The sequence below is a fragment of the Marinomonas spartinae genome (assembly GCF_016461715.1).
In the GTDB taxonomy this organism is placed as follows: domain Bacteria; phylum Pseudomonadota; class Gammaproteobacteria; order Pseudomonadales; family Marinomonadaceae; genus Marinomonas; species Marinomonas spartinae_A.
Map to the genome: position 1 here is coordinate 1 of NZ_JAEMUI010000022.1, position 85,898 is coordinate 85,898.

At 44.6% G+C, this 85,898-nt stretch carries 76 protein-coding genes; 48 read left to right on the forward strand and 28 right to left on the reverse strand.

Going from position 1 to position 85,898, the window contains the following annotated elements; all coding sequences use genetic code 11:
• The 3 genes from JHD45_RS17690 to JHD45_RS17700 form a co-directional block, all read left to right on the forward strand.
• A partial coding sequence (locus tag JHD45_RS17690; protein ID WP_199477827.1) for a hypothetical protein occupies nucleotides 1-394 on the forward strand: 394 nt, incomplete at its 5' end.
• 378 nt (nucleotides 395-772) lie between these two features.
• Complete coding sequence (locus JHD45_RS17695; protein ID WP_199477828.1) at nucleotides 773-937, forward strand: asparaginase; 165 nt, start codon at nucleotides 773-775, stop codon at nucleotides 935-937.
• Entirely contained in the window at nucleotides 934-2,154 is a 1,221-nt protein-coding gene (locus JHD45_RS17700) for a winged helix-turn-helix domain-containing protein (protein ID WP_199477829.1), read from the forward strand. The genes JHD45_RS17695 and JHD45_RS17700 overlap by 4 nt, the downstream gene beginning before the upstream one ends.
• Here the strand turns inward: JHD45_RS17700 and JHD45_RS17705 are convergent.
• Complete coding sequence (locus JHD45_RS17705; protein WP_199477830.1) at nucleotides 2,144-3,043, reverse strand: LysR substrate-binding domain-containing protein; 900 nt, start codon at nucleotides 3,041-3,043, stop codon at nucleotides 2,144-2,146. The genes JHD45_RS17700 and JHD45_RS17705 overlap by 11 nt on opposite strands.
• A 115-nt stretch (nucleotides 3,044-3,158) precedes the next feature.
• Here JHD45_RS17705 and JHD45_RS17710 point away from each other — a divergent pair, with 115 nt between their 5' ends.
• A complete protein-coding gene (locus tag JHD45_RS17710; protein WP_199477831.1) occupies nucleotides 3,159-3,842 on the forward strand; it encodes an FMN-dependent NADH-azoreductase in 684 nt (227 codons plus the stop codon).
• 50 nt (nucleotides 3,843-3,892) lie between these two features.
• Here the strand turns inward: JHD45_RS17710 and JHD45_RS17715 are convergent, their stop codons facing one another.
• Nucleotides 3,893-5,146 carry a glycosyl hydrolase family 8 gene (locus tag JHD45_RS17715; RefSeq protein ID WP_199477832.1) on the reverse strand — a complete coding sequence of 418 codons (1,254 nt, stop codon included), beginning with the start codon at nucleotides 5,144-5,146 and terminating at the stop codon, nucleotides 3,893-3,895.
• A gap of 249 nt (nucleotides 5,147-5,395) precedes the next feature.
• Between JHD45_RS17715 and JHD45_RS17720 the strand changes: the two genes are divergently transcribed.
• Both JHD45_RS17720 and JHD45_RS17725 read left to right on the forward strand, forming a co-directional pair.
• Nucleotides 5,396-5,638 carry a hypothetical protein gene (locus JHD45_RS17720; RefSeq protein WP_199477833.1) on the forward strand — a complete coding sequence of 81 codons (243 nt, stop codon included), beginning with the start codon at nucleotides 5,396-5,398 and terminating at the stop codon, nucleotides 5,636-5,638.
• 359 nt (nucleotides 5,639-5,997) lie between these two features.
• The gene (locus JHD45_RS17725; RefSeq protein ID WP_199477834.1) at nucleotides 5,998-8,121 is read left to right on the forward strand and encodes a methyl-accepting chemotaxis protein; all 2,124 of its coding nucleotides are present in this window, start codon (nucleotides 5,998-6,000) and stop codon (nucleotides 8,119-8,121) included.
• A 203-nt stretch (nucleotides 8,122-8,324) separates the two neighbouring features.
• Here the strand turns inward: JHD45_RS17725 and JHD45_RS17730 are convergent, their stop codons facing one another.
• On the reverse strand, nucleotides 8,325-9,731 hold the full coding sequence (locus tag JHD45_RS17730) for an MFS transporter (RefSeq protein WP_199477835.1): 1,407 nt from the start codon (nucleotides 9,729-9,731) through the stop codon (nucleotides 8,325-8,327).
• A gap of 142 nt (nucleotides 9,732-9,873) precedes the next feature.
• Between JHD45_RS17730 and JHD45_RS17735 the strand changes: the two genes are divergently transcribed.
• From JHD45_RS17735 to lodB, 4 genes are all read left to right on the forward strand, one after another.
• Nucleotides 9,874-10,758, forward strand: coding sequence for a helix-turn-helix transcriptional regulator (locus JHD45_RS17735; RefSeq protein ID WP_199477836.1), 885 nt, complete (start codon nucleotides 9,874-9,876; stop codon nucleotides 10,756-10,758).
• A 90-nt stretch (nucleotides 10,759-10,848) separates the two neighbouring features.
• Complete coding sequence (locus JHD45_RS17740; RefSeq protein ID WP_199477837.1) at nucleotides 10,849-11,403, forward strand: hypothetical protein; 555 nt, start codon at nucleotides 10,849-10,851, stop codon at nucleotides 11,401-11,403.
• Between the two features lie 219 nt (nucleotides 11,404-11,622).
• Nucleotides 11,623-13,857 (forward strand): CTQ-dependent lysine 6-oxidase LodA, encoded by a 2,235-nt coding sequence (gene lodA, locus JHD45_RS17745; protein ID WP_199477838.1) that lies wholly within the window; start codon nucleotides 11,623-11,625, stop codon nucleotides 13,855-13,857.
• A gap of 2 nt (nucleotides 13,858-13,859) precedes the next feature.
• Complete coding sequence (gene lodB, locus JHD45_RS17750; RefSeq protein ID WP_199477839.1) at nucleotides 13,860-14,978, forward strand: lysine-epsilon-oxidase maturase LodB; 1,119 nt, start codon at nucleotides 13,860-13,862, stop codon at nucleotides 14,976-14,978.
• 105 nt (nucleotides 14,979-15,083) lie between these two features.
• Here the strand turns inward: lodB and JHD45_RS17755 are convergent, their stop codons facing one another.
• Entirely contained in the window at nucleotides 15,084-15,677 is a 594-nt protein-coding gene (locus JHD45_RS17755) for a helix-turn-helix domain-containing protein (protein WP_199477840.1), read from the reverse strand.
• Nucleotides 15,678-16,066: 389 nt separating this feature from the next.
• On the opposite strand from JHD45_RS17755, the gene JHD45_RS17760 reads away from it, so the two are divergent.
• The 4 genes from JHD45_RS17760 (at nucleotide 16,067) to JHD45_RS17775 (ending at nucleotide 21,361) form a co-directional block, all read left to right on the forward strand.
• Complete coding sequence (locus JHD45_RS17760; protein WP_199477841.1) at nucleotides 16,067-17,062, forward strand: bile acid:sodium symporter family protein; 996 nt, start codon at nucleotides 16,067-16,069, stop codon at nucleotides 17,060-17,062.
• A gap of 70 nt (nucleotides 17,063-17,132) precedes the next feature.
• A complete protein-coding gene (locus JHD45_RS17765; RefSeq protein WP_199477842.1) occupies nucleotides 17,133-18,344 on the forward strand; it encodes a sugar transporter in 1,212 nt (403 codons plus the stop codon).
• A gap of 176 nt (nucleotides 18,345-18,520) precedes the next feature.
• The gene (locus JHD45_RS17770; protein WP_199477843.1) at nucleotides 18,521-20,008 is read left to right on the forward strand and encodes an amidase; all 1,488 of its coding nucleotides are present in this window, start codon (nucleotides 18,521-18,523) and stop codon (nucleotides 20,006-20,008) included.
• 30 nt (nucleotides 20,009-20,038) lie between these two features.
• Nucleotides 20,039-21,361, forward strand: coding sequence for a D-serine ammonia-lyase (locus tag JHD45_RS17775; RefSeq protein WP_199477844.1), 1,323 nt, complete (start codon nucleotides 20,039-20,041; stop codon nucleotides 21,359-21,361).
• Between the two features lie 38 nt (nucleotides 21,362-21,399).
• On the opposite strand, the gene JHD45_RS17780 is transcribed toward JHD45_RS17775, so the two are convergent.
• Nucleotides 21,400-22,335, reverse strand: a complete 936-nt coding sequence (locus tag JHD45_RS17780) for a LysR family transcriptional regulator (RefSeq protein WP_199477845.1) — start codon at nucleotides 22,333-22,335, stop codon at nucleotides 21,400-21,402.
• A gap of 196 nt (nucleotides 22,336-22,531) precedes the next feature.
• Here JHD45_RS17780 and JHD45_RS17785 point away from each other — a divergent pair, with 196 nt between their 5' ends.
• From JHD45_RS17785 to JHD45_RS17825, 9 genes are all read left to right on the forward strand, one after another.
• On the forward strand, nucleotides 22,532-24,082 hold the full coding sequence (locus tag JHD45_RS17785) for an ABC transporter substrate-binding protein (RefSeq protein ID WP_199477846.1): 1,551 nt from the start codon (nucleotides 22,532-22,534) through the stop codon (nucleotides 24,080-24,082).
• Nucleotides 24,083-24,203: 121 nt separating this feature from the next.
• Complete coding sequence (locus JHD45_RS17790) at nucleotides 24,204-25,121, forward strand: ABC transporter permease (RefSeq protein ID WP_199477847.1); 918 nt, start codon at nucleotides 24,204-24,206, stop codon at nucleotides 25,119-25,121.
• Nucleotides 25,122-25,131: 10 nt separating this feature from the next.
• Complete coding sequence (locus JHD45_RS17795; protein WP_199477848.1) at nucleotides 25,132-26,040, forward strand: ABC transporter permease; 909 nt, start codon at nucleotides 25,132-25,134, stop codon at nucleotides 26,038-26,040.
• 17 nt (nucleotides 26,041-26,057) lie between these two features.
• Entirely contained in the window at nucleotides 26,058-27,053 is a 996-nt protein-coding gene (locus JHD45_RS17800) for an ABC transporter ATP-binding protein (protein WP_199477849.1), read from the forward strand.
• Nucleotides 27,053-27,886: an ATP-binding cassette domain-containing protein gene (locus JHD45_RS17805; protein WP_199477850.1), complete on the forward strand. Its 834-nt coding sequence runs from the start codon at nucleotides 27,053-27,055 to the stop codon at nucleotides 27,884-27,886. Before JHD45_RS17800 ends, JHD45_RS17805 begins: the two co-directional genes overlap by 1 nt.
• Nucleotides 27,887-27,975: 89 nt before the next feature.
• A complete protein-coding gene (locus JHD45_RS17810) occupies nucleotides 27,976-29,391 on the forward strand; it encodes a M20 family metallopeptidase (RefSeq protein WP_199477851.1) in 1,416 nt (471 codons plus the stop codon).
• A gap of 10 nt (nucleotides 29,392-29,401) precedes the next feature.
• Nucleotides 29,402-30,598 (forward strand): M20 family metallopeptidase, encoded by a 1,197-nt coding sequence (locus tag JHD45_RS17815; RefSeq protein WP_233407912.1) that lies wholly within the window; start codon nucleotides 29,402-29,404, stop codon nucleotides 30,596-30,598.
• 30 nt (nucleotides 30,599-30,628) lie between these two features.
• Nucleotides 30,629-31,036 carry a Rid family detoxifying hydrolase gene (locus tag JHD45_RS17820; protein ID WP_199477853.1) on the forward strand — a complete coding sequence of 136 codons (408 nt, stop codon included), beginning with the start codon at nucleotides 30,629-30,631 and terminating at the stop codon, nucleotides 31,034-31,036.
• 290 nt (nucleotides 31,037-31,326) lie between these two features.
• Complete coding sequence (locus tag JHD45_RS17825; RefSeq protein ID WP_067019827.1) at nucleotides 31,327-32,340, forward strand: 1-aminocyclopropane-1-carboxylate deaminase; 1,014 nt, start codon at nucleotides 31,327-31,329, stop codon at nucleotides 32,338-32,340.
• Between the two features lie 111 nt (nucleotides 32,341-32,451).
• Here JHD45_RS17825 and JHD45_RS17830 read toward each other — a convergent pair whose 3' ends face one another.
• The 4 genes from JHD45_RS17830 to JHD45_RS17845 form a co-directional block, all read right to left on the reverse strand.
• Complete coding sequence (locus tag JHD45_RS17830) at nucleotides 32,452-32,904, reverse strand: Lrp/AsnC family transcriptional regulator (RefSeq protein ID WP_199477854.1); 453 nt, start codon at nucleotides 32,902-32,904, stop codon at nucleotides 32,452-32,454.
• A gap of 453 nt (nucleotides 32,905-33,357) precedes the next feature.
• A complete protein-coding gene (locus JHD45_RS17835; RefSeq protein WP_199477855.1) occupies nucleotides 33,358-35,619 on the reverse strand; it encodes a penicillin acylase family protein in 2,262 nt (753 codons plus the stop codon).
• Between the two features lie 436 nt (nucleotides 35,620-36,055).
• Nucleotides 36,056-37,645 (reverse strand): methyl-accepting chemotaxis protein, encoded by a 1,590-nt coding sequence (locus JHD45_RS17840; RefSeq protein WP_199477856.1) that lies wholly within the window; start codon nucleotides 37,643-37,645, stop codon nucleotides 36,056-36,058.
• A 515-nt stretch (nucleotides 37,646-38,160) separates the two neighbouring features.
• Nucleotides 38,161-38,859, reverse strand: a complete 699-nt coding sequence (locus JHD45_RS17845; RefSeq protein WP_199477857.1) for an oligogalacturonate-specific porin KdgM family protein — start codon at nucleotides 38,857-38,859, stop codon at nucleotides 38,161-38,163.
• Nucleotides 38,860-39,131: 272 nt separating this feature from the next.
• Between JHD45_RS17845 and aroQ the strand changes: the two genes are divergently transcribed.
• Nucleotides 39,132-39,662 (forward strand): gamma subclass chorismate mutase AroQ, encoded by a 531-nt coding sequence (aroQ, locus tag JHD45_RS17850; RefSeq protein ID WP_199477858.1) that lies wholly within the window; start codon nucleotides 39,132-39,134, stop codon nucleotides 39,660-39,662.
• A gap of 48 nt (nucleotides 39,663-39,710) precedes the next feature.
• On the opposite strand, the gene JHD45_RS17855 is transcribed toward aroQ, so the two are convergent.
• The 8 genes from JHD45_RS17855 to JHD45_RS17890 all read right to left on the reverse strand — a co-directional run bounded on the left by JHD45_RS17855 (nucleotide 39,711) and on the right by JHD45_RS17890 (nucleotide 47,540).
• Nucleotides 39,711-40,082 carry a hypothetical protein gene (locus JHD45_RS17855; RefSeq protein ID WP_199477859.1) on the reverse strand — a complete coding sequence of 124 codons (372 nt, stop codon included), beginning with the start codon at nucleotides 40,080-40,082 and terminating at the stop codon, nucleotides 39,711-39,713.
• Nucleotides 40,083-40,183: 101 nt separating this feature from the next.
• A complete protein-coding gene (locus tag JHD45_RS17860) occupies nucleotides 40,184-41,596 on the reverse strand; it encodes a DUF945 family protein (RefSeq protein WP_199477860.1) in 1,413 nt (470 codons plus the stop codon).
• Between the two features lie 368 nt (nucleotides 41,597-41,964).
• The gene (locus tag JHD45_RS17865) at nucleotides 41,965-42,603 is read right to left on the reverse strand and encodes a tetratricopeptide repeat protein (RefSeq protein WP_199477861.1); all 639 of its coding nucleotides are present in this window, start codon (nucleotides 42,601-42,603) and stop codon (nucleotides 41,965-41,967) included.
• 14 nt (nucleotides 42,604-42,617) lie between these two features.
• The gene (locus JHD45_RS17870; RefSeq protein ID WP_199477862.1) at nucleotides 42,618-43,424 is read right to left on the reverse strand and encodes an SDR family oxidoreductase; all 807 of its coding nucleotides are present in this window, start codon (nucleotides 43,422-43,424) and stop codon (nucleotides 42,618-42,620) included.
• A complete protein-coding gene (locus tag JHD45_RS17875; RefSeq protein ID WP_199477863.1) occupies nucleotides 43,421-44,107 on the reverse strand; it encodes a TenA family transcriptional regulator in 687 nt (228 codons plus the stop codon). The genes JHD45_RS17870 and JHD45_RS17875 overlap by 4 nt, the downstream gene beginning before the upstream one ends.
• Before the next feature lie 10 nt (nucleotides 44,108-44,117).
• Nucleotides 44,118-45,575: an AMP-binding protein gene (locus JHD45_RS17880; protein WP_199477864.1), complete on the reverse strand. Its 1,458-nt coding sequence runs from the start codon at nucleotides 45,573-45,575 to the stop codon at nucleotides 44,118-44,120.
• Nucleotides 45,575-46,255 carry a thermostable hemolysin gene (locus JHD45_RS17885; protein ID WP_199477865.1) on the reverse strand — a complete coding sequence of 227 codons (681 nt, stop codon included), beginning with the start codon at nucleotides 46,253-46,255 and terminating at the stop codon, nucleotides 45,575-45,577. Before JHD45_RS17885 ends, JHD45_RS17880 begins: the two co-directional genes overlap by 1 nt.
• A 382-nt stretch (nucleotides 46,256-46,637) precedes the next feature.
• The gene (locus JHD45_RS17890; protein ID WP_199477866.1) at nucleotides 46,638-47,540 is read right to left on the reverse strand and encodes a LysR family transcriptional regulator; all 903 of its coding nucleotides are present in this window, start codon (nucleotides 47,538-47,540) and stop codon (nucleotides 46,638-46,640) included.
• A 143-nt stretch (nucleotides 47,541-47,683) separates the two neighbouring features.
• On the opposite strand from JHD45_RS17890, the gene speB reads away from it, so the two are divergent.
• The 7 genes from speB to JHD45_RS17925 all read left to right on the forward strand — a co-directional run bounded on the left by speB (nucleotide 47,684) and on the right by JHD45_RS17925 (nucleotide 54,863).
• A complete protein-coding gene (gene speB / locus JHD45_RS17895; RefSeq protein ID WP_199477867.1) occupies nucleotides 47,684-48,637 on the forward strand; it encodes an agmatinase in 954 nt (317 codons plus the stop codon).
• A gap of 65 nt (nucleotides 48,638-48,702) precedes the next feature.
• Nucleotides 48,703-49,575 carry a sugar phosphate isomerase/epimerase family protein gene (locus JHD45_RS17900; protein WP_199477868.1) on the forward strand — a complete coding sequence of 291 codons (873 nt, stop codon included), beginning with the start codon at nucleotides 48,703-48,705 and terminating at the stop codon, nucleotides 49,573-49,575.
• Nucleotides 49,572-50,627 (forward strand): isopenicillin N synthase family dioxygenase, encoded by a 1,056-nt coding sequence (locus JHD45_RS17905; protein ID WP_199477869.1) that lies wholly within the window; start codon nucleotides 49,572-49,574, stop codon nucleotides 50,625-50,627. Before JHD45_RS17900 ends, JHD45_RS17905 begins: the two co-directional genes overlap by 4 nt.
• A 202-nt stretch (nucleotides 50,628-50,829) precedes the next feature.
• Entirely contained in the window at nucleotides 50,830-51,630 is an 801-nt protein-coding gene (locus JHD45_RS17910) for an ABC transporter substrate-binding protein (protein ID WP_199477870.1), read from the forward strand.
• Nucleotides 51,631-51,661: 31 nt separating this feature from the next.
• Nucleotides 51,662-53,188, forward strand: a complete 1,527-nt coding sequence (locus JHD45_RS17915; RefSeq protein ID WP_199477871.1) for an amino acid ABC transporter permease/ATP-binding protein — start codon at nucleotides 51,662-51,664, stop codon at nucleotides 53,186-53,188.
• Between the two features lie 5 nt (nucleotides 53,189-53,193).
• Nucleotides 53,194-53,928, forward strand: a complete 735-nt coding sequence (locus JHD45_RS17920; RefSeq protein WP_199477898.1) for a class II aldolase/adducin family protein — start codon at nucleotides 53,194-53,196, stop codon at nucleotides 53,926-53,928.
• A gap of 2 nt (nucleotides 53,929-53,930) precedes the next feature.
• Entirely contained in the window at nucleotides 53,931-54,863 is a 933-nt protein-coding gene (locus tag JHD45_RS17925) for a 2-hydroxyacid dehydrogenase (protein WP_199477872.1), read from the forward strand.
• Nucleotides 54,864-54,906: 43 nt separating this feature from the next.
• Here the strand turns inward: JHD45_RS17925 and JHD45_RS17930 are convergent, their stop codons facing one another.
• Nucleotides 54,907-56,112 carry a hypothetical protein gene (locus JHD45_RS17930; protein ID WP_199477873.1) on the reverse strand — a complete coding sequence of 402 codons (1,206 nt, stop codon included), beginning with the start codon at nucleotides 56,110-56,112 and terminating at the stop codon, nucleotides 54,907-54,909.
• Between the two features lie 27 nt (nucleotides 56,113-56,139).
• The gene (locus JHD45_RS17935) at nucleotides 56,140-58,005 is read right to left on the reverse strand and encodes a cation:proton antiporter (RefSeq protein WP_199477874.1); all 1,866 of its coding nucleotides are present in this window, start codon (nucleotides 58,003-58,005) and stop codon (nucleotides 56,140-56,142) included.
• A 409-nt stretch (nucleotides 58,006-58,414) separates the two neighbouring features.
• Between JHD45_RS17935 and JHD45_RS17940 the strand changes: the two genes are divergently transcribed.
• A complete protein-coding gene (locus tag JHD45_RS17940) occupies nucleotides 58,415-60,394 on the forward strand; it encodes a putative bifunctional diguanylate cyclase/phosphodiesterase (protein ID WP_199477875.1) in 1,980 nt (659 codons plus the stop codon).
• Between the two features lie 87 nt (nucleotides 60,395-60,481).
• On the forward strand, nucleotides 60,482-61,543 hold the full coding sequence (locus JHD45_RS17945) for a zinc-binding metallopeptidase family protein (RefSeq protein WP_199477876.1): 1,062 nt from the start codon (nucleotides 60,482-60,484) through the stop codon (nucleotides 61,541-61,543).
• A 40-nt stretch (nucleotides 61,544-61,583) separates the two neighbouring features.
• Here JHD45_RS17945 and JHD45_RS22645 read toward each other — a convergent pair whose 3' ends face one another.
• Nucleotides 61,584-62,018: a YebG family protein gene (locus tag JHD45_RS22645; protein WP_199477877.1), complete on the reverse strand. Its 435-nt coding sequence runs from the start codon at nucleotides 62,016-62,018 to the stop codon at nucleotides 61,584-61,586.
• 153 nt (nucleotides 62,019-62,171) lie between these two features.
• Here JHD45_RS22645 and JHD45_RS17955 point away from each other — a divergent pair, with 153 nt between their 5' ends.
• The 9 genes from JHD45_RS17955 (at nucleotide 62,172) to JHD45_RS17995 (ending at nucleotide 71,194) form a co-directional block, all read left to right on the forward strand.
• Nucleotides 62,172-63,044, forward strand: coding sequence for a mechanosensitive ion channel family protein (locus tag JHD45_RS17955; RefSeq protein WP_199477878.1), 873 nt, complete (start codon nucleotides 62,172-62,174; stop codon nucleotides 63,042-63,044).
• Between the two features lie 9 nt (nucleotides 63,045-63,053).
• Nucleotides 63,054-63,644: a DUF1439 domain-containing protein gene (locus JHD45_RS17960; protein ID WP_199477879.1), complete on the forward strand. Its 591-nt coding sequence runs from the start codon at nucleotides 63,054-63,056 to the stop codon at nucleotides 63,642-63,644.
• 108 nt (nucleotides 63,645-63,752) lie between these two features.
• Nucleotides 63,753-64,232: an FKBP-type peptidyl-prolyl cis-trans isomerase gene (locus tag JHD45_RS17965; protein ID WP_199477880.1), complete on the forward strand. Its 480-nt coding sequence runs from the start codon at nucleotides 63,753-63,755 to the stop codon at nucleotides 64,230-64,232.
• A gap of 233 nt (nucleotides 64,233-64,465) precedes the next feature.
• Nucleotides 64,466-64,840 (forward strand): hypothetical protein, encoded by a 375-nt coding sequence (locus tag JHD45_RS17970; RefSeq protein ID WP_199477881.1) that lies wholly within the window; start codon nucleotides 64,466-64,468, stop codon nucleotides 64,838-64,840.
• The gene (locus JHD45_RS17975; protein WP_199477882.1) at nucleotides 64,837-66,213 is read left to right on the forward strand and encodes a class II fumarate hydratase; all 1,377 of its coding nucleotides are present in this window, start codon (nucleotides 64,837-64,839) and stop codon (nucleotides 66,211-66,213) included. Before JHD45_RS17970 ends, JHD45_RS17975 begins: the two co-directional genes overlap by 4 nt.
• 276 nt (nucleotides 66,214-66,489) lie before the next feature.
• Nucleotides 66,490-67,032, forward strand: a complete 543-nt coding sequence (locus JHD45_RS17980; protein ID WP_233407920.1) for a MarR family winged helix-turn-helix transcriptional regulator — start codon at nucleotides 66,490-66,492, stop codon at nucleotides 67,030-67,032.
• On the forward strand, nucleotides 67,026-68,462 hold the full coding sequence (locus tag JHD45_RS17985; RefSeq protein WP_199477884.1) for an efflux transporter outer membrane subunit: 1,437 nt from the start codon (nucleotides 67,026-67,028) through the stop codon (nucleotides 68,460-68,462). The genes JHD45_RS17980 and JHD45_RS17985 overlap by 7 nt, the downstream gene beginning before the upstream one ends.
• 14 nt (nucleotides 68,463-68,476) lie before the next feature.
• Nucleotides 68,477-69,664 (forward strand): efflux RND transporter periplasmic adaptor subunit, encoded by a 1,188-nt coding sequence (locus tag JHD45_RS17990; protein ID WP_199477885.1) that lies wholly within the window; start codon nucleotides 68,477-68,479, stop codon nucleotides 69,662-69,664.
• A 9-nt stretch (nucleotides 69,665-69,673) separates the two neighbouring features.
• On the forward strand, nucleotides 69,674-71,194 hold the full coding sequence (locus tag JHD45_RS17995) for a DHA2 family efflux MFS transporter permease subunit (protein ID WP_199477886.1): 1,521 nt from the start codon (nucleotides 69,674-69,676) through the stop codon (nucleotides 71,192-71,194).
• A 93-nt stretch (nucleotides 71,195-71,287) separates the two neighbouring features.
• Here the strand turns inward: JHD45_RS17995 and JHD45_RS18000 are convergent, their stop codons facing one another.
• Complete coding sequence (locus JHD45_RS18000; RefSeq protein WP_199477887.1) at nucleotides 71,288-71,743, reverse strand: GNAT family N-acetyltransferase; 456 nt, start codon at nucleotides 71,741-71,743, stop codon at nucleotides 71,288-71,290.
• A 166-nt stretch (nucleotides 71,744-71,909) separates the two neighbouring features.
• On the opposite strand from JHD45_RS18000, the gene JHD45_RS18005 reads away from it, so the two are divergent.
• Nucleotides 71,910-72,338 carry a GNAT family N-acetyltransferase gene (locus JHD45_RS18005; protein ID WP_233407915.1) on the forward strand — a complete coding sequence of 143 codons (429 nt, stop codon included), beginning with the start codon at nucleotides 71,910-71,912 and terminating at the stop codon, nucleotides 72,336-72,338.
• A 76-nt stretch (nucleotides 72,339-72,414) separates the two neighbouring features.
• Here JHD45_RS18005 and JHD45_RS18010 read toward each other — a convergent pair whose 3' ends face one another.
• Both JHD45_RS18010 and JHD45_RS18015 read right to left on the reverse strand, forming a co-directional pair.
• Nucleotides 72,415-72,681 (reverse strand): DUF3820 family protein, encoded by a 267-nt coding sequence (locus tag JHD45_RS18010; protein ID WP_199477888.1) that lies wholly within the window; start codon nucleotides 72,679-72,681, stop codon nucleotides 72,415-72,417.
• Between the two features lie 64 nt (nucleotides 72,682-72,745).
• Complete coding sequence (locus tag JHD45_RS18015) at nucleotides 72,746-73,630, reverse strand: LysR family transcriptional regulator (RefSeq protein ID WP_199477889.1); 885 nt, start codon at nucleotides 73,628-73,630, stop codon at nucleotides 72,746-72,748.
• Between the two features lie 243 nt (nucleotides 73,631-73,873).
• Between JHD45_RS18015 and JHD45_RS18020 the strand changes: the two genes are divergently transcribed.
• Together JHD45_RS18020 and fghA are read left to right on the forward strand one after the other, a co-directional pair.
• Nucleotides 73,874-74,989, forward strand: a complete 1,116-nt coding sequence (locus JHD45_RS18020; RefSeq protein WP_199477890.1) for an S-(hydroxymethyl)glutathione dehydrogenase/class III alcohol dehydrogenase — start codon at nucleotides 73,874-73,876, stop codon at nucleotides 74,987-74,989.
• A gap of 156 nt (nucleotides 74,990-75,145) precedes the next feature.
• Entirely contained in the window at nucleotides 75,146-75,976 is an 831-nt protein-coding gene (fghA, locus tag JHD45_RS18025) for an S-formylglutathione hydrolase (RefSeq protein ID WP_199477891.1), read from the forward strand.
• Between the two features lie 68 nt (nucleotides 75,977-76,044).
• On the opposite strand, the gene JHD45_RS18030 is transcribed toward fghA, so the two are convergent.
• Nucleotides 76,045-76,668 carry a LysE family translocator gene (locus JHD45_RS18030; protein WP_199477892.1) on the reverse strand — a complete coding sequence of 208 codons (624 nt, stop codon included), beginning with the start codon at nucleotides 76,666-76,668 and terminating at the stop codon, nucleotides 76,045-76,047.
• 217 nt (nucleotides 76,669-76,885) lie between these two features.
• Between JHD45_RS18030 and JHD45_RS18035 the strand changes: the two genes are divergently transcribed.
• Nucleotides 76,886-78,307 carry a PLP-dependent aminotransferase family protein gene (locus JHD45_RS18035; RefSeq protein ID WP_199477893.1) on the forward strand — a complete coding sequence of 474 codons (1,422 nt, stop codon included), beginning with the start codon at nucleotides 76,886-76,888 and terminating at the stop codon, nucleotides 78,305-78,307.
• Nucleotides 78,308-78,486: 179 nt separating this feature from the next.
• Entirely contained in the window at nucleotides 78,487-79,002 is a 516-nt protein-coding gene (locus JHD45_RS18040) for a GNAT family N-acetyltransferase (protein WP_233407916.1), read from the forward strand.
• Nucleotides 79,003-79,060: 58 nt separating this feature from the next.
• Here JHD45_RS18040 and JHD45_RS18045 read toward each other — a convergent pair whose 3' ends face one another.
• The 4 genes from JHD45_RS18045 to JHD45_RS18060 all read right to left on the reverse strand — a co-directional run bounded on the left by JHD45_RS18045 (nucleotide 79,061) and on the right by JHD45_RS18060 (nucleotide 84,022).
• The gene (locus JHD45_RS18045; RefSeq protein WP_199477895.1) at nucleotides 79,061-79,666 is read right to left on the reverse strand and encodes a hypothetical protein; all 606 of its coding nucleotides are present in this window, start codon (nucleotides 79,664-79,666) and stop codon (nucleotides 79,061-79,063) included.
• Between the two features lie 34 nt (nucleotides 79,667-79,700).
• On the reverse strand, nucleotides 79,701-81,242 hold the full coding sequence (gene pap, locus JHD45_RS18050) for a polyphosphate:AMP phosphotransferase (RefSeq protein ID WP_199477896.1): 1,542 nt from the start codon (nucleotides 81,240-81,242) through the stop codon (nucleotides 79,701-79,703).
• Nucleotides 81,243-81,463: 221 nt separating this feature from the next.
• A complete protein-coding gene (locus tag JHD45_RS18055) occupies nucleotides 81,464-83,056 on the reverse strand; it encodes a bifunctional protein tyrosine phosphatase family protein/NAD(P)/FAD-dependent oxidoreductase (RefSeq protein ID WP_199477897.1) in 1,593 nt (530 codons plus the stop codon).
• A gap of 84 nt (nucleotides 83,057-83,140) precedes the next feature.
• Complete coding sequence (locus JHD45_RS18060) at nucleotides 83,141-84,022, reverse strand: MBL fold metallo-hydrolase (RefSeq protein ID WP_233407917.1); 882 nt, start codon at nucleotides 84,020-84,022, stop codon at nucleotides 83,141-83,143.
• 222 nt (nucleotides 84,023-84,244) lie between these two features.
• On the opposite strand from JHD45_RS18060, the gene JHD45_RS18065 reads away from it, so the two are divergent.
• Entirely contained in the window at nucleotides 84,245-85,597 is a 1,353-nt protein-coding gene (locus JHD45_RS18065; RefSeq protein ID WP_233407918.1) for a sigma-54 interaction domain-containing protein, read from the forward strand.
• The last annotated feature ends 301 nt before the right edge of the window (nucleotides 85,598-85,898 follow it).

Consider the following 85,898-nt stretch of genomic DNA (forward strand, 5'->3'; position numbering starts at 1 on the left):
GATTAAAAGTAAGTTACAAGAAATCGAAGACAATGGATTTCTTGGTGAAAGTGTAAGATTTACATTGTCTCCATTTTTCTCAATAAAAGTATGTAAGCGTAATGTTAAAGATGGAAGTGGTTTTTTGCTTACAAGTATTATTGACTTAGATTCAAATTACTGTGATCAGGAAGTTATGCTACGAAGTGTAGTCTTTTGTCATAACACGAAGAAGAATAAAATTAAACCATTTCTAGAACGCTATAAGGAGTGGTGGTTAGTTCTATCAGATACAATCACATATGATGGAAGTGTGGAGTATCGTGAATATTTAGCGAGCAATTTATGTAAAACACCGTTTAGTCGAATTATTTTTGTAAATAGTCTGAACGGCGATATTGTGTTAGAAATATAAAAAAGAACATAGAGTCAGATTAAAAGCCATCTCTAAAAATGATCTCGTCGCCTCGGCGAATTAGTCCAATTAATTGATTGTTTAAGAATAGTATGGAAGCATAATCGTTGCTATGCTGTTTTTGGGCTTATAGTAAAGCCGAAAGTCGTTTGTTCAAATTAAAAATAACTTATTTAAAAACAACGATATGATTGAGAAGAAGCTAAGTGAACATGAAGTAAAAGGGTAAAGGTTTTCTCTGGCAAGCTTATTGCCAGTAGTTCACCCGCATGACCATCAATCAGTACCACTTTCCTAATTCTTGTTTTATTCCCCTGTTCAACTTACTCTGATTCCAATATCTTATTTTTACTTCCATTTTAGATAAGGAACAACTAGATGCAGCACGATCGTCTTTCCGTTCAGGTAATGCGTTGCAGTGTCGTTGAAAGCGTACACAGCATTAAGGTGGTTATTGTTTCAAGTAGCGGCGAGGTGTTGGAGTCTTGGGGGGATGTGGATACCTTGGTTTATCCTCACAATGCGATTAAAGCCATGCTATGATTGAACTAACATCCCGCAAAGACCTAGAGCGTCTGCGTCGTCTTGCTTTGGCATCCCAAGGTTTGTTACAGGCCAGTCCGTTTGGCTCGGGGTTGGCTGGGGCGCGAAGTGCAGTGGCGCATTTAGGTTACGTGCAGATTGATACCATTTCTGTAGTGGAGCGAGCACATCACCATGTGCTGCATTCAAGAGTGCCTAAGTTCGAGCCTTCGATGATCAATAAACTGTTGCAGGATGGCGATGTGTTTGAGTATTGGTCACACGCGGCGGCGTTTTTGCCCATGGACGATTTTCGTTTTTCCTTACCTTACAAGCAGGCTCTAAAAAGTGGTCAAACCCATTGGTACAAAGATCCAGATAAAAAGTTGATGGCAGAGCTGTTGGCTCGTGTTGCTTCTGATGGACCGTTACGTTCTCGAGATATTGAAGCCAAATCCAGCAATAATGCGGCTGGCTGGTGGGATTGGAAGCCAGCGAAGAAAGCCCTTGAGCAACTTTATATGCAAGGGGATCTGATGGTTTGTGATCGCGAGGGCTTTCAGAAAGTCTATGATTTAACCGAGCGAGTTTTGCCCTCCTATGTGAATACAACATTCCCTAATTTGGAAGAGTTTGGAGATCATTTAATCGATCAGCAGTTGCGTTGTCATGGGCTTGCTTCTTTAAAGGGATTGACCTATCTACGCCGTAATACAGGGCTGCGCGAGGTGGTAAAAAATTTAGTAGACGAGCGCTTGGCGCAAGGATTGTTGGAGCAGATAAAGATTTCTAGTGGCGAAGTGTTTGTCATCGAGCCAGATGCGCTAGAGCGTCGCTTGCCTCGATTAAATAATCGACTGCTGATTTTGTCACCCTTTGATAACAGCGTGATTCAGCGCGACCGACTTAAAAGTCTGTTTCAATACGATTATCAGATCGAATGTTATGTCCCAGAACCCAAACGCCAATATGGTTACTTTTGTCTGCCGCTATTGTATCGAGGGGAATTTATCGGTCGCATGGATTGCAAAGCCCACCGCAAAGAGCGCCGTCTAGAAATCAAATCTCTATACCTAGAAAAACAGAGCTTTGATAACGATATGGTGATTAGCGCCTTCGTTGAAGCCATTAAACTATTCAGTCAATTCCAGCAATGTGATTCTGTGACGCTGGCGTCAGTTGAGCCCGAGCATTTACGACAAAAACTACAAATTAAGTTAAACGAAATCATGGGCTGAATTTTATCGCTTGCAACCATTCTTTAAAACGAATTGCAGCTTGGTTGGTTTTCAATCGCTTGGGTATAACAAGGTAGTAATGTAAGCCCGTAATAGAGATTGCCATTTTGTCCATACCTTGGTTTAACCAGCCATTTTTAATCGAGTTTGCGACGGCAAGTTGGCTGATGATGGCGATGCCTTGTCCAGAAAGTGCGGCCTGGGCGGTGAGGTTTTCATCGTTAAAATAGCGAATATTTGGTTGAGTGTTGGCAACGATGCTTTTTATCGTTTCTTCTATTCCTAAATTTGGTAGGTTTGGGTTCTTCCATTGAGTACAGAAAAATACGGCTTCAGATAGGTTTTCACCGTGTTTTTTCCAATAGTCTGGTGTTGCAAAGAAGCCAATCGATTCTTGAATTAAAGGTTGGTAAATAAGTGTTTTAGTTTCGAGTTGTTTAGGTGGTTCACCGTAACGAATCGCCATATCGACACGTCTATCATGTTCCATATCTATGAGTAATTCTTCTGCTCTTATTTGAATATCGATGTCAGGGTATTGCTTCTGAAAATCAGTAAGATTGGGTACCAGCCACATGGCCGCAAACGAGTTGGTGGTGCTGATGGTTAATGTTTGAGGGGAGCCTTTTAATTGATTTACTGTTGAGAGTAAATCCTGCAGAGATTGGTTGGCAGACGCTGCCAGTAATTCGCCTTCTTTCGTTAACGTCACCGCTCGCGTTTTTCGTTCAAATAATCTTACTTTTAAGCTGTCTTCAAGTGCTCTGATTTGATGAGAAATCGCCGTCGGCGTCACATTTAATTCATTGGCGGCGTCTTTAAAACTGTTTAACCGAGCAGCGGATTCAAAGGCTTTGATGGCATTTAGAGAAGGGAGTTGCTGAAACATAAAGACACTCTATGGATGAGAATAATTACTTTATAGGAAAAATAACACCATTTGTCACTAAAACGATTGCCGAACACACTATGCCTACTCACTATCAATGAAAGAGGCATAAAATATGAAAACTATTCTACATATCGACTCCAGTGTTCGTCGTACTGACAACTCAACGCAAAGTTATAATTCGATTTCGAAGTCATTTGGACGTTATTTTATTGAACTATGGCTGAATAAAAATCATCATGACAAAGTGATATATCGAGACCTCGGTCTCAACTCTCCCAGCTTTATTGATCAGGATTGGATTGCAGCAGCTTTTACCCCTGAAGAGCAAAGAAGCCCGTCTCAACAACAAACACTGGCCGAGTCCGAGGAATACTTTACTGAACTGACCCAAGCCGATGTGATTGTGATCACCTCACCCATGTATAACTATGGGATGCCTGCAGTATTGAAGGCGTGGTTTGATCAGATGCTGAGGGTGAATAAAACCTTTACTTTTGATCTCGCTCGCGGGGATTTTCCCATTGAACCGACCTTATCGGGCAAAACCTTAGTCTTGTTGACGTCATCTGGGGAGTTTGGGTTTGGTGCTGGTGGCGTTCGTGAGCACATGAACCATTTAACGCCACATATTAAAGCGTTGGCGCAATATCTGGGAGTGGATCAGTTCTATGAGATTGGTTCGGAATATCAAGAGTTTGCCGATGAGCGCCATCAGGCTTCGGTGGAAAACGCGCAACAGGATATTGCCGCATTAGTCGATCAGTTAAGCCAATGTAGGATCATCCGAAATCGTTAGTAGAAAGTTGATGATGTATGGCGTGCTGCTTTGCTCAGTCTGCTTGTTTTCTAAGGTTTGTCCCAGTGTCCTGTGATGGTGATCATGGCAAGCATTTTTAGGGTGTTACCAAAGTAGTCTTCATTTTCGATGGGCTTGTCTTTGATATTTTCCCAGAGGGCATTTAGCCAAGCTTGGTTGGACGGATCTATTGTTGCTGACACCGCAAACATGGATACAAATGCCATGGCGTCAAAGCCACTGTTTTTTGAATAGATCCCATCGAGCGCATAGGTGTCGGCGATTTTTTGGGGATCGGCATGGGTGGTGTTGATGATCCATTGATTGAGAGGTGCTAAAGCAGATAACGCTCTTTTATCACCGTATAGTCGATAGTCCAGTGCGACACGCCATGGATAACGGGCTGCATTCCAAGAGTAGATGCCATCGTCTTCGCTTTCCAGAAACATGGCCTTGGCGGGTTGTGGATGATTAAGTAGACCGACGATAAAGTCAGGCATGAGTCCGGTTTTGGGGCTGTCCGTTTGGCGAATGCTTGCCATGATAGCGTAAGTGGTATCCCTTACTTTGTTCCAACTTTTGTCGTCAGTTGCGTCTGCGTAGGCTTTTAGATGAGAGACCATAAAATCAGAGGATCGGGTAGTGTTAGCGTATTGGCCGTCATCGATGTCAGCGACCCAATCGCCTAGGCGAATAAAATGGTTTTCAGGGTCAATCTCATGTTGCTTAATGGCTGTAATGACGTTTATGGCTTCGCGTTTATAGTTTATTTTTCCGGAACTGCCCCATTTTTTGTCGGCTAGTAAAAAGGCATAGGCAATATCCATATCGCCGTCGCTGGCGCTATTACTACCCCCGACTTTATCTCCCGCGTTTTTGCAGTTTTTTAACTGGTTCCAAGCCATCAATCCAGGGGCTGATTGGGCGGGGTGATCATGAAAAAAGTCTACCATTCCATCAAAAATGCGTCTTGCCTGTGGGTCAAAGTCTGCCATCATCACGGTAATTAACATACCGTAGCCATGAGCTTCTGATGTCGTTAATGTAGACGCCGCTGTGCCTCCTTCCACTGTCTTTCCATCCGCTGCCATGTCCACTAAATAGCGACTCTCGCCACACTGTTGACGCAGGTAAGTTGCTTTCCAGTGTTGGTAGAAGTTAAGGAGAGCTGTATCAAGTTCGGATTGGCTGTATCTGGATGGTTTTATCACGGATGCTGGCTGATTCGCTTGGGTCGAGCTGGCGCAAAAAATGAGCAATGAATAAGCCAATAACTTGATTAAAGCTTTTTGAAAGCGATTCATAATGGGCTAGCCATACGCGATAAGGAGTAAGTAGTGTATTGAATCATAGGTTGGCGATAAAACGTTTTATTTAGCCCTTCTCTCTTTTTCTGTCTGTTGAAGTCAGTTCTTAAAATACATGGCCCCTTGATTTTCATAAAATCGCTTAGACATAGCTAAGTAGTAATGCAGGCTCGTGATGGTGGTTGCCTGTTTGTTGCTTTGTTCTTTCGCTTGATTCTTTAGTGGCTTTTTACGGTGGGGGTGTTTATGTCTGGTCAAGGCTCTGGGGGCAATGTGCTTGCCGCTCTTTGTAGCGTTTTTATTCCAGGATTAGGTCAACTGGTGCAGGGGCGTCTTTTTATGGCACTGTTCTTTTTTGTGACGGTTTTTGTGTGCTATGCATTAGGGGCAACAGTGATCCTCTTCTTTATGTGGGTGGTTGGCGGAATATTGCATCTTTGGTCAATTATTGATGCAGCTCGCTTTTCTCGACAACGCTCAGTTTTATGATGCTTAGTTAAGGTATTAACTGGTAAAGAGTAAGAGATTATCTTGTGTATTTTTATAATGTTAATTAGTGGTTGAAGGTAAGAAAAATATTATTAAGAAAAGAGAACTGACTGTACCAGAAGACCAAGTGTTTGTACTAAATAATTAGAAATATAACGGTAATAATAGCCATTACTATTATCATATTTTGAGTCAAATGATATTAGTAAAGTTCTCAATGTTGATCTAAAGGAGTTAGTTGATTGGCGCGAGAAGTTAGATGGTCGTTTTAGATACAAATATAAACTGTATTAATGTATCTTTTAGTGCTTAATTATAGTTGTGAAGAAAGAAATTATCATTGATACAGTAGGTTTGTTATGGCAAGTGTCTCTCTAAAGAATAAGTTGTTACTCATTAGTATCGGCTCTGTTTTATTTATCTCTTTGTTATTCACGTGGCAAACTTATGCAAAAATTTCTTCCTTAAGTGATCAATTAAAACAAGATGCTGTTACTGACCTCAAAGATTCGGCTATATCTAAACTTGAGCTGAATACTCGTATTGCTGGTGAGAAAATCCAAGCTTACATTGAGCAAAACCTTGATGTAGTGAATGTTTTGGCAATGCAATTGTCTAATAATTTGAATCTTTCGGCGCCTTTGTCTAGAGAGCAAGTCTTGCCTCTTATAACGGCGGCAAAAAAAGAAGCACCCAACGCCAGCGTTCTGTATACCTTTTTTGAGCCCAATGCGTTTGATAATAAAGACAGCGAATACGTAGGTAAAGACACCCATGTCAGTGCTAAAGATGATGGCTCCTTTAGCATAACAGTGGGTGTAGGTGAAAATGGAAAGGTTATTTATTATCCAGTTGATAGTGCAAAAATAAAATACAATACCGATAAAGATCCTAACGGACAGCGCATTTCTGAGTGGTATTTATGCCCGCGAGATACGAAATCCACTTGTCTTGTTGAGCCCTACTTATTTGATTTGCCTGATGGTTCTAAAGTTCTCATGACGAGCTTAACCGTGCCTGTCATGGACGGTGGTGTGTTTAAGGGGATTGTCGGTGCGGATCTTGATTTGCCTGTTATACAAGTGTTTGCTAATGAATTATCTAAGGGCCTTTATGATGGGCAAGGCTCCGTCACTATCGTTAGTAAGAAAGGGCTGATTGTTGCCTCAAGCAAATATAAGGAGAGCTTAGGTAAACCATTTAAAGCAGTCGATACCAAAAATGGTCAAGCGTTGTTAGCACTGGCTAATAAGGGGGGCGTATTGGAGCAAGATGGCCAATTGATTGTTGCTCAGCCTTTAAATCTTGAAAGTACGAATACTCAGTGGCAGTTTTTGATTAGCTTGCCCATGTCGGTTGCTATGGCGAAGCTGGATAAAAAATTGGCGCTGATGGCAAGCGTTAAACAAAGAGCACTTATTGAACAGTTAACATTGGCTGTGATTATTTCTATCGTCGCGACACTGCTAATGTTGTTGATTGTTCGTTCCATTATTCGTCCATTGCAATTGCTGAATGAACAAGTGGCTCAGTTGTCTGGTAACGATGGAGACCTAACACAAACGTTAGATTTGCATTCACACGCCGAATTGAACGAATTGAGCGCCAGCTTTAATGTGTTTCTACAAAAACTTCGTGACATGGTGAACTCATTAAAATCCATTGGGGTAACAGTAAGGGCATCCTCAAATGAGAACGTGACTGCGAGTAATAGTTCTTTAGCAGAAACCGCACAGCAAAAAACAGAGATTGCCAATGTTGTTTTGTCGACTCAAGAAATGTCTAACACGGCCCATGAAGTCGCTGGAATTACCGCTGAATTAGCAGGGAAAATGAAAGAAATGAATCATATGGTTAGTGACTCTCAGCGTAGTATCGTGAGTTCAACGAATACGGTTCAAGAGCTTAGCAGCAGTATGGAAAGTGCAAAAGAGTCCATCGATAAAGTCTCTGCACGTTCGAATGATATTAATCAAATTCTAGAAGTGATTCGTAGTGTGGCTGAGCAAACGAATTTGTTAGCTCTGAATGCTGCGATTGAGGCGGCTCGTGCGGGTGAGCAAGGTCGAGGTTTTGCGGTGGTTGCGGACGAAGTACGCAGCCTTGCCTCTAAAACACAAAACTCTACGGAAGAAATTGATAATTTAATCAGTAATTTGCAGCAAGAAGTGAAAATGGCGGTCAGTAGCATCGCTAATAGTGGTGAAAAAGTTGCATTATCCGTTAAGTCTACTCAAGAGGTGAACGATAGTCTCGCAGCAGTGGTGAATGAAATAGAACTAATAAATGATCATATTCAACAAGTGGCTGCCGCGGCGGAAGAGCAAAGCCAAGTGAGTATTGATATCACTGGTATGTTGAAAAAAATCGAAGACGCGGCCGAAGTGTTAGCGCACTTTGCGCACCAGACGAATGACAGTAGTGAGCAAGTGACTCACCAGTTGGATGAGTTGGATAGCCAATTGAATAAACTGAAGAGTTAATAGTCTCAGAAAGCGTCATTGTCTGTTGGTAAAAAAAACGGGTAGGCTCAGCCTACCCGTTTTTTTTGTAAGCATGTTAATATCTTTTCTCCATCCATAAGTGACGAAATAATCGCAATCGAATCAACATCATTACCCTCACTTAAATCTTATGATTAATGTGAGTTTGTAGAACGTATTCCAATGAATGTTTGAGCATCCCCCTAGATATGATGCAATTTGCGACGATAAATAAGGCCAAAGATGACTAAGGTGCCCATCAAACACACTTCGGCGCATAAGGTGGTAGATATGGCGATTTTGTGGCTTTGGGTAATATCAAAGATTTGATAGGCGATGGAGCCGAGTAGAGCGGACCCTAGACCAAAAGCGGCTTGTTGTATGGTCGTCAGCATGGCACTGCCTGCTCCAGCATCTTTCGAAGCCACTTCGGACAAACCAATGCGGAAAAAGCTACCGACGATAAAAGACTGTCCTAACCCGATAAATAAGGTGGTTGGTAGTAAGGTCGTAATGCCGATATTTGGCCAAAAATGATAGAAAGTCCATGCTAAGCCAAGCAGTCCAGGTATTTGTAACGCACAACCTAAAAACAGCGTATTGAGCTTGCCAATACGGTTGGATATTCTTGCCGTGAAAAGTGAGCCTACAAAATACGCCATACCCAGCATGATAAACGCATTCCCGGATTCCAGTGGAGACTTGCCTAAGCCAGATTGAAAAGTCAGGGCGACGGAGAACATAAAACCGCTCCAACTGGCGAACATAAAGATCGCCAGAATAAAGCCAAATTGAATGGAATGAAGGCGTAATAGTCTCGGTGGCATTAGCGGGAAGCGCTGACGATTTTCTTGATGCTTTTCAATGTTCCAAAATGCATACAAAAGAGGGATAACACCTAAGAGCATAACGATAAATGGCCATGACCAATGGTATTCCGGTCCAAGCGAGACAGGAATCAGCAGACAAAGCAGTGCTGCCGCAAGAACAAAAGTGCCGGGCCAGTCCACATTGGCAGGGTGTTCTGAACGACTTTCAGGTACCCAAACGCGAGCAAAAATAAGAATGCCGAGACAAACGGGAATATTGATCAAAAAGACACTGCGCCAGCCCAATCCTGCCACATCGCCAGAGACTAAAAAGCCACCGAGAACCTGCCCTAAGACAAACGCCAAACCACCAATGGCGCCATAGAGGCCAATTGCAAAAGAGTGACGTCTGCCCGTTAGTGTGACATGCAAGGTGGCGAGAATTTGCGGCACAATCATGGCTGCGCCGACACCTTGAACGGCGCGAGCGAACAATAGTCCATTGATGGAAGAGGCAATCCCGCAAGCGAGAGAGGCGATACCAAAGACCCAGACGCCGAGAATAAACAAACGGCGGCGGCCAAAGTTATCGCCTAGTCGTCCCCCCATTGCCAAGCACACTGCGAAACTTACACCATAGGCGGCCACCATTAACTCGAGTTGAATATGGCTGGCATGGAGGGACTCAGCGATGGAAGCGAGCGCTACGTTGACGATGGAAAAATCAATTAACGGCAGTAGCTGGCCTGCCATCAGGATGATCAAACCAGCTCGGCTTAGTGTCTTTGCTGTAGTGGTCATTTTATTCGGATTCTCTTGATTTATCATTGAATGGTCGACAGTATGTAAAAACCGTTAAACAGGTACCAGTGTTTAGTTATCCTAGTATTAGAACTACCTGCTTGGCTTTTTATTCAGCAAACCTAGTGATAGAAGAGAGAGTATGACAACCGCCTTGCTTGATTCCCATCAACCGCAACGTGCTAACAGCGTTGGCTTTATTGCTCAAGATAACCGTAAAGAGCTCGGGTTGTATTTACGTCGGCGCCGGGAAAGTTTAGACCCATCGCGCCTTGGTATTTTACACAGTGGTCGGCGACGAACGCCCGGCTTACGACGTGAAGAAGTGGCCATGCTGGCAGACGTAAGTACCACTTGGTACACCTGGTTGGAACAAGGTCGAGAAGTGAATGCCTCTGTTACAACCTTAAGTGCGATAGCCAAGGCATTGCAATGTAGTGAGGTAGAAACCGCCCATGTGTTTACCTTGTCAGGATTGTCTCGACCAGCTGAATACCAGCGACAATGTCAGAAGCTATCGTCAGTGAATCAAATGATTCTAGACCAACTGAATCCCATGCCAGCGATAGTGCAAAATGCTCGTTTTGATATTTTGGGCTTTAATCAAGCTTATCGAGCGTTAATGGGGGTGGATTTAGCGTCGTTACCGGATGAACATCGTAACTGCATGTATTTAGCCTTTACTAATGATGAGTGGCTTATACGAATGGACGATAAGGAGGTGATTTTGTCACGTATTGCGGGGAGTTTCCGGGCAGCGATGGCAAAGCATATGGATGATCCTCGCTGGCAAGCTAGATTGGGCATGATGCAGGCTGCTTCTGCGGAGTTTAACCGCTACTGGGAGCAATATGAAATTCTCGACGTTGAAAATCATACGAAGAAGTTTCTTATTCCAGACCTTGGTAAGATGGCTTTTCATCAGGTTAACTGGTGGTCTGCTCCGCAAAATGGTGAACGCCTAATGGTGTATGTGCCGGATGATGAGGACACCAAAGTCAAACTGGGGCGTTTGGTGATTGGCTAAAGCTATCCTATTAACTGATACTCTATTGATACTGGAAAGCTTTGCTATTCATGCATATTCTCTAACAACACTCATAATAAGGAAAAAGAGATGGATTATACTGTGACGCTACAGGCCGACAAAAGAATGCTTTCAGGTGTTGGCAGAAAACCTATTCATCAGGAGGGTAGTATTGGTATAACGGCTTGTCAATTTGGTGAAGTGCCTGCACCGGAAGGGTCTTACGAGTTGTATACCAGTAACGTGGCAGCAAATAGTGAAGATATGGAAGTATTTGCTTTTGATATGCCTCAATCGATACCTAAAGAGGCGCATGTTCGTTTTAACCTAGCAATACAAATTGATATCAATAATGTTGTTAACGTCCAAATCCGAATCAATCCAGATAAGACAATAGAGTGGCGCTGGCTAGCCTATATCGGAGAGTTTTCTGATTGGAGTTCAAATAGTACTGACTCAAGTTGGCAAGACAATGGGCATGAATATCGGATCTATATGGTTAATCAGCAAAACGAAAAAAACTTTTGGGTATACGTAGGACGCGTTCCAATGGTAGACAATTTGCCTTCTGCTTTTTTCCCACCAGGTGTGCCCATTCCCAAACCGTTGCAATCGATGCTTGATACTGATGAGCGAAAATTTTAATTGCCATGAACGTTCTTTAACGACTAAGCAAAAGTAACTCAGCGTCTAACTAATAGACGGCATGATAAATGGTATTGTGCTGTCTCTCTTCTCCTTTTCTTCCCTTCGTCAATAAGACAACTGACACCAAACTGATACTGCTAAAAATCCCCCCGCCTGTTTTACTGAAACGGTAATGGAATCATCCACCCGTTTTAGCTTGAGTAACAGGAGCAAGATATGACACTTTCAATTCACCCTTCCGTTGGAGTGGCTCGATTGGGCAATGCAGAAGGCAATAATTTTCTTTTAAACCCCACGAAGATTGGCGGTTTGCCCCATGAACACGATGAGAACATGCAACCAACGACGGAAGTTATCAACTTTAAAGATGAAGCGGGCCGTATTCGTCGCCAAGGGCAGGTATTTAAAGTCTTTGATGAGTCTGGTGAAGAGTTAACACTGCAATCGCCTAATGTTGAGCGTATTGAGTGGACGGTTCATTTAGCCAATAAAAAAGCCGCATGGTACGAATTTAGTGAACTTAATGGCAACCTGCTTTATGGACAAGCTAATAGCTACACAAATCGAAAAATTCAGTTTCGTAACAAGTCGGTTGGTCTTATCGGTTTAGATGATTATGATCTGGCAGAAAGACAGAAGCTGATTATAGATCTTGGGCCGCGTACCATTGCGGGTTATTTGTCTGAGATTGAAATTAGTATTCATAATATTCCTAGTGATTACACACACGCATCGTACCCTAAAGGCGAAATGAAACAAGGGTCAAAAACGTTTGAGAGCTTAGGGACCCTACGTACGGATAATCAAGGCCGCTTAATTGTGTTAGGCGGTTATGGCTTTGCTGGTGGCAATACCAATTTAGAAGGTTACGGTGGGGGCGATGACTGGTACGACGATATCTCAGATGGCTCAGTGACGTGTGTAGTGACCTATAAAAACGCTTCTCAGATGACAACGAATGCTTGGATCGTGGTGGGCTCACCTGATTTTGCTCCTGAAATTGTCAATATTTCTACCTTAAACGATACCTTTTTTGATGTCGGCGTACGGTATTTTAACCTGGTGCCAGATATGTATGGTGAGAGCAATTCTACGGGGAGCGGCTTTAATCATAATTATATTGCTAACTTCGATAGAGATATTCTTCCTATTATTCAACGTATTAGCCAATATCAATGGGTAGCGAATGTACAATCCATGAGCGGTTTCTTTTCTTATCAGTTTGATTATCGTGATAACAGTGAGGCAAGAAAGCCTGAACGAATGAAGTACTATAACTATTTCCGTCAGCTGGATAAGAAAGTCATTGGTGATTATGATCAGCCCCAGCAGCAGCTTATGAGTGGGGATTCTGATGGAAATAGATTCCCCATGATGCCGCTGAACTCGGGCAGTAACTCAGTAAAAAGCGCCAATGCGTATGATCTAACTAACAATGTAGTGGAAAAATTTCTCGCCTTAGATGCCACGCAAATGTTTTTGTTAAAGCAGTGGGCTGAAGGAAAATTCAATGTTGGAGACTGCCAAGCTTTCCCTGTTAACCCTATGGATGCTGCCAGTATTGGTAATTGCGTGGGCTTGCCTATGTGTCCAGGCATTGAAGTGACATGGAACCTGCAAAATCCAGCTCTGTATGAAGACGCATATAAAATTAAACATCGTGACAAGGTTAATTATAGCCAAACAGGTTTATCACCTAGTCGAGATGAATGTGAAGGTGGTGGTTGTGAGCCAGGGGATTTAACCAAACGCATGGCGTGTCCTTGGCAGGCGGACTTCTTCAACTGCACCGTTCAGACGATTAACTTCAGTGAACCTAAGGTCAATAAAGCCACACAGATAGAAACGACATTAACGGTAACCAATCATACTTGGAAAGATTTACCCGATGGTGTGACTGTGCCTGAAGATAATTACTTTTCAGGCACTCAAGACAAGGAGGAGAAAACACCACTCCCACCTGCTTATTATAGTTATTGGTGGCCGCCACAAAGTCCTTGGGATGTGCTAACGGGTGAGTTGGATGCTGCAGGTCAGCTTCAGAGCCACCTTCCTGCTGGACAGCAAATCAACTATGCCCGTGGTATCAATAGTTATGGACAAATGGTAGGGCACTGGTTTGCACTGGCTTTTATTCGAGATCAAAACTCGAAAAATGAAGGCTTCCCCTATTTCACTGAATCCGAAAGAAACCACGAATTGTTTGAATACAGAGAAATAGGTGTGGGGCAAATCAGTGGTAACCCTGATGATAATGAGACCTCCTTGCCAGTATTTTTTATCAACCCTCACAAAGTCTCTTCCGATAAGTTAAAAGAGGGATTAGCTGAAATTAGTCGTGGTGAAACGGAAAGAGGTAGACGCATTGCTGAATATCTGGAAGAGCGAGCCTTCAAGCCTGTTCGCTCGACAAATATTCTTCATCGTTCAGGCACTCGGGTGAGGGGTTAGTGATGCAAACTTATGATGCCATTATCATAGGAGGCGGCCCCGCTGGGGCCGCTTGTGCGCTCTCCTTGATGTTGTTCCACGATAAAAAAGTGTTGTTGCTTGAACGTGGCGATTTCACACAACAGCGTATTGGTGAGCAGGTTTCTCACAGTATCTTTGATTTTTTGGAGTATCTGGACATACCACGAGAGGCGTTTGGAGCAGGATGTTTTACACCAAATTATGGCAAAGAGAGCTATTGGGGTAGTGATGTGAAAACTCATCATTTCAGCCTGTTCACGGCACAAGGTAAAACCTATCAACTGGATCGCGCGCGTTTTGATGAGACCTTGCTGATGACAATATCAGAACGAGGAGGCACGATTATTCCTCGCTGTAAACAAATTAGCATTGCGCAACAAGAAGGCCGTTGGCAAGTTCAGTGTGTTCATCCTGAACAAGGTACACTGCACTATCAAAGTGAATATTTGATTGATGCGTCTGGTCGACAGACAAAAATAGGTCAATCGCTAGGAATTGAACGTGTCGTGACCGATCAGCTTGTGGGTATTGGCGCCTTTGTCGAGCATCCTGAGCATATCTTCGAGCAACAACAGAAAATTGAAAGTTGCGAATATGGCTGGTGGTATATGGCAGGCTTGTCGAAAGACCTTGCTGTGGTAACCTGCTTTACCGATATGGATATCATGAAAGAGAAGCAACTTAACCGTCAGGAGGTTTGGAATCAATGTCTCGCTAAGACAACTGCTATTGGTAACTCTTTACAGGGCTGTATCTCTACGCAGCCAAAGCTTTGGGTAAAACAAGCCAACAGTCAGTATTATGCTTCAGATTTCCCAGAAAAGTTTGTTGCCGTTGGTGATGCGGTCGCCTCTTTTGACCCGATTTCTTCTATGGGAATAGGATTTGCGATGCTCAGTGGTTGCCATGGTGCTTATGCGCTAATGCATGAACAAAAAACAGCCGTTCGGGATTATCAACAAGATGCCATACTGACTTTTGATGAGTACTGCGAAACCAAATGGGACTTTTATAAAAAAGAGCAACGCTTTCCTAATCACCCTTTTTGGCAGCGTCGCCTGATTAAGCCTAGTAAACAACAACATAGAGTAAGCGCCTAGTTTGTTAGCGTTTGCTTGGAGAGAAGTGATTGTAGCCACGTTGCGTGGCTTCCATTGCGTATCTTGATCTAATACATACTGTGCGAATGCTATTAAATCACAGTCTTAAACACTATGCTCTACTATAGGGTTCGATCTTTTGTTGTGAGTAAGTGAAGGCCGTAAGTTTGCTTCTGAATTGTGTTCCATGATGGTGGATTCAATAAATAATCGAATGTCCGATTGAAACGTCGATTTTAGCTTGGTACATAGACACTGGATTCGTTTATACACCTGCGTGTCATCTTCACTGATATGCCAATCGATTGTTATATAATTACCTTGTTGGTGGCAGTGTTTCTGTGTGCCATCTAACATAGAATGAATTTTTGTTTTGTGTGTTGGGTTTTTCATTTCGATAACAATGGCTAAGATATTCTTATTTTGAGTATGAGAACCTGATAATACCGCTGGTGAGGTTGCAGGCTCGTTATCAATTAAGAGTAATTCAACCGAAATGCCATAAAACGTAGCGAGTTGTGTGGCTGTGCGATAGAGGACATTCATCCCCAGCTCCGCTCGCTTAATGGAAGAAACAGATACAAGAAGGCTTTGCTCTAAGCACGCTTCAGCGACTTTCTCTTGGCTTAAACCTCGTTGTTTTCTTTGGGCTTTTAACACATCAACATTTAATGAAATACGTCCATCCTTGTTGTTCATGATTCTCTCCAAAAGTCTTTGCTAAGTAACCAATAGCCTTTTTATTTTATGGATGGCAGCCGTTCCGCTTGTCATCAACAGTTGAACGCTTAAGTTAGTAAGGTTTCTTTCAAAGGGCAATTACACAGGATTACACAAGCGGTTTTTGTGTCGCTCATGGCATTACGTTACATAGAAGCTATTGTCATGGCCCGTTATGACTGCTGGGTTGTATTAACGTCCTCCCAGCGACTTGAATAAGTGAAAAAGTATGATGTTGTCCGCAATATTCATATTTTTATTGCTTTTGTTTTGTCTCAGACAGTGGACAATACGTCTTGTAAAAACACGCTGACATATGGTTACTTAAAAACACTATGGGCGGCTTTTTTGTGGTAATAAAGAGGGAGATGACGTTGTTCGCGTTGATAAAAAAAGAATGGTTTTTAGCGGGGATGTTGCTAGCAATTGCCTTGGCGGCGTTGTTGCCTAAGGTGGGGTCAAGTGGTGGTCTGCTGCACTTGGACCAAGTGACACAATGGGGGATTGCCCTCGTTTTCTTTTTACATGGTATTGGTCTCTCGCCCCGTGATATACGCAAAGGCTTAAGTAACTGGCGACTTCACCTGTTTATTCAATCCGCTACCTTCATCATTTACCCTCTGGTTTGGCTTGCATTGGGACATTGGTTTGAGAGCTTTTTACCCAAAGCTTTGGCGTTTGGCTTTTGTTATTTACTGGTTTTGCCAAGTACCATTTCTTCTTCTGTCGCGATGACAGCGATTGCGGGTGGTAATGTACCTGGGGCGATTTTTAATGCTTCTTTATCCAGTGTGTTAGGTATTTTTCTCACGCCACTTTATGTTCAGTTATTTATGGGCTTTACCAGTAGTCATGCAGACTTTGGTGGCACCGTTGCTCACATTGCCTTGTTATTATTTGCCCCAATGGTAGCAGGCCAACTGCTGCGTCCGCTAATCGGTCAGTGGGTGAGTCGCTATAAAGCGATCACTGGGAAACTGGATAAATGGGTGATCTTGCTGATTGTCTATAATGCATTTTGTGATTCGGTTGTGCGTGGTATCTGGCATGATTTTACCATAGTCACTTTGTTGTACGCGGTGGGGCTATGCGCCTTGATATTGCTTTTCATCATCGCACTCATGTCTTTCTTCGGTCATCGTTTTCAATTCAGTGAAGAAGATCAATCCGCCGCCTTATTTTGTGGTACGAAAAAAAGCCTTGCTGCGGGTGTGCCTATGGCAAAAGTGATTTTTGGTGCAAACCCTATGCTAGGTATGCTGTTACTGCCTATTATGATTTATCATCCGCTGCAAATCTTTGTGTGTGCGTTATTGGCAAATCGATTTTCAAAGCGCAAAGCGGCGAGAACATCCGTCGGATAACATCGAATGTTCTATGTATCTTGTTGTTTAAAAAGGGATACTTTTTTATCTCATTATTTTGCAGGTCAAAATGAATTTGGATTCTATTGAGGTTGATAACACCTCTAAAAAGACGCAGTACTTGCGTGTGATCTTAATGGGGGTCGCTGCATTTATTGTCAATACCACAGAGTTTGTGCCTGTGGGGTTGTTATCGTCTATTGCTCAAGATTTTTCGATAACACCCGCTCATGCCGGTTGGATGCTGACCGTGTATGCGTGGATCGTGGCGTTGATGTCACTGCCCTTAATGCTGCTAACGGGGAAAATGGATCGTAAGACCCTGTTGATCGCAAGTTTTGTGTTGTTCTTTATCAGCCATATTTTGTCGGTCTTTGCTTGGTGTTTTGAGGTCTTATTGATTAGCCGTATTGGTATTGCCTTTGCTCATGCCGTATTTTGGTCTATTACCGCGTCCATCGCGATTCGAGTGGCCCCTTGGGGGAAGAAAAACTTTGCCTTGAGTGTGCTGGCGACGGGAACCGGGCTCGCTATGGTACTGGGTGTGCCATTAGGTCGTTTGATTGGTGAGTCTTTAGGGTGGCGAATGACGTTTGCGACAATTGCTGTGGCGTCTTTTGTGATGATTATCGCGCTATTTCGGTTACTGCCAAGTTTACCGAGTTTGTTTTCTGGCAGCTTGAGTAAAGTGTCTGAGTTGATGAAAAAGCCCATTTTGTTGAACATGTACTTTTTTATCTTTTTGATGTTCACGGCCCATTACACGGCTTACAGTTATATTGAGCCTTTTTTAAAAGTCGTCGGGCATAATTCGGCAGGGTTCACCACATTGATTCTGCTCTTGTTTGGTGGTGCAGGCATCATCGGCAGTGTGGTATTTGGTTATCTTGGTGAGCGAGCCAATAAGCAATTGTTGATCGGTAGTACCGTGATCGTGACCTGTTCTACGGCTCTTCTGTATTTTGCTGCTCAGCATAGTAGCTATATGATCGCTTTGATTATCCTATGGGGCGCGGCCATGATGACCATTGGTCTTGCCATGCAAGTGCGCGTGTTTAATGTGGATGCTAACGCCTCTGACATTATTATGTCGTTGTTTTCCGGCATTATTAATTTGGGTATTGGTGCGGGGGCTTTATTTGGCAACCAAGTAATACAACGGATTAATTTGCAAAGTGTTGGCGCGGCGGGTGCGGTATTTGGTGTTATTGGTTTAGTGGTGCTTTTCTTCTTGTTGCGTCGGGTCGCCAGAGAGGCACAAGCATCAGCTGAAATGTGTTAATCGATCAAGAAACAAGGTTGAAAAAGGCACTAATAAAGTCATTTATTAGTGCCTTTTTTGCATTGCTAAAATAGCAATGATCTCTTCTAAAAATTCATCTTTTGTGATGCCTGAGTGTGACGTTACCATTTGTTTATTCAAATAAATGACCGTGATAACTCACTAAGAAGGTATGGATGGAAGCATGTGATCTTAACGCAGCTGAAGCGCGCCGTTTAATGGCACAAAAGTCATTGTCTGTTATGGAATTAGCGCAAAGCTGCATTGCTCGAATGAATTTGGTCAATCATGCGGTGAATGCAATTGTTGCTTGTGATCCTGACGATTTTATGGCCCAAGCCAAGCAAGCCCAACAAGCCATTGATAAAGGGGAACCCTTGGGGGCGTTACACGGTTTGCCACTGAGCGTGAAAGACATGGTTGACCTAACGGGGTTCCCAACGACGTTCGGCAGTACTATTTACAAAGACAATATGGCGACCTCCGACGATCCTATGGTAGCGCAATTACGCCAAGCAGGGGCTTTGCCACTGGGCAAAGCCAATAACCCAGAATGGAGTGCTGGTGGTAATACACGCAATGCGGTGTATGGCGCAACGGCGAATCCATTTGATGTTACCCGCTCGGCGGCGGGATCTTCTGGCGGTTCAGCTGTGGCGTTGGCCTGCGGCATCACCCCATTAGCAACAGGATCCGACACGGGGGGCAGCTTGCGTAATCCAGCGGCTTTTTGTGGTGTGGTTGGCTTTCGTCCGTCACCGGGTGTGGTGCCGGGGCACAGTCGGCCGATTGGTTTAATTCCATTGCCAACCAATGGGCCAATGGCACGTTCTGTCGAAGATGTGGGGTTGATGTTATCGCAAATGATTCGTCCTGATCGCCGTGACCCTTGGGTGTCTGTGGTGGAAGGGGTTGGGCAACACAATGGGGATGCTTATCGTCACTTGCCTGACTTTGATTTGAGCAGCGCTAAGGTGGCTGTTACCCATAATTTTGGTTTTGCCATGACGGAAAAGCTAATTAAAGAATCCTTTCAAGAAAAAATCGATCAGTTTGGCTCGGTCTTTGCGAAATGTGACCAGGCCCACCCTAACTGTGTCAATGCAGATCATATTTTTGCAGTGCTAAGGGCGCTTAACTTTTCCGGTCATCACCGAGAATTGTCCCACCAATACCCAGATCAAATGGGCCCAAATATTCTGATGAATATTAAAGAGGGCGAGTCATACAGCGCCTTAGACGTAGTGAGTGCGCTAAACAAACAAACGCTTATGTATCGTGCGTGGCAGGTATTTTTTGAAGAATATGATTTTATTCTGGCGCCCACGACGACCATTAGCCCAAGAGACTGGCACGAGCTTTACCCTGAGCAGATTGATGGTAAGCCGACACAAAGCTATTATCACTGGCTTGCGATGGCGTATGCTTCGACTTTAACGGGGCATCCATCTGTGACCCTGCCTGTTGGTCGAGATAAAAACCATATGCCGTTTGGGTTACAGATTATTGGCCGACGAGGCGACGATTTATCTACCTTGGCGTTTGCCAAGTCGTTAGAAGCCCTGTTAGAGAAAACACCCGATTTGGCGCGTCCAAGAGTCGATATCGCCATGTTATCCCGTTTACCTGCGCTGAAACATGCCGAGGGTTTTATGGGGTTTTAATTTTCTATAGATCTTTAATGGAGTCTGTAAGTGACTGACTATATTTATACCCCTGTTGTGCAGTCGCTTATTGCGTTGCAGGAAATCACTTGGTTCAACCCGAAAAAAGCGCGCTTTGCAGAGGTGCAATCTACGTTGTCACTGCATAGGTCAGACATGCTCGATGCTTCCGATAGACTAATGCGTTTTGCGCCTTACCTCGCGCAAGTCTTTCCCGAAACGGCTGCCACGAATGGCATTATCGAGTCCGAATTGAGAGCCGTGCCGGCTCTGCAACTTGCCTTGTCTGATGTGATGAATCTAGACATACCGGGTCGCTTATGGATGAAATGCGACAACCAATTGCCGATTGCTGGTTCCATTAAGGCGCGTGGTGGCATTTATGAAGTCTTGTTGCATGCAGAGCGTTTAGCGTTAGCGAATGGCTTGTTACATACTGGAGATGACTATCGTCTTTTTGACTCAGAAGGTTTTCGTGCCTTATTTTCAAAGCATCAAATTATTGTTGGATCGACTGGTAACCTTGGCTTAAGCATCGGTATTATGAGCGCTAAATTGGGCTTTGAAGTCACGGTTCATATGTCGTCGGATGCCCGGGAATGGAAAAAAGTGTTGTTGAGGAGCAAAGGCGTCAATGTCGTTGAGCATACTGCCGATTATGGTGTGGCAGTGGAGCAAGGACGACAAGAAGCCATGCGACAAGATACGGCATATTTTATTGATGATGAAGATTCCAAGTCATTGTTTTTGGGTTACAGTGTGGCCGCGTTACGATTGCAAAAACAGCTGGTCGAGCAGGGGATTATGGTTGATGAAAACCATCCTTTATTTGTCTACTTGCCTTGTGGTGTGGGTGGAGCGCCTGGCGGTATTACCTTTGGTTTAAAGCAGGTCTTTGGCGATCATGTACATTGTTTTTTTGCTGAGCCGACCCATTCTCCTTGCATGGTGTTAGGTATGGAAACGGGTTTGCATAATGCTATTTCCGTACAAGAGTTGGGCATCGATAACCAAACCTGTGCCGATGGGTTAGCCGTTGGCCGACCTTCTGCCTTTGTGGGCCCCATGATGGATACACTGCTCAGTGGTGTTTATACCGTTGCCGACGACAATCTATATCGTCACTTGGCTATGCTGGTGGACACTGAAAATATGCCAGTAGAGCCATCAGGTGCTGCGGGGGTAAGCGGTGTACTGCGTATATTAACCGCCGGACGGGGCTATCTTACTGATCACCAGCTGAATGATAAACTGCCACAAGCGACGCACATTATGTGGGCCACTGGTGGAGATATGGTGCCGCAAGAAGAGAGAAAAACCTACTACCAAAAAGGCCAAGCTCTGTTGCTTTGACGTGTATGACTGGCTCGACTAGGCTCTTTAAGGCGTGGTTAGTCTATTGTTGGCTCTATGTTTTCTTCAAACTGCATCTTTTCGATCATGTAATCCAAAAAGACTCTTACGGCAGCGGGTAAGGTGCGTCCTGATAAGGTTTGCACTTCAATGTTGCGGATGTCCATACCACGGTCTCGAATGGGGATGGCAACTAATTCGTTACCCGCCAGTTGATGGCGCATGGAGATCTCGCCAGCGAGATGGATGCCGCCCTCGTAGGTTGTAAAGCGGTTTAATGTCGCCATGTTGTTGGAGACCAATACTGGGTCGAATAACAGGTTTAAGCGGCTACAGCAGATATCAAATAACTGTCTGACGGTGGTGTTTTCTTCTGGTAAGGCAATTGGGTAGGGGTGTAGCTGGGCTAGGGTGACGGTTTTTCTGTGGGCCAGAGGGTGAGAGGGATGAAAGACGGCAACTACTGGAGAAGGTTGTCGGTAAGCCACTTTAATGTCTTTAGCAGGAGATAAATTTAGCGTGACTCCGATGTCGGCATCCCCGTGACTGACGCGTCGTGATACTTCCGCTGGTGAGCTGACATTGATGTGAAAATGAATGCCTTGGTGCTTTTTGCGAAAATTTGCAATGTTACGAGGTAAAAATTCCATGGCAAAACCTTCCGAGCAAGAGATTTTCACATGACCTCGGTTTAGGCCCTCTAATGCAGCAATCTCCGATACGACCCTGTCCGATTCTAGTGCATTTTTACGCGCATACACGGCGAGCATTTCCCCAGCAGCACTCAATTCCATCCCTCGAGGACGGCGTTCGAAAAGGGTTGTACCAAGAATATCTTCTAGACTATTTATTTGTCTGCTTATCGCACTGGCTGCCACATTTAGGTGCAAAGAAGCCTCACTGATCGATCCGTATCTCGCCACCTCTAAAAAATAGCGAAGAGCTGTGTCCTGTAAACGCAATGCCGCTTTCATCTTGATTTTCCTGAATTTTATGGATTTTACCGACTTTTTAGAAGATTTAATGCTTTTTCTATTTCGCCATAGCCATGCCTTTTTGGCAACGATTCCTTGCATTTTTTTTTATTGTGGCAACGATTTTTTTTACTTAATGTGAATGAAAGTTGCATACGATCAGATTAAGTTAAGCCGTCCAAAAGGAATAAAACCGATGAAAAAATCAGCTCTTTTTAAGTCCTTCTCGCGTTTTTCGTTGCTCAGCTCAGTATTTATTTGTTCGCTCGTTGTATTGCCCACTACTGCCCTGGCAAATAAAGCGGATGATACTCTTGTTTATGCCTCTGACACGGAGCCGGAGAACGTCAGTCCTTACCACAATAACGTGCGGGAAGGGGTTATTCTTTCCCATTTAGCTTGGGATACACTGATTTATCGGAATCCAAAAACGGGTGAATACGAAGGGGATTTGGCAACAAGTTGGAAATGGCAGGACAGTACGCATCTGTTGCTGAATTTACGTAAAGGTGTGACATTCCAGAATGGTGACCCTTTTACCGCTGATGATGTGGTATTTACTTTTGATTATATGAATTCCCCGCAAGCAAAAGCTGTCACCGCCCAAAATATTAGTTGGATAGACCATGTCAAAAAAATCGACGATTACACCGTTGTTTTAGTCCTTAAAAAGCCCTTTCCTGCGGCACTAGAATATTTATCTGGTCCGACGCCTATTTATCCTGAAAAGTATTATAAAAAAGTCGGCTTAAAGGGTTACTCAAAAGCGCCTATCGGTACTGGCCCGTATAAAATTACTGCAATATTAAGCGGTCAAGGTGTCAATTTAGAACGCAATGATCACTACTTTACTGGCGGGCCTATTAAAAAACCTGCTATCAAGTATATTAAATTTAGGGTCATCCCAGATCCTGATGCACGTATTGCACAGCTTTTAACAGGCTCTGTGGACTGGGTATGGCGAGTACCTTCTGACCAAGCAGATAAGATGAAAGGCATGCCAAATATCCAGATAAAAAGTGGTGAAACCATGCGTATCGGTTATTTGGCAATGGATACCACAAGCGACTCATTAAAAGATTCGCCATTTAGGAAAAAATTGGTTCGTGAAGCCGTGAATTATGCCATTGATCGTAAGGCGTTTGCTGACCAACTGGTTCGCGGTGGCAGTCGTCCTTTGTATACGCCTTGTTTTCCTAGTCAATTTGGTTGTGATGTGTCTGCAGCAACAAAATACCCTTATAACCCCGCTAAAGCCAGAGCTTTGCTGGCTGAAGCTGGGTATCCCAATGGCTTTACTACCGATTTTTATGCCTATCGTGAACGAGGTCTAGCCGAAGCCATGCTGGGGTATTTACTTGCTGTTGGCATTAAAGCGAAGTTGCATTTTATGACCTACGCCGCACTGCGTACAGCCCAGCGTGCAGGACATGTTCCCATTGCATTCCAAACCTGGGGATCTTACTCAGTGAATGATATCTCGGCGTCTACCAGTGTGTTTTTTGAAGGTGGTGCGGATGATATTAATAAAGATCCCAAAGTGATCAGCTTGTTAAAAAAAGGTGATACAACGGTTGATCCTGCCATGCGTAAAAAGGACTACAGTGCCGCAATAAAACGTATTACAGACGAAGCTTATTGGGCGCCTATGTTTACCTATTCTAGTAATTATGCGTTTGATCGAGACCTGAATTTCACCCCTTATCCTGATGAATTACCACGCTTTTATGAGTCAACTTGGAAATAAGATGGAGGGCGCTCATTTTACTTTTTGATGGGCGCAACCATTTCATCCAATCACGTCGTTCATGGCAATTCCTGTAATGGCATGGTTTATCTAAGTGATTTGTTATTTATGAGGAGTTTCTATGTTGGTGTTTGTGACTCGTCGTTTGTTGGTTGCTTTGAGTGTTGCTTTGACTGTCTCCATCGTGAGTTTTTTATTGCTGCATTTCTCTGGCGATTTAGCGACGTCTATTGCTGGCCCAGATGCCACGGCTGAGCAGGTAGAAAAAATTCGTGTCGAGTTTGGTTTAGATCAACCGATTGTGGAGCAGTATTTTCACTGGTTGGTTTCTGCTGTGCAGCTGAATTTCGGCCGCTCTTATTACTTCCAAGATTCGGTGATGTCTTTGATTAGTGAGCGTTTGCCGATCACTCTAACATTAGGTGGACTGGCGTTGGGCTTAGCTATTTTGGTGGCTATTCCGCTTGGGGTCATTGCTGCGATTAAACAAAATACTTGGATTGACCGTCTTGCTTTAAGTTTTGCGGTGGTGGGTCAAGCCATGCCCAGCTTTTGGTTCGGTCTGACCTTGATCATTGTGTTTGCGGTGAACTTACACTGGCTGCCCGCTGGTGGGAACTCATCATGGCAACATTTTGTGTTACCTGCGATTTGCCTTGGTTACTACGCCATGCCAGCCATGATGCGTTTGACCCGAACAGGCATGTTAGAAGTATTGAATTCTGATTATATCCGCACCGCACGTTCTAAAGGGTTGAACGAATCGACGGTGGTGTTAAAGCATGCGCTCAGAAATGCGGTCATTCCTGTTGTTGCTTTGGCGGCGGTTGAACTGGGTTTTATGCTTGGTGGTTCGGTGATTGTAGAGTCCGTGTTTTCTTTAAGAGGGTTAGGACAACTGGCCTGGGATTCGATTTCCCGCAATGACTACCCTGTTGTGCAAGCGGTTGTTTTGATCATTGCGGTGTTTTATATCGCGTTAACTTTTTTTGCAGATGTGCTCAACGCTTTGCTTGATCCACGTTTGCGTGTTCGCTAAGGGGGTCTCTATGTCCAACCTGACACTTACTGCCAACTCGTCAATAACATCGTTACCCGCTGTGCCGGAGTGGCGGCGCATTATGAATCGCTTTTTGGGACATCGTGGGCTAATGATTGGTTCCGTCATTCTTGCTGTGATTATTTTGGCGGCGCTCTTTGCCCCTTGGTTAGCTCCCCATGATCCTTATGTGCAAAATGTTTCGCAACGTATGATTCCCCCCATTTGGCATGACAAAGGAACTTGGAACCATATTCTTGGTACCGATAAATTGGGGCGGGACTATCTCAGTCGCCTTTTATATGGCGCTCGTATTTCGTTGACGATAGGGATTTCTGCAGCGGTTATATCTGGTCTGATTGGCACCACACTTGGTGTGTTGGCAGGGTATTTTGGTGGCCGTGTGGACGCGGTAATCAGTTATATCATCACCACTCGTTTGGCGTTACCAGTGGTATTGGTCGCACTGGCGATGGCCTCTTTGGTTGGTGGTTCTTTGCAAACAGTAATTGTCCTTTTAGGGTTGCTTTTATGGGACCGTTTTGCGGTTGTAGCGCGCTCTACGACACAACAATTACGCGATGCGGAGTTTATTGCCTCGGCGAAAGTATTGGGAGCGTCAACCCCTTATATTCTTATTCGTGAGCTGCTACCGAATATTCTCAGTGCCTTAATTGTGGTGATGACCTTAGAAATGGCCCATGCCATTTTATTAGAAGCGGCCTTGTCATTCTTAGGCATTGGCGTGCAACCGCCTTCGCCCTCTTGGGGACTGATGGTGGCAGAAGGCAAATCCTATATGTTTTTCCAGCCTTGGGTGATTGCCATTCCTGGTGTGGCCTTGATGGTGTTGGTATTGGCGATCAATCTCGTGGGGGATGGCTTGCGGGATATGAATGCACCGGAAGGCCGTAGCTAAGAGACGAGGAGTCAATCATGAAACGAATACTAGAGGTTAAAAATCTGCAAGTAGATTTACCAACGGCAAACGGCACATTACGGGCGGTGCGTGGTATTGATCTACATGTCAATCAAGGTGAAATGCTGTGTATTGTCGGGGAATCTGGCTGTGGTAAATCCATGACATCGATGGCGTTGATGGGATTGTTGCCCAAGCGCGCCGCGATCACGGCAGAAGCAATGGAATTCGATGGTATGGACTTGTTGTCTTTGTCGAAAAAAGAGCGCAACCAAGTACGTGGTATGCGGATGTCGATGATTTTTCAAGAGCCGATGACGTCTTTAAACCCTTCTTACACCTTAGGCAATCAATTGTGCGAAGGCATCATCAAGCACAAGGGGTTGAGTAGAGAGAAAGCAAAAGAGAGGGCGGTTTATTTACTGGAGAGGGCAGGTGTGCCTTATCCAGAAAAGCGATTGAACCAATACCCACATCAGCTATCTGGAGGCCTACGTCAGCGGGTGATGATTGCTATGGCACTGATGTGCGAGCCCGATTTGATCATTGCCGACGAGCCAACCACGGCGCTAGACGTGACGATTCAAGCGCAAATATTACGTTTGATTCGTGAGCTTCAACAAGAGTTTGGAACAGCGGTTATCTTTATTACTCATGATCTGGGAGTGGTTGCACGCATTGCAGATCGTGTGGCGGTGATGTACGCCGGACAAGTGGTGGAAACGGCCAGCGCTGAAGCGTTGTTTGCTAATCCATTACACCCTTACACACAGGGATTACTAAATTGCATTCCTATTCCAGGGAAAACTAAACCGGGCAGTCATTTGGCCTCGATCCCTGGGGTGGTACCGAGTTTGATAGGGGAGCTTAAAGGCTGTGCTTTTGAGAATCGTTGTTCTGTATCAACCAGTGAGTGCCGGCGTCGAACCCCTAATTTAGCCATTAAGCCGAGTTCAGCAGACCATCAGGTGCGTTGTCCTGAGGTTAGCTTGTCATTTCAGGAGGCTGTGTGATGCCAGATTATGCATTGGAATTGTCGAATCTGTCGCGCCATTTTTATCTGAAAAATGGCGCTTTTAAAGAACCAACCTTGCTCAAGGCGGTGGATGGTATTTCGCTACGTATTCGCCCCGGTGAAACGCTAGGATTGGTAGGAGAATCTGGCTGCGGCAAAAGCACCTTGGCAAAAATGATTCTAGGATTATTGGAACCAACCGATGGTGATGTATTGGTGAATGATAAGGTCAGAGGGGCAAGTTCTCGCCTCGCCATGGCGCGTCAGCTACAACCTATTTTTCAAGACCCTTATTCGTCACTGAATCCCCGTAAAACCATTGAAAAAATCATACGTCTACCGTTACAGCTCCATAAAGTGGGTGACAGTAATAGTCAGAGAAAAGCTGTAAAAGAGATCAGCGACCTGGTTGGGTTGCCAGAACGTTTACTAAAGCAATATCCAGGTCAGTTATCTGGCGGACAGCGACAACGGGTTGCCATCGCGCGTGCACTCATTTTAAGACCCAGTATTTTAGTTTGCGATGAACCAACCTCGGCGCTGGATGTCTCGGTACAGGCGCAAATCCTTAACTTGTTGATGGATTTGAAAAAAGAATTGAATTTAACCTATTTATTTATCAGTCATAACTTGGGAGTCGTGGAACATTTAGTCGATCGAGTCGCTGTTATGTACCGTGGGAAGCTGGTTGAACAAGGCACTCGAGAGGAAATATTTCATCATGCCAAACATCCTTATACTCAAGCCTTGCTGTCTTCTGTATTAACCCCTGATCCCGCTTTAGGCGTCCCCGAGGTGTTGGACTCCAGTTCATGGGATAAAGCCTCATAATTTTTATTGCTATGGTCATTTTTGAGTCCGCTTTATTGCGTGCTTTTGAGTTGCGCTTTTAGTGTTTTTATTTTACCCAAGGAGAGAGCATGAGCCGTCAATCCACTATTCAAGGAGCGGAATCTTATTTTGATTCAGGAGCGTTTTTCACGGCGTTAGAACAACGTGTTAGTGTGCACAGTGAAAGCCAAAATCCGGACGCTTTTGATCAGTTACATGTCTATTTACAAGATATGATTATGCCCGAATTGGCCTCGCTGGGTTTTCAATCTCGTATTGTTGCCAACCCCGTTACCGACGCAAAACAACCCGGTTCCTGGCCTTTTCTCATTGCTGAGCGAATAGAGGATCCAGACCAACTGACGTTACTGACTTATGGTCATGGGGACGTCGTACGTGGTTACGATGATCAATGGAAAGCGGGGTTGTCGCCTTGGAAAATGGTTGTAGACGGTGAGCGTTGGTATGGACGTGGAACGGCGGACAATAAAGGCCAACACACCATTAACTTTGCGGCTTTAAAACAGGTAATAGAGGCGAAAAAAGGCAAGCTGGGCTTTAACGTCAAAGTCATTTTTGAAATGGGGGAAGAGGCCGGTTCTCCGGGCTTGGCGGAATTGTGTGACATCCACAAAGAAACCCTTGCTGCGGATTTATTTATTGCCTCCGATGGTCCGAGACTAAGCGCGGATCACCCGACCATTTTTCTTGGTTCTCGAGGCGGGTTTAATTTTGATTTGCAAGTGACGTTGCGCGATGGGGCGCATCATTCCGGCAATTGGGGGGGATTATTGAGTAACGCGGGGACGCGTTTGGCCCATGCTTGGGCGTCCATGGTGGATGCCAAAGGTAAAATTTTGGTTAAAGGTTTGTTACCGGCCCGTTTACCCGAATCGGTGCGCCAAGCACTCAAAGATATTCCTGTGGGTGAGGGCGCGAACAGCCCGGTGATTGATACAAATTGGGGAGAGCCCGATTTAACGCCAGCCGAGCGCGTGTTTGCTTGGAATACGTTGGAAATGTTGGCGTGCAAAACGGGTAATCCTGATATGCCTGTGAATGCCATTCCAGGTTACGCCAGTGCCCATTGTCAGCTGCGTTTTGTGGTAGAGAGCGACAGTAAAAACTTTCTAAAGCACATCCGTGAGCATCTTGATCATCACGGTTTTTCGGATGTGGAAGTTATTGCCAGCAAGGACATTATGGAAGCCACACGCCTTGACCCTGAAGATCCTTGGGTGGATTGGGCGTTGGGGTCGCTGGCTCAGACGACGGGTAAGAAGCCAGTGTTATTACCTAACTTAGGCGGTTCATTACCAAACGATGTCTTTGCCAATATTCTTAACTTACCAACCGTTTGGGTGCCTCATTCCTACCCCGCCTGTAGTCAACACGCGCCGAATGAACATGTGCTGGCGCCAGTGTGTCGTGAAGCCTTACAGATTATGACCGGGCTGTTTTGGGATTTATCCGAGCAAGGTGCATCGATTTATGCAAAACGTTAAGGAGAACAAAATGATCACAGATAAGGCGCTGCTACCTTATGCGGACCTCTTGTGTGAATGGCTAGCCACACAAGAAGAGAAAATGATTCACTGTTTGCAAGCATTGGTAGAGATCGATTCGAACAGCTATGACAAAGAGGGGGTTGATGCGGCAGGCCGTTTGATCGCTTCTTGGTTGGAAGCGGACGGTATTGAATGTCGTTGGCATACATCGGTGAACTCTGGGGATGTGTTAGAAGCGCGTATTGACTCAGGTTGCGATAAGAACGATCCGTTACCCGCTATTTATCTTATGGGTCACCGAGATACGGTTTTTCCAAAAGGTACCGTTGCTACGCGAGGCTTTAGTCGAGAGGGGATGACCGCGTTTGGTCCTGGGGTGGCCGATATGAAATCCGGTTTGGTGCTGAACTGCTTTGTCTTAAAAGGGTTGCAGTATTTATTGACCCACTCCGATATTGGCGAGCTGCCTTGCCCTGTCATCGGTTTGTTTACGGGAGATGAAGAGATTGGCTCGCCAGAAGGTCACCATGTGATTCAGCGGATGGTGAAGGGAGCGAAAGCGGTGTTCAATGCCGAACCTGGTCGAATCAGCGGTAATGTGGTATCCGCCCGAAAAGGCGGTGCGAGCTTTGACATCTTAGTCAAAGGCAAAGCCGCGCATTCTGGTGTTAACCATGCCGATGGTGCCAGTGCCATTGCCGGCTTGGCTTTGATTATCACCGATCTTCATGGGCTGACGGATTATGACAGTGGCGTGACGACAAACGTAGGGTTAATCAGCGGTGGGATCTCCTCTAACACCGTTGCACCCGAGGCAAGTGCGCGCCTAGATCTACGCTACATAACCAAAGAGCAGATGACAGAAGCCATAGCGGCGATTCAAGAGATTGTCGATAGACCTAGACTCCAAGGGGTGACCGCATCCATGCACTTGTTAGCCGCATTTCATCCGTTTGAAGCAAGGATGAGTGAGGCGCTATTAGCACATTATCAACAACAAGCAGAAACCTTAGGGTTTTCTGTTGAAGGGGAGTTTACTGGTGGGTGTTCTGATGCTGGATTTACTTCCTCAATGGGGGTTCCGACCTTATGTGGAACGGGCCCAGTGGGGGCCAAAATGCATACGGATGGAGAGCTGTGTTTATTAGACACATTTGTGCCTAGGGCTCAAGCGGTGGCGAAAAGTGTGTTGCTTTTACCCTAATGAATCACAGGCTGCTATAGGAGAGACATAATGCTGCATTCAATTGAAACCAAGTTGGCCCCATCGGAATCAGAGATCTGTTCCCAAGCGATAAAATCTGGCAGCTGGGTGTTCTTATCAGGACAAATTCCATTGCTGGTTGAATCCAATACCTTACTAGACGGTTCGATCGCAGAACAAACCACTCAGGTCTTTCGTAACTTAGAGAACATTGCAAAGGCATCTGGTGGCTCGCTTAGCGATGTGGTGAAGCTCACCATTTACCTAAAAAACATGGCAAATTTAGCGGAATTTAACCGTGAGATGGTAAAGCACTTTCAAGATCCATTGCCTGCCAGAGCGGTGATTTCGGTAGCTGCTTTACCTATGAATGCCGAACTAGAAGTCGAGGCGATTATGATGATTGCGGATCCTGCTTGGGCTCTTGCTGTGACTTAATAGGTTAGCGCTTTAATCGCGTGTTTTGGAATGCCGTTAACGCATAAATAGGATGCGTTAACGGCATTTTTTTGTTCCGTCTATAGGAGGAAAAGTGGCTCAATGAGCCGTTTTTTAGGGGTGAGTTTTTAATGAAAGAATATTTCTATATTATATGTTTTTATGAATTTATATCTCATTATTTCGATTTTTTAATGTTTTTAAGGTCAATAAAAATCAAAATTAGAAAGCACATTTCATCTTGGTTTCGGTAGTCTGGTTACAGCTTCACTCACTAAGGAATGACTATTATGAACTTACAAAAATTTGAACGTTACCCGCTGACATTTGGCCCCACGCCTATCGAAAAGCTAAGCCGCCTTTCTGAGCATCTCGGTAATATTGAGGTCTATGCTAAGCGCGAAGACTGTAATTCTGGTCTTGCCCTCGGAGGCAATAAACTGCGTAAATTGGAATACATCGTACCTGATGCAATAGCCTCGGGTGCGGATACACTAGTAAGTATTGGTGGTGTGCAATCGAATCATACTCGCTTGGTCACGGCGACAGCCGCCAAGATTGGTATGAAATGTCGTTTGGTCCAAGAAAGCTGGGTACCATTTGAAGATGCTGTGTATGACCGCGTTGGTAACATCTTGATGAGCCGTGTCATGGGGGCTGAGATTGACCTAGTGGATGAAGGTTTTGATATTGGTATTCGTGAGAGTTGGAAAAATGCCATTGAAGACGTGAAAGCCAAAGGCGGTGTTCCTTATCCTATTCCTGCCGGAGCGTCCGTTCATAAATACGGTGGCTTGGGTTATGTCGGTTTTGCTGAAGAGGTGCGTGAGCAAGAAAAAGAGCTTGGCTTTAAATTCGACTACATTGTGGTTTGTACGGTAACCGGGTCGACTCATGCGGGGATGGCGGTAGGTTTTGCCGAAGATGGTCGTTCACAAAAGGTGATTGGCATCGATGCATCAGGAACGCCCGCTCAAACTCGAGATCAGGTATTAACCATTGCTCAGCAAACAGCAGAGTTGGTGGAATTGGGCCGCGAAATAACAGCTGAAGACATCGTTATTAAAGAAGATTATGCCTACCCTGCTTATGGTGTACCATCCAATGAAACCAACGAGGCGATTCGTTTGGTTGCACGTTTAGAAGGCATGATGACGGACCCTGTTTACGAGGGTAAGTCTATGCAAGGTTTGATCGATTTGGCGCAAAAAGGCTTCTTCCCCGAGGGCTCAAAGGTGCTTTATGCGCATTTAGGCGGTGTGCCTGCCATCAATGGTTATAGTTATATTTATCGTAATGGTTAATTTCACGATTTCGTGAAAATACCTGGATTCCATTAATGGGATTTTGTTTATTGATAATAAAGGCATCCATGAGGTGCCTTTTTTGTGTCATTGTTGTTGGCAAGGACAAGCCTAGAAATCCAAGGGGGCATTGTCCTTGACTTCTTTCATCACAAAAAACGTACGCAACTGGCGCACGTTTGGTAAAGCGAGTAATTGCTCGCTGTGCAGTTTATTGAAATCGGCAATGTCTTTTACGCGAACTTTTAGAAAGTAATCAAAATCCCCTGCCACAAGATGGCAGTCTAAAACAAAGGAAAGTGTCGCGACGGCGAGTTCGAAGGTAGCAAAACTTTCTTGAGTCGAGCGATCTAATACCACACCAACTAAGACTAATGCACCGCGTTCGACTTTTTCCGGTTCAATCAAAGCCCTGACTTCGCTGATATAGCCGTCTTTAAAAAGCTGATGGGTACGCCGATGGCAGGTTGCAGTACTCACATTCACTTTTTCTGCTAAATCAGCGTTACTTAGGCGGCCATCTTGTTGCAGTAAGCGCAGAATCTTTTTATCAATTTTATCCATTTAACGGTTCCGTTTTATGGGCCATGCGAATAACGGTCATTATAAACAAAAAATGCCCCTTACTGTGTTTTAGTAAGAGGCAAGGGAGCTAAAGGTGTTGAGCTTAGTCCGGTGAGAGAGGGCATGGTGGCTCATGCTTCAGAGTACCTTTGGTCAAGTTCCCAAAGCAATGCCATTGGAAAAGAGATTGCTCTGATTACACCACACAGTGAATACCTTAATCTTGGATAAGGATAAAGAAGACACACACTAGGCTCGAGTATTGGATGATGATCGTTTTAAAGCTGAAATCGAGGATAAAACAGGCAGGAGAGCGAATCCTTTAGGGCTAGGAGGAGACAGGAAATCCAAGGCATTTCAAGATAAGAAGAATCAATGATACTGACCCTATTGATTCCAAGTGATTATGGGTGCTTTTGATTAGCCTAGTACAGGCTTTTACTAGCGCACATGTTATTCCCTAGCCAGCAGTACCGTTTTGTGTGTAAACAAACGCTTCACGGTATCCAGCTTCATTGGCAACTGAATATACTGCCCGGCTTGCCATAACTCGACTTGATCCGCAAAGTTGTCACTGCCGATCCAACCATCTTGACCGCCTATCATTACAAAGTAATTACTGTCTTCATCGCTCATATCACTGATATGACGAATACAAGAACCAAAACTGACTTTGTGTTTTTTACTGACTAATGGGTGTCCAGTTTTATTTACCGTGTTAGCTCCACCACTTGCTGGCACATCCGCGAAGCGATAACGACGGCCAATAAAGGGCAGATGTGCAAACATATGGTCAAATCGTAAACGGTGAATATCTCCCCAGTTCGAATGATGAGTAAGTTGTTTACTTAGCTTTTTAAGGCCTTTAATGACAGCATTCGCTAATTGCTCAGTTGCCACCTCTTGAAGGTCATCCAGCAAACGAGAATAGGCCATCCAAATCGTCTGATAATGTTTTGCTGTTTTCATTAGTTGCAATTGCTTAACGACTTTACAAAGCAAAAGTTCAAATGCCAAGGGTTCAACACGCTCCGCCTGATAGCCGCCATCCCACTCTTGTAATAAGAAAATCATACTTTGTAAGTTAGCGGGGTATTGCTTGTCTTTAATGCTGCGCAAAAACAACTGACACAATGGCAATGCACTGGGCATGAGCACATCGAGCTGACTGTTGCGAAAGTCGGCAAAAGTCAGTTTACGATCTTGTTGATAAAGCGCGGTTAACCTTTCACTGCGATCAAATGGGGAAAAGAAGTAGCCCACAGGGAAATCACTGTTTTCAGGTCGTTGATTGGCTGATACCACAAAGCCTTGTTCGGTATCTACTCTGACCGGCATTTCTTTGGTGTTCGCCATATCTTGCCAATTTTCGGCCGCACTGCTGGGTAAAATGACATCATCTGGTGCCTGATTGGGACGTTTTGGCAAATGCCCCGCCAAACAATGCCCCGCACGCTGACCGTCACCACCAACGGCGATCATATTCAAGCCAGCTACACCAAAAGGCGTCAATGCATCGTGAAACTCTTCCCAACTTTTCGCGCTGGCGATAGTCAATAAAGCGCCTATTTCATTGCTCGCCTTGTGTCCTTGCCAACGCATTGATACAGCTTGATCACTGCGCATCAATTTGCCATCCGAAACCATGGGGCCAAGCGCTGTTCGACGTAGTTTGATTTGTCGAGGTCGGCTCCAGCGAGGCTGAATGGTTTGCCATTCTTCTTCGATTTGTTCATCTGAAAAATCGGACACATCGAACAAGTCACTGCTTTGCGCATGCAGGTTAGTGGCTCCCCAAGCAATATGCTGGTTTCTTCCCAATAGAAAGAATGGAATCCCCGGCATCATAGCTCCAACCAAATGCATGCCTGGGGCTTTGGCACCTATGAATAGGCAAGGGCTGGGAGCGGCTATGGGCAAATGTGGGTCGCTGACAATGGCGGCATAGCCACTTTCGGTGCGTTGGCCGGAAATGCCTGAGGAGTTACTGCCACTGCGAGTTTGTAGTGCCAATACATGTTCTGCACTAAATCGACCTTGTGCGGCATAGGCACTTGGACTGTCGGCGTTTACCAGAGTGGGCCACAATGCTTGCCAATCTTTTCTGGGCATACTTCTTCGAGCTTTCAGTAATTTTAACCACACTAACCAGCTGATGTCGGCAGAGTTGATGCGTGCAAAGGTCATCAAATCTTCCATCGTCCATGGCTTTGGTTGAATTCCCAGCACTTTGCATTCGTGTGGCAGCTCAGGACAATGAAGAATGGCTGTGTTCAAGCCGGTTAAAAAGTTTTCTGTCCACTCACGAGTTTCTGCATCCATCGTGGCTATCATCTCAGGCACGGCCTTAGCGATATCCAATAAACGTAGAGAACGATCAATTTCAGCACCCAGTGGACCAATCAATTCAGAAATTCGTCCCGTTCCCAAGTAGCGCATGATTTCAATTTGTGCCAATCGAAGATGGCCGTGAATTAAGCCTAACGTTTGCGCCAGATCGTTTTTTGATTGCGCATCCACAAAAGGAACCTGATGATCATTCCAATATATGTCAACGGAAGACCCCAGTGTTAGCTTATCCGTTGGCAACATAGCCAGACGTTGCTGTAGTGTTTTAGGGGTGGGTTTGGTGATAAAAGCTTTACCAATTACCCCTAGGCCAACCAATACTCCCCAGCATTTATCGAAAAATCCAAACTCTTTGTATTGCGTCATGCAATGCCTCCTTGCTAAAACTTGATCAATGGGGTTAGTGTCATTGTTTTTTTTATCTAATTAAACGATAACCTTTTCACATTCTTACTCTAAAACATTGAATGGATTGTTAATGGCTCGTTTACCCCGTCTCTACCTCCCAGATTGTGCTCATTATATTATCCAGCGTGGAGATAACCGTGAAGTGTGTTTTTACGATGACACTGATTATAAGGCGCATCTCTCTTTTCCACTTTGTCTACCAAATCAGTGCTGCTTAGACGGCCATCTGTTGCAGTAAGCGCAGAATCTTTTTATTAATTTTATCCATTTAACGGTTCCGTTTTATGGGCCATGCGAATAACGGTCATTATAAACAAAAAATGCCCCTTACTGTGTTTTAGTAAGAGGCATGGGAGCTAAAGGCTAACAATAGTGCTTTTTAGAATCGTCTATTTTAGATACGGAAACGATCTACTAAACCGCTGAGTTTACTAACATCTGCAATCAGACGTTTTTTAATGTCCACGGCTTTTTGAGTGTGTTCCACATTCGACGCCGCTGTTGCCGTCACGTCTCCGATTTGCTCGGAAATATCCCCAGCGTGTTGATTTTGTTCTTGAATGGATTGTGATATTTGTTGGTTGGTTTGGCTAAGTGTATTGATCGAGCCCATGATGGTGTTGAACATCTCGATGGTTTCTTGCGCTTGTGCTGCAACGCCTTCCGTGAGTTTTTGTGATGAGCGCATAACTTGCGCAGCATCTGCTGAGCCTTTTTGGATGCGCTCGACGACGGTTTCTATTTCAAGAGTGGATTCATGGGTACGATTTGCAAGACTGCGCACTTCGTCTGCAACGACAGCAAAGCCGCGACCCGTTTCCCCAGCTCGAGCGGCCTCAATAGCGGCGTTTAGTGCTAATAAGTTAGTTTGCTCTGCGATTTCTCGGATAACATTCAAGACATTGCCAATATTTTGTCCGTCATTTTCGAGGGTGGAGACAACGGAAGAGGCCTTTTCCATTTCATCGACAACCGCATGGAGGGATTGCAATGTCTGGGAAAGGTTGGTTTGTCCTTTAGTTGAATTGCTCGTCGCTTCGACGGCCATTTCGCCACATTTGTTGGCATCGGCAGAGACTTCACCTAACGCCTGTGACATGGTGTTTACGGCATTGGATATTTCATTTGTGCCTTGCTGTTGGTGTTTCGATAGGCGGTCTACTTGCTGTAAGGCGTTATCAATTTGCTCCGCAAAGTGTTGTGTTGAGGAGACGGTGGAGGACACTTGTTTAATAATGGAATGAACAAGGTCGATAAAGCCATTTAGATGTTTTGCTACTTCGGCTATTTCATCTTTGCCTGAACTGTTGAGACGCGTCGTTAGATTACCATCGGCGCTATTCAGGTCTTCTAAAACGGTTATCATTTGGCGCAAAGGTCGAATAATCAGGCGGTTTGCTGCCAGTGCAATGATAGCAGAAAGGATTAACATTATGGCCAAACTGATGTAGTTATTCAGTTCAACACCATGAATAACAGCATCTAAGCCAGCAGCACGTTTCTCAACTTGACTGTCTCCGGCTTCTTCCAATTTTCCAATAAAGTCGAGTAATGTTGTTACGTGCTGATCAAATTTTGTGAGTGTTTTTGAGATGACGTCTTTATCACCTGACAAAATTTGCGCTTTTAGGCCTTCTAGTGTGGCTAAATAGTCATCTAGGGTTTGTAGATCGTTAGGATCCATTAAACCGGACGCTTTCATTCTATCAAGGGCTTCTAAAGTGAACTTGTTGGTTTCAGAAACTTTGTTTTTGGTTTCTTCGAGAGAGACTTCACCGGACATAAATGTATCAAGCGCAATGATTTGTGCTTGTATTCCAATTGTCCCTTCCATTGCCCCGTCAGCAGCATTCCAAGCATTCCCTGTGATGTACTTTATTTCTTTATTCAGTTTGTTAATCGATAAAAGAGCAATGACTGAACTACTTAAAACAATGATCACGAACAAGAGTATACCAAAATAAACTTTTAGCTTTATCGACATTTCCTTCTCCCGAAATTCACTTGACACTACATAATAGTAGTAAACGGTAGGTATAGAGATCTTATTTATGTTTTAAAATAGTAATGAAGTGTAAGGCCATCAAAGCTTGTGATTGCTTATTGGTAGGACTTAGTGATGCTAGGCGTTGACATAGATGCATATGCTATAGATGTGCCTAGCCCCTTAAGCGAGCATTCGTTAACTTCCTATTGGCGTTATACAGTGATGGCCGTGATTATTGGATGGACCTATGAATAAGCTAGGTCCTGAAATTACCTAGGATAGCACTGTATTTTGTCGCGTCTCATTGTAAGGAAAACAGGAGAGAACCTGATTGCTAAAACAGCTTGGTGGAGAGGGCATTAAGAACTTGATGTAAAGACAAGACTCACATTTTTACCAAGGTGCGACCCTTGTCTTTTCTCGATCTTTCTATGGGTTTTTACACTTTCCTTGATGGCATTTCTCCAGGAATAAAGCGCAAAACTAAAGGGCTATTCAATAGCAACTCCCTATTAGATTTTAAGCGTAAAACCGATATCAAACTCAGTTTGTCGTTGATCAGTTTTAGAGCTAACGGACTCATTTTTAACGGCAATATAAGGAGAGAAGGTTTTGGTTAATTTATAAGCGGCTTCTATCTCATGCTGATAGTCGTTTCGCTTTTTATCAAATAGATTTTGGTTGCCATGGTAGTAGGTGTAGGTGTAACCAAGTGTTACGTCCTCTATTTTGTGACTAACACCTAAATCGATACGATCTACTTTTTTAGTCTCTTTACCGCTTGCGTCCGTGATTTCCTTGCGATAACGAATGGAGGCGTGGGTATCGTCTGTAATGGCCGTTTTTAGTTTAAGTGACGGTTTGTATTTGTAGGCATTTTGTTTTCTGCTCCAAGAAACACCTGGCGTCAGCTGCCAATGATCATTCAACTGAATGCTATAGCTGGCGCTGATTTTACTTTCATGCCAGCGATCATCATGAAATGCTTTTCCACTGTCGCCATTGGCTTGTTCATGAGGCTTGAACTTGAGCGTTCCTGCTAATTTGAAACCAGAATCAAATTTGTGCGATAGCTCAATTTCATCGACATTGTCTTTGCTTACATCTTCGTACTGATGTTCATAGCTCAGCTCAGTGGCAGATGCGTGTTGGATAAAACCGATTGCACAGGCTGTGAATAAGATGTTCAGTCGTAAGTGTTTATTTTTCACGTTCAGGCTCTTTTTGGTTGGGAATTTAGGCGCCAATGTAAGTGTTTGTAATGACATTTTTACGACATTTTTTTTACTATTTTATTTTTTGTAATGTTTGACTTTTATTAACAATAAATAATTTTCTTATATATCAATGCATTATTTGATTTGTTTTCTTTTTTTAAAATTTTATGTTAGATAAGTGAGCGAGTGTAAACATAGTGCTAAGAGGCTTTATTCGAGTGTGAATGTCTCTAATATGGTGCCTTTACTTAATCGGAGAGTCTGTTATGTTGAAAAAAACGATTTTAGTCACGATGTCCGTTGCTTCTTTTTCTTGCTTTGCTGCCTCACCAACTGCCCACTCTATTTTTGCTACCATGAATAAGCGCTTGAGCTATATGGAGGATGTGGCTTTGTATAAAGCACAGCATCATAAGGCGATTGAAGATCTGCCTAGAGAAGCGGTTGTGATCAAAAAGGCGGGAGCGTCGGCGAAGCAATATCATTTAAATGCGCGAAGTGTCGAACGACTGACTAGGGCGCAAATTAACGCTGCTAAAGCCATTCAATATCGTTACCGCGCGGATTTATTGACTAAAACCACCAAGCAGACACCAAAAGATCTGAACAAAGTCGTACGACCCGCTCTCATTAAACTCAATAATGAGTTGAACCAAGAGTTGTCGGCGTATTTAAAAACGGGACACACTATTCGAAACAGTGACTGGCAGCGCTTCCAAGCAACCGTAAACAATCGTTATTTGAGTCGATCTGACAAGCGTATGCTGTTCAATGCGCTTGAACATGTGAAGAGATAGTCGCCGAGACCTTTGCCCATCGCATCGAGCAAAGGTCTCTAGCAATGTCTACTCGATAGTAATAGTCTTAGGTGTGTGATGAACCACTTGAAGTCGGGTACCTGCGATGGCGGTTTTTATGGCCTCAAGAATCGACATTTTTCCTTCGACTGAATGGACTTTGACGTCTCCAGTCTTGGCTAAATCGGTTCTTATAAAACAGCCACTAGCATGGGCCAGTTGCTGGGCCATTTCATCAAAACGCGAAAAATCTTGATTGCTTAAATGGTAGTCATATCTATCGTTGCAGCTTCTGTGTTCTATTAATGCTGGCGATGAAGGAGGGGGAACCAGGTTTTGTTTGGCTCCAGATTCAGAGTGCATGCTAGAGCATCCCGATAACGCTAAGGCGCCAAATAGAAGACTGAGCTTGGTGTTCATGGTGCTTCTCCTTTTTATTTTTCGAGTCGATATAGAGACTCGTTGTGGCTAGGTAACGCTTAAAAGCCTACCATCCATGGCTTCCAAGCGTTACCCCAAGATTAATTTTGCCCGTCAAGTAGCGTTGAAGGTTTGCCGTTTAACAAGGCTTTGCCTTGTTTCACACTGATATCTAGGTGATACATACCATCTTTTGTTACCACGGCTCCTTGATCCATCGCTTGCTTGATCAGCACGTCCGCTTGATGGCTGACTAACTGATTGTATTCTTGTGTAGTCAGTGAGTGGATGTTGGGGTTGTCGGCAAGTTGATCTTCGATTGCGAATTCGGCTAAGGCTTTGACTAATGCTTTATCCGCATTGATAGCAGTGCTGACGTTAGCATTGGCTAGCCAGTAATCAGGTTGGCTGAGTTGCTCAAAGGTCATTTTGTCATGGGGATTGGTAAGGTGTCCATCGAACTGGGCGTTGAATTTACCGTTCGGTAATGTTCCCTTAACGTTATTAATCACCAGTTCTGGGGTCGTTTTGAAAAATTCACCAATATGATCGTGCATAAAGTGGGTCATTGCTTGGGTTCGATCTGCGGTGTTTTTTGGGTCAAGTTGTTGGTTAAAGGCGACATAATCTTTAAAGAACTGATTGTTTAATTGGTTTAAGGTGACATCCATGGAAAAATCGGAGACGTTTTCATCTTGATAGTCAAGCTGGTTAATATTGGTTTTAAGAGCTAGGTTTCCCACTTGGTTGGCCTTGTTTAATTGACTGTTGGCTTGGAAAACCAATCCTTTAGCAGTGAATAACGGGTCAACCCTTAGCTCTGCCATTTTGATTGTCATGTCACTGTTTTTGAGTCCACCCGAGGTCAAGTCATTTAGGTCTCCCTCGAAGTTGAGTGTGGTGGTTAAACCTTTCACTTCTAGAGTTGAAGTATCTTGAATGGATGCATGGTCTAGTTTGCTGTCGTATGTCAGATGGTGATTTGCCCAGCTACCATGACCTTGGTAACCACCGAATATAACATTGCTTTTAGACTCTGAAGGCAGTGTTGCGGTAAAAGGCGCGATGGTATCTTGAAAGGTGAGTTTTCCACCCAAAGTTTGAAGACCCGATAGACTGAACAGCGGTGTGTTTTTGTCCCATTTTATGCTGTTACGTAGGTCATCTCCTTGGATTTGACCATCGAAAGAAAACAGCGCCAATTTGAATCCCTTATCCATGATAACGGGGCCATAGTGAGCCTGAAGGGTGAGTTCGCTTTTAAAATCACTTTTCTTGAGTTCGTTGGCTAGGCTTGGATCGACTTTTTTCAGATCCACTTCGATTTGTAGCGTGGTTTGAGAACCAAACCAGCCATTTTTCGACTTGACGATGGTGGCATGATAAGGGGGCGTGGCGTTGATGGCATTGACCACGTCGGTTAATTGTTTTTGGTATTGTGACCCCATTATTTTAGGGGTGATGACAGCCACGGCTGCAACAGCGATAAGGAGAGCGATTAATAATTTTTTCACTGACAGTTCCTTTGAATTTTCCGTCTTAGATGGCCGCATTTTAGCGAGAATTCATGACCAAAAGGGGATTGTGTCGGTGAGTTTTGAGATTGTTCTACTTTGATTCTCAATCATGTCTAAATATAGAGAATCATTGCTAAATACAGAATAACTTGTGGTGCATTTGCATGACAAAACGAACGATAAAGGGGATATAAACGCTCGAATGTCTTAAACCCCTCCCTAACCCTCCCCTTAAATAAGGGGAGGGAACTGGACTCGCCTCAGTAAAAGGCTCCTCCCCCCAGCCTCCCCCTTACTAAGGGGGAGGCTGGGAGGGGGTTATAAGGGGTCAATGCACTGCATTGATATATTAAATAGTGGGTTCTCTATTGAAGTTTTTTGTTTACCTTCTCTAGGAGGGCGTTTAAATCTTTGCGGCGACCAGCTTCTGCCACGGGGCGGTTTTCTCTTGGGGCCGCTTGTTGAGCTATTTCTAGATATTTTTTGGCTTCTTTATAATCGCCATCGTCGTATAAAAATTCTGCATAGAAGAAGTTATTATCCAATCCTTTTGGGTTAATCGCGATGGATTTTTGTAATAGTTCTTTGGCTTTGCTATCGCTGCCAAATCCAATAGGCCAACCTGGTACTTTATGGTACAAAACACCTAAGGTAGTGTAGGCGCTGCCTTCGGAGGCATTGGGGTTGATCTTGATGGCATGTTCGAGGTTTTTCTTGGCTTCTTTAGCGAAAGATAATGCGCCGAGCCCCCCTTTTGCCTGAGCCGTACTGGCTTGAATAATACCCAACCAAATATAATCATCGGCGTTATTTGGGTCGGCTTTTACCATGGCTTCCACCTTAGTAGCCAAGGCTTTAAAGGCATCGACCTTTTTATCGTTATCTGTCATTTGATAATTGATATGGGACCATTGGTGTTGAATATCGAGCAGAGTGTTGTTGTCTTGAGCCCAAGCGCTGGATAAGAAGCCAAGGGTTATAAGGGCAACAAATAGGGACTTCATAATCATACCTCTTCTTATTGTGTGTTTAAGAAATGTTTTATCACAGAGAGCTTTTTAAAGAGAGCTTTATCTACGATATTAGGAAAAGAGCCGTTAATTTTGACAAAAAGTCGTTCAGGGAAGCCAACGAATTGACGGGGATTGCCTGTTTCCAACTGTGTAATAAGCGCTTGGGCAACCGTTTCAGGTGAGTCAACGGCGTTGCCAAGTTGTTTATTCATCGCCATGGCTTTTGCACTGTTAATTGCTGTCGCGGTGGCGCGAGGGGCAAAATAGGACACCTTTATATTCGTATCCGCTAATTCCCGATAGAGGGCTTCAGAGAAACCGCGTATAGCAAATTTGCTGGCGCAGTAAGTTGCTTGACCCGCAAAACCAATACTGCCAAAGGTGGAGCCGACGTTGACAATATGGGCCTGTTGTTGGTTTAAAAGCGGCAATAGCGCTTGAGTCAATAAAATAGGGGCGATCACGTTAGTGCTAATAGTGTGGGTGATTTCCTCCTCTGAAAGCTGCTCAAATGGGGAAAATTGTCCCACCCCTGCATTATTAATCAGCATGGTGAAGGGGCCGGATTCAGCCATTGTTTGACGGATTTTTTCTCTGTCATCTGCCTGGTTGATATCCGCCACGAGAATATGATGTTGACCCTTAAGGGACTGGGCAAGCGTTTCTAAACGCTGCTTATCGCGGCCTTGTAAAATTAAAGTGGCACCTCTGTCAGCGAGTTCTTTCGCGATGGCCTGACCAATGCCGCCAGTTGCTCCTGTTAATAGGCAGCGTTGTTGTGCCCAGAGTCCTTTTACACCTTGTTTTTTCATTTAGCCTCCTTGGACTCGGCGTTCATCTGCTGATCTACATGGCCTATTTCGCGAAAAATATTCGCATATAAGGTAAAGAACATATTGGCACTGTGGATGATCATATCTTGTTCTTCTTTATCGGTAATCTGATTCATGAGATTTTCAAAGAAAACAATATGTTCTTGATCCAGAGATCCATGTGAACGCAAATAACTAAACGCTTGTGGGGGTAAGTTTAGCTTATCTTGAATATGTTGTGCGGCATTATCCGCTAAGGCAATGCTTGTTCCTTCCAGTACGAATACCATACCGAAAAAGCGCAACGGGTTACGCCGCTGAATCGCATCGTAAGCATAGGCCACCATTAATTCTGTGGATGCATTGGGTTGGCTATGGCGGGCCGCGTTTTTATCGCCGCCAGCGGCCGCGATGTCGTTAAGAATCCACTCTTGATGTCCCATTTCTTCTTCGATGTATTCCCCCACGGCCTCACGCAGCCACTCTTTCTCTTCGGGAAGGCGGCTGCCCGTCGCCATTAACAAGGGCACCGTATGTTTGACATGATGATAAGCTTGCGTCAGAAAAGCTAAGTAGTCGTTAAGGGTAATGGTGCCATGAAAACAACGTTCAATAATGGGCGACGTGACCAAATAGTGGCGTGCTGCTTGGGTTTCTTGCTGTAGGCGTTGATAAAGGGTCATCCTATGTCTCCTATGGAAGAGGGTTAGATACACTGTCGTAAGAAGAGGCATACAAGGCGGCAATCTCCTGCTGAAAGTGCGTTAATATTTTGTCTCGAATTGGTTTGCCTGTGGCTGTAACCAGTCCATCTATCGATATAAAAGGCTGCGACAAGGTGATCCAATGAACAATCTGCGCATAGTCGGGCAGACCTTGGTTGGTGATTTGAAGGCAATGCGCTATTTGCTGCTCGCTGATGGCTTCATGGAGGGGGGTTAATAAAGCGCCACAGCAGGGCAGTGCATCCCCAAAGACGAGTACCTCACGAAAACAGCCCGTTGCCATCAGTTCTGCTTCTACCCATTCTGGTGAAATATTACGGCCAAAGGAGTTGATCAACACATTTTTGCGACGACCTTCTATGGTTAAGAAATGTTGATCCAAGCGGACTAAGTCGCCCGTATGGACTTCCTGAGGATAAAAGCTGTCTGGCTGATTTAAATAACCTAAAAAGAGGTTTCCTGAGACAATGAGTTCATCATCTTCAATGCGTAATTGATTATGTGGTAAGACTTTTCCGGCGCTCGATAATACCTCTTCTTGGGGGGTATTAAGCGCCACAACGGACGCACATTCTGATAGCCCGTACCCTTGATAAACGGGTAAGCCCAAAGCGCGTGCTTTATTCAGTAAACCTGGGGCTACCTTACCACCTCCGACTGCGATAAATTGCAAAGAGCTTGGGGGTTGCCAACCTTGTAGACAAGCACCGACGAATAGAGACAGCAACTCCGGTACTAAAATGACGCTATGGGGCTGTTGCTGACTGATAAGCGCAAGCATATTCTGTGGCTGAGTGAGTCGGCTTCCGCTAAAGCCGCGATCAGATTGGCTAGCAAGAATAACCGTACCGCCGACCAGCAGCGGCGCATAGACCCCTGCTACGTTCTCTAATAAGGTCGTTAAGGGTAACAAACACAAATGACGAACTTGGGGAATCGCGACGGTTTCTGCCAAAGATTGTGCGACAGTTTGCTGTGATTGAGTGCTTAAACAAACACCTTTTGGGCTGCCCGTGGTGCCAGAAGTAAAGGTGATTTTGTGAGTACCTTGAGGCATGACTGGCGGTGTATCGACTTGAAAGCGCTGCATGAACACCTGTTGAAAAGGCGTCTCGTTTGTTTGCTCCGATGAGTCTTCTGTTAACAGCAGCTCAATACCGCTTTGTGTTAATAAATGGGATGTTTGTGCTGGACTAAAGAAGCTGGGGACGGGAACACAACACAGTCCAGCTTGTTGGCAGGCAAGATCAAATAATACCCATTCCACACAGTTGTCCATAGCGATTGCAAGCGTTTGGATGGATTGCGCTTGTAACCAAGTCTGACGAGCGGTGACAGCGTCTGCCAATTGCTGATAAGTCAGCGACTGTTGGGAGGATTCTAAGGCAATTTTATCGGCCCAATCCAATGAAGAAAAGTACCACATTATAGCGTCCTCATCTGTTGTAAAAGTGCCGAATGATTGGCTTGAACTAGGCCAAACAGTGCTTGTAACTCGGGTTGCATTAACGCCGTTGCAACAGCTTTTGCCACATCAATAAACATAACTTTTGGTTGACTGGCGTAATAGTTTCCCCAATTGGCCTGATCTTGCAGCTTGTTAGGGTCTGCATCTGCTAAAAAGGTGAGTTTAAGTTTGAGTTTCTCTAACAGTTGACGAATTTTATCGGTGCCAGAAAAAACTAAATACTGAATCTCAGAGAGATATAAACTCATCACCACCGTCATTAATAAAGGCAAGGTAAAACGTTGGTTTTGGCTGTATAAGTTACCCAGTTCGGCTATGGCATGACGTTGTGTCCAAACACCATGTTTTTGCAGCATATTGGTAATGGGAACAGGTAAATATTGCTCAATAAAAAGAGGTTGAGTTGCTCGTCTTACACCCACTACCGCCCTTAAGCGTTGTGCATGAATCCCTAATAACAATGGCATGAAGTTTGTGACATGGGCTTGGTATTTTTTGGCGAAGCCCTCTTGGACAAAGGTTTCTAGGTTTATTCTTTTTGGGTCTTCCATGGCAGCAGAAAGAAACTCGTAAGGCAGAGTTGGCGTGGGAATAAGAGATTGCTCTGGCATTACATAGAGTGCATTGGATGACTGCATAATGGTCTCACTTGGCAAGTTAACTCAGGTAAGCGACTCAGATGAAAAGGAAAAGAGTTTGCTTGTTTTTACAGTAAAGGGAGGCCAGTGAAAAAAAGGTTTATGAAAAAAAGCTCGTTTTAACTTTTTTATTTTCATTTTTAAGTGATTGAATTGTTTAAATAAAAATGATGAGCAGAAGGAGAAGAACACGTTTTAGACGATGTTTTTAATAAAAAAGTGAATAAGCTTTTTATATAATGAGGGCCTAAATTGAGTGAAAATGGCTATTTTTTTAAGCTATTTTTCATCGTATTAAAGAGAAAGGTCTTTACATGCGTTAGGTGACATTCCGCAGGTTGTCGAGTCTGACGGGTCATAATGATCAGACTTAACGAGATATTTATTTGGCTTTTTCCGACGTTTGTTTGATGAGCAGCTCCCGCATGGTACGGATAAAGACTTCTTTGCTGCGCCCCCGTCGAAAGATCAAAGAGAAAGGGGCTTGATAGCCAAATTCACTGGGGAGAAGGGGTCTAAGTCGCCCCGATTTCACTAAGTGCTGTGCATAATGCTCAGGCAAATACCCCACAAATTTTCCAGACAGAATCAATGTGAGCTGAGCCTCCATGCTTTCTACGGTTGCCGTACTGTGACCAAATCCCCGCTTGCGTAAATCCGCTGTATTCCAGTAGCTTCGTGTCACCAAGCCACATTTGATGACTTGCTCGCGTGTTATCTGCTTGATGTCAAAAAGCGGGTTCAAATCACTGCAATAGAGCCAATGTTGTTCGCGATACAGCTTCTCCTCGACCACGTTATTCACACTGGAAGGGAAGTTACCAATGGCAAGATCGAGCTGATTATTGAGGATGCCTTGCACCTGCTCATACGGACTGCGAATTTGTAAATTCAAATGTACAGCGGGAAAGCGTTCGCAGAATTGACGGATGACTTCTGGCATAGACAAAGATTCGTCCATGACGGTTGCGTCCAAAACGGCGATCCGAAATGTACCGCCTAAGTCACCTTTGAGTGCTTCCGCGTGGCGCTCCAATTCATTCATTTCATCCAGCAGTTTGATGCTCTGATGCAAAAATTGTTGGCCTTTTTCCGTCAGTGAAAACCCTGCGCGACCACGTTGACATAAGGTAAAGCCTACATGGGATTCTAAGTCACTCATGTAGTTGCTGATGGCGGAAGTGGTAAGGTTCAGATCTTGCTGGGCACCCGAGTAACCTTGGTTTTGCACCACAGAAACAAAGACTTCTAATAATCGGATATTTATTCGTTTGTCTGGGCGCATAGAGCTCACTCGTTTTAGTTCAGTAAAAGCTGAACTAATTATTTGTGATTTGCTATTTAACGGTCAAGTTCTCTTTTCTAGTATCGAGTTAGGTTATTGAACTGGCGCGGTTTGCATTGCGCTAAAAACGAGGATTTTTGTTTATGTCTAAAGTGTTATACCAACCTCAAAGTGGGAACGAGATGCCTCGCTTTGGCGGCAGAGCGACCATGATGAGGTTGCCATTCGTTGACGTGCTAGAAGGCTTGGATGCCGCATTTATCGGCATCCCATTGGATGTGGGAACCTCTCAACGAGCGGGAACACGCTACGGACCTCGCCAAATACGAGCAGAATCGGTAATGATTCGCCCTTATAACATGGCCACCGGAGCGGCACCATTTGACTCGCTTTCTGTGGCAGACATTGGTGATGTGCCAATCAATACTTACAACCTGCTTAAGTCCGTTGACATCATCGAAAAATATTACGATCAGCTCAACCCTTATCCTGTCATTCCACTGACGTTGGGCGGCGATCACACACTCACTTTACCGATTCTTCGCTCCATCACCAAAAAGCATGGCCCAGTGGGGCTGATTCATGTGGATGCGCATACCGACACCAATGACAACATGTTTGGTGAAAAAATTGCCCATGGCACCACTTTTCGCCGTGCCGTGGAAGAAGGCTTGCTGGATTGTGAGCGGGTGATTCAGATTGGCCAGCGTGCCCAAGGGTACTCTGCGGAAGATTTCAAATGGGGGGAAAACCAAGGCTTCCGTTTGGTCACTGCTGAAGCGTGTTGGCACAAATCCCTAGCACCTTTGATGGACGAAGTTCGAGACATGATGGGAGATCGTCCGGTGTATTTATCGTTCGATATTGATGGCCTAGATCCTGCTTGGGCACCTGGCACCGGTACGCCTGAAGTCGGGGGGTTAACCTCCATTCAAGGGTTGGAAATTGTTCGGGGTTGCAAAGGCTTGAACTTGGTTGGGGGCGACCTTGTGGAAGTCTCGCCACCGTACGATGTCAGCGGCAATACCTCCCAGCTGGCCGCGAACCTGTTGTATGAGATGTTGTGCGTATTGCCAGGTGTAAAGTACCGGCTATGAAGCACTGACTATGAAGCACAAGCTATGAAGTACCGATAAACCGTCAGAAATGAGAGGCATCGCTTATGGAACTATCATTGTTCAGGACATTATGGGGCGTGCAGCAAGAAATGTGCTCCTATGTGGACGCATTACGCCAAGCAGGGTTTGTTGGTGTGGAAGCGCGAGTGCCTTTAGAGCTTGAGGCTCGCCGTACCTTTAAACAATCACTGAAAGAGCTGGATATGAAATACATTGCGATTTTGTTTTCAGGCGGCGATGTGATTCCAAATCAAGCCGAAAGCCCAGACCAACATTTGGCGCGTTTGGCAGAGCAGTTAGATTTTGCGGCAGAGCTGGAACCTAAGTTTGTTAATGTGCTCCCCGGCAATGATCGCTGGACCATGACGCAACAGGTTGATTTCTTTGGTCGTGCCCATGAGTTGGCCAAAGAAAAGGGCGTATTCTGTAGTTTTGAAACCCATCGGGCGACGTCTCTTTACAGCCCTTGGGTGACGCTTGAGCTGATTCGACAACTTCCCGAGGTGCGATATACCGCTGATATCAGTCATTGGGTGCTGGTATGTGAGCGTTTGCTAAATGATCCTGTTGATGATTTATCGCGCTTTATTGAACGTGTTCATCATATACAGGCGCGTGTTGGTTATCCGCAAGGGCCGCAAACGCCACACCCAGGTGCGCCGGAATACAAAGAGGCGTTGCAGTTTCACCAGAATGTTTGGCAAGCCATTTGGCAAAAGCATCTTGATGCTGGCCGGACAGAAACCACCATGACCACCGAATTTGGCGCCGATGGCTACCTCCATCACCTTCCGTTTACGAATGTCCCCGTGGCCGATTTATGGGCTTTGAATGAGTGGATGGCAGTGGAGGAGAGAGCGCATTTTGAACGTTTTATTCATCAACATCATTCTTTGTTAAGTGAGTCCGTCTTATGAATTCGTCTACTCCGTCAGCCTTTACTTCCATCCCTGTTGTGAATATTGCAGGTTTATTCAGTGAGGATTTAGAGCGTCGTCAGAATGTCGCGGAACAGTTAGGTAAAGCTGCAAAAGAAGTGGGTTTTTTATATGTCACCGGTCATGGTATGGACCCAGCGTTAATTGCGGGGTTGCGCAAAGCCGCGAAAGCGTTTTTTGCTCAGTCTATGTCGCAAAAAATGGATTATTACATTGGTGCTTCTAAAAGCCATAAAGGCTATGTGCCTGAGGGGGAAGAAATTTATGGCACCGGCAAACCCGATCATAAAGAGGCGTTCGATGTAGGCTTTCCCGCCCCTGAAAATCACCCATTAGTGTTAGCAAACACGCCTTTGATCGGTGATAACGAATGGCCCAATCTACCCGGTTTCCAGCAAGATATTCGTGCCTATTACCACGCTATTTTTGCCCTTGGTCGCCGCCTGTTTTCTGGTTTTGCTTTGGCTTTGGGGTTGCCGGAGCACTACTTCGATGACATGGTCACCTGTCCTCCTTCCAAATTACGGCTTATTCATTACCCCTTCAACCCTGATGCACAAGACCGCCCCGGTATTGGTGCCCATACCGATTATGAATGCTTCACGCTTTTGCTAGCAGACCAAGCGGGGCTAGAAGTGATGAATGAAGAGGGTGTTTGGATTGATGCCCCGCCAGTGGAAGAGTCGGGAGAAGAAGCCTTTGTGGTGAACATCGGCGATATGTTGGAAGTATTGACCGCAGGGCAATTTGTCGCGACCGCCCACAGGGTTCGTAAAGTGAGTCATGAACGTTACTCCTTTCCGCTGTTTTTTGCGTGTGATTATCACACGCAGATTCGCCCTTTGCCGCAATTCGAAGGGGCGGAGTCGGAACAGGCTTATGAGGCCATCAGTATTGGGGATCACATGTATAGCCAAGCACTGCAAACCTATCGTTATTTGCGAGAAAAAGTGGCTAAAGGGGAGTTGACCTTACCAGAAAAAGCGCGAGGTGTGGCGACATTCGGGCATTTAAAAAAACACGCCAAGTAATAAAAAAATCATCCAATAAGACCTTTGCACGATGTCACGAGCGACGCCAAGACGCGGCAAAAACAGACGAGAAAGCGGAGTTTATCGCGATAAATGAGCATTTTGAGCCTGTTTTTAACGAAGTATTGGCAAGCGCAGTAGTCGTGCAAAAGTCTCTTAATATAAAACACAAAAGAAACAAGTATCACCAAGGAGCATAATCATGAATACATCGAAAAAAGCGTTAGTCGTCGGTTTAACGTCGATTGCATTAGGCTTAACGAGCTTAGCCGCTTCTGCGACTGAACTGCTGTCGCCGGGGACATTAAAAGTTGGCATGGAAGTGACGTACCCTCCTTTTGAGTCATACGACGGTGACAAAATTGTTGGCTTTGACCCAGATGTTGCGGAGTTATTGGCAAAGCAAATGGGAGTCAAAGTGAGTTTTTCTGATACCAAGTTTACGGGGTTGATCTTGGGGTTAGCGTCGAACAAATTTGATGCGGTCATTTCTGGCATGTACGTGACGCCAGCACGTCAAAAGCAAGCGGATGCCATTCCTTACGCCCGTACTGGCGCCTCCATCATGGTGTTAAAAAGTGGCTCATTGCGTCCCAAAACAGAAAAAGACTTATGTGGTTTAAAAGTTGGCCTACAGCAAGGGACCACTTGGGTGAAAGCGCTTAATGAGCTGTCTGCCAGCTACTGTAAAGCGAACGGAAAGCCTGCTATTCATGTGATGGAGTTCCCAACAGCGCCGGAAGTGGCTCAAGCATTGATGTCTAGAAACGTGCAAGCTCAGCTCGAAATCAATGGCGCTGCCAAAATGATTGTGGAAAAGTCTCGTGGGCGAATGGTGATCAGTTCGCCAGATTTGGTTTACCCACAAACCTTGGGAATCTACGTGAAAAAAGGCAATGACCAACTTCGCGATGCGCTGACGAAAGCACTAGCAAAGATTACGGAAAATGGCTCCTTTCCTGCTCTACTTAAAAAATACGATCTATCCCCTGTCTCTAAATGAGACAGGTTTTTATCGGTAGTTAGGAGCTAGTATGAATTTAGATTGGGGATACTTTTTCTCGCTTTTCTCAATGGCATCGTTTTGGCGAGCGAGCATCACGGTTGTAGAGATCAGTACCTTGTCTTGGGGAATTGGTTTGGTGCTTGGGTTTTGTGTGGCCTGTGCGAAAATGTCGACATCGCGCTGGCTCTCATTGCCCGCCGCTGTTTATATTTGGTTTTTCAGAAGTGTCCCGTTGCTGGTGGTCTTGGTGTTTGTCTATAACTTGCCGCAATTATTTCCATCGACCAGTGCGTTCTTAGGCGTTCCTTTTATCTCTGGATTACTCAGTCTTGTGGTCACGGAAGCCGCTTACATGGCAGAGATCCATCGAGGTGGCTTATTGTCTGTTGCAAAAGGCCAGCGTGAAGCGGGCCATGCGTTGAATATTGGTTTTTTAGGCATTCAGCGCTTAATTGTGATTCCTCAGGCGTTCCGTATTTCCTTACCGTCTTTGATCAATGAATATATCACCGTGATCAAACTGAGTTCCTTGGTGTCTGTTATCTCGCTACCGGAATTATTGCTCACAGGTCAGCGTCTTTACACTCAGAACTTCTTAGTGCTTGAAACACTGTTGGCGGTTGCGGTGTATTACGTATTAATTGTGACGGTCTTTAGCTCAATTCTACAATGGGTGGAGAAACGTTTGGACGTATCATCACGCAAACCAACCACCTTGTCCGATGGAGAGTGTGAAGAAGTAAGAAAGGCGGCACTGCCCATGCCGCTTAAGCAAAATCAACGTTCTGCGGGGGCGCCACCAGCATTGAGTCTTAAGAGTCTGCGTAAAGCCTACGGCAACCATGTGGTGCTAAAAGACGTGGATCTAAATATTAACATTGGTGACGTGGTCAGTGTGATTGGACCGTCTGGTTCGGGTAAAACGACCTTGATTCGTACCATTAATCGTTTGGAAACACTCGACGCCGGTGAAGTGATTCTCTTTGGTGAAGATTTTCTCAAAGGGGGGCAGTCACCTGCACGTAAAACGCTGAAGTCAGGTATGTTGCGGATCGGCATGGTGTTTCAAAGCTTTAACTTGTTTCCGCATATGACGGCGCTTGACAATATCATGATGGCGCCACGTTATCATGGAAAAGCGCCTGACCAAACTACCAATAAGGCGCAGGCTTTGTATTTACTGGATCGAGTCGGCTTGCTCGCCCATGCAAACAAATACCCGCATCAGTTATCCGGGGGGCAACAGCAGCGGGTGGCAATCGCTCGGGCCTTGGCGTTGTCGCCAGACATTATCTTGTTTGATGAGCCGACTTCTGCGCTTGATCCAGAAATGGTCAATGAGGTGCTGAAAGTCATCCAAGATCTTGCCAAAGAAGGGATGACCCTAGTTATTGTGACCCATGAAATGGAATTTGCTCTGTCTGTTTCCGATCGTGTGGTTATGATGGAACACGGTATTATTCAAGTGAACGCGGCACCGAGTGATATTGTGGATGAAACACACAAGACACCAGAAATGGTGAGAATGAGAGAGTTTATGGGGAGGCAAGCTTGAGCGACATGATAACAACGGATGAGGCGACGTTGCGACGGGATCTCGCGGCGTCCTATCGTTTAGCGGCCATGATGGGATGGGAAGACACTCTATATACCCATTTCTCAGTGCGCTTACCGGGTGACGGAGCCCCCCGTTTTTTGATCAACCCTTTTGGCTTAATGTTTGATGAAATCCGTGCCAGTGATTTAATCGTTGTGGATATGCATGGGCGGGTGCTAGAAGGCAGCGCGGACTATAATTTGGCAGGGTTTACCATTCACAGTGCGGTGCATATGGCGCGTGACGATGCACACTGTGTGATGCATACCCATACGCTGGCTGGTATGGCGATGGCGGCATGCGATAATGGCTTATTGCCCCTTAATCAGATCAGCGCGGAGTTTCACCAACGTCTTGGTTATCATGATTACGAAGGCGTGGCCTTTAATTTAGACGAGCGAGCACGCATTCAACAATCGCTCGGCGACAATATGGCTCTAGTGCTGCATCATCATGGTCTGCTTAGCGTAGGGGAAACGGTTGCCGATGCCTTTCAAATTATGTATTACTTAAACAAAGCGTGTGAGATTCAACTCGCAGCCGCGCAAATGGCCAGTCTAACGCCCGTTTCTACTATCCCTGAAACGTTAGCAAGCTATGTATGCGAGCAGTTTAAGAAAGTAGAGCATGAACGTCACCTAGTTTGGCAGGCATGGCTAAGAAAGTTAGACCGTATTGATCCATCGTACCGAGAGTAAACATGAAGATACCTATTTTATTGGCTAACAATGATGCGGCGTTTACCGAGCAATTGATAGCGTCGTTTCAGCAACGACATCCTGATGTGGATGTTCTACTGCCTGGACAGCCAGGTTCAGACAAGGTGCAGGTAGCCGCCTGTTGGTTCCCAGATGATACGCTTTTAACGAATTATCCTAACATCAAGTTTATCCATGCTTTGTCAGCCGGAGTCGATCATTTGGGGGAATCATTGCTAAGCGCTGGTTTGCCCATTTGTCGCATTGTTGATGAGCGTCAGAAGCAGGGCATGTTTGAGTATGCCCTGTGGGGCGTATTGAATGTTCATCGTTATTTTGACCTTGCTGCTCAGAATCAAAGACAAAATTGTTGGCAACGGTATAAACAAAAGGCCGCGCAGGATATTCGCGTCTCGGTTCTCGGGCTGGGAGCATTAGGGGAGTACGTTGCAAAAGGCTTAGCAGACTTGGGTTACAGTGTCTCTGGCTGGTCCCGAAGCCAAAAGGCGATGGCAAATATCACCTGTTATTCGGGGGAAGCCTCTTTGTCCGACATGCTTGGTCAAACCGATATTCTCATTAACTTGCTGCCTTTAAGTCCGGTGACGAAAGGCATCCTAAGTCGCAAGTTATTCGATCAGCTTCCACAAGGAGCCTATGTGATTAACTGTGGTCGTGGTGGTCATGTGAATGAAGCAGACCTGATTCAAGCGGTTACACGTGGCCATTTGCGTGGTGCCATGTTGGATGTGTTTGACGAAGAGCCTTTGCCAGAAACTAACCCGCTTTGGACAACTCAAGGGATAGTGATTACCCCACATATGGCTTCCGATGCGGGGGAAACCGTCGTAGTGGATCAGGTTGCAGAGAACGCCGCGAGGTTTTTACGAGGTGATGCATTGCTAAACCCCATCAACCTTGATCATGGCTACTAAACCAAGCCCCATTCGGTTCTTGGTTTTCCTAACGGCTCTATTATTAAGCCGATGGCACGCCGAATAAAAACACCATTAAGCAAAGCAATGACACTACGCTATAGAGAGCCGCTTTTTTGGTGTTCTTTTCGACTGATTTCGTTTGCAGTGCCACAATGGCGGCGACGGCGGATTGTAGTGTATAGAACAGAGCAAATGCCCGTGAGGCATAGGCGATAATGCCATTCACATCGGTGGCCCAGGTTAAGAAAATAGTGACGATCAAAATCAGCATATAAGCATAACGCACGGGAATCTTCTCGCGCGCGATGTCGACCACCAATCCGCCCGCCCCCGAGGTATCAGCAACGGAGGCGGAGAATTGGCTGCCAATTGCGGCGACAGAAATTAAGATCGGCAATAGCACTGCCACTGGTGCCACCATACTGGTAATCGCGGTGACATCGGCTCCCATACCTTTATGAAATAAGACGGTCATCAGGGTTAAAAATACTAGGTAAATGGCCGCTGAAATCCACTGGGCGATGCGCATGGTTTTGATACGTAACTCAGCAGGGTGTTCGCTTTGTAAATAACGGGAAGTTTCAAAGCCTTGTACCACGATTAATAACCCCAGTAAGACACGTAAATCATGTAGGTCGATACTGGAATCCAGCGTGGGCAAATGCCATTGGCCAGACTTTAAAAGTTGAACGTTGTATACCGCGAGTGAGAAAAGCAATCCAGCGATCATGCCAAGGTTTAGGCTCACCGCATAGGTTTCGATTTTCTCTAATTCCCCTAAGCCGCGCCATATTCCCACTCCGCAGATAAAGATCAAAATCAGTGTGGTGATAATGTTTGCCACAAAGCCGCTTTCATAGCCAAAGGCTTTGAGTAAAAATGCCGACAGCAGCTGAAGGTAATAGGTGACGGAAATAAAATAGGCGCCTGCCAAGACAATACGTGAGACGAAGGAAACAGCTTGGGCGGGGCCTTTTTGATGTTCGATGGGCTCAAAGTGACGAATATTGAAGCGAATCGCGCTGCCCACTGCATAGGCTAACATAAGCAATAAGCCCATACACAGTACGGCAAAGTACCCCACGGATTCTGCCAGTAACGGTGCCACCACCAAAAAGCCACTGCCCATAATCGAAGCCAATGGCGTGACGGTGGCTTTCCAGCCCTCAGAATGGGCGAGCTTACGGGAAAAGGCCAGAAAGAGAGTGACCACTAGGGCAATGGCAATAATATAAAAATTCAACATCGTGGGTGCCTGTTCCTTTTGTTAAAACTAATGTGCCTCTTTATTCAGAATGTCTTTCATCTGAGCCTTTAGCGAGGGGTCCTGCTGATCCAAATACTGTCGAATACGTTTGATGTAAGCCTCATTTTCATGGGCTGGTACGCCAGTTTTATGAGCATCTGCCACCGACACCATGGCCATTTGATCATGTTTGTTGTAAAGCTCAATGATCTCTTCAGCTTGTTGACGTGAGCTTCCTAGGGCTTCTAAAACAGAACGGCTCATGCGTAAGCTGCTGTCGTAGTTTTCACGCACAATATCACGACATCCATAAGACCACAGGTCATAAACGTGATGACGATCAAACGCACGGGAAATAATGTGAACGTGTGGATAGGTGTCAATAACATACTTGACCAGCTTGGATATTTGTTCTGGATTATCAATGGCGACGATCAATATTTTAGCGTCTTTAATGCCCGCCGCCTCTAAAAGCTCTGGACGTGTGGCGTCACCAAAGTAGTTTTTCACACCGAAACGTTGTAAGGCCTTCAAGCGTTTTACACTAAAATCGATGACGGTGGAATCATAACCCGCTAAACGAATGACTCGGTCAATTTGACTGCCGACGCGGCCTGAGCCAGCAATGATGATTTTATTGCTATCTGGAATGTCTTCCTGCTCCCCTGCTGGATGATCGGTTAGATAATGGGGGGTCACTATTCGGTCGTAAATGATAAACAGCATAGGTGTCAGTAGCATCGACAAGGCTACTACTAGGAGCAACTGATCCGCGATTTCTTTGGGTAAAATGCCATTAGCAACAGTGAAAGACAAAAGCACAAAACCAAATTCGCCGGCTTGCGCCAGACCCAAAGCGAACAGCCACTTATTTGCCCCACGAATATGGAAGATGGCACTGAGTAAGCGAAGAATAAGAACTTTAATCAGGATGAGGCCCACTGTGAGGCCCAAAATGGTCGCAAAATGACTGAACAATAAGTGGAAGTTGATAGCGGCACCGACCGTCATGAAGAACAGCCCTAACAGCAGACCTTTGAACGGTTCGATATTGCTTTCCAATTCATGACGATAGGGGGAGCGGGCCAGCACTACGCCCGCTAAAAATGTGCCTAAGGCAGGGGATAGGCCAACCGCAGACATAAGTAAGGTGATGCCAATGACAAACATGAGAGCGGCGGCGGTAAATAATTCGCGCAGTTGGGCGGTGGCAATAAAGCGCAAAATGGGTGACACCAGAAAATTGCCCCCTAAAATCACTGAACCAATGGCACCTAAGGTGATGAGCGTTTTTTGCCAAGCGTTAAACTCGCCGAGTAAACTACTGTGATGGCTCGCGCCTGAGCTAGTTAAGGCGTGTTGTAAGTTAGCCAGTAGATCTGGTGTTGCCAGCAGTGGTAAGAGCGCCAGCATGGGAATGACAACAATGTCTTGAGCGAGTAACACGGCAAAAGAAGACTGACCGCCATCAGAGCGCATCAACCCCTTTTCTCCCAGTGTTTGCAACACAATCGCCGTAGAAGATAAAGAAAACAACATACCGATGGTCAGGGCTATGCGCCAGGGCTGTCCTAGTAAGATGGCGCTTCCCATGACCAAGAGCGTTGTTAAGATAATTTGTCCACCACCTAAGCCCGCTAGACGGCTTTTCATTTCCCAGAGTTTCTGAGGCTTTAACTCTAAACCGACTAAAAACAGCATCATGACGACGCCAAGCTCTGAGAACTGCTGTATCGAAACGAGATCAACCTGTAGCAATGATAGCAAAGGGCTAATGGCTATGCCGGCTAATAAATAGCCCAATACCGAACCCAGTTTCAGTCGAGCAGCAAGTGGCACAGCGATGACACCTGCTACGAGAAAAATAAAAGCGAGGAGGAGAGTGTCTGTCATTCTAAAGGCTCTAAAAGTAAGGGGTGCGGAAGCTAAGGTCGCACCTAAGTGTCTATTATAAAGGGAAATATGGGAACATAATTAGGTTTTATTACTGGAATTTGCGATTCGTCACGAATTATTAGCGATGTGAATCACATGGTGTGATCGTTAGAAAAGTGTTGTGCAGTATTGACCTTAAGTAAAAAAAAGTGGCTATTTGTAGTCACGTAAGGCGGTTCGCTCGCCCTGAGTGGGTGACTCATCTATAATCAACCCCGTGCTTAGCATGGCAAGCATGTCGTTTCTTTATAGCAATTAATATACCTGCCTTATTGCGTCGTTGAGATCGTGTAGGAAGGTACAAGCAAGCTCTCTAAAAAACCTGAAACCCATTTGCATTATTCTTGATTTTGCCTGGATATTCATATTGTACTCTAAAATATTTGAACAAATTAACTTACCCGTTTGGGTGTTTGATGTAGAGAACGCTAGGGTGGTTTTCGCCAATGCTGCGGCGCTTACTGTTTGGAATGCGCCTGATATGGACTCGCTTCGAGCCAGAGATTTGGCTGCGGACATGTCTCCAGCAGTACAGCGCCGTTTAAAGCAATATTTGGTGGACTTTTTAGAGTGTGATGCTGAGTTTTATGAGCAGTGGACTTTATATCCTAATGGTAAACCTGTGAGCTTAAATATCCGTTACACAGGAATTAAATTGGATGATGGACGAATTGCTATGCTGTGTGAAGGTCTGGAAATGCAACGCTCCACGCCTGAAGCCGCCCGTGGACGAGATGCATTGATGCATACGCATTTAATGATTTCCTTACATACCTTAGACGGCAGCAACTTATATTTAAATCCAGCGGCACGTGAGTTTCTCGAGAACAGTCAGCAGGAGTTGTCAAAGCGTTTTGTTTTTAAGCGTGACTATACCCGTTTGATGCAGCAGGTAGAACAACATGGCGAGGGAGATATTACCGCTTTAGTGCATACCGTTTCCGGTAACCGATGGCATGAATTGACGGCAAGGGCGAGTCACGACCCTGTTACTGGTCAGCCATCGGTTTTGATTAGTGCAACCGACGTCAGCAGACTGAAAGAAGCGGAGGCTTTGGCTTCCAAAAGAGCTTTATTGGACTCGTTAACTAATCTACCGAACCGTCATGCTTTGCCCCATATTTTTGACAAATTTATCAGAACGACAAGGCAAAGCAATGAAGTCATTGGGGTGTTGTTTATTGATTTGGACGAGTTCAAGGCCATAAACGACACCATGGGACACGCTGAAGGGGATCGTGTGTTGGTGGAAGTTGCGAAGCGTTTGTCTTCCCTATGTGGTCCTAGTGATTCAGTCGTGCGACTAGGAGGGGACGAGTTTTTTGTGTTAACCGCTCGAGAAAATAACAGTGAAGCATTAGCGGAGTTTGCCCAAAGCTTATTGCAGCTTCTGTCCGCGCCGATCACATTAAAAAATCGCGTGAAAAAAGTGACGCCAAGTATCGGGATGGCGATCTATCCGTGTCATGGGACCGGACTGGAAGAGCTGATGCAGTCGGCAGATATTGCAATGTATCAGGCAAAGTTACTAGGGCGTAATCAATATTGTTTCTATGATGCTGCCATGCGGGAAGCCTTCGAATATGAGCATACATTGCTGGCCCAACTCAAAGAAGCGCTTAGTAACGATGAATTTGTTTTGCACTATCAGCCAAGAGTCAGTGCCAAGGATAAATCGGTTGCGTCTCTCGAAGCACTATTGAGATGGAATCATCCAGAGAATGGTTTGATGTATCCCGATAGCTTTATTGATTTGTGTGAGCGTTCTGGACAGATGGGGCAGATAGGTGAGTGGGTTTTGCGCGAAGTGATTAAGCAGATTGCCCACTGGCATGTATTGGGACAAGATGTGGCGGTTTCTGTAAATGTGTCGATCAGCCAATTGTTTAAAGAGGACTTTGTTACCAGCTTGGCGCGCATGTTGGATGAAAATGGTTGTGCGCCGAACCGTTTAGAATTGGAGCTGACTGAGTCCGCTTTAACAAAAGGAGATGTAGTGGTTATTAAGAATCTCCAGCAGCTTCGCCATTTAGGTGTTAGAGTGTCGGTGGATGATTTTGGTGTGGGGTATTCGAACTTTGCACGTTTAAATGACATTGCTTTTGATTTTATTAAAATTGACCGTAGCCTAATTGCTAGCCTTCCGGATAACCCTCAACTGGTTCAAATGATCATCAGTATTTGTCTGTTAATGCAGGCCCAGATTGTTGCTGAAGGGGTGGAAAATGAGGCCACCGCTCAATGGTTGGCGGACCATGGTTGTGATGAGTTACAGGGATATTTGTTTAGCAAACCTTTGTCCATTGATCAGGCAACAGACTATTTATTAAATCATCCCAAACCATAGAGCACACCGTCTGGATGGTTTGTTGGATAGAGAGCAATCAAGCGAACGTTATAATAACGAGCTTACCGTCTTAGACGAAGAGGCATTATGAAAATTTTTACCTGTCAGCAATGTTCTCAAACGATTTTATTTGATAATACTTTGTGTGAAAGCTGTGGCTCTTCTTTAGGCTTTTTATCTGAGCCAATGACTTTGAGCGCCCTGAAACCAGACGGCTCTGGCTTCAGGGCGTTAGCAGACACCAATATGCCTGCTAAAAAGTGGTATTACTGTAAGAACGCGCAATATTTTGTTTGTAATTGGCTGGTGGATAACCCAGATACCTTGTGTGAAGCCTGTCAGTTGAATCGTCATATTCCCAATTTAGAACGCGTCAAACAGCGGGACGAATGGCAAAAACTAGAGTTTGCTAAGCATCGCTTGGTGTACTCGTTAATCAAGCTGGGACTTCCTGTCTTAAATAAAACGGAGAATCCAGAAGAGGGGTTGTCGTTTGACTTTATTTCCGAAGAAAATGCAGTGCCAGTAAACGCACAGTCCACAACAGGCCACGCTCTTGGGCAAGTGACCATTAATACATCTGAAGCAAACAGTGCAGAACGAGAGCAAATGCGTGAAGACATGAAAGAGTCTTATCGAACTTTGATAGGGCATTTTCGTCATGAGGTGGGGCATTATTACTGGGATCAGTTAATTGCAGAAAATGACATTGAGTTGGCCAACTACCGGGCTTTGTTTGGGGATGAACGAGCAAGCTACGCTGACGCCTTGCGCAAGCACTATGACAATCCTGTTCAAAATTGGCAGGACAACTTTGTTAGTGCGTATGCGTCTTCTCACCCTTGGGAAGACTGGGCTGAAACCTGGGCGCATTACCTGCATATTGTCGATACCCTAGAAACGGCCAGCGAATTTGGTATTAGTATGTCGCCTCCGAATAATCAGCACCAAGGTTTAGCGGCGACCATTAATATTGATCCTTATTGCCATGCTAATTTTGAGGATATTATTGCCCAATATCTGCCATTAACCTTTGCCGTGAATAACCTGAACCGGAGCATGGGACAACCGGATTTATACCCCTTTGTGCTGGTGCCAAAAGTACGGGAAAAACTGGCGTTTATTCATCGCATAGTACATGGCAATTAGCCTTTTGATGGGCTCTATCAAAAGGCTATATCAGGTGTCTTTATGCGGCATCGCTATCTGCGTAGCTAGTTAATTCATCCTCATCAATTATGATGTCTTGCTCTTCGTAGAATGCATCTTCATCTGGCTCAATGACAAGGTCCTCAAGGGGTTTTTTAGTCTCCTTCTGAGCTAGCTCCAATGGTTTATTGGAGCTGGTTTTTGAGGGCGTTTTGACGTTCGCTTTTTGGCGTTTCGATGCGGCTTTACGCTTTGTTCCTAATGCCTCTAACAAGTCGTCTTTGTGTTCGGCCAAGTACAGTGATAACGCTTCTTTTTGATGGTGATCATCGGCCAAATGACTGTTATCCAATAATTCGTAAAGTGCGTCGGCTGTGTCTAGCATTTTGTCATAGGCATCGGCGTCGGTTTTTGAGGTAAAGGTCATTTTTTCAATTCCATCACGTGCTACAACGTATTTAATAACAACAGGCATAATCCACCTCGGGAAAAATAATACTGTTTAAATATACAGTAGTATTTCTGTCAGTGTCTAGCTTTTTTCTTTTCAATTCTTGCAGCTTTACATTGTTTTTTGATTCGTCTGATAGTGCTAAAGTAGCGCCCTAAACGAAGGAATCCGAACGTTATGCCAATTGAAATTTCACACTTTGATACGACGATCATTAGAGATCATGTAGAAATCGTATTAACCATTGCTTGGGCGCTTATCTCTTATGCTGTTCGTCGTTATACGAGACGGGTGATACGTCGTCACCCTACGCTTGAACATGATAAAAAACGTCAACGGATTAACACGCTGGATAATATTTTCAATCTTTTTTTAGTGGTTGGATTTATTTTAATCTGGTCCTCTGAATTACAAAACCTTGCGATCTCTATTGCCGCTTTTATGGTTGCCTTGGTTGTAGCGACGAAAGAGTTTATCTCTTGTATCGTAGGAGCGTTTTTTCGTGCCAGCACTCGGCCTTATCAAGTAGGTGACTGGGTAAGGATTGGTAATTTCGAAGGGGAAGTGACCGACAGTGATTGGTTGTCCACAACCTTGTTTGAAGTCGACTTGAAGGGGGGAAGTTATGGCTATACAGGGCGTACAACGGTTGTGCCGAATAGCTTGTTGCTCACGAGTACCGTGCAAAACCTGAATTATATGCGGCGCTATGTCACCCATGTTTTTTCTATCACAAGACAGAATGATGAGGTTAACCTGTTCGAAATAAAACAGGACATTTTAGATAAGTTAAAAGAATACAGTGAGCACTTTCATGGGGTGGCCATTCGTTATAACAGTCTGATTGAAAAACGTCTCGATATTAAAATATCAGGGCCAGAACCTCGGGTTCGCATTACCACCTCCCATGAGGGGCATACCCAGTTCACTATATCGCTATTTTGTCCAACCAATGAAGCAATGGATATTGAGCAAAAAGTCACCGAAGACTTTATGCGTTTTTGGTATGAAAAACGGGCTAAAATAGTACAAAAGTCCCAAACAGCTTAGGAGCTTAGAATGATTCGTCGTGTTATTGCAGCCTGTACACTGGTCTTTTTTTGTTTGTTTCTGAGTGGTTGTACAAATGGTTTAAGCGTTACACAAGCGCAGCTAAATGAGGCCATTAAGAAAGAAATCGCGCAAGGAAAAGAGCGTCAAATAGCACTTGGTTTAAAGGATAATGGTACCTTGGATATGACACTGAAGGTACAAAGTGTTCAGCTGAATTTAACCGAAAAAGACGGTGGTATGGCGTTAGTCGACATGGTGTGTTTGTTGTCAGGAAAGGTCAACGCCTTTGGACAGAGTTTTACTTTTAGTACTCAGGTGAAACCATCGTTATCGTCAGGGGTGAGATTGGAGGAGAATCGTATCTACCTTGTTTCCCCCAGAATAACGAACATTGAAGTCTATGGTTCTAAATTCAGCGACCAGTTATTGCGTTCCACATTAGGCTCTCTAAATAGTGATTTTGAAAAAGCCTTAACAAGCTATTTTAATCAACACCCTGTTTATGTACTGAATCATAATTTAGAGCAGAAGTTGGCGGCCTCTATGATCAAGAACATCACCATTAAGGAAAATGAATTACTGCTGGGGCTGTTTTAAATGGGACAAGAAGAGACTAGGTGCTCGCCATTTTCTACGGAACTTCTATAATGTTGCGCAAAATACGCAATGGTATTTATCAGGCCGTTTTATTTTAGAGGAAAGAACATGTCAATTGCAGACAATCAAGTTGTCACGTTTCACTACACACTTCGTCATGGTGACGAACTGATCGAAACATCCGCAGGTAAAGACCCCATTTCTTATCTGCATGGTCACAGCAATGTGATTCCAGGTCTTGAAAAAGCCATGGAAGGAAAAGAAGCAGGCGATGAGTTTGAAGTCACGGTTCCTATGGCTGAGGCATATGGAGAGCGTTATGAAGACCGTCAACAACAAGTGCCAGTAAAACACCTCCAAGGAGCTAAGCGTTGGAAGCCAGGTATGGTTGCGATGGTTCAGACCGATCAAGGGGCGCGTCAGGTGACTATTATTAAAGCTGGACTTAAGCATGCCACAGTGGATTTGAATCATCCTCTTTCAGGTAAAGATTTGACCTTCAATGTTGAGATTGTTGAAGCCCGGGAAGCGACGGATGATGAAATAGCACACGGTCATGCCCACGGGGTAGGAGGCCATCACCACTAAGTGTGACGTCGGCTTATCAGGCTCACAATAGTCAAAATAGACCACCAGTCGTGATGTTAATAGGACATTGCTCTGGTGGTTTTTTTATGACGTATCTTACTTGTTGGTAAATCGTTGTTAGAGGTCATGCTTACATTAATCAAAAATGATAATCATTATTATTTTATTGACAGATTAATTATTCGCTTTCATTATTGATAATCATTATCATTTCAATAGTGTAGGACAAGATCATGAGCCATTATATAGTGCCTTTCTCCGTGTTCGAGCAAATGATTCAAGATGGACAATGTGCGGATACCCCGCAATTACTTTACCACTATCTTGATATGAGTGAAGAGTACGCTGAGCGACTGAATATAAATGATGCGATGTCTTTGCATCAGCGGGTATTTAATGTTTTGCTTGATACGGTGTGTGACACCAGCTTGGCGATCTACTGGCGCGAGACCTGTTTAGACATGCTGTATCGTCCTTTAGGGAACTTAAAGCGTCTCATTATTACCTACCAAGACGCTAAGTCCTATTTCAAACTGGAGCATGATCTGCGCACGCTGAGTCACTACTTTCTTTCCACTTTACAACAAGAAGGCAATGAATCAAGATGAAAACGCGTATTGAAAAAGACAGCATGGGGGAACTAAGCGTTCCAGAAAATGCCCTGTACGGTGCACAAACACAGCGAGCTATTAATAACTTTCCGATTAGCGGTGAACCGCTACCAGAAGCCTTTATTCGAGCTTTGATTACCCTAAAATCCGCCGCTGCCCGAGCGAATCAGTCCCTTGAATGTATCACACCAGAGATGTCTATAGCCATTCAGGCTGCCTGTGATGAGCTGCTTAATGATAAGGCGTTGATGAGTCACTTTCCTGTCGATGTCTTTCAAACCGGTTCCGGCACCAGTACCAATATGAATGCGAACGAAGTGATCGCGACGCTGGCCACCCGTCATTTGGGTGAAAAAGTGAGTCCGAACGATCACGTAAATTATGGTCAAAGCAGTAATGACATCATTCCAACCGCCATTCATGTGAGTGCTTCAATAGAGTTACTAGGGCATTTAATACCCGCCATTACCCATTTGAAAAAGACGATTGAAGAGAAGGGGGACACTCTGGCTGGCTATACCAAGACAGGTCGTACCCATTTGATGGATGCTATGCCTGTGCGTTTTGACCAAACCTTTCATGGCTGGGCGGCGCAATTGCAAGACAACTTAGATAATCTAAGGTACATAGAAGGTAAGATTACACAACTGGCTCAAGGTGGCACAGCTGTAGGCACTGGTATTAATGCCCATCCAGAATTCGCAGCGGTATTTGCCAAAGAATTATCGGATTTGACCCACATTACCTTTGAGCCAGGAAAGAACTTCTTTGCCTTAATTGGCTCTCAAGATACGGCAGTTGCGTTATCAGGTCAGTTGAAAGCGGTTGCCGTTACCTATATGAAAATTGCCAATGATCTACGCTGGATGAACTCTGGCCCGTTGGCTGGCTTAGGTGAAATTACGTTGCAAGCGTTGCAACCTGGTTCCTCCATTATGCCAGGAAAGGTCAACCCGGTGATTCCAGAAGCCACGGCTATGGTGGCCGCCCAGGTAATCGGTAACGATGCGGCTATCACCATTGGTGGGCAAGCAGGCAATTTTGAACTGAATGTTATGTTGCCGATGATCGCTAAAAACTTGCTTAACAGTATTAAATTATTAGCCAATAGTGCCTATCTTCTGGCAGATAATGCCATTTCGACCTTAACCGTCAACGAAGACAAGCTCAATGATGCCTTACACCGTAATCCTATCTTGGTAACCGCCTTGAATCCGATTATTGGCTACCTTAAAGCGGCAGATATTGCGAAAAAAGCTTACAAAGAAGGCCGACCTGTGGTGGATGTCGCTGAAGAAGATACTGACTTAAGCAGGGAAGAACTGCTTGCTTTGCTTGATCCCGCTAAGCTGACACAGGGCGGAATATAGGGCTTCTTCGCCCCGTCACTTCTAGACTTAGGGCCTCTTAAAAGGTCTTTATTTGGTTCTTCCCTTACCAAATAGAGAAAAAACCAGCGTTAATTTGCTGGTTTTTTTTCCTTTCTATCTGAGCTTTTTTGCTACTTGCCAATGGGGGAATGACGTTGATTGATGTGCAAAAAGTGAACTGAATGTGTACTAAATAATAAACTTTTTAAGGGACGTCATAGACCGTTAGTTAAGGATTGACTGTAGATAGAGAGGAGTGAAATAATTTACTTGTCTATGCAACTATTGCCTAGACAAGTAAATTATTTCCACATTCTGATCAAACCAACTATGACGCTAAATAAACAACAAATTAATGAGCAGCTATTTTCCAGTATTGGTTTTTTGCTTGGTAGAACGAACCATATAAAGGATCGCCTTCTCGACCAATATTTAGCTCAAGAAGAGATTACCTCCAGTCAAGTTAAGGTACTCTTGATACTTTACTTTATGGGAACCCAGCGCTCTTCCGATATTAGTAAAACATTGAGTGTTGATGGTAGTGCAATGACGCGAATGTTAGATCGATTAGAGAAAAAGCAACTCATTAAGCGAGAGACGGACCTTGAAGATCGTCGCTCTACTCTCATTCAGTTGACAGAAGAGGGCCGTATTGTGACCGATAGGGCAATGCCTTTTATACAGACGGCGATAGATCACTTAGTGGACTGCTTATCAACGCAAGAACAGCAAAATCTCCAGCATTGTTTAAGCAAAATAGTCAGTTCTTTTCCCTCAGAAAAGTTCGTATTGTCTAAATACAAGGGTGCAAAATGTTAAAGTTGGCAAAAATTACTACTTTTATGTCGTTATGCTTTCTGTACGGCTGTGCGCCGCCAGCATATATTAAAACGCATAATACCATGGATGGCGATGCTCTGATTAAACACGCGAGCAACTTACAAACCAAGAATTTGTATTCTGCTAATTGGCCTGCCCAGTCTTGGTGGCTGTCATTGGATGATGCTCAGTTGAATCGGCTGATTGAGCAAGCATTAAAACACAGCCCTAATATTCAAATGGCCAACGCAAATTTAGAAAAAGCGTCGGCTTATGTGATGGCTGCAGACAGTAAATTTGACCCAGTGGTTTCTGCGAATGCTGGTGTAACTCGCTCACGCTTATCCCGTATAGAAGACCCTGCCTACCAAGGAAGTAAGTACGGAACCGTCTATAATCTTGGCTTAAATATGAACTACTCTTTTGATTTATGGGGTGGGAATAAAGCGGCTTGGGTTGCCAGTGTCAACGAGCAAAAAGCGGCGGAAATAGATCATCAAGCCGCAAAAATCAATTTATCTTCGGCGATTATCCGTACCTATGTACAGTTGGCGAATGCTTACTCTTTAGAAGATCTGGCCAAAGAAGATCTTCAGCGAACACAGCGTATTGTTTCCATTACTCAGCAACTGTTGAAGAATGGTTTAACATCCGACGACCATCTATACACAGCACAAAGTAATGAGGCTTCTGCTAAGCAGGTCTTGAAGCAGCGTATTTTGTCAATTCAGCTATTGAAAAACGCCTTAGCCACTTTAGTTGGAGAAGGACCCGATCTTGCCAGTACCATAACGCGCCCTAGTGTCGAGATGGGAAGCAAGCTGAATTTACCGCAACAATTGCCTGCCAACTTAATGGCACATCGTCCGGACATCGTGGCAGCAAAATGGCGAGTGGAAGCGGCAAGCAAGGACATCGATGTGGCTAAGACCCGTTTTTATCCCAATGTGAATTTAAGTGCGGCAGCAGGCTTTAAAGCGGTTGCGGGGGATTCATTCTTTGGTGAGCCTAGCCGTTCTTGGAACGTTGGTCCTGCGATTTCCTTGCCTTTATTTACTCAAGATCTAAAAGCCAATTTGATTAATAAAACAGCGTCATATGATGCGGCGGTTGCTCAATACAATAAGATCATCACCAAAGCATTTGGGGATATAACCGACAATGTTTTATCGATTAAATCCATCAATGAGCAAATCAAAGACGCAGAAAAAAGTCTCCAGTTAGCTTCTAAAAGCTACCATATTACGGAAAAACGTTATCAGTCAGGTATGGGGAGTCAGCTAGAAGTGCTGCTCATTGAAAATCAATTACTGCAAGCTGAATCGGTCGTCACCCAATTAAAAAACCAACTGCAAGAGCAGCAAGTCGCCTTGGTTGAGGCGTTAGGTGGTGGCTTTGAAGATAAATCGACTTCTGTTTCTCAACATTGATGGTGAACCAAATTATGCAAGACAATGACAACACAACAACACCAAAGAAAAGCCAACGTAAGAAGAGTTTAATGATCTTTCTTGGCATTATTATCTTGGGTGCGATCGGAGCAATCGGGTATTACGAAGAATATGTTGTGGGTAATGCAACAACAGACGACGCGTATGTAAAAGGTAACGTTGTTTCTATTACGCCGGAAACCGTGGGTACCGTCACAGAAATTGCTGCAGATAACGGTGATTTTGTACAAAAAGGCCAAGTGTTGGTACGGTTCGATCAAACCGATGCTGACCTGCAGTTTGAAAATGCGAAAGCACAATTAGCCCAAGCGGTTCGAAAAGTACGGGCTATGTTCAATAATGTGACGCAAGCTGAAGCCGTGGTTGAAGCGAATAAGATCGCTCTACACAAAGCACAAAGAGACTATGATCGCCGGAAAAACATGGTTAAAGCAGGTGGCTTGTCTCAAGAAGACTTAAGCCATGCAAAAGACATGGTGGAGTCTGCTCAAACCCAACTAAATGTGGCGGAGGAGCAGTTGAAAGCTCAATCCTCCATGATATCAGGTACCACTGTCGAAACGCATCCGATTGTTTTATCAGCCATTTCAGCGTTGAAACAGGCTTATCTAAACAAGCAGCGCACGAGCATTGTGGCCCCTGTCACCGGTTATGTGGCCCGTCGTCAAGTACAGTTAGGGCAGCGTGTCTCACCAAACTCTACTTTAATGGCCGTTGTACCTCTTAATGAAGTGTGGGTCGATGCTAACTTTAAAGAAACGCAATTGGATAGTATGCGTATTGGTCAGCCTGTGACTTTGGTCAGTGATCTTTATGGCGACAAGGTGGTTTACCATGGTTCGGTTGAAAGTTTAGGCATCGGTACTGGCAGTGCGTTTTCGGTGTTACCTGCGCAAAATGCGACGGGTAACTGGATTAAAATTGTCCAGCGTTTACCTGTTCGTATCAAGCTGGATACCAATGATCTAGCCGCCCATCCTCTGCGTATTGGCCTGTCGATGAATGTCGATGTGGATACTGCCAGTCAAAACGGCAAGTTGTTATCAACAAGCAGCCCTAAAAAGCCGCGTTATGAAACCAATGTCTACCAGAAGCAGATGGAAAACGTCCAGCAGATCATCAGCCAAATTATTAAAGACAATGATCCCCAGCTTAACCATGCACCTAAAAACAAGTCGTAAGGGTGATCTATGAGCCAACAAGAAGGGTTTCGACCAGCGAATATGGCGCTCTGTGTGTTCGCCATTGCGCTGGGGGTATTTATGCAGGTGTTGGATACCACTATTGCCAACGTCGCGTTGCCGACCATTTCTGGCAATATGGGTGTCAGTTTTACCCAAGGTACTTGGGTCATTACGTCGTTTACTGTTTGTAATGCCATAGGGTTGCCGATTACCTCTTGGTTGAGTCGTCGGTTTGGTGAAGTTCAGTTCTATATTGCGGCTTTGTTTTGCTTTATAGCGACGTCATTCATGTGTGGTATCTCGCAAAACATGGCCGAGATCGTGTTTTTTCGAGCCCTACAAGGTTTATCGGCGGCTCCTTTGTTTCCGATGAGCCAAGTGTTATTGATGTCGATCTTCCCGCGGGCAAAGCGGGGGATGGCCTTGGCTTTGATCGGCATGGTAGCGGTTGTTGGCCCTATCGTCGGGCCAATATTAGGTGGGTGGTTAACCTATAATTACAGCTGGCCATGGATTTTCTTTATTAATATTCCCGTTGGTATTTTTTCCATCGTGGTGATTTTGGCTCAATTTAAAGATCGTCCGCAGGAAAAAACCAAACCGAAATTAGATATGGTTGGTTTAGTGTCCATGGCCCTTGGGGTTGGTGCACTGCAAATTGTATTAGACAAAGGGAATGACTTAGATTGGTTTGCTAACAATTGGATTATTGCGGGTTCAGTCTTTTCAGCCATCATGTTGATCTTTATGGTGATTTGGGAATTAACTGACGAGCATCCGGTCATTAATCTGCGTCTGTTTGCTAATCGTAACTTTTGTGTTGGCACCATTTTGTTGACGCTTGGTTATGGTGGCTTTTTCAGTATCAACCTGATTCTTCCCCAATGGCTGCAAACCCAAATGGGTTATACCGCGTTATGGGCGGGTCTGGCTGCGGCACCAATGGGAGTCTTGCCATTGCTGCTGTCACCTATTCTGGGGAAATTTGGGCATAGACTTGATATGCGTTGGTTAGCAGCCAGCTCATTTGTGGTGATTGGAATCAGCTGTTATTGGCGGGCACATTTTAATCTGGACGTGAATTTTGCCACAGTGGCTTTAGTTCAGTTATTTATGGGATTGGGAATAGGGCTATTTTTTATGCCCACGACGACCATTTTAATGTCGGATCTCAATGGTCATGAAATTGCTGATGGTGCTTCACTATCTAGCTTTATTAGAACTTTGGGGGCGAGTTTTTCCTCTTCCCTCACCGCATGGATATGGGCACGTAACTCAAGTCTTCATCATTCGTTACTGAGTGAAAACATCTCGCAATATAACCCATTGGTGTCGCAACAACTTCAACACCCAACGGTAGAAAGTTTGTTGCAATTTAATCAATCGGTGACCTCACAAGGGTTAATGCTGTCGACGATTGATCTGTTTGCAATGCTGACGGTTTTATTCCTAGTGCTCACGCCTTTTGTTTTCTTTACCAAAAAAGCGGCTAGTCACGACTCTAGCAGCATGTCTGGTGGCCATTAAAAAGGAAAATGAGATCAAGAGTACCGAACGCTCCCAGAGAATTGTTGTAGAAATTGGGGGCGTTTCGGTATGTTGTGTTTAACGTTACTAATGTTAAAGCGTTTTGCTCATAAAGACGCTATGTGGGTCGAGTTTATAATCGGCAAATGGCTCGCATTCTGTAAAACCGTGTTTTTGGTAGAGCCTTCTTGCAGGTTCAAAGAAATTCTGTGAGCCTGTTTCTAAACTGATTTTCGTCATCCCTTGTTCCGTGGCTGTATGCAAAATATGTTGCAGAAGTGAAGAGGCTACTCCTTTATTCCGAGCAATGTTGCTAGTGCGCATGGATTTTATTTCGCCGTGGGTTTCATCTAACCGTTTTAGGGCACCACAGCCAAGTAATTGATCGTTTTCCCACACTGTCCAGAAGGCAATATTGGGCTTTTTTAATCCACTTAAATCCAGAGCATGAACACTTTCTGCGGGAGACGTAGCATGCATGTCGTTTAGATGCTCAGTCAATAACTGTGCGATTTCTGGGCCAGATAAATCATCGACTTTAATGTTCATAGATGCCCTTACGCATTATTTTCTTGGTGTATATGGTTTTCTTATCGAACGGCTTGATTCGTAACAAATATAATGCTTATCTTGGATTCTTCCTACAACTTCGTTAAATCACAAGCAACAATACGACATTTTTGCACTGATGAGCAAAAGAGGAGTCCGAATAACGATGGGTTTGATTTTACGACTCGCCAGCATAAAAGATGCCGACTGTTTATTTGAATGGCGCAATGACCCTGATACAAGAAAGGCAAGTCATTCAACTGAGAGGATTGAAGTGGCTGATCATATGCAGTGGTTAAAAGCGTCCTTGTGCAACCCAAATAGACGCTTGTATGTTGTCGAGAAAAAGCATGTTCCCGTTGGCACCGTTAGAGCGGATTTTGATAACGGTACTTGGACCCTGTCTTGGTCCGTTTCCCCCCGCTATCGAGGTAAGGGAATCGCCTCCCAAATGCTGGCGCTGACGGTTGAAGAATTTAACGAACCGCTTGTTGCCGAGATAAAAGCACAGAATATTGCGTCAATAAAAGTAGCGCAACGGACAGGCTTTATTTTGCAACGGGAGCAGGAGGGAGTGTTGTACTTTCAACGCTGAGTCTGTTCCTGTCTATGACCTATTCATGGTGTGTGATGTCTCAAGCCTCTTTTTAGCCATTCGATTATAAAGCGATTTACTCGTCATCAAAGCGAATGCGCACTTTCGGCTCGTTTGGTTTTTTCTCTTTTGGCAAGCGCAGCGGATCGACCAATTTTTCTAGACCATTGATTTTGATTTCTAATGCCAATTGCAACCATTGTCCCAAATTGCCACTGGGCCATCCTTCATGGGCAAACCAAAGTAAGTAGGCTTCTGGCAAATCGATCAGGATTCGGCCTTGATATTTACCAAACGGCATGGTCTGACGTGCGACCTGCAGCAGATCTTGTTGAGAAAACATAGTGGGCCCATTCATATTGTCGTTTGGGCGTATTTAAACATAGGGCCATTTTAAAGGCCAAATCCTAAAATGGCGGATTGTCTTTAAAACATTGGGTCAGGTAGTCGCAGATACTTTGCAGTTTAGGGGAGGTTTGTCGTACCTTTGGATACACCAACCAGACGCCGCTGTAAGGATACTGATATTGTGGCAAGAGAGCGATTAACCTGCCTGACGCTAATTCATCGGTGACATAATAATCCGGTAATTGGGCAATACCTAAGCCTTTTTTGACCGCATCCAACAGAGCTGGCCCCGAGTTGCTACGCCAATTACTGGAGATTTTCACTTCTTTACGCTGACCGTCTTGTTGAAACAGCCAATGGGTTTTTGAGCCGATTAAGCAGCGGTGTTTATTTAACTCGGATAGGGTGTGGGGTATACCATGTTGATCAACATATTCCCGTGACGCGCACAGATGCTCGGCCCGGTCACATAAGCGTCTTGATAAGTGGCTGGAGTCTTTTAAGGCACCCATGCGGATAGCAAGGTCATAACCTTCTTCAATCAAATCCACTTCACGGTTGGTCAGATGAAAATCCAATTCTATCTTTGGGTATTTGAGCAAAAAATCGTTGATGATAGGCGCGATGTAACGCTCGCCAAAGGTGGTCGCGCAAGTCATTTTAAAGGGGCCAATCGGAGCTTGGTTAAGAGTGGATATGACTTCTTCGGCATTACTTAATGCTTCGGGCAAGCTACGGCAATGCTGATAATACAGTTCGCCAGCTTCGCTTAAACGAATACGTCTCGTGGTGCGAAATAGTAGGGTGGTACCCAGCTCGTTTTCTAAGTGCGTGATTAAGCGGCTGATGTGAGACGCCGAAACGTCGAGTTTGATTGCCGCCGCTGAAAAACTGCCTTGTCTGACGACTTCGACAAAGGCTTCCATCGCTTCCCAGTTCTTCATGTGTCCACTCTCATCTTCACGTGTATTGGTCGTGTTATATTATAACAATATAGCTTCATATGGGAATTATTATTGCAGTATAACAATAATGATTTTCTAAAATAGGCATTATCGTCTTAATCATTAGCGTCTACACTGTGGAAACTGAAAGGGATGAAGGCTTTTACTGTCCTTAATCCTATCAATCCATTCTAGTTTTTTAGTTAAAACGTTAATGATTAACACAAGACTTGGGAGAAGATAATGAAATGTAAAGCTGCTGTTGCTTGGGGACCAGGCCAACCTCTTAAAATAGAAGAAGTTGATGTGCAAGATCCACAAAAAGGGGAAGTCTTAGTGCGAATGGTCGCAACAGGCGTGTGTCATACCGATGCTTTTACACTTTCCGGTGAAGATCCTGAGGGCGTTTTCCCTGCGATTCTTGGTCATGAAGGCGCGGGTGTTGTTGAAGCCGTTGGTGAAGGGGTTACTAGCCTTAAAGTTGGCGATCATGTTATCCCACTTTACACAGCAGAGTGTGGCGAATGTAAGTTCTGTAAGTCTGGTAAAACCAACTTGTGTAGTGCCGTCCGCGAAACACAAGGTAAAGGCCTAATGCCAGATGGCACGTCTCGTTTCAGTATTAATGGCGAGCCGATTTATCACTACATGGGAACGTCTACTTTTTCTGAATACAGTGTCGTTCCTGAGATTTCACTGGCGAAAATCCACGTTGATGCACCGCTAGAGAAAGTATGTTTGCTAGGTTGTGGTATCACCACAGGTATTGGTGCGGTATTGAATACGGCGAAGGTGGAAGAGGGCGCAACGGTTGCTGTCTTTGGTCTTGGTGGTATCGGTTTGTCCGTTATCCAAGGGGCACGTATGGCTGGAGCGTCTCGTATTATCGCGATTGATGTTAATGAATCGAAATTTGATATGGCGAAACAATTTGGCGCCACTGATTGTGTTAATCCGAAAAACTTCTCTGATCCCATTCAACAAGTCATCGTTGATATGACCGACGGTGGTGTGGATTACTCATTTGAGTGTATCGGTAATGTACAAGTGATGCGTTCTGCCCTTGAGTGCTGCCACAAAGGTTGGGGTGAGTCGATCATCATTGGTGTTGCAGGCGCAGGCCAAGAAATCTCTACGCGTCCATTCCAATTGGTCACTGGTCGGGTTTGGAAAGGGTCGGCTTTTGGTGGCGTGAAAGGTCGTAGCCAATTGCCAGGTTATGTAGAAGATTATATGAATGGTAAAATCGAGATTGATCCCTTTGTGACTCATACCATGCCCCTTGAGCAAATTAACGAAGCGTTTGACTTAATGCACGAAGGTAAGAGTATTCGTACCGTTATTCTTTTTGATAAGTAAGCTTTTCGATAAAAAGTGACGACCTGCGCATGACGAACGTGTTTACTCATACATAGTTAACAGTCGGTTTATCGTGCGCGGGTACAAATTTAACGAACAAGTACCCCATTTATTCGCACCGCTTGCTCAAGTGGTGGGAATGAGAAGGAGAAGAATATGGAATTATTATCCAGTACGAAAAGCTTTGGTGGTTGGCTAAAACGCTATCGCCATGAAAGCCTGTCGGTGAAAGGGGAGATGACGTTTGCTATTTACCTGCCACCTCAAGCAGAAACTCAAAAAGTGCCTGTTCTCTATTGGTTATCTGGCCTGACCTGTACGGACGAAAACTTCACCCAAAAAGCGGGGGCTTTCCGTAAGGCGGCCGAGCTTGGTTTAGCTATTGTCTGTCCAGATACTAGCCCGCGAGGGACCGAATACCCCGGTGAACATGAAAGCTACGATTTTGGCTCAGGAGCGGGCTTTTATGTGAACGCTACGGTTGCACCTTATTCCAGTACCTACCATATGTACGATTATGTGGTTCAGGAATTGCCACATTTGATCGAAGCAAACTTTCCGGTCACGGAAAAACGCTCTATCTCCGGTCATTCTATGGGCGGTCACGGTGCCTTGATTTGTGCCCTGAAAAATCCAGGCAAATATCAGTCCGTCTCGGCTTTTGCTCCTATTGCGAATCCGACAAATTGCCCTTGGGGCGAAAAAGCTTTTACAGGGTATTTGGGGGATGACAAAGCCAGTTGGAACGAATGGGACGCGACATTGCTTGTTGAAAAGGCAAGTGAACGCTTACATTTACTGATCGACCAAGGTGAAGCCGACAACTTCCTAGAAGAGCAACTCAAACCAGACGCGCTTCTTGAAGCCTGTGAAAAAGCAGATCACCCGATTACCCTACGTCGCCAACTTGGCTATGACCACAGCTACTTCTTTATCGCCAGCTTTATTGATGACCACCTAGAGCATCATGCGAAAGCATTAAATTGATGTTGTTTTTCCTTTTATTGGAATCTGCAAAAAACGAGCTACGGCTCGTTTTTTGTTCTTGAAATGGATTAAAAAATTCCCGATACAGCGAGTAGCGAGCCAAATAACATAAAGAAAATTCCTACGAGTTTATTTCCAGTGTTTGCTGCTTTAGGCGATTTTATTCTTGATGACAAATATTCTGCAACGAAGGCGTAGATAGATAAGGTGGCAAATTTAATGAGCACGCTGCTGAGTACCAAAATGATAAATAGCTGTAGATTAGGCGTTCCATGGCTTTCAAATTGTGGCAGCAAGGCCGAAAAATAGATTATGGCTTTCGGGTTGCTTATACCGATAAAAAAGGATTGCCGCCAAAGCTTCCAGAATCCTTCTTTTCTCATATTGGCTTCATCACCTAGTTTTACGGATTTTTTGGTAAAAGATTTAAATCCTAAATAAATAAGGTAAATCGCACCGAGTATTTTTAGTCCGCTAAAGAGTGTTGGGTGTTGGGAAAAAAATATGTCTATTCCTGCAGATGATATTAGCCCCATGATACATATCGCTAACACATCACCTGTAAGAACAAAGATGGCTTGAAATTTTCCATATCTAATGACGTTGTTTATGAGGTTTACAGTCGATGGGCCGGGGCTTCCTGTTTGTATTGTTGTCAGGCAAATAAACACCAACCATACGCTAATGGTCATCGTTTTCTCCAAGTCAATTGATAGTTTTTGGAATTGGTTAGAGACGCAATCAGTCAAGCAGTGGCTATCTCGTACTTGATTATCGGTGGATTTTTACCTTGTTAAAATGGATAGAGTTTTGTTAATTTAAGTATACAGAATCGTATTCTATGACCTCTGTATACCTTGTTTTTATCTCCTGTGTATGTTTTTGAGCTTTATGGAGCAACCAGTTACCATGCCTCAATACGTTGATATTGCGAATGTTATTTCTGATCGGATTCAAAAAGGCTTTTATCGCCCTGGAGAGAAGCTGCCTTCTATGAGAGAAATTTGTACTTCGTTTAGTGTTAGTCTTGGTACAGCACAAAACTCTTATCACTTTCTAGAAGAAAATGGCTTGGTGATTCCTATTGAAAAAACAGGCTATTTTGTTCGTCAAGGCCAATTAGCAAGTGGCCATTTACCTAGTGTTCAGCCAGTTACTCAAGAACCTGTAGATATTAAGAACTGGCATAGCATTCTAGAGTTAGCTGCAAGCTCTCCTAGCGACGGTGTACTTCAATTAGGACGTGGTATGCCTGATGTAGATTCTTCTTCATTAAAGCCTTTGCTGAAAGCGCTTAGTCAAACGGGTAGAAGCACCGATAAACGAGCACTCTACTACGATGATATTTCGGGCATGAAAAAGTTAAGAGAACAGATATCTCGAATGCTAATTGATTCAGGTTGTGATATTGCTGCGGAAGAATTAATTATTACTAGTGGATGCCAAGAGGCGTTGTCTATTGCTATTCGAGCTGTTTGTGAACCAGGGGACATTGTTGCGATTGAGTCACCAGCTTTTCATGGTGCAATACAAATTTTACAAGCCTGTGGCGTCAGAGTGTTAGAAGTGCCAACTGATCCTATAACAGGTATAAGTATTGAGTCATTAGAGATGATTCTCGAACAGTGGTCGGTGAAGCTGATTCAAGTTACGCCCAATTGTAATAACCCCTTAGGTTTTATCATGCCAGAAGAACGCAAAAGGGAGCTGCTCAATTTAGCCAAGAAATACAATGTGATGATTCTGGAAGATGATATATATGGTGATTTGTCCTATCGCTACCCACGTCCTTTAACCATAAAGTCAATGGATATGGACGGCAGAGTACTACTTTGTGGGTCTTTTTCAAAAACCATTGCTCCGGGACTGCGCATTGGCTGGATTGCACCAGCACGTTTTTTTGACCGTGTTTTGTATATGAAATATACAGGAACAGGCAGTACTTCGAGTGCGGCACAGATTGCGGTCGCAAGCTTTATAGAAGATGGACACTACCTACTTCATTTAAGAAAAATGCGCGCTATGTACCACAGAAATTTACAGCAAACGGTCGAATGGATAGGAGAATCGTTTCCTACTGGAATAAGAATGAGTCAGCCTCAAGGCGGCTATATTTTATGGGTAGAATTCCCTAAAAACTTTAATGCTAATGCTTTTAATAAAAGCCTTTTACAGAGAAAAATACAGGTTGTCTCAGGTAGCATTTTTTCATCTTCAGAGCGTCATGGTCACTGCATAAGAATCAACTTTGGACACAAATTAGCGCTTCTTAAAAACGGTATACGAACAATGGGTGAGCTGCTTAAAAATGAATCATTTTATGGCTCGTAACATAATTTGGTGTTAGGTCTAAAACTCATTTTTCAAGCAAAGGAATGTAAGACATATAACTTGTATCTTACAAATGTCTGTTGGTTCTTTAGCTTGGTGTTGGGATAAAACCCTACCTACGGTCGAGATCTGTTTTTGGATATTATTTGCTAACTCAATGACTTAGAGGATAAATGAGTATGATTGTGTATCGTCAAGCAGCAGTGGCTGAGCTTTCAGCGCTGAAAACATTACTCTGGGACCAAGGTCCTAATGTGTGGAATTATTTGACCGAAGAGGGGGTTGAGGCGGAATTCAAGTTGATTGAAGAGGGCTCGGCGATGGCGATGGTGGCAGAGGATGCTGATAATAAGCAAATCATTGGTTTTGCAGTGTTAATTGATGGATCCGTTAGCCCTGCCTATTTGACCCAGTATTTTGATCTCCACGCGCTTTGTTTTATCGGCGATGTGGTGGTGTCTCAGGCCTATTCTGGTCAGGGTATTGCGACCAAGTTGCTTGAACTTTGCCTTGAACAAGCGAAAAAGAAACCAGTGCAAGTGGTATTGATTGAGCGACATGAAGAGAACCTAGCCTCGGCGGGGATGATGAGAAAAGCAGGCTTTCAGGTGATTGATACTTTCCACGATCCCGAAAAACGCTCATCTGGCTCAAGAAATACCGCAATTTTGGCGTACAAAATAGCTTCTGTTTAGCAGTGTTAGGTACTGTCTATCACTATCCTTAGAAAACGCCCTATGAGGGGAGGGCAGACTAGCCTGTGAGAATAAAAGCGACGCCGGCAGCGTAAAATACAATAGGGTATATCCACTTAGGTGGGCGCTCACGAAGATGCTGTAGTATCAGCGCAAGAATGACCCCACCAACCATGTATAAAGGCACAACTTGCAGCGACGTGTAGTGTCGCATGTCATCAGGTAGATAATAGAAGTAGAAGGTCTGATAAAACAGCAAAGAAAAGCCGTTAGCGAGAATTTCCAGTATTGGCCCATCGATGCCAGACGCTAGACCTGTCAGCCAGTAGGGGCGCAATTGGCATTTTTTGTGCGTTAGCACATAGTGCAGGCAGTATTGGTAAAAGCCATATACAGGCCAAGTGATGAAGTTCAGGGCGGAGGTGTAACCATCATGAATGGGCCAGACATGATATTGCCAGAGTGGTTTTCCCATGACCAGATAATACAGCTTACCAAGAACCACCTCACCAACAATCGCAATGAGGAAAGTCGCGGCCATGGATAGGAGTAGTTGGTAAACATCAATACGAACCCAATGCTTGACGAGTAATGAACTGAGTAGATAAAAAATAGTCACGCCAACGAGGGAACCAGATACCGCTAGTTGTAGCAATTCGTCCATTCGAACTGGATTCCTTGTTTATAGATACATTGCATTATTTCGTTTCTTTTAGTCTGTTTTCCAGTTTGTCGCACAATGCTTCTAATACCGCGATGCGAGCGTAGTGTTTGTTGTTGGCGGCGATCAATGTCCACGGCGCATAATCAGTACTGGTATGAACCACCATGTCGTTAACGGCGCTTTCATAGGCTTGCCAGTGGTTGCGGTTGCGCCAGTCTTCTTCCGTGATTTTATGCTGCTTGTAGGGAATGTTTTCACGGGCTTCAAAACGTTTTAGTTGTTCTTCTTGATCGATATGCAACCAGAATTTTAGCAATAAACTGCCGTGATGGATAATTTGTTCTTCAAAGTTATTAATTTCTGTGTAGGCGCGTCGCCATTCATTCTCGGTTGCGAAGCCCTCTACACGTTCTACTAACACACGTCCATACCAACTTCGATCATAAATGGTGTGTTTGCCTGAGGCGGGTATATGGCGCCAGAAACGCCATAAATAATGGTGAGCCTTTTCTTCATCTGAGGGAGCGGCGATAGAGATAACTCTGGCGATACGGGCATCCACCGCCTGCATAATGCGTCGAATAGCACCGCCTTTACCTGCCGCATCCCATCCTTCGAATACCAAAATAAAACTGATGCCTTTATGATAAGCCTGCCAGCTCAGCCGAGTCAGTTTTTCTTGTAGCATAGCCAAGTGTTTGCTGTTGTTATCAGGCTCTTCAGATGGAGGTTGTTTTAACTGGCTTAAGATTGTGGGTTCAGTTATCAGTTCTTCTTTAGGCGTTTTAGGGGCATCTGTTGGGGCTTTTTCAGACGTCTCAGTGGTTTGTGAAGGGGTATTTTTCTTTGTGTCCTCCTCTTTCGGTAGAGTGGCTAGGTGGCTTTCTGCGGTCTCGATGATTTGTTTAACGACAGTGAGATCTCGATAATAATTATCTTCAGATTCAACAACATACCAAGGAGCGATGGCTTGATCAGTTAGCCGAATAGCTCTTTCTGCGGCATGAATATAACGTGGGTAATGGGTCAGAATTTGAAAATCTGCCTGGGAGCTTTTCCAGCCTTCTTTCTGGGCGGCTTTGAGTTCTTTTAGGCGTTGCTTTTGTGTTGATTGAGAGGAGTGTAGCCAGAATTTGAGGATTAAGGCGCCATCTCTGGCTAATGTGGTTTCTAGTGCTAGGATGCGCTGCATATGGACATCAAAGGCGACTTTCTTTTGCTTCTTTATCGCTCGTTTGATGAGTTCGCCACTGTACCAAGAACCAAAAAATAAACCGATGCGGCCACGGGCTGGGAAGTTTCGCCAATAACGCCAAAAGCGTGGTCGGCTGGCTTCCGCCTCGGTTTTGGCGCCAAAGCCGTTTACCTCTAATCCACGGGTATCAAACCATTGATTGAGCAGGTTGATAACATCGCCTTTATCTTTGTTGTTAACGCCCTCGAGTAGAATATAGACGGGAACGTTGGCTTGTTGCAGCGCGAATTGGGTAAGCAATAGTTTTTCACGAAGAATGGGCTCTTGCTCTTTATAGTCGTGCTTACTGATAGATCGTCCTAACTCGGCTGCTTCAAACATGGATGACTCACTTATTCAGATCGTGAAATGGCTTTACTCCGAAGAGTAGCATAGGACATGACAACAGTGACAATGATTAGTCGCAGGCTGAGTGAATGAGCTGACAATCATCAGCATCGTCGACGGAGAAGGGGTCTTTATAGCAGGATCACTTGTGATTGCTTGTCGTTTTGTAGGCAAGAGCGTGGTTCAACAGCGTTCTTGCCTACCGTTAGGTTCACCTATTCTTTCACTTCAGGTTTAACGAACCATTCATAGCCTTTTAGCATGCCATGCCAATAGAAGGGCGGTAAGATTTCTTCTTTTAATAACCAAGCAAAATTAGTGGGTTTGGTGCCATCGTTGATCCATTTTGGAAAGGTGGGTAAAAGCTTCCCACCATAGCCAAATTCTGCCAAGACGATTTTGCCGCGCTCAACGGTGAGTGGACAGGAACCATAACCATCGTAAATGGCTTTCATTGGACGATTTTGTAATGCATCGGCAATGTTCTGGGCGACGACCGGAGCCTGTTTACGAGCGGCGGCCATGGTTTTGGCATTAGGCGTGTTGGAAACATCGCCCAGTGACCAGATGTTGGCAAATCGAGTATGTTGTAAGGTCTCCTTATCTACCTCGACCCAGCCAGCCTCATCGGCAAGGGGACTGTTGCGAATAAAGTCGGGTGCACATTGTGGTGGGCAAACGTGCAGCATATCAAATTGGGTTTCAATGATCGTGGGCTCGCCGTTTTTGTCTTTTGCCGCGAAATATGCTCTTTTGTTTGGCCCATCGACTTTCACCAAATTGTGACTGAAGTGAGTGTTGACTTGGTACTTTTTAAGATAGCTTTCAAGAGCGGGTACATAGGCTGGTACGCCAAAAATCACGCCGCCAGCATTATAAAAAGACGTTTTGATGTTCTTGTGATTGCCGTTTTTTAACCAATGGTCGCATGATAAATACATGGCTTTTTGTGGCGCGCCAGCGCATTTTATGGGCATAGGAGGCTGGGTAAATACGGCATTTCCGTCTTTTAAGTTTTTTACCAATTCCCAAGTATAAGGGGCCAAGTCATAGCGATAATTGGAGGTGACGCCATTCTTTCCAAGAGTCTCAGATAGTCCTTCGATGGCATCCCAGTTGAGTTTGATTCCAGCGGCAACCACTAAAAAGCGGTAACTGACTTGCTGACCGTTATCGAGAACCAGCTTGTTTTCGTCGGGTAAAAAAGAGCTGACGGACTGTTGAATCCAAGTACTATTGCGGGGGATGACATGGGCCATTTTTCGGTGAGTTTTGGCCGCTTTGAATACGCCGCCGCCAACGAGGGTCCACCCCGGTTGGTAGTAATGGCTGTTGGCAGGGTCAATCAGGCAGAGTTTAATGTTGGATTGACGCTTTAGCAAGCTCGCAGCGGTTGCTACGCCTGCGGATCCTGCGCCGACAATAACAACATCGTATTGCGGGGAGGGTGATGCGGAGGCAGCCGCTTGGGGTTGAATGGTCGGTTCTTGGCTAGCTTGCCAGATTTGCGTTGAACGATTACCTGTCCGACAGTATGCGTGAACGTTCTGTGCCCCTTTTATCGCCTGTTTGAATGCCTCAACGTCTTCTGGTTGCATTTGGCCTCCAGAAAAGGGGATGTGTATCGCCGAGATATTATTAGCGTTGGCCTGTTCGGCCACTTTGGCAAAGTTAAGTTGCCCTTCCTCCTCGTTGTCAGGTCGATTACAGATGATCAGTGTGACGCCTGATTTTGCTAGGGTATTGACATCGTCTAAACTGATTTGTTCAGACACGGAATAGTGGTCTGTGATGGCTTTGCGCAACATGCTCTTCTCTCTCTTTTTTTGTCGTTATATGTATGTTTGCCGCTCTTTGGTGTGCCTGTAATGCGATTGCTCTTTATTGACGTCTTATGTAAAAGCGTTTAATGGAATTTTTAAGTAAGACAAACCATTTTCTTCTGGATTAGGAAGGTGGCCCGCTCTCATATTCACTTGCAGCGATGGTAAAATAAGACGTGGCATGGCTAGGGTTTTATCTCTACTTTCCCGTAAATGGACAAAAGTTGCCTTGTTAATATCTTGTTTGACATGGATATTATGGTCACGCTGAGTCTTGATGTCTGTTTGGTATTCCAGCTCACGTCCATTTGGACAATAGTCGTGACACATATAAATTCGATAGTCCTCTGGGAGGGCGAGGATTTTTTGAATGGAATCATACAGGGTACCAGCATCGCCTCCTGGAAAGTCAGCTCGTGCTGTTCCTGCATCGGGCATAAATAAGGTATCCCCAACGAAAACCGCATCACCTAGTACATGGGTAAAGCATGCCGGTGTATGGCCGGGTGTATGCATGGCAGTACATGGCATTTTGCCGATATAAAATTGTTCGCCATCTTTGAATAAATGGTCAAATTGAGAGCCGTCGTGTTTAAACTCCTGGCCTTCGTTAAATACTTTGGCAAAGGTGTCTTGCACAATACTGATTTGCTCACCGATACCTATTTTCCCACCTAATTTTTCTTTAAGGTAAGGCGCGGCGGAAAGGTGATCTGCATGAACATGGGTTTCAATTAACCATTCTACGGTTAGTTTATGGGCCGTAACATACTCAATAATGTCGTCAGCGCTTTTATAAAAAGTGCTGCCAGAGGCATAATCGAAATTCATGACGCTGTCGACAATTGCACAGTTCGACGATTCAGGGTCCTTTACGACATAAGAAAATGTACTGGTGTCTTTTTCAAAAAAAGCCGCCACTTCGGGCTTCATTACTGTGTTAGTTGTCATCTCACACCTCACTGATTGATCACTGGTCTAATAGCATGCTGATTTATCTTATTAAGATTGATAGAGCAGAAAACATGCCAACGCTTTTTATGTTATTTAGTGAGTTGAAAAATAAAGACTTTTATTTTTTGTGATGATCGCTTTTATTGAAATAGCATTGACCAACGTCACATCTATTGTCATATTTGTCCTTGGTTTTGACAAAAATGGCGAGGTTTGTGTATGGATATCATTGCGTCTGATTCACCGTCTCTTGAAGGACTTACGAGCATGCTCGAAGGGTACGATTGTCCGGCGATTCTGGTATCGGTGGATTATCAAATTCTCGCGATTAATCAGCATTATCGAGAAGAATTTGGTGAGGTTTTATTACAAACCAAACCGCGTTGTTTTGAGGTATCCCATGGTTATAACGTCCCTTGTGATGTTGCTGGAGAAGATTGCCCGCTTGCGGCAACTCTAGACTCCGGTCGTAAAGAACGAGTTCTGCATATTCACCAAACGCCAAGAGGCAAGGAGCATGTGGATGTAGAAATGCTGCCTATTCATGATAGCCAGGGTAAGTTGTTATTTTTTGTCGAGTTACTGCGAGCTGTGGCCGTAGCCAGTGCTGAAAATGGCAGTAAAACGCTAGTGGGTTCTAGTAAGCCTTTTAATCTCATGTTAGAAAAGGTGACCCGAGTGAGCCAGAGCGATGCATCTGTATTGCTGCTAGGGGAGTCGGGAAGTGGTAAAGAGCTCGTGGCACATGCTATCCATCAAGGCAGTGACAGAGCGAAGAATTCGCTTGTTACCTTAGAATGCGCGGGGCTAACCGACTCCTTGTTTGAAAGTGAATTGTTTGGTCATGTTAAAGGCGCCTACACAGGGGCGTATAGCAATCGCACTGGGTTAGTGGAGTTAGCGAACGGTGGAACGCTATTCTTGGATGAAATTGGCGATGTCCCACTGTCGATGCAAGTCAAGCTACTTCGTCTAATTGAAACGGGTTCTTTTCGGCCTGTTGGCTCCTCAAGTACCAAGCATACGCGTTTTAGATTGATCTGTGCGACCCATAAAAACCTCGCCAAAATGGTGAAAGATGGGGCGTTTCGTCAAGACTTATACTATCGAATTAATGTCTTCCCTATTTATGTTCCATCATTGCGTGAACGACGTGATGATCTGGCGTTGTTAATTAGCACATTATTAAAACGAATTAGTCATCGTAAGGAATATCATCTTACGGATTCTGCGTTTCATGTATTAAAGCAATATGACTTTCCTGGCAATATTCGCGAGTTAAGTAACATTCTCAACCGTGCCACCATATTGACGGATACGAATGTCATTGAACGCAGTACGATAGAGGAATGCCTGATTATTGATCAGGAACTTAATCAGGACGTTGCTGACCAGTCTACGGGGTGTGTGGATGCTAAACAGTTGAATGATTCAGAGAGGGTATGGGTAGATTTGAAAACAGCTGAGCAGCTTTATTTATCTGATTTACTTTCCTTTTATAACCATGACAAGGTGAAAGTAGCTGAAGTGGCTGGCATTAGCTTGCGTTCTCTCTATCGGAAGTTGCAATAGCCAATCAATCTGGCTGATAAACCTTTGTTTTACCTTTATGGATCTCATTACTTGCTTCGGGGAAGATGAAAATCGCTGACATCTCTTATCGCTTCTCTCTTCCTTTACAAATGCCATCAATCTGTCATGAAAACGTAATTAATTGTATGGAAATAATAAATTAAGTTTAATTTTATGGTTATGTTTAATTTTATTTTTTCCTATTGTTTGCTACAGACTAAACATTTAAATCTATTTGTTTAATTTTTTTCCTTTCTAATAAATTATTTCTGAATCACTAAGCTTATGAATTCATTAGGTT

Bases quoted from the DNA above. Each gene is read 5' to 3' on its own strand.
- JHD45_RS17695 (WP_199477828.1), top strand. From the start codon at position 773: ATGCAGCACGATCGTCTTTCCGTTCAGGTAATGCGTTGCAGTGTCGTT.
- JHD45_RS17700 (WP_199477829.1), top strand. From the start codon at position 934: ATGATTGAACTAACATCCCGCAAAGACCTAGAGCGTCTGCGTCGTCTT.
- JHD45_RS17705 (WP_199477830.1), bottom strand. From the start codon at position 3,043: ATGTTTCAGCAACTCCCTTCTCTAAATGCCATCAAAGCCTTTGAATCC.
- JHD45_RS17710 (WP_199477831.1), top strand. From the start codon at position 3,159: ATGAAAACTATTCTACATATCGACTCCAGTGTTCGTCGTACTGACAAC.
- JHD45_RS17715 (WP_199477832.1), bottom strand. From the start codon at position 5,146: ATGAATCGCTTTCAAAAAGCTTTAATCAAGTTATTGGCTTATTCATTG.
- JHD45_RS17720 (WP_199477833.1), top strand. From the start codon at position 5,396: ATGTCTGGTCAAGGCTCTGGGGGCAATGTGCTTGCCGCTCTTTGTAGC.
- JHD45_RS17725 (WP_199477834.1), top strand. From the start codon at position 5,998: ATGGCAAGTGTCTCTCTAAAGAATAAGTTGTTACTCATTAGTATCGGC.
- JHD45_RS17730 (WP_199477835.1), bottom strand. From the start codon at position 9,731: ATGACCACTACAGCAAAGACACTAAGCCGAGCTGGTTTGATCATCCTG.
- JHD45_RS17735 (WP_199477836.1), top strand. From the start codon at position 9,874: ATGACAACCGCCTTGCTTGATTCCCATCAACCGCAACGTGCTAACAGC.
- JHD45_RS17740 (WP_199477837.1), top strand. From the start codon at position 10,849: ATGGATTATACTGTGACGCTACAGGCCGACAAAAGAATGCTTTCAGGT.
- lodA (WP_199477838.1), top strand. From the start codon at position 11,623: ATGACACTTTCAATTCACCCTTCCGTTGGAGTGGCTCGATTGGGCAAT.
- lodB (WP_199477839.1), top strand. From the start codon at position 13,860: ATGCAAACTTATGATGCCATTATCATAGGAGGCGGCCCCGCTGGGGCC.
- JHD45_RS17755 (WP_199477840.1), bottom strand. From the start codon at position 15,677: ATGAACAACAAGGATGGACGTATTTCATTAAATGTTGATGTGTTAAAA.
- JHD45_RS17760 (WP_199477841.1), top strand. From the start codon at position 16,067: ATGACGTTGTTCGCGTTGATAAAAAAAGAATGGTTTTTAGCGGGGATG.
- JHD45_RS17765 (WP_199477842.1), top strand. From the start codon at position 17,133: ATGAATTTGGATTCTATTGAGGTTGATAACACCTCTAAAAAGACGCAG.
- JHD45_RS17770 (WP_199477843.1), top strand. From the start codon at position 18,521: ATGGAAGCATGTGATCTTAACGCAGCTGAAGCGCGCCGTTTAATGGCA.
- JHD45_RS17780 (WP_199477845.1), bottom strand. From the start codon at position 22,335: ATGAAAGCGGCATTGCGTTTACAGGACACAGCTCTTCGCTATTTTTTA.
- JHD45_RS17785 (WP_199477846.1), top strand. From the start codon at position 22,532: ATGAAAAAATCAGCTCTTTTTAAGTCCTTCTCGCGTTTTTCGTTGCTC.
- JHD45_RS17790 (WP_199477847.1), top strand. From the start codon at position 24,204: ATGTTGGTGTTTGTGACTCGTCGTTTGTTGGTTGCTTTGAGTGTTGCT.
- JHD45_RS17795 (WP_199477848.1), top strand. From the start codon at position 25,132: ATGTCCAACCTGACACTTACTGCCAACTCGTCAATAACATCGTTACCC.
- JHD45_RS17800 (WP_199477849.1), top strand. From the start codon at position 26,058: ATGAAACGAATACTAGAGGTTAAAAATCTGCAAGTAGATTTACCAACG.
- JHD45_RS17805 (WP_199477850.1), top strand. From the start codon at position 27,053: ATGCCAGATTATGCATTGGAATTGTCGAATCTGTCGCGCCATTTTTAT.
- JHD45_RS17810 (WP_199477851.1), top strand. From the start codon at position 27,976: ATGAGCCGTCAATCCACTATTCAAGGAGCGGAATCTTATTTTGATTCA.
- JHD45_RS17815 (WP_233407912.1), top strand. From the start codon at position 29,402: ATGATCACAGATAAGGCGCTGCTACCTTATGCGGACCTCTTGTGTGAA.
- JHD45_RS17820 (WP_199477853.1), top strand. From the start codon at position 30,629: ATGCTGCATTCAATTGAAACCAAGTTGGCCCCATCGGAATCAGAGATC.
- JHD45_RS17825 (WP_067019827.1), top strand. From the start codon at position 31,327: ATGAACTTACAAAAATTTGAACGTTACCCGCTGACATTTGGCCCCACG.
- JHD45_RS17830 (WP_199477854.1), bottom strand. From the start codon at position 32,904: ATGGATAAAATTGATAAAAAGATTCTGCGCTTACTGCAACAAGATGGC.
- JHD45_RS17835 (WP_199477855.1), bottom strand. From the start codon at position 35,619: ATGACGCAATACAAAGAGTTTGGATTTTTCGATAAATGCTGGGGAGTA.
- JHD45_RS17840 (WP_199477856.1), bottom strand. From the start codon at position 37,645: ATGTCGATAAAGCTAAAAGTTTATTTTGGTATACTCTTGTTCGTGATC.
- aroQ (WP_199477858.1), top strand. From the start codon at position 39,132: ATGTTGAAAAAAACGATTTTAGTCACGATGTCCGTTGCTTCTTTTTCT.
- JHD45_RS17855 (WP_199477859.1), bottom strand. From the start codon at position 40,082: ATGAACACCAAGCTCAGTCTTCTATTTGGCGCCTTAGCGTTATCGGGA.
- JHD45_RS17865 (WP_199477861.1), bottom strand. From the start codon at position 42,603: ATGAAGTCCCTATTTGTTGCCCTTATAACCCTTGGCTTCTTATCCAGC.
- JHD45_RS17870 (WP_199477862.1), bottom strand. From the start codon at position 43,424: ATGAAAAAACAAGGTGTAAAAGGACTCTGGGCACAACAACGCTGCCTA.
- JHD45_RS17875 (WP_199477863.1), bottom strand. From the start codon at position 44,107: ATGACCCTTTATCAACGCCTACAGCAAGAAACCCAAGCAGCACGCCAC.
- JHD45_RS17880 (WP_199477864.1), bottom strand. From the start codon at position 45,575: ATGTGGTACTTTTCTTCATTGGATTGGGCCGATAAAATTGCCTTAGAA.
- JHD45_RS17885 (WP_199477865.1), bottom strand. From the start codon at position 46,255: ATGCAGTCATCCAATGCACTCTATGTAATGCCAGAGCAATCTCTTATT.
- JHD45_RS17890 (WP_199477866.1), bottom strand. From the start codon at position 47,540: ATGCGCCCAGACAAACGAATAAATATCCGATTATTAGAAGTCTTTGTT.
- speB (WP_199477867.1), top strand. From the start codon at position 47,684: ATGTCTAAAGTGTTATACCAACCTCAAAGTGGGAACGAGATGCCTCGC.
- JHD45_RS17900 (WP_199477868.1), top strand. From the start codon at position 48,703: ATGGAACTATCATTGTTCAGGACATTATGGGGCGTGCAGCAAGAAATG.
- JHD45_RS17905 (WP_199477869.1), top strand. From the start codon at position 49,572: ATGAATTCGTCTACTCCGTCAGCCTTTACTTCCATCCCTGTTGTGAAT.
- JHD45_RS17910 (WP_199477870.1), top strand. From the start codon at position 50,830: ATGAATACATCGAAAAAAGCGTTAGTCGTCGGTTTAACGTCGATTGCA.
- JHD45_RS17915 (WP_199477871.1), top strand. From the start codon at position 51,662: ATGAATTTAGATTGGGGATACTTTTTCTCGCTTTTCTCAATGGCATCG.
- JHD45_RS17920 (WP_199477898.1), top strand. From the start codon at position 53,194: ATGATAACAACGGATGAGGCGACGTTGCGACGGGATCTCGCGGCGTCC.
- JHD45_RS17925 (WP_199477872.1), top strand. From the start codon at position 53,931: ATGAAGATACCTATTTTATTGGCTAACAATGATGCGGCGTTTACCGAG.
- JHD45_RS17930 (WP_199477873.1), bottom strand. From the start codon at position 56,112: ATGTTGAATTTTTATATTATTGCCATTGCCCTAGTGGTCACTCTCTTT.
- JHD45_RS17935 (WP_199477874.1), bottom strand. From the start codon at position 58,005: ATGACAGACACTCTCCTCCTCGCTTTTATTTTTCTCGTAGCAGGTGTC.
- JHD45_RS17945 (WP_199477876.1), top strand. From the start codon at position 60,482: ATGAAAATTTTTACCTGTCAGCAATGTTCTCAAACGATTTTATTTGAT.
- JHD45_RS22645 (WP_199477877.1), bottom strand. From the start codon at position 62,018: ATGCCTGTTGTTATTAAATACGTTGTAGCACGTGATGGAATTGAAAAA.
- JHD45_RS17955 (WP_199477878.1), top strand. From the start codon at position 62,172: ATGCCAATTGAAATTTCACACTTTGATACGACGATCATTAGAGATCAT.
- JHD45_RS17960 (WP_199477879.1), top strand. From the start codon at position 63,054: ATGATTCGTCGTGTTATTGCAGCCTGTACACTGGTCTTTTTTTGTTTG.
- JHD45_RS17965 (WP_199477880.1), top strand. From the start codon at position 63,753: ATGTCAATTGCAGACAATCAAGTTGTCACGTTTCACTACACACTTCGT.
- JHD45_RS17970 (WP_199477881.1), top strand. From the start codon at position 64,466: ATGAGCCATTATATAGTGCCTTTCTCCGTGTTCGAGCAAATGATTCAA.
- JHD45_RS17975 (WP_199477882.1), top strand. From the start codon at position 64,837: ATGAAAACGCGTATTGAAAAAGACAGCATGGGGGAACTAAGCGTTCCA.
- JHD45_RS17980 (WP_233407920.1), top strand. From the start codon at position 66,490: ATGCAACTATTGCCTAGACAAGTAAATTATTTCCACATTCTGATCAAA.
- JHD45_RS17985 (WP_199477884.1), top strand. From the start codon at position 67,026: ATGTTAAAGTTGGCAAAAATTACTACTTTTATGTCGTTATGCTTTCTG.
- JHD45_RS17990 (WP_199477885.1), top strand. From the start codon at position 68,477: ATGCAAGACAATGACAACACAACAACACCAAAGAAAAGCCAACGTAAG.
- JHD45_RS17995 (WP_199477886.1), top strand. From the start codon at position 69,674: ATGAGCCAACAAGAAGGGTTTCGACCAGCGAATATGGCGCTCTGTGTG.
- JHD45_RS18000 (WP_199477887.1), bottom strand. From the start codon at position 71,743: ATGAACATTAAAGTCGATGATTTATCTGGCCCAGAAATCGCACAGTTA.
- JHD45_RS18005 (WP_233407915.1), top strand. From the start codon at position 71,910: ATGGGTTTGATTTTACGACTCGCCAGCATAAAAGATGCCGACTGTTTA.
- JHD45_RS18010 (WP_199477888.1), bottom strand. From the start codon at position 72,681: ATGTTTTCTCAACAAGATCTGCTGCAGGTCGCACGTCAGACCATGCCG.
- JHD45_RS18015 (WP_199477889.1), bottom strand. From the start codon at position 73,630: ATGAAGAACTGGGAAGCGATGGAAGCCTTTGTCGAAGTCGTCAGACAA.
- JHD45_RS18020 (WP_199477890.1), top strand. From the start codon at position 73,874: ATGAAATGTAAAGCTGCTGTTGCTTGGGGACCAGGCCAACCTCTTAAA.
- fghA (WP_199477891.1), top strand. From the start codon at position 75,146: ATGGAATTATTATCCAGTACGAAAAGCTTTGGTGGTTGGCTAAAACGC.
- JHD45_RS18030 (WP_199477892.1), bottom strand. From the start codon at position 76,668: ATGACCATTAGCGTATGGTTGGTGTTTATTTGCCTGACAACAATACAA.
- JHD45_RS18035 (WP_199477893.1), top strand. From the start codon at position 76,886: ATGCCTCAATACGTTGATATTGCGAATGTTATTTCTGATCGGATTCAA.
- JHD45_RS18040 (WP_233407916.1), top strand. From the start codon at position 78,487: ATGATTGTGTATCGTCAAGCAGCAGTGGCTGAGCTTTCAGCGCTGAAA.
- JHD45_RS18045 (WP_199477895.1), bottom strand. From the start codon at position 79,666: ATGGACGAATTGCTACAACTAGCGGTATCTGGTTCCCTCGTTGGCGTG.
- pap (WP_199477896.1), bottom strand. From the start codon at position 81,242: ATGTTTGAAGCAGCCGAGTTAGGACGATCTATCAGTAAGCACGACTAT.
- JHD45_RS18055 (WP_199477897.1), bottom strand. From the start codon at position 83,056: ATGTTGCGCAAAGCCATCACAGACCACTATTCCGTGTCTGAACAAATC.
- JHD45_RS18060 (WP_233407917.1), bottom strand. From the start codon at position 84,022: ATGACAACTAACACAGTAATGAAGCCCGAAGTGGCGGCTTTTTTTGAA.
- JHD45_RS18065 (WP_233407918.1), top strand. From the start codon at position 84,245: ATGGATATCATTGCGTCTGATTCACCGTCTCTTGAAGGACTTACGAGC.